99 protein-coding genes are annotated in these 111370 nt (G+C 45.1%); 66 read left to right on the top strand and 33 right to left on the bottom strand.

Features of this window, described 5'->3' with window-relative positions; all coding sequences use genetic code 11:
* From secA to ABIX36_RS11445, 4 genes are all read left to right on the top strand, one after another.
* On the top strand, positions 1-3060 hold a 3060-nt coding region (gene secA, locus ABIX36_RS11430), incomplete at its 5' end, for a preprotein translocase subunit SecA (RefSeq protein WP_348082293.1).
* Positions 3061-3220: 160 nt separating this feature from the next.
* Positions 3221-3697 carry an SPOR domain-containing protein gene (locus ABIX36_RS11435; protein ID WP_348082294.1) on the top strand — a complete coding sequence of 159 codons (477 nt, stop codon included), beginning with the start codon at positions 3221-3223 and terminating at the stop codon, positions 3695-3697.
* Positions 3690-4874 carry a M20 family metallopeptidase gene (locus tag ABIX36_RS11440; protein ID WP_348082295.1) on the top strand — a complete coding sequence of 395 codons (1185 nt, stop codon included), beginning with the start codon at positions 3690-3692 and terminating at the stop codon, positions 4872-4874. The genes ABIX36_RS11435 and ABIX36_RS11440 overlap by 8 nt, the downstream gene beginning before the upstream one ends.
* 62 nt (positions 4875-4936) lie before the next feature.
* Complete coding sequence (locus tag ABIX36_RS11445) at positions 4937-5893, top strand: hypothetical protein (protein ID WP_348082296.1); 957 nt, start codon at positions 4937-4939, stop codon at positions 5891-5893.
* 404 nt (positions 5894-6297) lie between these two features.
* Here ABIX36_RS11445 and asnS read toward each other — a convergent pair whose 3' ends face one another.
* Positions 6298-7734, bottom strand: a complete 1437-nt coding sequence (gene asnS / locus ABIX36_RS11450; RefSeq protein WP_348082297.1) for an asparagine--tRNA ligase — start codon at positions 7732-7734, stop codon at positions 6298-6300.
* Between the two features lie 86 nt (positions 7735-7820).
* On the bottom strand, positions 7821-8303 hold the full coding sequence (locus tag ABIX36_RS11455) for a DUF6252 family protein (protein WP_348082298.1): 483 nt from the start codon (positions 8301-8303) through the stop codon (positions 7821-7823).
* A gap of 187 nt (positions 8304-8490) precedes the next feature.
* On the opposite strand from ABIX36_RS11455, the gene ABIX36_RS11460 reads away from it, so the two are divergent.
* The 6 genes from ABIX36_RS11460 (at position 8491) to ABIX36_RS11485 (ending at position 14099) form a co-directional block, all read left to right on the top strand.
* Positions 8491-9348, top strand: coding sequence for a DMT family transporter (locus tag ABIX36_RS11460; RefSeq protein WP_348082299.1), 858 nt, complete (start codon positions 8491-8493; stop codon positions 9346-9348).
* A gap of 58 nt (positions 9349-9406) precedes the next feature.
* Positions 9407-9868, top strand: coding sequence for an IS200/IS605 family transposase (gene tnpA, locus ABIX36_RS11465; protein WP_348082300.1), 462 nt, complete (start codon positions 9407-9409; stop codon positions 9866-9868).
* Positions 9869-10464: 596 nt separating this feature from the next.
* Positions 10465-12396, top strand: coding sequence for a DNA primase (gene dnaG / locus ABIX36_RS11470; RefSeq protein WP_348082301.1), 1932 nt, complete (start codon positions 10465-10467; stop codon positions 12394-12396).
* Between the two features lie 2 nt (positions 12397-12398).
* On the top strand, positions 12399-12650 hold the full coding sequence (locus ABIX36_RS11475) for a hypothetical protein (RefSeq protein WP_348082302.1): 252 nt from the start codon (positions 12399-12401) through the stop codon (positions 12648-12650).
* On the top strand, positions 12650-13018 hold the full coding sequence (locus tag ABIX36_RS11480; protein WP_348082303.1) for a YraN family protein: 369 nt from the start codon (positions 12650-12652) through the stop codon (positions 13016-13018). The genes ABIX36_RS11475 and ABIX36_RS11480 overlap by 1 nt, the downstream gene beginning before the upstream one ends.
* 1 nt (position 13019) lies before the next feature.
* Positions 13020-14099, top strand: coding sequence for a glutaminyl-peptide cyclotransferase (locus ABIX36_RS11485; RefSeq protein WP_348082304.1), 1080 nt, complete (start codon positions 13020-13022; stop codon positions 14097-14099).
* A gap of 79 nt (positions 14100-14178) precedes the next feature.
* Here the strand turns inward: ABIX36_RS11485 and ABIX36_RS11490 are convergent, their stop codons facing one another.
* On the bottom strand, positions 14179-15057 hold the full coding sequence (locus tag ABIX36_RS11490; RefSeq protein ID WP_348082305.1) for a CPBP family intramembrane glutamic endopeptidase: 879 nt from the start codon (positions 15055-15057) through the stop codon (positions 14179-14181).
* 164 nt (positions 15058-15221) lie between these two features.
* Entirely contained in the window at positions 15222-16208 is a 987-nt protein-coding gene (locus tag ABIX36_RS11495; protein WP_348082306.1) for a helix-turn-helix domain-containing protein, read from the bottom strand.
* A gap of 160 nt (positions 16209-16368) precedes the next feature.
* On the opposite strand from ABIX36_RS11495, the gene ABIX36_RS11500 reads away from it, so the two are divergent.
* From ABIX36_RS11500 to ABIX36_RS11515, 4 genes are read left to right on the top strand one after another with little or no spacing between them, the layout of a single operon-like run.
* Positions 16369-16935, top strand: coding sequence for a dihydrofolate reductase family protein (locus tag ABIX36_RS11500; RefSeq protein WP_348082307.1), 567 nt, complete (start codon positions 16369-16371; stop codon positions 16933-16935).
* A 9-nt stretch (positions 16936-16944) separates the two neighbouring features.
* Positions 16945-17514 carry a dihydrofolate reductase family protein gene (locus ABIX36_RS11505; protein ID WP_348082308.1) on the top strand — a complete coding sequence of 190 codons (570 nt, stop codon included), beginning with the start codon at positions 16945-16947 and terminating at the stop codon, positions 17512-17514.
* Positions 17515-17555: 41 nt separating this feature from the next.
* On the top strand, positions 17556-17921 hold the full coding sequence (locus tag ABIX36_RS11510) for a DUF805 domain-containing protein (protein ID WP_348082309.1): 366 nt from the start codon (positions 17556-17558) through the stop codon (positions 17919-17921).
* A gap of 46 nt (positions 17922-17967) precedes the next feature.
* Positions 17968-18342: a DUF805 domain-containing protein gene (locus tag ABIX36_RS11515; protein WP_348082310.1), complete on the top strand. Its 375-nt coding sequence runs from the start codon at positions 17968-17970 to the stop codon at positions 18340-18342.
* Positions 18343-18444: 102 nt separating this feature from the next.
* Here ABIX36_RS11515 and pgi read toward each other — a convergent pair whose 3' ends face one another.
* Positions 18445-20091 (bottom strand): glucose-6-phosphate isomerase, encoded by a 1647-nt coding sequence (gene pgi / locus ABIX36_RS11520; protein ID WP_348082311.1) that lies wholly within the window; start codon positions 20089-20091, stop codon positions 18445-18447.
* Between the two features lie 262 nt (positions 20092-20353).
* On the opposite strand from pgi, the gene ABIX36_RS11525 reads away from it, so the two are divergent.
* The 4 genes from ABIX36_RS11525 (at position 20354) to ABIX36_RS11540 (ending at position 23688) form a co-directional block, all read left to right on the top strand.
* Positions 20354-20791 (top strand): hypothetical protein, encoded by a 438-nt coding sequence (locus tag ABIX36_RS11525; protein WP_348082312.1) that lies wholly within the window; start codon positions 20354-20356, stop codon positions 20789-20791.
* 250 nt (positions 20792-21041) lie between these two features.
* Positions 21042-22134 (top strand): peptide chain release factor 2 gene (gene prfB / locus ABIX36_RS11530; protein ID WP_348082313.1). Its coding sequence is split into 2 segments (ribosomal slippage): positions 21042-21101 and positions 21103-22134, totalling 1092 coding nucleotides; the frame shifts between segments, so codons are not numbered across the junction.
* A gap of 193 nt (positions 22135-22327) precedes the next feature.
* Positions 22328-23242 carry an alpha/beta hydrolase gene (locus tag ABIX36_RS11535; RefSeq protein ID WP_348082314.1) on the top strand — a complete coding sequence of 305 codons (915 nt, stop codon included), beginning with the start codon at positions 22328-22330 and terminating at the stop codon, positions 23240-23242.
* A 107-nt stretch (positions 23243-23349) separates the two neighbouring features.
* The gene (locus ABIX36_RS11540) at positions 23350-23688 is read left to right on the top strand and encodes a DHCW motif cupin fold protein (protein ID WP_348082315.1); all 339 of its coding nucleotides are present in this window, start codon (positions 23350-23352) and stop codon (positions 23686-23688) included.
* On the opposite strand, the gene ABIX36_RS11545 is transcribed toward ABIX36_RS11540, so the two are convergent.
* The 5 genes from ABIX36_RS11545 to ABIX36_RS11565 all read right to left on the bottom strand — a co-directional run bounded on the left by ABIX36_RS11545 (position 23677) and on the right by ABIX36_RS11565 (position 27611).
* The gene (locus ABIX36_RS11545) at positions 23677-24081 is read right to left on the bottom strand and encodes a putative toxin-antitoxin system toxin component, PIN family (RefSeq protein WP_348082316.1); all 405 of its coding nucleotides are present in this window, start codon (positions 24079-24081) and stop codon (positions 23677-23679) included. The genes ABIX36_RS11540 and ABIX36_RS11545 overlap by 12 nt on opposite strands.
* On the bottom strand, positions 24074-24304 hold the full coding sequence (locus ABIX36_RS11550; RefSeq protein ID WP_348082317.1) for a hypothetical protein: 231 nt from the start codon (positions 24302-24304) through the stop codon (positions 24074-24076). The genes ABIX36_RS11545 and ABIX36_RS11550 overlap by 8 nt, the downstream gene beginning before the upstream one ends.
* A 70-nt stretch (positions 24305-24374) precedes the next feature.
* Entirely contained in the window at positions 24375-25055 is a 681-nt protein-coding gene (locus tag ABIX36_RS11555) for a LytTR family DNA-binding domain-containing protein (RefSeq protein WP_348082318.1), read from the bottom strand.
* Between the two features lie 4 nt (positions 25056-25059).
* On the bottom strand, positions 25060-26589 hold the full coding sequence (locus tag ABIX36_RS11560; protein ID WP_348082319.1) for a histidine kinase: 1530 nt from the start codon (positions 26587-26589) through the stop codon (positions 25060-25062).
* A 149-nt stretch (positions 26590-26738) separates the two neighbouring features.
* A complete protein-coding gene (locus ABIX36_RS11565; protein WP_348082320.1) occupies positions 26739-27611 on the bottom strand; it encodes a transglutaminase-like domain-containing protein in 873 nt (290 codons plus the stop codon).
* Between the two features lie 54 nt (positions 27612-27665).
* On the opposite strand from ABIX36_RS11565, the gene ABIX36_RS11570 reads away from it, so the two are divergent.
* Both ABIX36_RS11570 and ABIX36_RS11575 read left to right on the top strand, forming a co-directional pair.
* On the top strand, positions 27666-28451 hold the full coding sequence (locus ABIX36_RS11570) for a class I SAM-dependent methyltransferase (RefSeq protein WP_348082321.1): 786 nt from the start codon (positions 27666-27668) through the stop codon (positions 28449-28451).
* Between the two features lie 4 nt (positions 28452-28455).
* Positions 28456-29070 carry a hypothetical protein gene (locus ABIX36_RS11575; protein WP_348082322.1) on the top strand — a complete coding sequence of 205 codons (615 nt, stop codon included), beginning with the start codon at positions 28456-28458 and terminating at the stop codon, positions 29068-29070.
* A 103-nt stretch (positions 29071-29173) separates the two neighbouring features.
* On the opposite strand, the gene ABIX36_RS11580 is transcribed toward ABIX36_RS11575, so the two are convergent.
* The gene (locus ABIX36_RS11580; protein WP_348082323.1) at positions 29174-30310 is read right to left on the bottom strand and encodes a polymerase; all 1137 of its coding nucleotides are present in this window, start codon (positions 30308-30310) and stop codon (positions 29174-29176) included.
* Positions 30311-30424: 114 nt separating this feature from the next.
* Here ABIX36_RS11580 and ABIX36_RS11585 point away from each other — a divergent pair, with 114 nt between their 5' ends.
* From ABIX36_RS11585 to ABIX36_RS11685, 21 genes are all read left to right on the top strand, one after another.
* Complete coding sequence (locus ABIX36_RS11585) at positions 30425-31405, top strand: deoxyhypusine synthase family protein (protein ID WP_294950190.1); 981 nt, start codon at positions 30425-30427, stop codon at positions 31403-31405.
* 253 nt (positions 31406-31658) lie between these two features.
* Entirely contained in the window at positions 31659-32930 is a 1272-nt protein-coding gene (locus ABIX36_RS11590) for a cytochrome c3 family protein (protein ID WP_348082324.1), read from the top strand.
* Positions 32931-32971: 41 nt separating this feature from the next.
* Entirely contained in the window at positions 32972-36037 is a 3066-nt protein-coding gene (locus ABIX36_RS11595; RefSeq protein ID WP_348082325.1) for a TAT-variant-translocated molybdopterin oxidoreductase, read from the top strand.
* A 23-nt stretch (positions 36038-36060) separates the two neighbouring features.
* A complete protein-coding gene (gene nrfD, locus ABIX36_RS11600) occupies positions 36061-37530 on the top strand; it encodes an NrfD/PsrC family molybdoenzyme membrane anchor subunit (protein ID WP_348082326.1) in 1470 nt (489 codons plus the stop codon).
* Between the two features lie 2 nt (positions 37531-37532).
* On the top strand, positions 37533-38069 hold the full coding sequence (locus ABIX36_RS11605) for a DUF3341 domain-containing protein (protein ID WP_128532668.1): 537 nt from the start codon (positions 37533-37535) through the stop codon (positions 38067-38069).
* Positions 38062-38637: a cytochrome c gene (locus ABIX36_RS11610; RefSeq protein WP_348082327.1), complete on the top strand. Its 576-nt coding sequence runs from the start codon at positions 38062-38064 to the stop codon at positions 38635-38637. Before ABIX36_RS11605 ends, ABIX36_RS11610 begins: the two co-directional genes overlap by 8 nt.
* A gap of 10 nt (positions 38638-38647) precedes the next feature.
* The gene (locus ABIX36_RS11615) at positions 38648-39910 is read left to right on the top strand and encodes a quinol:cytochrome C oxidoreductase (RefSeq protein ID WP_348082328.1); all 1263 of its coding nucleotides are present in this window, start codon (positions 38648-38650) and stop codon (positions 39908-39910) included.
* Positions 39911-39958: 48 nt separating this feature from the next.
* Positions 39959-41155, top strand: a complete 1197-nt coding sequence (locus ABIX36_RS11620) for a cytochrome c oxidase subunit II (protein ID WP_348082329.1) — start codon at positions 39959-39961, stop codon at positions 41153-41155.
* A gap of 19 nt (positions 41156-41174) precedes the next feature.
* Positions 41175-43064: a cbb3-type cytochrome c oxidase subunit I gene (locus tag ABIX36_RS11625; protein WP_348082330.1), complete on the top strand. Its 1890-nt coding sequence runs from the start codon at positions 41175-41177 to the stop codon at positions 43062-43064.
* Between the two features lie 155 nt (positions 43065-43219).
* Complete coding sequence (locus ABIX36_RS11630) at positions 43220-44281, top strand: COX15/CtaA family protein (protein WP_348082331.1); 1062 nt, start codon at positions 43220-43222, stop codon at positions 44279-44281.
* Positions 44278-45177: a heme o synthase gene (cyoE, locus tag ABIX36_RS11635; RefSeq protein ID WP_348082332.1), complete on the top strand. Its 900-nt coding sequence runs from the start codon at positions 44278-44280 to the stop codon at positions 45175-45177. Before ABIX36_RS11630 ends, cyoE begins: the two co-directional genes overlap by 4 nt.
* Entirely contained in the window at positions 45174-45755 is a 582-nt protein-coding gene (locus ABIX36_RS11640) for a cytochrome c oxidase subunit 3 (RefSeq protein ID WP_348082333.1), read from the top strand. The genes cyoE and ABIX36_RS11640 overlap by 4 nt, the downstream gene beginning before the upstream one ends.
* A 7-nt stretch (positions 45756-45762) precedes the next feature.
* Positions 45763-46485, top strand: a complete 723-nt coding sequence (locus ABIX36_RS11645) for a cytochrome c oxidase subunit 3 (protein ID WP_348082334.1) — start codon at positions 45763-45765, stop codon at positions 46483-46485.
* A 20-nt stretch (positions 46486-46505) separates the two neighbouring features.
* A complete protein-coding gene (locus ABIX36_RS11650; protein WP_348082335.1) occupies positions 46506-46856 on the top strand; it encodes a cytochrome C oxidase subunit IV family protein in 351 nt (116 codons plus the stop codon).
* Positions 46857-46897: 41 nt separating this feature from the next.
* The gene (locus ABIX36_RS11655) at positions 46898-47554 is read left to right on the top strand and encodes an SCO family protein (RefSeq protein WP_348082336.1); all 657 of its coding nucleotides are present in this window, start codon (positions 46898-46900) and stop codon (positions 47552-47554) included.
* 105 nt (positions 47555-47659) lie between these two features.
* Positions 47660-48235, top strand: coding sequence for a DUF420 domain-containing protein (locus tag ABIX36_RS11660; RefSeq protein ID WP_348082337.1), 576 nt, complete (start codon positions 47660-47662; stop codon positions 48233-48235).
* 14 nt (positions 48236-48249) lie between these two features.
* On the top strand, positions 48250-48525 hold the full coding sequence (locus ABIX36_RS11665; RefSeq protein WP_348082338.1) for a hypothetical protein: 276 nt from the start codon (positions 48250-48252) through the stop codon (positions 48523-48525).
* Between the two features lie 47 nt (positions 48526-48572).
* A complete protein-coding gene (locus ABIX36_RS11670) occupies positions 48573-49235 on the top strand; it encodes a DUF2461 domain-containing protein (protein WP_348082339.1) in 663 nt (220 codons plus the stop codon).
* Between the two features lie 18 nt (positions 49236-49253).
* Positions 49254-50081: an OmpA family protein gene (locus ABIX36_RS11675; RefSeq protein WP_348082340.1), complete on the top strand. Its 828-nt coding sequence runs from the start codon at positions 49254-49256 to the stop codon at positions 50079-50081.
* A gap of 361 nt (positions 50082-50442) precedes the next feature.
* Entirely contained in the window at positions 50443-52116 is a 1674-nt protein-coding gene (locus ABIX36_RS11680) for an ABC transporter ATP-binding protein (RefSeq protein WP_348082341.1), read from the top strand.
* A complete protein-coding gene (locus ABIX36_RS11685; protein ID WP_348082342.1) occupies positions 52109-53164 on the top strand; it encodes a glycosyltransferase in 1056 nt (351 codons plus the stop codon). The genes ABIX36_RS11680 and ABIX36_RS11685 overlap by 8 nt, the downstream gene beginning before the upstream one ends.
* Here the strand turns inward: ABIX36_RS11685 and ABIX36_RS11690 are convergent.
* Genes ABIX36_RS11690 through ABIX36_RS11710 form a run of 5 tightly spaced genes read right to left on the bottom strand, consistent with a single transcriptional unit; the run spans position 53152 to position 58114 of the window.
* Entirely contained in the window at positions 53152-54255 is a 1104-nt protein-coding gene (locus ABIX36_RS11690; protein ID WP_348082343.1) for a glycosyltransferase, read from the bottom strand. The genes ABIX36_RS11685 and ABIX36_RS11690 overlap by 13 nt on opposite strands.
* Positions 54256-54267: 12 nt before the next feature.
* Positions 54268-55236 carry a GNAT family N-acetyltransferase gene (locus ABIX36_RS11695; RefSeq protein WP_348082344.1) on the bottom strand — a complete coding sequence of 323 codons (969 nt, stop codon included), beginning with the start codon at positions 55234-55236 and terminating at the stop codon, positions 54268-54270.
* On the bottom strand, positions 55211-56212 hold the full coding sequence (locus tag ABIX36_RS11700) for a polysaccharide deacetylase family protein (RefSeq protein WP_348082345.1): 1002 nt from the start codon (positions 56210-56212) through the stop codon (positions 55211-55213). Before ABIX36_RS11700 ends, ABIX36_RS11695 begins: the two co-directional genes overlap by 26 nt.
* A gap of 2 nt (positions 56213-56214) precedes the next feature.
* Positions 56215-57375 (bottom strand): amidohydrolase family protein, encoded by a 1161-nt coding sequence (locus ABIX36_RS11705; protein WP_348082346.1) that lies wholly within the window; start codon positions 57373-57375, stop codon positions 56215-56217.
* Complete coding sequence (locus tag ABIX36_RS11710; protein ID WP_348082347.1) at positions 57362-58114, bottom strand: methyltransferase domain-containing protein; 753 nt, start codon at positions 58112-58114, stop codon at positions 57362-57364. The genes ABIX36_RS11705 and ABIX36_RS11710 overlap by 14 nt, the downstream gene beginning before the upstream one ends.
* Positions 58115-58366: 252 nt before the next feature.
* Between ABIX36_RS11710 and ABIX36_RS11715 the strand changes: the two genes are divergently transcribed.
* From ABIX36_RS11715 to ABIX36_RS11735, 5 genes are read left to right on the top strand one after another with little or no spacing between them, the layout of a single operon-like run.
* On the top strand, positions 58367-59869 hold the full coding sequence (locus ABIX36_RS11715; RefSeq protein WP_348082348.1) for a radical SAM protein: 1503 nt from the start codon (positions 58367-58369) through the stop codon (positions 59867-59869).
* Between the two features lie 12 nt (positions 59870-59881).
* On the top strand, positions 59882-60628 hold the full coding sequence (locus tag ABIX36_RS11720) for a class I SAM-dependent methyltransferase (RefSeq protein WP_348082349.1): 747 nt from the start codon (positions 59882-59884) through the stop codon (positions 60626-60628).
* Positions 60625-61671 carry a radical SAM protein gene (locus ABIX36_RS11725; RefSeq protein WP_348082350.1) on the top strand — a complete coding sequence of 349 codons (1047 nt, stop codon included), beginning with the start codon at positions 60625-60627 and terminating at the stop codon, positions 61669-61671. The genes ABIX36_RS11720 and ABIX36_RS11725 overlap by 4 nt, the downstream gene beginning before the upstream one ends.
* Positions 61672-61679: 8 nt before the next feature.
* A complete protein-coding gene (locus ABIX36_RS11730) occupies positions 61680-63143 on the top strand; it encodes a radical SAM protein (protein WP_348082351.1) in 1464 nt (487 codons plus the stop codon).
* The gene (locus tag ABIX36_RS11735; protein ID WP_348082352.1) at positions 63140-63961 is read left to right on the top strand and encodes a class I SAM-dependent methyltransferase; all 822 of its coding nucleotides are present in this window, start codon (positions 63140-63142) and stop codon (positions 63959-63961) included. Before ABIX36_RS11730 ends, ABIX36_RS11735 begins: the two co-directional genes overlap by 4 nt.
* A gap of 1 nt (position 63962) precedes the next feature.
* Here the strand turns inward: ABIX36_RS11735 and ABIX36_RS11740 are convergent, their stop codons facing one another.
* The 8 genes from ABIX36_RS11740 to ABIX36_RS11775 all read right to left on the bottom strand — a co-directional run bounded on the left by ABIX36_RS11740 (position 63963) and on the right by ABIX36_RS11775 (position 73721).
* Positions 63963-64883 (bottom strand): hypothetical protein, encoded by a 921-nt coding sequence (locus ABIX36_RS11740; RefSeq protein ID WP_348082353.1) that lies wholly within the window; start codon positions 64881-64883, stop codon positions 63963-63965.
* Between the two features lie 99 nt (positions 64884-64982).
* The gene (locus ABIX36_RS11745) at positions 64983-66251 is read right to left on the bottom strand and encodes an O-antigen ligase family protein (RefSeq protein WP_348082354.1); all 1269 of its coding nucleotides are present in this window, start codon (positions 66249-66251) and stop codon (positions 64983-64985) included.
* The gene (locus tag ABIX36_RS11750; RefSeq protein ID WP_348082355.1) at positions 66211-67344 is read right to left on the bottom strand and encodes a DUF1972 domain-containing protein; all 1134 of its coding nucleotides are present in this window, start codon (positions 67342-67344) and stop codon (positions 66211-66213) included. Before ABIX36_RS11750 ends, ABIX36_RS11745 begins: the two co-directional genes overlap by 41 nt.
* Complete coding sequence (locus ABIX36_RS11755) at positions 67341-68420, bottom strand: glycosyltransferase family 4 protein (protein ID WP_348082356.1); 1080 nt, start codon at positions 68418-68420, stop codon at positions 67341-67343. The genes ABIX36_RS11750 and ABIX36_RS11755 overlap by 4 nt, the downstream gene beginning before the upstream one ends.
* Entirely contained in the window at positions 68417-69367 is a 951-nt protein-coding gene (locus tag ABIX36_RS11760) for a glycosyltransferase (RefSeq protein WP_348082357.1), read from the bottom strand. The genes ABIX36_RS11755 and ABIX36_RS11760 overlap by 4 nt, the downstream gene beginning before the upstream one ends.
* Complete coding sequence (locus ABIX36_RS11765) at positions 69360-71015, bottom strand: hypothetical protein (RefSeq protein ID WP_348082358.1); 1656 nt, start codon at positions 71013-71015, stop codon at positions 69360-69362. Before ABIX36_RS11765 ends, ABIX36_RS11760 begins: the two co-directional genes overlap by 8 nt.
* 478 nt (positions 71016-71493) lie before the next feature.
* Complete coding sequence (locus ABIX36_RS11770) at positions 71494-72909, bottom strand: oligosaccharide flippase family protein (protein WP_348082359.1); 1416 nt, start codon at positions 72907-72909, stop codon at positions 71494-71496.
* A gap of 5 nt (positions 72910-72914) precedes the next feature.
* Positions 72915-73721, bottom strand: a complete 807-nt coding sequence (locus ABIX36_RS11775; protein WP_348082360.1) for a glycosyltransferase family 2 protein — start codon at positions 73719-73721, stop codon at positions 72915-72917.
* Between the two features lie 275 nt (positions 73722-73996).
* On the opposite strand from ABIX36_RS11775, the gene ABIX36_RS11780 reads away from it, so the two are divergent.
* From ABIX36_RS11780 to ABIX36_RS11820, 9 genes are all read left to right on the top strand, one after another.
* Positions 73997-74638 (top strand): sigma-70 family RNA polymerase sigma factor, encoded by a 642-nt coding sequence (locus ABIX36_RS11780; protein WP_348082361.1) that lies wholly within the window; start codon positions 73997-73999, stop codon positions 74636-74638.
* On the top strand, positions 74635-75912 hold the full coding sequence (locus ABIX36_RS11785) for a hypothetical protein (RefSeq protein WP_348082362.1): 1278 nt from the start codon (positions 74635-74637) through the stop codon (positions 75910-75912). Before ABIX36_RS11780 ends, ABIX36_RS11785 begins: the two co-directional genes overlap by 4 nt.
* Before the next feature lies 1 nt (position 75913).
* Positions 75914-76465, top strand: coding sequence for a YceI family protein (locus ABIX36_RS11790; RefSeq protein ID WP_348082363.1), 552 nt, complete (start codon positions 75914-75916; stop codon positions 76463-76465).
* Between the two features lie 20 nt (positions 76466-76485).
* Positions 76486-77430 carry a DUF5777 family beta-barrel protein gene (locus ABIX36_RS11795; protein ID WP_348082364.1) on the top strand — a complete coding sequence of 315 codons (945 nt, stop codon included), beginning with the start codon at positions 76486-76488 and terminating at the stop codon, positions 77428-77430.
* 20 nt (positions 77431-77450) lie between these two features.
* Positions 77451-77876, top strand: coding sequence for a Rieske 2Fe-2S domain-containing protein (locus ABIX36_RS11800; RefSeq protein WP_348082365.1), 426 nt, complete (start codon positions 77451-77453; stop codon positions 77874-77876).
* Between the two features lie 116 nt (positions 77877-77992).
* Positions 77993-78472, top strand: a complete 480-nt coding sequence (locus ABIX36_RS11805) for a DUF2157 domain-containing protein (RefSeq protein WP_348082366.1) — start codon at positions 77993-77995, stop codon at positions 78470-78472.
* Between the two features lie 32 nt (positions 78473-78504).
* Positions 78505-78972: a hypothetical protein gene (locus ABIX36_RS11810; protein ID WP_348082367.1), complete on the top strand. Its 468-nt coding sequence runs from the start codon at positions 78505-78507 to the stop codon at positions 78970-78972.
* Positions 78959-80032: a DUF4401 domain-containing protein gene (locus ABIX36_RS11815; protein ID WP_348082368.1), complete on the top strand. Its 1074-nt coding sequence runs from the start codon at positions 78959-78961 to the stop codon at positions 80030-80032. Before ABIX36_RS11810 ends, ABIX36_RS11815 begins: the two co-directional genes overlap by 14 nt.
* Entirely contained in the window at positions 80019-80513 is a 495-nt protein-coding gene (locus ABIX36_RS11820) for a GDYXXLXY domain-containing protein (protein ID WP_348082369.1), read from the top strand. Before ABIX36_RS11815 ends, ABIX36_RS11820 begins: the two co-directional genes overlap by 14 nt.
* 3 nt (positions 80514-80516) lie before the next feature.
* On the opposite strand, the gene ABIX36_RS11825 is transcribed toward ABIX36_RS11820, so the two are convergent.
* Together ABIX36_RS11825 and ABIX36_RS11830 are read right to left on the bottom strand one after the other, a co-directional pair.
* Positions 80517-80747, bottom strand: coding sequence for a hypothetical protein (locus ABIX36_RS11825; RefSeq protein ID WP_348082370.1), 231 nt, complete (start codon positions 80745-80747; stop codon positions 80517-80519).
* Positions 80748-81024: 277 nt separating this feature from the next.
* On the bottom strand, positions 81025-82167 hold the full coding sequence (locus ABIX36_RS11830; RefSeq protein WP_348082371.1) for an acyltransferase: 1143 nt from the start codon (positions 82165-82167) through the stop codon (positions 81025-81027).
* Positions 82168-82368: 201 nt separating this feature from the next.
* Here ABIX36_RS11830 and ABIX36_RS11835 point away from each other — a divergent pair, with 201 nt between their 5' ends.
* Complete coding sequence (locus tag ABIX36_RS11835) at positions 82369-83007, top strand: START domain-containing protein (RefSeq protein ID WP_348082372.1); 639 nt, start codon at positions 82369-82371, stop codon at positions 83005-83007.
* Positions 83008-83147: 140 nt separating this feature from the next.
* Here the strand turns inward: ABIX36_RS11835 and ABIX36_RS11840 are convergent, their stop codons facing one another.
* Positions 83148-83354 (bottom strand): hypothetical protein, encoded by a 207-nt coding sequence (locus ABIX36_RS11840; RefSeq protein ID WP_348082373.1) that lies wholly within the window; start codon positions 83352-83354, stop codon positions 83148-83150.
* Positions 83355-83435: 81 nt separating this feature from the next.
* Positions 83436-84542, bottom strand: a complete 1107-nt coding sequence (locus ABIX36_RS11845; RefSeq protein ID WP_348082374.1) for a histidine kinase — start codon at positions 84540-84542, stop codon at positions 83436-83438.
* A 159-nt stretch (positions 84543-84701) separates the two neighbouring features.
* Here ABIX36_RS11845 and ABIX36_RS11850 point away from each other — a divergent pair, with 159 nt between their 5' ends.
* The 6 genes from ABIX36_RS11850 to ABIX36_RS11875 all read left to right on the top strand — a co-directional run bounded on the left by ABIX36_RS11850 (position 84702) and on the right by ABIX36_RS11875 (position 93965).
* The gene (locus ABIX36_RS11850; protein WP_348082375.1) at positions 84702-85412 is read left to right on the top strand and encodes a LytTR family DNA-binding domain-containing protein; all 711 of its coding nucleotides are present in this window, start codon (positions 84702-84704) and stop codon (positions 85410-85412) included.
* 103 nt (positions 85413-85515) lie between these two features.
* Positions 85516-88311 carry a TonB-dependent receptor gene (locus ABIX36_RS11855; RefSeq protein ID WP_348082376.1) on the top strand — a complete coding sequence of 932 codons (2796 nt, stop codon included), beginning with the start codon at positions 85516-85518 and terminating at the stop codon, positions 88309-88311.
* A complete protein-coding gene (locus tag ABIX36_RS11860; RefSeq protein WP_348082377.1) occupies positions 88311-89093 on the top strand; it encodes a DUF4249 family protein in 783 nt (260 codons plus the stop codon). The genes ABIX36_RS11855 and ABIX36_RS11860 overlap by 1 nt, the downstream gene beginning before the upstream one ends.
* Before the next feature lie 324 nt (positions 89094-89417).
* On the top strand, positions 89418-90188 hold the full coding sequence (locus ABIX36_RS11865; RefSeq protein WP_348082378.1) for an SDR family oxidoreductase: 771 nt from the start codon (positions 89418-89420) through the stop codon (positions 90186-90188).
* 244 nt (positions 90189-90432) lie between these two features.
* A complete protein-coding gene (locus ABIX36_RS11870) occupies positions 90433-92904 on the top strand; it encodes a TonB-dependent receptor (RefSeq protein WP_348082379.1) in 2472 nt (823 codons plus the stop codon).
* Between the two features lie 68 nt (positions 92905-92972).
* On the top strand, positions 92973-93965 hold the full coding sequence (locus ABIX36_RS11875; protein ID WP_348082380.1) for an FAD:protein FMN transferase: 993 nt from the start codon (positions 92973-92975) through the stop codon (positions 93963-93965).
* Between the two features lie 6 nt (positions 93966-93971).
* Here ABIX36_RS11875 and ABIX36_RS11880 read toward each other — a convergent pair whose 3' ends face one another.
* Genes ABIX36_RS11880 through ABIX36_RS11890 form a run of 3 tightly spaced genes read right to left on the bottom strand, consistent with a single transcriptional unit; the run spans position 93972 to position 98181 of the window.
* Positions 93972-96167, bottom strand: a complete 2196-nt coding sequence (locus ABIX36_RS11880; protein ID WP_348082381.1) for a PepSY domain-containing protein — start codon at positions 96165-96167, stop codon at positions 93972-93974.
* Positions 96168-96179: 12 nt separating this feature from the next.
* Positions 96180-96665, bottom strand: coding sequence for a DUF2271 domain-containing protein (locus tag ABIX36_RS11885; RefSeq protein WP_348082382.1), 486 nt, complete (start codon positions 96663-96665; stop codon positions 96180-96182).
* Between the two features lie 4 nt (positions 96666-96669).
* The gene (locus ABIX36_RS11890) at positions 96670-98181 is read right to left on the bottom strand and encodes an ankyrin repeat domain-containing protein (RefSeq protein WP_348082383.1); all 1512 of its coding nucleotides are present in this window, start codon (positions 98179-98181) and stop codon (positions 96670-96672) included.
* A gap of 220 nt (positions 98182-98401) precedes the next feature.
* Here ABIX36_RS11890 and ABIX36_RS11895 point away from each other — a divergent pair, with 220 nt between their 5' ends.
* The 4 genes from ABIX36_RS11895 (at position 98402) to ABIX36_RS11910 (ending at position 107270) form a co-directional block, all read left to right on the top strand.
* Positions 98402-99928, top strand: coding sequence for a glycoside hydrolase family 28 protein (locus ABIX36_RS11895; RefSeq protein ID WP_348082384.1), 1527 nt, complete (start codon positions 98402-98404; stop codon positions 99926-99928).
* A 314-nt stretch (positions 99929-100242) separates the two neighbouring features.
* The gene (locus tag ABIX36_RS11900; protein WP_348082385.1) at positions 100243-101064 is read left to right on the top strand and encodes an alpha/beta hydrolase; all 822 of its coding nucleotides are present in this window, start codon (positions 100243-100245) and stop codon (positions 101062-101064) included.
* Between the two features lie 1126 nt (positions 101065-102190).
* The gene (locus tag ABIX36_RS11905) at positions 102191-106411 is read left to right on the top strand and encodes a two-component regulator propeller domain-containing protein (RefSeq protein WP_348082386.1); all 4221 of its coding nucleotides are present in this window, start codon (positions 102191-102193) and stop codon (positions 106409-106411) included.
* A 148-nt stretch (positions 106412-106559) separates the two neighbouring features.
* On the top strand, positions 106560-107270 hold the full coding sequence (locus ABIX36_RS11910; RefSeq protein ID WP_348082389.1) for a cellulase family glycosylhydrolase: 711 nt from the start codon (positions 106560-106562) through the stop codon (positions 107268-107270).
* Positions 107271-107421: 151 nt separating this feature from the next.
* Here ABIX36_RS11910 and ABIX36_RS11915 read toward each other — a convergent pair whose 3' ends face one another.
* Both ABIX36_RS11915 and ABIX36_RS11920 read right to left on the bottom strand, forming a co-directional pair.
* The gene (locus ABIX36_RS11915) at positions 107422-109038 is read right to left on the bottom strand and encodes a two-component regulator propeller domain-containing protein (RefSeq protein ID WP_348082387.1); all 1617 of its coding nucleotides are present in this window, start codon (positions 109036-109038) and stop codon (positions 107422-107424) included.
* Between the two features lie 595 nt (positions 109039-109633).
* Positions 109634-111148, bottom strand: coding sequence for an ATP-binding protein (locus ABIX36_RS11920; protein ID WP_348082388.1), 1515 nt, complete (start codon positions 111146-111148; stop codon positions 109634-109636).
* Positions 111149-111370: the final 222 nt, after the last annotated feature.

Below are 111370 nucleotides of genomic sequence, written 5' to 3' on the forward strand. Positions count from 1 at the left end.
GAGCTTTATACTCAGCTGGATAAGCTGGAAAAAGATCGTAATAAAGAACTGGAAGATATCCTGATCAATATTCTCCCTACCGCCTTCGCCGTAGTTAAAGAAACCGCGAAACGCTTAGCCGAGAACCCAAGCATAGAAGTTACCGCAACCGCTTTCGACCGCGAACTGGCGGCCAAAAAGAACAATGTGGTGATCAAGGGCGATAAAGCTACTCACAGCAGCACCTGGCTTGCCGCCGGCAACCCGGTTACCTGGAACATGGTACACTACGATGTGCAGCTGATTGGCGGTATAGTGCTACACCAGGGTAAGATCTCGGAAATGGCAACAGGTGAAGGTAAAACGCTGGTAGCCACGCTGCCTGCTTACCTTAACGCGCTTGCAGGCCAGGGTGTACACATTGTAACCGTGAATGATTACCTGGCACGCCGGGATAGCGAGTGGATGGGGCCGTTGTACGAGTTCCACGGCCTATCCGTAGATTGTATTGATAAACACGAGCCAAATTCGGAAGAACGCCGCAAGGCTTACCTTGCCGATATTACATTTGGCACAAATAACGAGTTTGGTTTTGACTACCTGCGTGACAATATGACACGTAGTCCCGAAGAACTGGTTCAGCGCAAGCTACACTACGCAATGGTAGATGAGGTGGATTCGGTATTAATTGATGATGCGCGTACACCGCTGATCATCTCCGGCCCTATCCCGCGTGGTGATGAGCACGAGTTTTACGAGTTGAAACCACGTATAGAGCGTTTGGTTAACGCGCAAAAAGCTTACGTTAACACTGTATTGAACGAAGCTAAGAAAGCGATAAATGATGGCAAGACCGGCGTTGATGAAGGTGGTTTAGCTTTATTTCGGGCGCACCGTGCCTTGCCGAAAAGCAAAGCGCTAATAAAATTCCTGAGCGAAGGCGGTAACAAATCAGTATTGCTGAAAACAGAGAACCATTACATGCAGGACCAGGGTAAGGATATGCCGAAGGTAGATTCTGAACTGTTCTTCATCATTGACGAGAAAAACAACTCGGTTGAATTATCTGAAAAAGGTATCGAACTGATAACCGCTTCGGGCGAGGACGCAAGTTTCTTTGTTATGCCTGATGTTGGTACTGAGATAGCTCATATCGAAAAATCTGACCTGCCTGCAGAAGAAAAAATAGCTAAGAAGGATGAGCTGATGCGCGATTTTTCTATCAAATCGGAACGTATCCACTCCGTTAACCAATTGCTTAAAGCTTATACCCTGTTTGAAAAGGATACCGAATACATCCTGGACGAAGGCAAGGTGAAAATTGTGGATGAGCAAACCGGCCGTGTTTTGGATGGCCGCCGCTACAGCGATGGTTTACACCAGGCGATTGAGGCAAAAGAAAACGTGAAGGTAGAAGATGCTACCCAAACGTTTGCTACCATTACCCTGCAAAATTATTTCAGGATGTATCACAAGCTTTGCGGTATGACGGGTACTGCCGTTACCGAGGCTGGTGAGTTTTGGGAAATTTATAAGCTGGATGTAATAGAGATCCCAACCAATACACCAGCCAGTCGTGCAGATATGCAGGACCTGGTTTACCGTACCATCCGCGAAAAATACAACGCTGTTGCCGATGAAATTGTAAAACTAACACAGGCCGGTCGCCCGGTACTGGTGGGTACCACATCGGTAGAAATTTCAGAATTATTGAGCCGTATGCTAAAACTGCGCGGCATCAAACATAACGTACTGAACGCCAAAATGCACCAGAAAGAAGCCGATATTGTGGCCGAAGCGGGTCAGGCCGGTACCGTAACCATCGCTACCAACATGGCTGGTCGTGGTACGGATATAAAATTAGGTGCGGGTGTACAGGCCTCAGGCGGTTTAGCCATTGTAGGTACCGAGCGCCATGAAAGCCGCCGCGTTGACAGGCAGTTGCGCGGACGTGCCGGACGTCAGGGTGACCCGGGTTCGTCCCAGTTCTTCGTATCGTTAGAGGATAACCTGATGCGTTTATTCGGTTCGGAGCGGATCTCTAACCTGATGGTACGTATGGGTATCGAAGAGGGTGAAGTGATCCAGCACTCGATGATCTCTAAATCTATCGAACGCGCGCAGAAGAAAGTAGAAGAAAACAACTTTGGTATCCGTAAGCGTTTACTGGAGTATGATGATGTGATGAACTCACAGCGTACGGTTATCTACGCGAAACGTAAGAACGCTTTATTTGGCGAGCGCCTTGAGGTTGATTTGAATAATACCATTTTTGATGTAATTGAAGATGTGGTTACCGAATACAAAGAGGCCAACAACTTTGATGGTTTCCAGCTGGAAATTATTCGCCTGTTCTCGGTTGACCCGGATACCGACAAAGAGCAATTTACAAGCACATCGCTGAATGCATTGGTTGATAAAACCTTTAACGAGGTAATAGAGTTTTACAAACGCAAATCTGAGCAGGTAGCGCAGCAAGCCTACCCGGTATTAAAAGATGTGTTTGATACCCGTGGCCAGTATGTAGAGAACATTGTTGTTCCGTTTACTGACGGTGTGCATGGCTTACAGGTTGCTGTTCCGTTGAAAAAAGCGGTTGAGAATAAAGGTGCCGAGGTGTTTAAATCGTTCGAGAAGAACGTTACCCTTTACCTGATAGATGATGCCTGGAAAGAGCATCTGCGCGAAATGGACGAGCTGAAACAATCGGTACAAAACGCCGTTTACGAACAAAAAGACCCGCTGTTGGTTTATAAGTTCGAAGCGTTTAACCTGTTCCGCCAGATGTTATCAAACGTGAACAAAGAGCTGGTGAGCTTCCTGTTCCGTGGTGGTATTGCGGTACAGCAGGAGCCGGAGCAGGTTCGCGAAGCAAAACCTGAGCCAAAGCTCGATCTGAAGAAAATGCGTACTTCTAAGCCGGAACTTGTTGGCGAAGCCAATGGTATGCCAATGGAAGATACCCGCGAGATACAAAAAGCTACCCCGGTAAAGGTGGACCAAAAAATAGGCAGGAACGATCCTTGCCCATGCGGAAGCGGCAAAAAGTTTAAAAACTGCCACGGCGTAGGGCAGAATTAAAGCCCCACCCAAACCTCCACTGAAAGGGAGGGCTTAAGAAAAAAACCACGCGTCATTGCGAGGGACGAAGCGATCTCCAAACTGTGCATAAACGCTATGCCTATCGGGAGATTGCTTCCTGCCTCGCAATGACGGTTGAAGGATACTATTAAAACATCATATGAAAAGAGCAATATTTGATCATAAAGCTAAGTTAAGCCTCATCAAATTTTGCTCTTTTTTTGTGCTGATATTTTTATCGGCAGCAGCTTCCGCACAAACCAAAGGCAAGGTAGTAGTAGTACGCGACCCCATGTTTGATACCCTTTTAGCCAAACGCGCCCTGCTTAACAGGGGCGGAGGAGGCTCTGTTACAGGAAGCAGAGTGTACACATCTAACTATGGCTACCGGCTGCAGATCTACAGCGGCTCAAACCGAAATGCGGCCTATGCAGCGCAGGCAAGGTTCAACGGTGAGTTCCCCGAAATGCGTACCTATATCAGCTACCACGAACCCAACTTTAAAGTAAAGGCGGGCGACTTCCGGTCGCGGCTGGAAGCAGAGAAGATGAAAGCGCAATTGCAATCCACCTTCTCGGCCATGTTTATCGTATCAGAAAGAATTAATCCCCCTAAAACAGTCATCAATAATGATTAAGGAAAAGATCCAGCAACTCTCAGCAGCTATTTTTAACGATGTGGTAGCCAATCGCCGCCACCTGCACTCGCATCCCGAGCTTTCCTTTCATGAAGTACAAACTTCTGTTTTTGTTGCTAACAAACTGGAAGAACTGGGATTGGAGTACCATAAAATGGCCGATACCGGTTTAGTTGCCCTGATAAAAGGCGACAAGCCATCTGATAAGGTGGTAGCCCTGCGTGCCGATATGGATGCCCTGCCGATACTGGAAGCGAACGATGTACCCTACAAATCGCAAAACCCCGGCGTAATGCACGCCTGCGGTCACGATGCGCATACCTCATCCTTATTGGGTACGGCAAAAATATTAACGCAGTTAAAAAGCGAGTTCGGCGGCACAATAAAGCTGATCTTTCAGCCGGCCGAAGAAAAACTGCCGGGCGGTGCCAGCCTCATGATAAAAGAGGGCGTTTTAGAAAATCCCAAACCTCAGGCCGTACTGGGCCAGCACGTAATGCCGCTGATAGATGCCGGTAAGGTAGGTTTCCGCGCGGGTAAGTACATGGCCTCTACCGATGAGCTTTACGTTACCGTAAGGGGCAAAGGCGGCCACGGTGCACAACCGCAGCAGAATGTGGACCCGGTAATTATTACCGCGCACATATTAACGGCGCTACAAACCATTGTAAGCCGTTCTGCAGACCCTAAAAGCCCATCGGTACTTTCCTTTGGTAAGGTGATCGCTAATGGCGCTACCAATGTTATACCCAACGAGGTTTACCTGGAAGGCACCTTCCGTACCATGGATGAAAAATGGCGCAGCGAAGCACATATCAAGATCAAAAAAATGGCCGAAGGCATTGCAGAAAGCATGGGCGGCAGCTGCGAGTTCAATATTATGCGTGGTTATCCTTTCCTTATCAACGAGGAGGTGCTTACCGCCGCAACCCGCGGCCATGCCGAAGATTATTTAGGCAAAGAGAACGTGCTCGACCTGGATATCTGGATGGCTGCAGAAGATTTTGCCTATTATTCGCAAGCGGCAGACAGCTGTTTTTACCGTTTAGGCACCCGTAACGAGGCCCGCGGCATTACATCATCGGTACACACCCCAACCTTTGATGTGGAGGAAGATGCCTTTAAAATAAGCACCGGGCTGATGGCTTATCTGGCTGTGAAGCAATTGGGAAATTAGTTAATAGTTCATGGTTCATAGATCATGGCAGCAGCAGTAACGTTACTGTATAATTTTCGTCTATGAACCATGAACTATCGTCTATGAACTACAAGAAACTCCTCCTCGCTTTCTGCTTTCTCCTTTCCGCTTTCTGCTCGAAAGCCCAGCAGATCAATCGCTTTAATCCCGATACGCTGCGTACTATTGTTATCGACTCGCCGGTGAATATCCGGTCGCACCGGTTGCGGGCGCAGGATTTTATTGATGCGGTAATGCAGGACACCAGTTTTTACCTCGCTTTCCGTAATATGAAAGCCTATGCCTTTATCGCCGAGAACCGCGTTTTCACCTATAATAAAAAGAACAAGATAGAGGGGAAGATCTACCGGAAGATCCTACACAGCAATGTAGCCGGCGATCATAAACTCCAATACCTTGCTAAAGCGGATAGCGGCAACGTGTTAAAGAAGAACGGCAAGTACCAGCTGTATACCGTAGAGATGTTCGATTACATTTTTATGAATGCCTACAACTCTGATTTTGTAGCAGGCCCACCGGCAACCGGAGAAGCCAAAACCAAAAATGAAGGTTACAAGGCCAAGCTGAAAACATTGATATTCACACCCGGCCGAAAGGTGAGCGGCATCCCGTTCATCAGCAGTAAAACAGAAATATTTGGCCCCGACCTGCGGCAGTTTTACCGCTATGAATTTGCAAGGGGTAAATACCTCGATACCATCCCTGTGTACCGCTTTAAAGTGATCCGCAAGCCAAGCAGCAGCGTAGATGATGTGATGATACAGGAGATGACCACCATTTTTGATGAGCGCACCTTTCAGATCTTGGGCCGCTACATCGACATGAAATACAGCAACATGTTCTTCGATTTTGATGTGCAGATGAACATCGAACTAAACAAATTCGACGGCGAGTTGCTCCCTACCAAAATTACCTACCAGGGTAACTGGGATATCCCCTTCCACAAAGAAGAACGTGCGAGTTTTTTGATTGTGCATAAGGATTATAAGAAAGAGTAGAGGCGAGCCCACTAATCGCCTGAAGGAAGGACAGAGTTTTTGATAGCTTGGTCGCCATATTTTATAACAAATTCCTTTGCTGCTGTTAAGTTATCAGGATAGATAATGTAATCCCGATTTCTGTCTAATATCAGGCTTTGATCTTTATCGGCATAAATATGCTGATAAACAAAACCATGGTCGAAAAGATACCTTACTAATTTCCAAGCGTTCAAATTATCCTTTTTTGGAGGTTTAAACCGATGTGTATATGGAATTAGGATATGACCACATTCTTTACAACTTTCGGACAAAATATCGGAGTCAAATCTCCTTGAAAAAGATTTTCTGCAAGAAAAGCATACGTTTTTGTATCCCATAGACATCAAATCAGTGAAATCAAAAAAATCATTTAAATCAGCGGTCTAAAATTCCGCATTCTTCGGGAACCTTGGGAAAGGGATCACATCTCTTATATTGCCCATGCCGGTAACAAACAGTACCAAACGCTCAAAACCCAAACCAAAGCCGGCGTGCGGACAAGAACCGAAGCGGCGGGTATCCAGGTACCACCAAAGCTCATCTTTAGGGATGCCCAGTTCGTCCATACGGGTTTCCAGCTTATCTAAGCGCTCCTCGCGCTGCGAGCCACCGATGATCTCGCCGATGCCGGGGAACAGGATGTCCATAGCGGCAACGGTTTTACCGTCGTCGTTCTGGCGCATGTAGAAGGATTTTATCTCTTTAGGGTAATCCGTCAGGATCACCGGTTTTTTAAAGTGTTTTTCTACCAGGTAGCGCTCGTGCTCCGATTGCAGATCGGTACCCCAGCCTTCTACCGGATAAACGAATTTCTTTTTCTTGTTTGGGGTAGAATCTCTTAGTATCTGTATCGCTTCGGTGTAAGTTAAGCGCTCAAAATCGTTGTTCAGGCAAAACTGCAACTTATCTAAAAGCGACAGTTCCGAGCGTTCGTTCTGTGGTTTTTGCTTCTCTTCTTCCAACAGGCGCTGCGTTAAAAACTCGAGGTCCTCCTTGTTTTTATCTAAAGCGTAACTGATCACATATTTCAGCAGTTCCTCGGCCAGGTTGGCATTATCGTGGATATCATAAAAAGCCATCTCCGGCTCAATCATCCAAAACTCCGCTAAGTGGCGGGTGGTGTTAGAGTTCTCCGCACGGAACGTTGGTCCGAAAGTGTAGATATCACTCAATGCCATAGCGCCCAGCTCACCTTCCAGCTGCCCGGAAACGGTAAGGTTGGTAGATTTTCCGAAGAAATCCTGCTTGTAATCTACCTCGCCGGTATCGGTACGGGGTACATTAGCCAAGTCGAAGTTGGTTACGTGGAAAGCCTCGCCTGCACCTTCAGCATCCGATTGGGTGATCACCGGTGTATGCAGGTACACAAAGCCTTTCTCCTGGAAAAACTGATGCACCGCAAATGATAGCGTGTTCCTCACACGGAATATAGCACCAAAAGTATTGGTACGGAAACGCAGGTGGGCGTTCTCGCGCAAAAACTCCAGGGTTTGTTTTTTGGGTTGCAATGGGAACTCATCCGGGTTGCAATCGCCTAATATTTCAATCTCACTGGCGATAACTTCCACCGACTGGCCCTGGCCCAATGAAGGTGCTAAAGTACCGGTAATAGCCACAGCCGCGCCAAAGGTGATGCGTTTAAGCAGGGCAGGGTCGGTGTTTTCAAAATCGACCACAATTTGCAGGTTGCTATTGGTAGAGCCATCATTTAAAGCAATAAAACGATTGGAACGGAAAGCCCGTACCCATCCTTTTACTGTTACCTCTGTACCGGTTTCCCCGCTTTGCAGCAGTGCTTTGATCTTAATTCGCTGGCCCATATAAAAAATATTTTGAGCGGCAAAAATACAATTAATCATCCATTGGATGAACCCGAAATTGCAGAATTTAAACGCGGACCCCAGACTTATTTTGGCAGGTAAACATGAAACATACCATTGGCAAATTTTACCGTTTCGGGGTACGCGCTTGCCGGATTAGGATAATCTCTTTTAAGCGCAAGGCTGTAGGTGCCACTAACCAATCTGCTTGTTTCGTCGTAGTCGGTAACGGTCAGTGTGCTTGCAGCGGTATTGTCAACAATATATTCGCTTGTAAAAACATCGCCGCCAATAGTTGTAAAATAAAAAGCCTGGTTGTTTTGAAATGTGTAGGTGCCCTTGCCCGTGAACTTTAAACGCATGATAAGTCGTTCTTCGGTTTTCGAGCCAACGATCAATAAGGTGTCCGTACCTTGTTTTTCGGCGGTGGCCTCGCCGGTCCATTTTACGGCATTTTTGTCGGCACCAATATAGGGCGCTATAACAGGCGGTACGCAACAGTTCCGTTTTGAGCATGCAGCGGTAAATAACGACAAAGCAATTAAGGCAAGAAGGGTAAATTTTTTCATGGGTGATGTTTTATTTTAATTACGGTCGATTAACAGGTAACGCTACAGTAAAATAATTCTTAATGTATTATGATTACGTTAAATTAAAATTAACTACCCAGCCAGGTAAATATTCCCGGCGTTTGTCATTAGTCAATTAATCCCTCAACAGTGTACAGTCTAACGTGGCAATGCGTAGTTTTACCGCATGAATCCAAGGGTAAGTCTCGTTATCGGTATCTTATGCATTTCGTTTTCGCCCATATTTGTAAAACTGGCGGGCGTTTCGCCACTTGGCGCTGCTTTTTACCGGGTGGCTATTGCCTGGGCCTGTTTGCTGCCTTACTGCATCATCAAAAACAAGCTGAAGGTAGAGCGGAAGCAGCTCCTCATCTCCATAGCCGCAGGTATCGTGTTCGCATCGGATGTAGCGGTTTGGAATGTATCGCTTTTAAAGATCAGCGCTACGGTATCTACCCTCATTGCTAACCTTGCCCCGGTTTGGGTAGGGCTCATCGGTTATCTGCTGTTTAAGGCAAAATCGGGTAAGTTGTTTTGGATAGGCACCTTCATTGCCATCATCGGCATGGTGGTGCTGGTAGGTTACGAGCATATTTTACACCTCGAATTTAACGCCGGCATCCTGCTGGCTTTGCTGGCGAGTTTTTTATACGCCAGCTATATCCTCATCACCAAAAACATAATGGCAGGTATAGATGTATTTACCTTTATGTTTTACAGCATGCTGGGCGCCGGTGTTTTTCTGCTGGTGATCAACACATTTATCGGCGGTAATTTGATCGATTTCCCGGTGAGGGTGTGGCTTTGTTTTATCGGCATGGGATTGATTTGCCAGCTTGCCGGCTGGCTTACCATCAATTATTCGTTACGGTATATGGAATCTACCAGGGTAGCCATCGCCCTGCTCAGCCAAACTGTTTTTGCAGGCATATTGGCGGCGTTTTTACTGGATGAGCATTTATCGGTGACTGAAATTATTGGTAGCGTAATTGTGCTGGCAGGTATTGCGGTAACGTTTTTGAAGCCGAAGGTGGCTGTGGCCTAATAATTCGCGCTCATCCCTGATATGATAAAAATAATTAAATTGCAGCAAGCAATTAATTATGCCGAACACCTACACCCAAGTCCATATCCAATTTGTTTTCGCCGTGAAATACCGGACTGCTCTTATTGGCGCGGAATGGAAAGACGAATTGATGAAATTCATCACGGGTATTTTCCAGGAGAACAATCACAAGATGCTCCAGATAAACACGATGCCCGATCATATCCATATTTTCATTGGGATGCGTCCACATCAATCTATTTCAGCATTGATTCAAAATGTTAAAACAGAAAGCAGTAAGTGGGTTAAGGCCCAAAATGTTTGTTCGGTACCTTTTGCCTGGCAGGAGGGGTACGGTGCATTTTCTTATGCAAAGAGCCAGGTGCCGGATGTGATCAGGTACATTCAAAACCAGGAAAAGCATCATAACAAACAAACGTTTTTAGAAGAATATCGCGAGTTCCTAACCAAATTTGAGATTGAATGGGACGAGCAATATATCTTTAAGGAATTGGAATAGCATGGTGATGACCATAAGATGTTCCGATGGAACATGTATATTTCTAATCTTTTTTCTACCCATAAGGCGTTCCTCTGGAACGCAGGACAAAAAGGTGCTTCCCGATGTTCCGATAGGAACATTTTATGGGTATGAAAAGGAATTCGTATTTGCTATGTTCCATCGGAACATTTTATGGGTATGAAAAGGAATTCGTATTTGCTATGTTCCATCGGAACATTTTATGGGTATGAAAAGGAGTTCGTATTTGCTATGTTCCATCGGAACATTTTATGGGTAGGAAAAGGAGTTCGTATTTGCTATGTTCCATCGGAACATTTTATGGGTAGGAAAAGGAGTTCGTATTTGCTATGTTCCATCGGAACATTTTATGGGTATGAAAAGGAGTTCGTATTTGCTATGTTCCATCGGAACATTTTATGGGTATGAAAAGGAATTCGTATTTGCTATGTTCCATCGGAACATTTTATGGGTAGCCAGTATGCCATCGCCGCAGTTTTAAACCAACGACTAATTGTTGAATGATAATTTTCATATATTTAAAGAAGAACTAAGGCCCATAACCCTTACTTTTGCAGGCTCACGCTTTTTCGTATATGATCACCAAGCCCACCATCGACCGTATAATGGAAGCCACAGATATTGTGGAGGTGATTGGCGAATTTGTACAATTAAAAAAGCGCGGCGCCAATTATGTGGGGCTTTCGCCCTTCGCTAATGAGCGTACGCCATCTTTCACGGTATCGCCTGCCAAGGGTATTTTTAAGGACTTCTCTACCGGTAAAGGCGGCAGCGCCATTACCTTTTTAATGGAATTGGAGAAGTTCACTTACCCCGAAGCGCTGAAATGGCTTGCAAAAAAGTACGGTATCGAGGTTGAGGAGACTGAAATGTCGGCGGAAGATAAAGCCGAAGACAATCGCCGTGAAAGCCTCATGATCGTATCCGGTTATGCCGCCAAATTTTTCCACGAAAGTTTACTGGATACCGACGAGGGCCAAAGCATCGGCCTCAGCTATTTTAAAGAGCGCGGTTTCACTAACGATACCATTAAGAAATTTGAGTTGGGTTACTCGCCAGATCAGTGGGAAGCTTTCTCTGCCAGTGCTATCCGCAACGGTTACCAGGAAGAATTTTTGGTAGAAAGTGGCCTGTCTGTAAAGCGGGACAACGGCACCCTGTACGACAGGTATCGCGGGCGCGTAATGTTCCCTATCCATAGCTTTACCGGCAGGGTGATAGCTTTTGGGGGGCGCACGCTGAAGACTGATAAGGCTGTACCCAAGTACGTCAACTCCCCCGAGTCGGAGATCTACCATAAATCAAACATCCTTTACGGACTTTACTTCGCCAAAAAATCAATTCGTGAGGAAGATAACTGCTACCTGGTAGAAGGTTATGCCGATGTGCTGTCTGTTTCGCAGGCGGGGATTGAAAACGTAGTTGCCTCATCAGGCACATCGCTTACCGTGGAGCAGATCAAGCTCATCAACAGGTTCACTAAAAACATTACTATTTTATACGATGGTGATGCGGCGGGGATAAAAGCATCACTACGTGGACTGGATATGATATTGGAGCAGGGGCTCAACGTAAAGGTGGTTTCCTTCCCCGATGGGCACGACCCGGACTCTTACGTGCGCAAACTGGGCACCAATGCCTTTAAAAAGCATATTGAAGAAAATAAGAAGGACTTTATCCTGTACAAAACCACCCTGCTGCTTAAAGATGCGGGTGGCGACCCTATAAAAAAGGCCGACGTGATTCGCGAAGTGGTGGAAAGCATCGCCAAGATCCCCGACTCTATTAAGGCATCCGTATTTATTAAGGAGTGTAGCCACATCATGCAAATTGATGAGCGCGCGCTGCTCACCGAATTGAATAAAATGCGGATGGCTAAGGCCAAAAAGGATTATCAGCAAAACGCCAACCGCCAACAGCCACAGGAAATGCCGGATGAGCCGCATTTTTTTGACGAGCCGGTAGAAGAGAAGAAAAAAGAGATTGATACGCAGGAGAAGGAAATTGTACGCCTGCTGTTGCTGTATGGTAATAAAATGATCGATTGGGATGGCATCGCCAATACTTACATAGGCCCCTTTATGATAGTAGAACTAAATGATGTGGAGTTCGAAGAACCCTCGTGCAGGCAATTTGCAGAGATCTATCAGAAAGAAATGGAGAACGGCTCCTTACCTGATGAGCAGCATTTTATCCATCACCCCGATAAGGCAATTGTTGACCTGGTGGTAACCCTGCTGGCCACCAAATACACGCTGAGCGAGAACTGGTACGAAATGCACAAGATACTGGTACCCGATGAACAGGCCAATATGAAGGCTACTATCCTCGGGGCTATCTTTCACCTCAAAATGCACAAAGTTGGCAAGATATTGGAAAACCTGCGCAACGAACTTCAAAAGGCCACTTCTGATGCCGACCAGGACATTCTGCTGAACCAGTATATGCACATGAAAAAGGTGGAGAAAAGCATATCGGATTACTTAGGATCGGTAATATTGAAATAGTAATGAAGTATCTCTATTTGATATTAACCTTGGCGTTTCATATGTTTCTGTTTGGATTTTTGTCAAACTTTTTAGGTAACGAAGGAGTAATATTAGCGATTTTTTCATTTGTTTTAATAGGAGGACTTGTTGTTGAGGTTTATCCGGGTATTAAAAATATGCATCTTAAACAAATAGGCTGGGGATTGTTATATGGTAGCCTTTCGATAATGTTTATAGCAGTCGGCTTACTGTTACTTTTTATATTTCATTAATGGCAACCCACAACGACCTCGGCCGCCAGGGCGAAGCAATGGCCAAAGCCCACCTCGAAGCTACCGGCTACGAGATAATGGACGAGAACTGGGTTTTCGGCAAAGCCGAGATTGATCTCATCGCCTATAAAGACAAAACTATTATATTCGCCGAGGTTAAAACCCGAACAGGCAACGGATTTGGTGAACCCGAGGATTTTGTAGACGCCCGCAAGCAGCATTTAATGGCTGAGGCTGCCGATGAGTACATATATTTGATGAACCACCAGGGCGAAGTTCGTTTTGATATAATATCTATCCTGTTCAACCGTACTAACAATTATACTTTAAAACATATTGAAGATGCCTTTTGGCCTTCTGCCACCTAAAATGAATAAAAGATTACTCTACTTTGCCGTGATAGCATTGCTGGCCTGCGGGTGCAACGGCTGTAAAGACACCAAAGATGATAACATTACCGTTAGCCCCGATGCAGGCACAACCTATAAATCTGGCGAGCCGGTAAGTTTCAGCGTAAAATATCCGGCGGATATAAAGCCCGACTCGGTTGTGTATGTAATGGATGGCACGCGGATAGGCTCGTCTAAAGACTCGACCGCTATAACGCTTAAAACGGATACCCTGATCTTGGGTGCCCGCGTAATAACAGCCAAGGTTTACCATGCAGGGCAGGCGCAGGAGTTTACCACCAACATTGTATTGCTGGCAGCAAAAGCCCCCGAAGAATTAACTTTTAAGGTAGAGAAGGTGTTCCCGCACGATACAGCTACCTATACCGAGGGTTTGCTTTACCAGGATGGTGCCCTGTACGAAAGTGGCGGCGGTTATCTGGATCCTCCGCCGGGGCAATCGAAAGAAACACAGTCGCGCCTTAAAAAGGTGAACTTGCAAACCGGAAAAGCTGAACGAATGATCATGATAGACCCAAAGGTGTTTGCCGAGGGGATCTCTATAGTTGGCAATAAACTGATCCAGCTTACTTACCTGGAAAAGAAAGGCTTTGTATATGATAAAGATACCTTTAAGCTGCTCAGTACATTTGATAACAATGTGGGTATAGAAGGATGGGGGATGACCTTCGACGGTAAAAAGCTGTACATGGACGATAAAACCAACCGCATCTTCTTTTTAGATAAAGATACCTACCGCCAAACCGGGTATATTGATGTATACGATGATAAAGGTGCAATAAACCAGGTGAACGAACTGGAAATGATAGACGGCAAGTTATACGCCAACGTTTACCAAACCGACGATATTTTAGTGATAGACCCCAAAACCGGTGCTGTGCTGCAAAAGATAGATATGAAGGCGCTTTACCCTGAAGCAAGCCGCAATGCCAACGCGGATGTGTTAAACGGTATAGCTTATGATAAAGCCACTGGCCGCATTTTTGTAACCGGTAAAAAGTGGGATAAGTTGTTCCAGGTAAAGTTTGTTAAGAAGTAGTTTGCAGTTGGGCGGTAGCAGTTTGCTTTAAAAAGGCTGTTTCGATCCGAAGCACCTGACTTCTATTAGCGCGGTAGCGCTACTCCATCACTTCCGTAATAGTTTTTTCCTTCGGCTCGCCAGGTAGAAGCCTTTCGTTAGGTTTTTTCAGCACAACTTCCAGCTGCTGTTTGCGCGCCAGGTAAATACAGCCGGCAATAATTAAATATATAACCGCCATTGCGGTCCAGCCATTGAGTATTTGGGCGTCGTGGCCGGGGCCTATGCGTCCTTCAAAAAAAGCTTCAGGGAAATCTACGGAGGCATGGGCTATGGCCAGTACAAATACGTTGCCGCCTACGCGGTCCCACAGCCAGGTAAATATTACGGATAATGCGAAAACGGCTATAACGAAAGGAACTGCTACCCGCCATCCGGCAAAAAACAGCGGGAGGTGCCACAGTGCCCAAACTACAAAAACCATCAGCATGGCATGTTTTAAAGGGCGGCCTTCGGCGAGTTTTGGCAGCAGCCATCCCCGCCAGCCCAATTCTTCACCCAAGCCAATAAACAAAACAGCGCCGCCAAGGTGCATGAGCAACAACAACGGACTAACGCTGGTAACCATGGCTACCAACTGGCTAAATGTAAAACCCGCTGCCATAAAACCGACGATTGTAATAGCTAAACCGGCAAAAGGCAATCCAAACCACCAAATAATGTGCTCTATATACGGTTGTAATTTACTCAGCAACGCTCTAACACCAGCGCTACCCGTTGTAAAGTAGCTCACAATAATAGCGGCCATTGCCGGCCCAAAAACCACTAATATTTTTGAACAATAGCTTAAGCCAATTTCCGAACCGGCAAAAACATCATTTAGTATGAAGATCTTCAACGGCAGGCCTATCAACAGCGAAATAACAAACGCAAGCCCGATAAAACAGGAAACAGAATACTTGGTTACGAATGCTTTCAATTGACGTTTAGTTTTAATCGGTGCAAGTAGGTTGCCTTATGGGTTTATATTGCTGTCGGTAAATATCTGTTTATAAGTTCTTTTAAACAAATGAATTATGATGCCTAAAAGGGTTGCCAGCGTAATTAATAAATTCCCGGTGTAATTAGGCGCTGGCAGTAGTTTTATGATGCTAATTTAACCGTAATGGTGTTGTACTTATTGCGATATTCTATTGGCGATAGCCCCGTTATCTTTTTAAACACCGTACGGAACGACTTGGTATCGGTGTAGCCTACATCATACATCACTTCGTTTACGTTTTTTCTGCTGCTCTCCAGGTGCTTTTTAGCGGCTTCTATCTTAACGCGCTGAATATATTCTACAGGTGTGTTATTGGTTGCTTTTTTAAACCTGCGCTCGAAATGACGTTTACCAATGGCATACTTATCGGCAAGGTACTCCACCGAAATGCGTTCGGTAATATTGGCCTCTATAAACTCCTGGGCTTTTTTTATGGGTTCATCTTCGTGCGTTTTTTGCCCGTTAAACATAATAAAGGGCGACTGGCTCTTCCGGTCGATCTCCAGCGCAAACATTTTTGCCGCCATAATGCTCATTTCTCGGCCGGCATGTTTTTCTACCAGGTACAAAAGCAGGTTCCAGTAGGAGGTTGCGCCGCCGCTGCTGTAAAGTCCCTGCTGCTCGGTAACTATCCTGTCATCCACCAACGTAACTTGCGGGAACATCTCCCTGAATTGGTTGGCAAAACGCCAGTGACTGCTACATTCTTTACCGTTAAGCAGGCCCGTGGCGGCCAGCAGGAACGCGCCAACGCATAAACTCGCTACCTCGGCGCCACCGCTATATTGTTGCGCTATCCATGGTAAAAACTCTTCGTTGCGCTTAATGGCTGTTGCCATATCGCCACCCATTGCAGGTATAATAACAATGTCGCTTTTTGGCACATCTTTCAGCAAAGCATCTGTATGCACCGAAAACAATCCGCTATGCAGGCGTACCTCGCTGGCCAACCCTATCAGTTGTACTTTAAACATGGGCGGTTTACCTGCTGCGGCCAAAAAATCGTTAACGCCGGTAAACATAATACGCGGATCGGCAATGCTTGCTAAAACAGCGTCGTTGGTAATGAGGATAGATACGTGCTTCATTTTTTGTGGCGATTGCTTATGATATTGGTTAAATATACAATTGGCAAATTACAAAATAATCGCAATTACTGCTAAAGTCGCAAAGCGCCCGTTAAAAGTCTTTTTTGCACCGCTGCAGGCGGGCAATGTTGCCATACCTTTGATGTGTAAATAAAAACAAATGAGAAAGATAAAATTTCAGATACAGGTAACCCTCGATGGCTACGTTGCCGGGCCTGAGGGTGAAATGGATTGGATGACCTGGAACTGGGACGACGAATTGAAAGAATATGTTACCGCCATAACCGAGCCGGTAGATCTCATCATCCTCGGCAGGGTACTTGCAGAAGGTTTTATCCCGGTTTGGGAGCAGCGCCTAACAGAATTCGGCCCCGAAGATGGCGCTGAGAAAATGGTAAACACCCCCAAAGTTGTGTTCACCAAAACCATGACGGAGAATCCCTGGGAGAATACTACCCTTGCCACCGGTGATATAACGGAAGAGGTATGCCGATTTAAAAACCAGCCCGGAGGTGATATTATGGTTTACGGCGGCGCACGGCTGGCATCGGCCATGATTAAAAATAACCTGATAGATGAGTACCACATTTTTGTGAACCCGGTAGTAATAGGCAAGGGGATGACGATATATAACGACTTGAAAGACAGATTGAATTTGAAGCTGGTGGAGACGCGGTCGTTCCCCTGCGGTATAAATGTGCTGGTTTATAACCCGGCAGAAAAATAAGCAATGCCGATGCGGAAGGTAATCGTATCGATGAATGTAACGCTGAATGGTTGTATGGCCGGGCCTGATGGTGAACTCGACTGGCATTACAGCCGTTGGAGCGAGGACATGGCGCGAACAACGTCGGCACATTTAGGCGAAGCCGATACTATTTTATTTGGGCGGATAACGTACCAGGCAATGGCCGGATATTGGATAGCCAAAGGCCGTGATATGTTTGACGCAAGAGAGGATGCCGATTTTACGGAGATGATTAATGGCTATACTAAGATCGTCTTCTCCAGGACCTTGAAAACCACGGCCTGGCAAAACAGCCGGATGGCAAAAAACATTGCAAAGGAAGTTATGGCGTTGAAACGCCAAAGCGGTAAAGACATCCTTGTTTATGGCAGCGGTAAAATTGTTACCACATTAAATGAGCTGAATTTGATAGATGAATACAGGCTTTGGGTACATCCGGTAGTGATACACGGAGGGAGGCCGCTGTTTAAAACCAACACCCCGTTGCAATTTACAAGCAAAACCACCTTTGATACCGGTGTGGTGTTGATGAGTTACAAAGCAGGTTTGCAGATATGAGTAACTATTTTGTACTTTAGGGCAACCTAACACAAGCTGCAATGTTTACCAACCCATTTGTATTTTACGGCCGCATCAGGCGAAAGGAGTATGGCTATAGCTTGCTGGGATATTTTTTCGCACTTATTTTTATTGCATCGCAGGCAAGTAAACATGGGCACAGCATCTATCTTTTAGCGCTTTTCCCACTGTTTTGGTTCCGAATTGCGCAGGGGGCAAAACGCTGTCACGATTTGGGGAACAGCGGCTGGTGGCAACTAATACCGTTTTATGTCTTTTGGCTGCTGCTTGAGGATGGCAAAATAGGCCCTAATCAATACGGCGAAAACCCCAAGGACAATAACTACCCCAACTATACCTATAAAGGCCCAACGGGCCCACAAGATGCAGGTAATCCAAACTATTGATTGCAATTGCAGGAAATAGTATTTTAGAAGGCCTTAATCAATCGCTATGCTCAGGAATCTCTTTTCATTCAGTGGCCGCATCCGGCGCGCGGAATACGCCATTAGCTGTGTAGCATATTTGTTTTGTTATTACTTTATATGGGGCATGGATGAAGGGCGAGGCGGTGGCGCTGTTGCCATGATGCTTGTGGCGCCTATGCTTTGGTTTGCAGCAGCCCAGGGTGCCAAGCGTTGCCACGATATTGATAAAAGCGGCTGGTGGCAGCTAATCCCTTTCTACTTGCTATGGTTGATATTTAAAAAGGGCATGACAGGTCCAAATCAATACGGCAAAGACCCTAAAGAAGCGCCGTACGAAGACGTAGATGAGGCGTATGACAAACCCTATGACTATCGCCGGCCCGAAGACCCGCAATATTAAAATAACTAACGCTTATTGATCATCATTTGCAATCAGCAAGTGAAAATCAATAAGCGTTTCAAAACGCCCCCTTCAGGGGCTGGGGGACTCGCAAACTGAAACTTACCTCCAGGCCTTGTACTGGTTAATTAAACCATTGGTAGATGAATCGTGAGAGTTAACCGGTTCGTCGCCTTTCAATTCTGGTAATATTTTGCCGGCAAGTTGTTTGCCTAACTCAACGCCCCATTGGTCAAAGCTGTAGATGTTCCAGATAATGCCCTGCACAAATATTTTATGCTCGTACATAGCAATCAGCGAACCTAAAGCACGTGGTGTGATTAATTTAACCAATATGGAGTTCGTTGGGCGGTTACCCTCAAATACTTTAAACGGTGCTATCTTGGCTATTTCTTCTTCAGATTTTCCCGCTTTTTTCAATTCTTCAATAACCACCTCTTCGGTTTTGCCATTCATCAACGCCTCGGTTTGGGCGAAGAAGTTGGATAACAGCATAGGGTGGTGTTCGCCAAGCGGGTTATGCGATTGTGCCGGGGCTATAAAATCACAAGGGATCAACTTAGTGCCCTGGTGTATCAGTTGGTAAAACGCGTGCTGCCCGTTGGTGCCCGGCTCACCCCAGATGATAGGGCCGGTAGAATAATCTACATGCTTGCCGTTGCGGTCTACGTGCTTACCGTTGCTCTCCATGTCGCCTTGTTGGAAATAAGCTGCAAAACGGTGCATATATTGGTCGTAAGGCAAAATGGCCTGCGTTTCCGATTCGAAGAAGTTGTTATACCAGATGCCAACTAAAGCCAGTATAGCCGGAATGTTCTCTTCCAGCTCGGTCGACTTAAAATGGTTATCCATGGCATGGGCACCATCCAACAGTTCTATAAAATTATCAAAACCAATGCTCAGGCTTATCGAGAGGCCAATGGCACTCCAAAGCGAGTAGCGGCCACCAACCCAGTCCCAAAACTCAAACATGTTTTTGGTATCGATACCGAATTTAGCAACGCCTTCGCTATTGGTGGATAGTGCCGCGAAATGCTTAGCCACATCTTCGTCTTTACCACCGTTTGCTATGAACCAGTCGCGGGCGCTGTGGGCGTTGCCCATGGTTTCCTGTGTGGTAAATGTTTTTGATGCGATGAGGAACAGGGTAGTTTCCGGGTCAACCGTTTTTAAGGTTTCAACAATATGGGTTGCGTCTACGTTTGATACAAAGTGCAGATGGAGATGATTCTTATAGGCTTTTAATGCTTCGGTAACCATCACCGGCCCCAGGTCAGAACCACCGATGCCGATGTTTACGACGTCAGTGATTGCTTTGCCGGTATAACCTGTCCAGCTACCGCTAATGATGGCCTCGCTAAAAGCCTTCATTTGGTCCAGTACACGGTTCACATCGGGCATTACATCTTTACCATCTACCAAAATTGGGGTATTGCTACGGTTACGCAGGGCAACGTGCAAAACAGGGCGGCCTTCGGTAACGTTGATCTCCTGCCCAGAAAACATGGCAGCAATTGCATCATTTACACCACACTCCCGTGCCAGTTGTATGAGCAGGGCAAGTGTTTCCTCATCTATGCGATTTTTTGAATAATCCAGCAGGATATCCTCAAACTGCAGCGAGAATTTTTCAAAACGTTGGGCATCAGCGTCAAAAAGACCCTTCAGATTTTTTGATACAATGTCGATATAATGATCGGTTAAATATTTGTACGATTGGGTGGCGGTAAAATCGGTAGATGGCAGCATAATGGAATAATTTTTGGTAAAAGTAACAAGTTAATTTAGGGCAGTAAATAAAAAATGAAATTATGGCTTAACAGTGTGATTTTGTGTCGTTTCAACACATTGAACATAGTGTTAGGCTTACACTTTATAAATTGTCATTATTTTAACATAATTATCAATTATTTTTTATTATTGGAATAATTATTTGATATATTTGTTTGGTTGATAAATAAATATCTTGTTTGTCGCCAAATCCTCAATACGCTATTTAAAACTTACCGCCATGTTTGAAAAACTGTATTTGCTTGTTAAAAATAACGCCGGGACGGCTGTTATAGACAACCCTTTAATTGCACCAAAATTTCACGAATCGGTCATAAACGATGCGTCGAGTTCGATAATAGAAGTAATAAAGGCGCAGATAGAAAGTGGTAAGTTAAAAGACCTGGTAAAATATTTCCAGTTTGCTGGTGCGTATGATAATCCGCTTATCAATAGTGCGGTTAATAAATTTGCTATAAAGCTGGACAAGTATTACGATATCAGTTCGGCCGATGCAAAACGCATTTCCAATGAATTGATACGCCCGGTGATGCAGGAATTAATTCGCGAAAGCAAAACCGAGCAAAATAAAGAGTTCGCTTTAAATACCCTGCTATCGAAAATAAGCGGCAACGTTGCCGATATGGGTATGCTTTTAACCCAGCTTAAAATAGCTTAAACAAACTAAACTCTTACATATGAAGCCTGCTTTGTTAATTCAATGCAGGCTTTTTTGTGGGGGAGAAGTTGTAACGGTTGGGAGAGGTTGAAAGGGTTAGAAATGTTAATAGTTGGAAAAGTTGCAATTTAACTTGTCATACTCTCCCCTGGGTTCTTAGAATATTCCAAACTTTTCTCTAACCCTTTCAACCTCTCTTAACCCTTCTTAACCTTTCTAACTTCTCTGCAACTTTAACTATCTTTGCTCCATGACCAAAGAAAATATTCAGGATTTAAGGGATAGAACAACTTCCCTGAGGAGGCATCTTTGACATCGATACCAAACTCGATGCGTTGCACCAGGAACAGGAGATAACCATTGGTCCCAATTTTTGGGATCATCCTAAAGAGGCGGAAAAAGTCCTCGCTTCCATCAAAACAAAAAAAATATGGACCGACGCTTTCCAAAAAGTAGTATCGGTAGTTGACGATACCGGCGTATTGTTCGAATTTTTCCAGGGTGGCGATGCTACCGAGGCAGAAATGAAAGAACAGTTTGAAGCCGCGGTAACCGCCGTGGAAGAACTGGAGTTTAAAAATATGCTTAGCGCCGAGGAGGACCAGTTCCATGCGGTGCTGCAAATTACCGCAGGCGCCGGTGGTACTGAAAGTTGCGACTGGGCCGCTATGCTGATGCGTATGTATATTATGTGGGGCGACAAAAACGGCTACAAAGTTACCGAGCAGGACTACCAGCCGGGTGATGTGGCCGGTGTGAAAACTGTTACCCTGCAACTGGAAGGCGATTTTGCTTACGGTTACTTAAAAGGAGAGAACGGAGTACATCGTTTGGTACGCGTATCTCCGTTTGATGCTAACGCCAAACGCCATACCTCGTTTGCATCTGTGTATGTTTATCCGCTGGTAGATGATACCATAGAGATAGATGTAAAGGATGCCGATATTGAGTTTGAAACTTTCCGCGCCGGTGGTGCGGGTGGGCAAAACGTAAACAAGGTGGAAACCGCCGTGCGTTTATATCACAAACCATCGGGCATCATCATTAAAAACCAGGAGTCGCGTTCGCAATTACAGAATAAGGAGAACGCTATCCGTTTACTGAAATCGCAGTTATACGAGGCCGAAATGCGCAAACGTGCCGAAGCATCGAGCGCGGTAGAAGGCAACAAAAAGAAAATTGAGTGGGGGTCGCAAATCCGCAACTACGTGCTGCACCCGTACAAATTGGTGAAAGACCTGCGTACCGACCATGAAACTTCCAATGCCGCCGCCGTATTAGATGGCGACCTGAACGAGTTTTTAAAATCGTACCTGATGGAATTTGGCGGGCCGAAAAGTTAAGTTTGGATAAAGAAGGTTTGGACAAAGCACCCCACTTGCTTAGTTGGCGACTTTGGTCAACGGCTACTTTATAATGGGGTGTTGAAACATGTTCCATTAGACGAGACTATTTAAAAAACGATGCTGTACAACACAGTATCGTTTTTTATTTCAGGTTTTGTAACTTGCCGCAACCAATTCTGTGGATTTTTTTATGAAGAACATCTTAACCGCCCTCATTTTGACCGCTATTAATTTTACTGCTTACAGCCAGCAAAGCCCTATGCCTTTGTACCCTAAAGGGGTGCCAAATTCCAAACCGACACCAGCCGGTTATGTTGAAGTAACCGACAGCAATAATTGGATAACCAAGGTAAGCATACCCACCATTACGCCTTACCTGCCCGAAAAAGGCACGGCTAACGGTGCAGCCATAGTTATATTTCCGGGTGGAGGATATGGCGGTTTGGCTAACAACCACGAGGGCATGGCCATTGCAAAAGCGTTTAATAACATTGGCGTTACCGCCTTCCTGGTGAAATACCGCCTGCCTACAGATGAGATCATGATCGATAAAACCATCGGTCCCCTACAGGATGCCCAGCGTGCTATACAAATAGTAAGGCAGGGAGCAGCTATATGGGGTGTGGATCCTAATCGCATAGGTATCATCGGCTTTTCTGCAGGCGGGCATTTGGCATCAACGGCAGGTACACATTTTGATAAAGTGGTTATTGAGAACAAGGATAACATCAGCGTTCGGCCGGATTTTATGATGCTGATATACCCGGTAATCACTTTCGGGCCAAAGGGCCATACCGGCTCAAGGGATAACCTGATCGGTAAAAACCCGTCGCAAGCGCTGATAGATCTGTACTCCAACGAAAAACAGGTAACACCAAACACACCACCCACATTTTTAATACATGCCCAGGACGATGGCGCGGTACCGGTAGAGAACAGCCTGATGATATACCAGGCCTTAACGGATGCCAAAGTAAAAGTAGAGATGCATCTTTTCCAAAACGGCGGTCACGGTTTCGGGATGCCAAACCCTACCACCAAAGAGAAATGGTTTGATTGGGCCGCAGCATGGATGGATGTGAATGGCTGGTTGAAGAAGAAATAAACGGAGCCCCCCAGCCCCCTGAAGGGGGAGTTAAAGTTCCCCTCTTGAGAGGGGTTAGGGGTGTGTTATACGATAACCCTCTAAAAGAACGATATAATCCGATACTCATGCATATCCCCTTCCAAACCATCCAATGGGATAACATCCCTAAAGAAGAGCACCCCGGCGCCACAGGTACATCCTTTTGGCAGGTGCTGCAATTACCTGGTTTGAGAATAAGATTAGTAGAATACACCGCCGGCTACCTTGCCGACCATTGGTGCCAGAAAGGACACATTGTTCACTGCCTGGAAGGCGAGTTTGAAAGCGAGCTGGAAACCGGCGACTTCTTTACCCTAACTGCCGGGATGAGCTACGTAGTTTCGGACGATGCAAGTTCGCACCGGTCGATCTCCAAAAATGGGGTGAAGCTTTTGATAGTGGATGGGGATTTTTTAAAGAAGTAAAAATTCGGCGGCTGTGACTATTGGAATCCCGTTAAAAGGATTAAGTACAAGCAAATCTTTATCGCCAGTGATCAGGCAAGCAGCCTTTGAAGTTACCGCGAGTTCGAGAAATTTATTATCCTTAGGATCTCGGCAAGCATTAATATTGATTGAGACGGTCATAAATTGGCTTGTTTGCTCTAAATCTGCAATCGAATCCAATCTTTCACTCAAAGGCAAATATTTATCGAATTTTGGTCGGCAGAAAGTTTCAACAAACTCTCCAAATGTTGCAGGAGAATGGACCAGGATTCCCTTTTTAATAGCCATTCTTAAGGCCTGCCTGCTGATAGAGTTACGCAACAAATATGCACTAATCAAGCTATTGGTGTCGAATACAAATAATTCAATCATTCGTATTCAGCAATTCATCTAATTTTTCCTGAGTTAGGCCATTTTTCACAGCCTGATCGCTCAATTTGTCTAATTTGAGCATGTATGTGTCAAAGTTCAAGTCGTTTATAGACTTTTTTAACATTATGCTAATCGACTCCTGAAATCTGATCTTATCTTCATCAGTAAATGTCCGATAAAACTTACCAGCTGCATCATCAACTTCTAACACTATTCTTTCCATCTTATGCTTTATTAATTGTGTTAATAACAAATTTACTCAATTTTTAATCAAATCTAAAGTCTGTAAAGGGCTATTTAACCAGCAAAATATTCTGATAATACGAACTCCCCACAGGCAGCACCGCGCCGTTTACCACCAATTGGTGGCGCTCTATTTTCTCCACTTTGTTTACTGCAGCTATGAATGAGCGATGGATGCGGATGAATTGCTCTGCAGGGAGCAGGTTCTCCACTTCGGAAATCGTCATGCGGGAGAGGAGTTGCTTGTTCTTCAGTTCGAAGTTTACGTAGTTGCCGGTAGCCTCCAGGTAGCAGATGTCGTCGAACATTACTTTCACCTGCTCGTACCCCGTCTTTAGGAACAGGTAATCCTTTTTATCTTCTTTGGCATTGCGGAAGTTGTAAAGCTCGTAAGCTTTATTACAGGCTTTGGTGAACCGTGCCAGCGAGAATGGCTTGAGCAGGTAATCCACAGCATCCAGCTCAAAACTGGTAACGGCGTGCTCGGTATAGGCCGTGGTGAATATCACCAGCGGTTTTTTGCTAAGGCAGCCGAGCAGGTCGATACCCGAGATATCGGGCATCTTAATATCCAAAAACAACAGATCCACCGGGTTGTGCTGCAGGTATTCCATGGCTTTAAAGGCATCGGTAAATTCGGCTTTCAGATCAACGAACGGAACCTTAGCCGCATGGGAGCGCACCACTCCAAGGGCTAAAGGTTCGTCGTCTATGGCTACAGCGGTTATCAAAATATCAGGCCAGATTAATGGTTAAATGTATAAAAAATTCGCTTGCGTTTTCGCGAATGATCAGTTCGTGCTTGTTATGGTAAAGCAGCTTCAACCGTTGCTTTACATTCACCAGGCCAATGCCACTTTTGCCTTTTTCAGGGTCATTATCCGGGCGGATGTGGATGCTGTTATGCACATCAAAATACAGCGTGTTCTCTTTAGTTTGCAGCGTTATTTTAATGTGCGATGGCTCGCGCAGGCTGATGCCGTGTTTAAAAGCGTTCTCTATAAACGGAATAAGGAGCATTGGGGCGATCTGCAGGCCCAGTATATGATCTTCTATCTGCACATCTATGTTAATATCCGGTGAGGTTTGCGTACGCAGCTTTTGCAGGGCGATGTAGTTGTTAAGATAGTCTATCTCGCGGGTAAGCAGTATTTTCTCGTGCATGTTCTCCTGCAGCATAAAGCGCATCATATCGCCAAGGCGCTGAATCCCCTCGCTGGTGCGGTCGGCGTTTTCCTGTATGGCGGTGCCGTAAAGGGTGTTTAGCGCGTTAAATAAAAAGTGCGGGTTTATCTGCGAACGCAAAAAATCCAGGTTGGCCGCAGAGTTGCCGAGCGCTGTTTTCAGGTTAAGCAGTTCGGTAGTGCCCGCCATGCGGCGCTTGTAAGTGATCCATGAGAATGCAGTAGTTACCAAAAGTTGAAAAATGGCATTAAAGCCCAGTGAGATAACAACAGCTTCGTGTCGCCGTAAGGCTACCGCCAAAATGAATCCGGCGGGAATGGATACCGCTGCAACCATTATAAATACTTTGGTCCAGTAATGCATAAAGCGGTGTCCTTTGGCAAGCGTAGCCGGGATAAGGCTATAAGTAGAAATGGCATGCAAGCCTATTGCCACGGGTATGGTAAGGAAAAACAGGCTGATAACATCCATGTTGGCATCAATCAGCAACAGCCCAAATATTAGTAACATCCAAAGTACCAGGGCAACAATGCTATCGCGGGTGAGCATTTTGTATTCCGACTGGATCCGGTCGGTATTGTTGAGCAAGTAATTCGCCACATGCTTTATCAGGCTATAAAGCGTAAGCATCATGGTTACCCATATGGCGTAAATAAGGTTTGTTTTAAACACAAGGTTGTACACATATTCCGGCGATTTGTGGTAAAACAAATAGCCTTTAAGCCAGGTATCGGTAATGCCGCAAAACAGCCATATCGCCCCAAAGAGCGTAACGGCCAATATGACCATTAAGGTGGTTTTACGTTTTTCTATCAGCGAGGGAATGATGACAAAATTCCAAAGTAGGAACGAAAAAAAGTAAAGCGTGTACCGCGCCACCATAGGGAAGAAGAAATATTTGGAGTAGGAGTAGTGCAGGTGGTATTCCTCAAACATGTAGCGGTAAGGCGTCCATACCACGTTTACATTGCTATCTGCTACCCGTGCAATTAGCAACAGTAACACAAAACCGTAAATAAGGCCGGCTCCCCAGAGTTCTATTTTTTTAATGTCGACAGGTTTTTGGATAAGGGTGATCATGTTGATATAAAATTATGCCGCAAGATAACCCCGACAAATATGCCGCTAAAACAAATGGGACGAAAGGGCGAAAAAATGGGGTGAAGCCCCCTAACCCCCTGAAGGGGGAACCAAAGTTGATGACCTCAAGCAAATCAAAAGCTCCCCCTTCAGGGGGCGGGGGGGGCTTCCAATATCCCCAGCAGTTCATTCAACTCATCCACCTTTTCGGCTGCGCCGGCATGTTCGTAGGCGCTGATGAGGTTGCGCAGTACGCGTTTAATAATATCGGCGTTAGAGCAGGGCTCGTAAAATTGCTTATCGAATTTCAGGTTCAGCTGTTTTAAAAACATATCTACATCGCGCCTGCCAAATATGAAGCCCTTGTTAAAAGCATTAATATAAAACAGGATGCCGCCTTCAAATTCGGTTTCCTGGCTCTCGTCCATATAGGCCAAAATAAAGTGCTGCGGCAGGTTTACGCCGTATACCGGGATATCCAATTTTTGGGCGATGATGGAATAGATAATAGCCAGCGAGATCTGGTTGCCCTTCTTGCTTTCCAGCACCTGGCTTATGTAGCTGTTCTGCGGGTCGCGGTGGTTGGTGGTGTTGCCGCTAAAGCCATGGATGCTGTAAAACACATGGTTCATCAGCTTTATTTGTTCTACGGGGCTGGCTTCGTTCATCATCTGCAGCCATATATCGCGTTTAATGGCTTCTATCTGGTTAATTACCTTCTGCTCATCCAGGTCGGGGTATTGGTACCGGTTAATGATGAGGATCCCCTGCAAAAGATCGAACGCCCCGCCATGAAACCACAACTGCAGATCATTCTTTACCGTGCTGAATTGTATCTCGTGAACCAAATTAGCAATACGCTCTTGTTGAATAGCATCAAACGCCTGTTCGAACGCACTTTCTAAATATTCGATAACCTCAGTACCATAAGAACGTAACTTTTGGTGTACATGTTCGTATACCTCCGCGTCGGTATCGTCGAGCAGTCTGATCAGGGAGTTTACTTCTGTTGGATTTATCATGTCTCTATCCGCTAAAATACTAAAGTTTGTATACTTTTACGCCAATTTAAACCGATGTCTAATCTAACGTTCACAAAAGATTTCTTGTTTCACAGGCTTACGTCAAAAAACCGTCATGGTTTGCACTCTCCGTTTGTTTACAAACTGGTTGACGAAGTTATTTACGACCGCAAGCACAAACCCGCCTACGACAAAATAGAAAAAGAGCGCGATAACCTGCTGATTGATGACCGCATTATCACCGTTACCGACCTTGGCGCCGGTTCCCGGGTGAATAAGAATAGCCAAAAAAAGATAAGCGATATCACCATCAACGCGCTTAAACCTCCAAAGCTGGCGCAATTGTTACACCGTCTTGCAGCCTTTGTAAAGCCTAAAAGCATTGTTGAGTTGGGCACTTGCCTGGGCATTACAACCCTATACCTGCATCAGGCAGCACCCGATGCAAAAGTTTATACCCTGGAGGGTTGCCCCGAAACAGCTGAAGTAGCCAAAGAAGTATTTAAGAGCGCCGGCCTGCACGATGTGAACCTGGTAACCGGCAATTTTGATGACACCCTTGCAGGCGTTTTAGGCAAGCATGAGCAACTGGATTTTGTATACATCGATGGCAACCATCAGCGTGTAGCAACCCTTAATTACTTTGAGCAATGCCTGCCCAAAGTGCACGAAGGCACCATGCTGATATTTGACGATATTTATTGGAGCGAGGGCATGAAACAAGCCTGGGCACAGATAAAGGCCAACCCACAGGTAACCGTAACAGTCGATTTGTTTTGGATAGGATTGGTGTTTTTTAAAACAGGTAGGGTGAAGGAAGATTTTAAAATAAGGGTATGATAGTATGTTGAAGAAATTTGAAAATAAATTCGGAATTGTATCCAAAAGCAAAGTCAGCAATGACTTGCAACCCTACAAAAGCAGTTTTCCGGAGCCGGTATTTGAGGTGATAAATTTATATGGAGGGATAACCATAAGCAATGGATTATACCGTATACATACATTTGAAAGCAGTTTAACCTGGGCTAAAAATATTGAAGATTACTTTATAGCGTATAGGGACCTAATCGTCCCTTTTGGTTTCGATTGGATGGGAAGGCAATTTTGTATGAACAAGCAAAATACTCAGCAGCTATATATGTTCGACCCTTCATCCGGCGAAGATTTTGAATTGGGGCAAAACGTTTTGCTGTTTCATGAAAATGATCTGGTTGATGATACCGATGCTATGCTTTCGGACGATTTGTTTTTAGAGGCACTTAAGTGGGCTGAGGTTCCTGGTCTTAATTATGATGAATGCCTCACGCCAAAAAACTCATTGTTATTAGGTGGCGAAGATATTTTAGAAGAGTATGAAGTATCTGATTTAGATGTTCATTGGCATATACATGACCAAATATATAACCAAATAAAAGATCTACCGCCCGGTACGAAGATCAATTCGATTAAAATTGATTGATTATTAACAGGATAAGGAAAACTTTAAATAGGGGTTAGATGAATTGGGAATGTGTCATTGCCTTTACCATGAACCATGATCTATGAATCATAAGCTGATAAAACTAAAACGCTTCCCCCAAACCAATATAAACTCCGCTCAACCTTGGTTCATTAGCGCGTTTCTCGCCAACGCCGTAATCTACGCGGATACTTAAGCCTTTCTCCGTATCAAAAAAATAGCGCAGGCCGCCGCCGTAATTGGGTTTCAGTTCATCAAAACTAAAGGTACTGTTCCATACCTGGCCGGTGCCTACAAAGCCCACTATGCCAATGCGGGTACCGATACGGTAACGCAGTTCGGTTTGGGCGGCTATGAGGTTGCGGTCGCGGAAACGGCCGTTGTAGTAGCCGCGCATTATTTCGTCGCTGCCCAGGGCAGGCATCAAATAAAATGGCGACTGGCTGCCTGTAAGGCTTTGCTCCTGCGCGTTAAAACCCAAAACAAGGCGCTTGCTTAACGAGAAAAACTGCGCGTACTCGATATTTAATAGCCCACCCGAATAGCTGCTGTTGGTGCCTACGCCTTTCATCAGATCGAGATAACTGGTGATTACCGCGCCTTTGGTGGTATAGGTGTTGTTGTTGCGGCTATCAAAAATAAGGGTTGGCCCCGCGTAAATAGTTGTTCCGCCGTGGCGGCCTTCAATGCTTGGGTCGGTTTCAAATACGCCTGTTTTGTCTGCATCGGTAAATCGGTAATCAAACCCGCCCGCAACAAGGCCGATGTACAGGCTTTGCGAGATCTTTTTTTCGCCGGACATGGCGAGCTTAAAGCGTTTCAGGCCCAGTCTGTCGGCATTGCTTTTTAAAGTATTGTTGCCTACTCCATAAAAATCAAAGGGGAAATTGATATAAGAGATGGCTGCTATGTAATGGTATTTGTTTTGGGGTGTCCAGTAATTGGTGCTCAGGCTAAAGCGGCTTTGCCCTTTTGTAGTAACGGTAGCATACGCAAATATGTTGGATACCCGGGTGTTTCGGTTGACGGTATCGGTATAAAAAGAGAGCAAGCCGGCACCACCAAGCTCTAAGCCGGTTTCGGGCGCGGTGCTTAAAACAGGCAGTATTACAAAACTGTTTTTTTTGCTGGTGTCTTTATCAAAATACATCTTACGGATGAATTTTGGCAGGAAGCTGTTTTGCGCGAACACGGGTTGTAAAACGGCCGTTAAAAATAGCGCGATAATGAGTTTTTTCATAAGGTAGTAGTGACGCTAAAGGTAAAGCTTAAGCATTGTTTTAACCAATTTTCAATTTAAAATTCTGTTGTGCTCAAAATACCTACTTTTGCAAAATAATCAGCATAAATAAATATGAGCACAGAAAGAGGCCCTATATCGCAATTTATCGAAAGAAATTACCTGCACTTTAATGCAGCGGCGTTAATGGATGCAGCCAAAGGCTACGAAACCCACCTTACCGAAGGCGGTAAAATGATGGTTACCCTGGGTGGTGCCATGAGTACCGCCGAGCTGGGTATTTCGCTTGCCGAGATGATCCGCCAGGGTAAAATAGATATCATTAGCTGTACAGGCGCCAACCTGGAAGAGGATATCATGAACCTTGTAGCGCATTCGCACTACAAACGCGTACCCAACTACCGCGACCTGAGCCCGCAGGATGAGTGGGACCTGTTAGAGAACCACTACAACCGTGTAACGGATACCTGTATCCCCGAGGAAGAGGCTTTCCGCCGTTTGCAGAAACATATTTACAAGATCTGGAAGGATGCCGATACAGCGGGCGAGCGTTACTTTCCACATGAGTTTATGTACAAAATATTGCTAAGCGGCGAGCTGGAGCAATACTATGAAATAGACCCTAAAAACTCCTGGATGCTGGCAGCTGCCGAAAAGAATTTGCCAATAGTGGTGCCCGGATGGGAAGATTCTACCATGGGTAATATCTTTGCATCGTACGTTATAAAAGGCGAAGTGAAGGCTACCACCATGAAAAGCGGTATTGAATACATGGCCTGGCTTGCCGGCTGGTATCCCGAAAACTCAACCGGTAAAGGCATTGGCTTTTTCCAAATAGGTGGCGGTATTGCAGGCGATTTCCCTATATGCGTAGTGCCGATGCTTTACCAGGATATGGAGATGCCGGAGATCCCATTCTGGAGCTATTTCTGCCAGATCTCTGATTCTACCACCTCATATGGCTCATACTCAGGTGCTGTACCAAACGAGAAGATAACGTGGGGTAAACTGGATATCAACACGCCAAAATTCATCGTAGAATCTGACGCAACCATTGTTGCACCACTCATTTTTGCCTGGATATTAAAACAATAATTATTTTTTTGAAAAAAATCAAAAAATAATTGGGCGGTAATTTTTTAACCATTGTTTAAAAAAGCCTTTTTTACACACGATAAAGGGCTTTTTGCATTTGTTTAGAACGATTATAAATTAGATATTACTGTCACTAATTTGTCAGCTATCCCTTAATAAATTTTACTTTTGTGGCTGAAAAAATGGCTAAAACATACATCGTTACGTCAGTTTAACTCATTAACACTATAATTATTTAGCATAAATACACTTTATGAGAAATATCTCATTGATTCTTAAACAGTTCTCAAAGTCGGTTTTGCTGGTTGCGGGTATTGCGCTTTGCGGGCTTACTGCGAACGCTCAGGCCGATGCAGCAAAAGGGGAAGCGATCTTTAAAGCCAAATGTACAGCATGTCATAAAATAGACGTGCGCATGACCGGTCCAGCCTTAGGCCCTCAGCTTACACAGGAAACGGATGACGCTTACCTAACCAAGTGGATCCAGAACAACCAGGCATTAATTGCTGCAAAAAACCCTAAAGCACTCAAAATTTATAACGAGTACAACCAGGCAGGCATGACGGTTTTTTCCGAACTTGCTGATGCGGATGTGGCTAACGTTATAGCTTATGTGCGCGACGACTGGAAAAAAATTCAGGCTGATAAAGCTAAAGCGCCAGCAGGTGGCGATGCCGCTGCTGCCGATGCAGGTCCAAGCAATCTGGTTATCTTTGGTTTGATAGGTGTTATCCTTATCGCCTTCATCGTAATACTTGTTTTAAACAAGGTTATTGCAACACTCGAGCGTTTGTTGTTGAGCAACAAGGGTTTGTTGGTTGAGGAAGAAGAAACCGAAGAAAAAGTAAAAGGCGACAGATTAGCGGTAGTTAAAAAAGCGCTGAAGAATAAAAAACTTGTTTTCTTCATCGTGCTATGCGGTACCATTGCAATGGGCAGCTGGAGCTGGGTTACCATGTGGAACACTAACGTTCACCAGGGATACCAACCGGTACAACCTATCAAATACTCGCATAAACTGCACGCAGGTACCATGAAACTGGAGTGCCAGTATTGCCACACCGGTGCGTTCAAATCTAAAAACGCGTCTATACCATCGTTAAACGTTTGTATGAACTGCCACAAGGCCGTTAAAACCGAATCTCCGGAAATACACAAGATATATGATGCTTTGGGTTACGATCCGCAAACCCAGAAATACGATACTACAAAAGCACATCCTATACAGTGGGTGCGTATCCACAACCTGCCAGATCTGGCTTACTTTAACCACTCACAACACACTGTTGTTGGTGCCATCAAATGTCAGAAATGCCACGGCGAGGTTCAGGAAATGCAGGAAGTATACCAATACTCACCGCTTACCATGAAATGGTGTATACAGTGCCACAAACGTACCAACGTTAACTACAAAGGAAACGGTTACTACGATAAGATACTTGCGCTGCACGATGCTATTAAAAAAGGCAAAAAGCCTACGGTTGATGTATTAGGCGGTATAGAATGCGCCAAGTGCCATTATTAATAAACGAAATAGAACTTAACATTACAGTTTATATAGCTTAAATGGATAGCAATAAAAAATACTGGAAAGGTTTAGAGGAACTAAACAGAACGCCAGAATTTGTTGAGAAAAATAAACACGAGTTTGCGGAGCCGATCCCTATTGAAGAGGTATTAAGCGGAGGAGGGTTGTCTGCAAAAACACCCCGCCGCGACTTTTTAAAGGCGCTGGGCTTTGGTGTGGGTGCGGTTACTTTGGCGGCTTGCCAAAAGGTGCCGGTGCATAAATCTATACCATACCTTGTAAAACCTGAGGAAATTACCCCGGGTATCGCTAACTACTATTCATCAACATACGAAGGCAGCGCGATACTTGTAAAAACCCGCGAAGGCAGGCCAATTAAGGTGGAAGGTAACCCTGGTGACCTATTATCAAAAGGTGGTTTAAGTGCACAGGCGCAGGCTTCGGTACTTGAATTGTACGATACCAGCCGCGTAAAAGACCCTAAGTTAAATGGCAACCCAACCGGTTGGCCACAACTTGATAAATTTGTTAAGGACGAGCTTACCGCTATTAAAGCCGGTGGCAAGAGAATAAGCATTGTATCATCAACCGTACACAGCCCATCTACTTTAGCTGTTATTGCTGATTTTATTACCGCATTCCCTACTGCAAGCCATGTTACTTATGATGCAGTATCTTACACAGGTATTATCCAGGCAAACAAAAACAGCTTTGGTAAAGCCGTATTGCCGCACTACTATTTTGATAAAGCTGATGTAATTGTAAGTTTTGGTGCCGATTTCCTTGGAACATGGATCTCTGGCGAGGAATTTACATCACAATACGTTAAAAACAGGAATAACAAATCCCTGGAAGCAAAGAAAATGTCGCGCCACATCCAGTTTGAAAGCGGGATGAGCCTGACAGGTACCAATGCAGACGTTCGTATGCCGATAAAACCTTCTGAGGATGGTATCGCGCTGATGAACTTATACAACGCATTATCTGGTACTTCTTTACCGGGTTCTAAAAAATTAACTAACGCGAATGCCGATAAAGCGATCGTATTAGTAGCCAAAGAGCTTTTAGCAGCAAAAGGCAGATCACTGGTTGTTGCCGGTTCAAACGATGTATCGGTTCAAACACTGGTAAACGCCATCAACTCATTGTTGGGCAGCTACGGTACTACTATCGATCTGGATAACCCATCACGCCAGTATGCCGGTAACGATACCGACTGGACCAAGTTTGTAGCTGATGCGAAAGCTGGTTTGGTAGATGCGGTTTTATTTCTGGATGCCAACCCTGCTTACGATTATTACAACGCAAAAGATATTGAGGCTGCGCTTAAAAAGGTTCGCCTTAAAGTAACGTTCTCAGATCATGACGACGAAACCGCAGCTTTATGTAACGCGGTTGCGCCTAACCTCCACTACCTGGAATCATGGGGCGATGATAGCGCGATAGAAGGTTACTACACCGTAGTACAACCAACTATCAACCCGGTTAACAACACCCGCCAGGCCGAAGAAAGCTTGTTGCTGTGGAGCGATAACGCGGTTAAAACTTACTACACTTATTTAAGAGCCAACTGGGAAACCAACTTATTAGCCAAAGGCGCTTTAGCCGGCCAGGCTGGTTGGGAGGCCCTTTTACAAAAAGGCTTTATTAACGCGGCACCGGCTGCAGCAGGTACCTACAGTTTTGCTTTAGACCTTAACGCCGTTGCGCAAACCATATTAAGCCAAAGCGGTAAAATTGCTGCGGGTGGCAAATACGAATTACAGGTGTACCAAACACCAGCCATGCGCGATGGTAAAAAAGCAAACAACCCATGGTTACAAGAGCTGCCAGATCCGGTAACTAAGGTTACCTGGGATAACTTTGCGGCTATGTCGCCATCTGATATCAAAGACCTTGGTCTTGATGAGTTCCAGGTGGTAACTATAAAAAGTGTTAACGGATATTCGGTAAGCTTACCGGTATTATCACAGCCGGGCCAGGCAAGGGGTACAGTATCAGTAGCCGTAGGTTATGGCCGTACTGCAGCAGGCCTTGTTGGTAACAACGTTGGTAAAAATGCATACCCTTTCTACAACCTGCTTAATGGTACGTTCCAAACTACCTCTGCGGTATCTGTAGATGTAACAAGCGATATATTCCCGCTTTCGCAAACGCAAACGCACCACTCTTTTGAGGGCCGTAATGTGATCCGCGAAGCAACCTTTACCGAATACAAAAAGAACGCAGCTGCGGGCAGTGGTAAAGACGAAGAGCACGAGAAATATGACCTTTGGGAAAAGAGCGTAGATGATGCAAGTCACTCACGCCCTGTGTACGATTGGGTTATGGCTATTGACCTTAACGCCTGTACCGGTTGCGGCGCCTGTGTTGTAGCATGTAGCGCTGAGAACAATATCCCTGTTGTAGGTAAAGACGAAGTTGGCCGCCGCCGCGAAATGCACTGGATCCGTATCGACCGCTACTATAGCTATGATAACGGTAAGGGCGAACTAAACGTTACCAAGGAGAAAGAGATTGATGAGTTGAAAGACTTTGAGAACGTATCGGTAGTTCACCAGCCTATGCTTTGCCAGCACTGCGACCACGCACCTTGCGAAACTGTATGCCCGGTATTGGCTACTGTACACTCAAGCGAAGGCTTAAACCAAATGGCTTACAACCGTTGCGTTGGTACACGTTACTGCGCAAACAACTGCCCGTACAAAGTACGCCGCTTCAACTGGTTCAACTACTGGAACGATAGCCGCTTTGATAACTATCTGAGCAACGAACACACGCAATTAGTATTAAATCCGGATGTTACCACCCGTTTCCGTGGGGTAATGGAAAAATGCTCGATGTGCGTTCAGCGTATCCAGGCCGGTAAGTTAAAGGCCAAGATAGAAAAACGCCCGTTGGCTGACGGTGAGGTTAAAGTTGCCTGCCAGCAAACATGTTCTGCAAACGCTATTGTTTTCGGTAACCGTAACGATCCTAACTCTGAAGTTTCAAAAGCTTTGAACAGCGAAAGGACTTACTACGTACTGGAAGAACTTAACGTGAAACCAGGCATTGGTTACCAGGTAAAAGTAAGGAACACATTATCAGAATTACAGGCTTAATTATTACAAGAGATTTATAATATATGGCATCTCACAATGAATCAATAATCAGGGAACCGTTAATTACGGGCAAAGGTATCACCTATGCCCAGATCACTAACGACGTTTTAAACCCTGTAGAAAATAAACCTAACAAAGCCTGGTGGATAGGCTTTACCGTTGCTTCTTTAGGCTCGTTACTTTGGGTTGTATCTATCAGCTACACCTTTTGGTTCGGCTTAGGTGCCTGGGGCTTAAATAAAACAGTAGGATGGGCCTGGGATATCACCGGTTTCGTATGGTGGGTAGGTATTGGCCACGCCGGTACGCTTATCTCTGCGGTACTCTTAATATTCCGCCAAAACTGGCGAAACTCCATTAACCGCTCTGCAGAGGCGATGACCATCTTCGCGGTAATTTGCGCGGCCACTTATATTGTGGCGCACATGGGCCGCCCATGGTTAGCATACTTTACTTTACCACTGCCAAACCAGTACGTACTTTGGGTAAACTGGAACTCGGCTCTGATGATGGACGTGTTCGCGATCTCTACTTACTTCTCTGTATCATTATTATTCTGGTACACAGGTTTGTTGCCGGATATCGCTTCTATCCGCGACCGTGCTACAGGTTTACGCCGCCGTATCTACTCTATCCTTTCTTTCGGGTGGACAGGCTCGGTAAAAACCTGGCAGCGTTTTGAGACTGTATCATTAATATTAGCGGGTATCTCTACACCACTGGTGCTTTCGGTACACACTATCGTATCCTTCGACTTTGCTACATCCCTTGAACCGGGATGGCACACAACCATATTCCCGCCATACTTCGTTGCGGGTGCTATCTTCTCGGGTTTCGCCATGGTGCAAACACTATTGCTGGTTACCCGTAAGGTATTAGGTTTAGAAAACTACATCACGATGTTCCACATCGAATCGATGAACAAGATCATTATGCTTACAGGTTCAATTGTAGGTGTGGCTTACATCACCGAGTTCTTTATCGCATGGTATTCTGGTGTAGAATATGAGCAATACGCTTTCATCAACCGTGCAACCGGTCCATACTGGTGGGCATACTGGAGCATGATGAGCTGTAACGTGATCTCTCCCCAGTTATTCTGGTCGAGCAAATTGCGCAGAAGCATCAAGTTCTCGTGGTTCTTATCTATCATCGTGAATATAGGTATGTGGTTCGAACGTTTCGTGATCATCGTTACTTCCCTGCACCGCGATTATATTCCTTCGAGTTGGGTTATGTTTTACCCAACCTGGGTTGACGTAAGTGTGTTCATCGGCTCTATCGGTATCTTCTTCACCATGTTCCTGTTATTTATCAGGGTGTTACCTTCGGTAGCTATGGCGGAAGTGAAGTTATTGTTGAAAACATCCAGTGAGCAATCTAAGAAGAAGGAAATAGAGGAAGGACACCTCGATCCTGTAGAAGTGCAGTATTACAAAGAGTCGTTAGTTAAATACGATAGTGTTGACATGTCTGATTACGAAAAAATATAAAAATGAGTAGTACAAAATTTATATTAGGCTTATTTGACGATCCCGATGACATGATGCACGGGATAGAGAAGCTGCAAAAGAACAGTATCCCCATCTACGACGTTTACACCCCTATGCCTATCCACGGGATAGAGGATAAACTGGGCGTAAAAGAATCAAGGCTTGGTTACGCGGCATTTTGCTTCGGCTGCCTTGGTATGACAGTTATCTTCAGCATATTGTATTACACACTGGTGCACGATTGGCCAATGAACGTTGGTGGTAAACCAAACTTCGCTATTCCAAACTTTGTACCGTTCACCTTTGAGTGGACCATATTATTCACTGCGTTTGGTATGACGCTTACCTTTTTTGCCGCTACCCACCTTTTCCCGGGCCGCGCGCCAAGGGTAATGGACCTGCGTGCAACTGATGACCGTTTTGTTATCGCCATCAATGCTAAAGGCAACGTGCCACACGAGGATATCACTAATTTATTAAAAGAAGCAGGAGCTGTAGAAGTAAAGCATAACGACAGAAAATATGTTAGCTATGAATAAATTTAAAATATTGGGCACAACGGCTATCGTTATCGCTGCATCGATCGTACTAACATCATGCAAGGATAGACGCAGTACCGGCTGGGAATATGCTCCCAATATGTACGAACATACCGCATACGACCCCGACCAACCTAACAATCAGTTTAAGGATGGCAAAACCGCACAACTTCCGCCGGCAGGTACAATCCCTGTAGGTTTTAAGCGCTTTGATTACCCAAACACGCGTGAAGGTTACGACAAAGCGAGCCTGGAAGTTGCCAGCCTGATAGCGCAAACGCCAAAGCATTTGGCCGAAGGTAAAGTGTTGTTCACTACATTTTGCGCTCCTTGCCACGGTTTAACCGGCCAGGGCGATGGTTTAGTTGTGGCGCATGGTTATCCTGCTCCGCCATCTTATTCCAAAGGGCAATCATCACGCGGTGGTGCGATGAAAGACCTTACAGACGGTAAAATTTATCATACTATAACTTATGGAGTAAACTCTATGGGTTCATATGCATCCCAGGTAGCACCTGAAGATCGTTGGAAAATAGTTATGTATGTTCACCAATTACAAAAATTATAAGCTTAGGTTAATGAAGACTCATAATAGTTTAGACGAAAAATTTGAATTTGCAGGCAATGCCAAAACGTGGAGTTTGGTTGCTATTGTAATTGGTGTTGTGGCAATAGTAGTTGGCCTGATGATGGGCGGCGTACATGTACAACGTACATTTACCAATTTGCTGCTGATGTCATACTACTTTGTATGTGTTTGCACGGCGGGCGTATTCTTTTGCGCATACCAGTATGCAGCACAGGCAGGCTGGTCGGCATCGCTGATCCGTATACCACAGGCATTTGCTAAAGTATTGCCGTTTGCAAGCTTAATTTTAATTTTAGTGGTAACCGCCGGTTTGTTCACCACTCACGAAATTGAAATAGAAGGCCATAAAGAAACTGTTCCTTATTTATATGCATCATGGGCAACCCACGGTTTAACCGTAGTAGGGTCGGAAAATTATAACGCGGTTATCGCAGGGAAGTCGGCGTTTCTAAACGTAGGTTTCTTTTACGGTATGCTAATCGTACTACTGGGCGCTTACAGCTACTTAGGTTTGGCCCTGGCCAAAGCCTCAGAGAACGAAGATAGCGTTGGCGGCATGAGCAACTACGATAAAAGCTTCAAACTGTCTTGTATATTCCTGGTGATCTTTGGTTTTACTTTCCCAATATTTGCTTTCGGTACCATCATGTCCTTAGAAGCGCACTGGTTCTCTACCATGTTTGGTTGGTACAATTTAGCAGCCATGCACGTAAGCGGGCTGGCTATTATTGCCCTTGTGATCATCTTACTGAGAAAGAAAGGTAATTTTTTATGGCTATCAGAAAACCATTTACACAGCTTGGGTAAATTAATGTTCGGGTTCTCAATCTTCTGGACCTACGTATGGTTTGCACAGTTCTTCCTTACCTGGTACGCCAACATCCCCGAGGAGTCGGTCTACTTTTTCAGGCGCTGGGAGCCGGAATTTAAATGGTTATTCTGGTTGAACATCGTAGTGAACTTTTTAGCACCATTGTTATTGCTGATGTCTCGCGATGCAAAACGTTTAACTACCCGTATGATGTGGACTTGTATAATACTTATAGTTGGCCACTGGCTCGATTATTATTTGATGACAATGCCCGGCACTATCCCTACAGAACATAGCGGTTTTGGTGTTGAGGAGATAGGTATATTTTTAGGTTTTGCAGGTTTGTTTACTTTCCTGATGCTTACTGCATTGAGCAAGTTCAAATCACTGGTGCCCAAAAAACACCCTTTCCTGCAAGAGAGCCTGCATCATCACATATAATAATTATTAAATTTGCAACAGAATACAGCATTCAAAACCACCAATAAAATGGGATTTAAAAGTTTAATTAGTTCTAAAAAAATGCTTTCGGTTTTAGCTGCATTCCTGCTGTTAGGCACCAACATGCTTATGGCCCAGGATGCAACGAAGGACGCGGCGGCGACAGCCTCAAATAGCGATGCTACACCCAGTGTTTGGCTTGCCCCAAGTTACTATATATTGCTATTTGTTATTGTATGCTTTGTTGTAGGCATCGTTGGCAAAATACTGCGTGTGTATGACCTTACCCAGCAGATCCAAAACAAAAAGCCTATTAACTGGCACAACGTAATGGGTATTTGCTGTATCATATTCCTGGTGGCAGGTATGTATGGCGCTTATTGGGAGTTTGCCGTACAGGGCGCTATGATATTGCCTGAGTCTGCTTCGGCACACGGCGTGAAAATAGATGAGATGTTTTGGACAACCACCGTGTTAACCGTCATCGTATTTGTAATTACCCAGATATTACTTTTTGGTTTCCTTTTCCGTTACCGTTACAATGCAAACCGCCGCGGACACTTTTTACCGCACAACAATACCATCGAGAAAGTTTGGACCATTGCACCGGCTATCGTTTTAACCATCCTGGTTATCTTCGGTTTCTTTACCTGGCAGCAAATTACCAATTCGCTTGATGCTAAAGGCGAGCAGGCTTCTATTAACGTAGACATCACCGGTCATCAGTTTGCCTGGGAGTTACGTTACCCAGGCGCCGATGGAACCCTGGGCGCAACCGATTATAAACTGGTAAGCGGTACAAACAAAATAGGCGTTGATTTTAAGAAAAAAGAAAGCTATGACGATTTGCAGGCTGATACTATGTATCTGCCGGTTCGTAAATCAATCAGGTTAAATATCCACGCGCAGGATGTTATCCATAGCGTTTACATGCCACATTTCCGTGTTCAGCTTAACGCGGTACCGGGCTTGCCAACCTACTTTAAATTTACGCCAACCATTACCACTGCAGAGATGCGCCGCAAAGTGGGCGATCCTAAATTTGAGTACCTTGTTTATTGCAATAAAATATGCGGGGCAGCACATTACAATATGCAAAAAGTTGTACGTGTGGTTGAAGAATCAGAATACCAGGCATGGTTAGCACAGCAAAAGCCTTACCTGACAGACCAGATCAAGAAAGATCTGAAATTTGCCGATGCAAAACCGGCTGCAACACAAAACAGGTTAGCGTTAAACAATTAATTCAAAAAGATTAGCGAGTATGTCAACATTATCAGTTCAAGATCACGGAGTAGTTCATCACGAAGACGATCACGGACACCATCATCATAAAGAAACGTTCCTGAGTAAATACATTTTTAGCCAGGATCATAAAATGATCGCGAAGCAATTCCTGGTTACAGGTATTACTATGGCGGTTATCGCGATGATATTATCTATATTATTTCGTATCCAGTTAGCTTACCCTGATAAAGCTTTCCCTTTAATGGAAACCTTATTAGGCCGTTTTGCACCTGGTGGCCGTTTAAATGCCGATTTTTACCTGGCGCTGGTTACCATACACGGTACCATCATGGTATTCTTTGTACTTACAGCCGGTTTGAGCGGTACCTTTAGTAACCTGCTTATACCATTGCAATTAGGAGCACGTGATATGGCATCGCCATTCATGAACATGCTGTCGTACTGGTTCTTCTTTACCGCCAGTGTGGTAATGCTTTCTTCATTCCTGGTACAAAAAGGCCCTGCAAGCGGTGGTTGGACCATATATCCACCATTATCTGCCTTGCCAAAAGCAATGCCGGGCTCTGGTATGGGTATGACGTTGTGGCTAATCAGTATGGTGCTGTTTATCGCGTCATCATTAATGGGTGCCATCAACTACGTAAGTACAGTACTAAACATGCGTACCAAAGGGATGGATCTTTGGAAAATGCCTTTAACTATCTGGGCGTTCTTCCTTACCGCTATCCTGGGTATCCTGGCGTTCCCTGTATTGGTTGCCGGTGTGGTATTATTAATATTCGACCGTAGTTTCGGCACGAGTTTTTACCTATCAGAGATCGTACTGGGCGGTAGCGCGCAGCCGTTTGAAGGCGGTAGCCCTATATTGTTCCAGCACTTGTTCTGGTTCCTGGGTCACCCGGAGGTGTACATCGTAATTATGCCTGCAATGGGCATATCATCAGAAGTAATGTCTGTAAACTCTCGTAAACCGATCTTTGGTTACCACGCCATGGTTTACTCGCTAATAGGTATCACCGTCCTTTCGTTTATCGTATGGGGTCACCACATGTTTGTAACGGGTATGAATCCGTTCCTGGGTGGTGTGTTCATGATCACTACGCTGATCATCGCGGTACCATCTGCAGTGAAAACGTTTAACTGGCTGGCCACTTTATGGCGAGGCAACATCCGCTTTACATCAGCCATGCTGTTTGCAATCGGGATGGTTTCTTTCTTCATCTCTGGTGGTTTAACCGGTATCTTCTTAGGTAATGCCGCGTTGGATATCAATTTGCACGATACTTACTTTGTGGTTGCCCACTTCCACCTGGTAATGGGTTCGGCTGCAATATTTGGTATGTTGGCCGGGGTATACCACTGGTTCCCTAAAATGTATGGCCGCATGATGAACGAGAAATTAGGCTACCTGCACTTTTGGTTAACTTTTATAGGAGCATACCTTGTGTTTTTCCCGATGCACTTTATGGGGCTTGATGGCGTACCCCGCCGTTACTATGCCTTCACCGAGTTTGAATCGATGAAACGCTGGTTATCTGTAAATACATTTATTACATGGGCGGCTATTATGGCGGCTTGTGCGCAGGTTGCTTTCCTGGTTAACTTTATATATTCCATGTTCTGGGGTAAGAAAACTGTACAAAACCCATGGGAAGCAAATACATTGGAGTGGACAGCACCTGTCGAGCATTTCCACGGCAACTGGCATGGTGAGATACCAACTGTTTACCGTTGGCCGTATGATTACAGCAAGCCTGGCGCCGAAGAGGACTTTATACCACAAACCGTTCCGCTTTCGCAAACCATGAGTTCTAACCTGCCGCATGATTTTGAAGACAATCCAGCAGGGTTAGAAGCGCATGCTAAATGGGCCAGCACTCAAAAAAGCAACGAAGAAGTAAAATAATTTAATACTGATCTGATCTTTTAGGGTAGTTGAATTTCAAATTTGAAGATTTGAAAATGGGTGAATTTGAAAATGAAAATAATTTTCAAATCTTCAAATCAGAGAATCTTCAAATTAATAAATTCAGGTACCCTAATTTGTTAGAAATATTTTGAATGAGCAGTAACGTACCGGGGAACAGATTTTTAAAAATAAACTTACTTACTATTATCCTGCTGTTTGTATTGATACTGGCAGGAGGGGTTGTGCGAAGCACAGGCTCTGGTATGGGTTGCCCGGACTGGCCAAAATGCTTTGGGCAGTACGTACCGCCAACGAGTATATTAGAATTGCCTGCAAATTATAAACAGGTTTATGCCGATAAGCGCCTGGCCAAAAACCAGAAGTTTGCAAAAATGCTGGATGTTTTTGGTTACAGCCAGATGGCTATGCGCATCCGTAACGACAGATCGATACTGGTGCCCGAAGAGTTTAATAGCGCACGCACCTGGACGGAGTATATCAACCGCTTGATAGGCGCTATTACCGGTGTGTTTTTGTTTCTAACAGCTATCTACTCTTTCAAATACTGGAAGAGCAGTAAATTGATAGTTATCCTGAGTGTATTAAACCTGATACTGGTTGGTTTCCAGGGATGGTTGGGCTCTATAGTAGTGTCAACCCACTTAGTAGCCTGGATAGTTACCGTGCACATGTTACTGGCTTTGGCCATACTTGCTATAAGCATAGCTACGTACCACATGGCTAAAGTTAACGGGCGATATAAACTTACAACAAAGCCGTTTATCGCCATACTGACGCTATTGGTATTGGCTTTAAGCGTATTGCAGATAACCTTTGGCACCGAGGTACGTGAGAAGATAGACGCGGTTGCCAGCCATTTGGAGGGCAGTTACCGCGATAGCTGGACAACCCGCGCAGGCGAAATATTCTCGCAGCACCGGGATATGGCCGTGGTAGTGTTAATACTTAACATCGTTTTATATGCATTGATCCGCCGCACGTTTAGCAGGCATTCTATGCAGCAGCAGTTGATGAGCTTTACCTTTTTGATGCTGATGCTGCAGATTGTAACGGGTATAGTATTATCATATTGGGCGTTACCACCTTACGCGCAGGCGGCACATATTGTATTGGCGAGTTTAGTTTTTGGTGCTCAATTTTATTTACTGCTGAATTTATACAGTTCGGCTAATTTACAGGGAGCGAACAGATGAAGTGGGCCGATTTTAGTAAACTGATAAAACTGAGGCTTACCTTTTTGGTAACGTTTTCGGCATCCATATCGTTCATCATCGCGGTAAAAGCAAATGGAGGCGATACATGGGGTTCGCTTTACAGCAGCACCATGTGGCTCAATTGGGTAAAGTTGGTTATAGGTGGTTTCCTGGTTACTTCGGCGGCAAATAGCTTTAACGAGGTTATTGAAGTGGAGACCGATAAATTAATGAAACGTACTATGGACAGGCCAATGCCTGCCGGGCGTATGACCACCGGTCAGGGCCTGGTATTAGGCTTAGGTATGGGTATGTTGGGTACTTATCTTTTAGGTAGTTTAAATATCCTTACTGGCTTGCTGTCTGTTTTTTCTATCCTGTTATATGCGTTTGTGTACACGCCGCTAAAGCGCAGATCGGGAGTAACAGCGGTTGTTGTAGGCGCTATACCAGGTGCATTGCCTGCCTTAATTGGATACGTGGCCGGGCAGCCCCATGGCCGTATAGACGAGATCGCGCTGATACTGTTCAGCATTCAGTTCATTTGGCAGTTTGTGCATTTTTGGGCCATTGCCTGGGTGCTGGATGATGATTATAAGCTGGCAGGGTTCCGCTTATTGCCTACAGGTAAAAGAGATAAGGCCAGCGCCGTAATAACCTTTATATTTGCCATTATAATGGTGCCGGTGAGTTTACTGCCAACTATTTATGGTTACGGCGGTTATTATGTAGGCGGCGTATCATTAGCAATGAGCCTGCTATTTTTATACCAGGCATTTAACCTTTTACGTACGCTGGAAGTTACCGCGGCCCGTAAGTTAATGTTTGGCTCTTTTTATTATTTGCCGGTAGTGCAATTAATGTTTTTGTTTGATTTTATAGGAAAAGTGAAATGATGGCTAATATAGAACAGGAAGATAAACACCAGTTTGCGCCGAAGAAATTCAACATGTGGGTATTCGTATTCACCTCGTTCATGTTCTTTGCCGCGCTTACAAGCGGTTTTATCGTATACAGCGGTGGCCACGGTACGGGCATCGATATTAAATTACCCGCGATTTTTACATATAGTACTATTATCATAGTGGCAAGCAGTATTACCATGTACCTGGCATCCAAAGCCGCGCGCGAACTTCAATTTGGAAAACAACGACTTTTTTTAACCCTAACCATATTGTTGGGCGTAGCATTTTTTGCTATACAATCCTACGCGTGGTTAGTATTGCTGCCCGGCATGGGCATTTATTTCAGCAACCCAAATGCATCGCAATCTTTTGTGTATGTATTTATATGGATGCATTTATTACACATTTTAGCCGGTGTTTTGCTCTTAGCTAATACGCTTTGGGGTACTTACAGGAACAAGCAGCAGGTTAAAAATTTATTCGGAATGCAGATGTCCTCTATTTTTTGGCATTTTGTCGATATTATATGGATTTATCTGTATGTTTTTTTACTTTTGAACCAATATTAACAAACACATGAGTGCACAAGTATCACCTATTGATGAAGTAAAATCCACACCATGGTCTGGCGGTAAATCACCGTTTGATGTGGAGTACGGTAAAATGATGATGTGGTTTTTCCTCCTGTCGGATGCGTTTACCTTTTCTTCGTTATTAATTTCTTACGGCGCATTGCGCTTCAGCGCTGCCAGCTGGCCGGCTCCCGATCTGGTATTCCAATCTATACCATTAACAAGTGTAGAACATGGCGCACCGCTTGTATTTGTGGGTTTGATGACCTTTATCCTTATCCTTAGTTCGGTAACCATGGTATTGGCTGTTGAGGCCGGTCACCGTATGGCAAAAAAGGAAGTGCTTTGGTGGATGGTAGCAACCATTATAGGTGGTTTTACCTTTTTAGGTTGCCAGGCATTAGAGTGGACACACTTACACCACGAAGGTTTTTGGTGGGGAAGCATCCCTAACGCCGAAGAGCTTAAGCACCTGTTTAAAGGCGGCAAAGAAGTTACTTATGGTACTTACGCGCAGCAATTTGCAAACTTGTTTTTCACCATAACAGGTTTCCATGGTTTCCACGTATTTAGCGGGGTTGTTATCAATATCATCATCACTATAAACGTGCTGGTTGGTACCTACGCAAAACGCGGCAGCTATTTAATGGTCGAAAAAGTAGGTCTTTACTGGCACTTTGTAGATCTTGTATGGGTATTCGTATTTACCTTCTTCTATTTAGTATAAAAATTTAACTGATCAAATATATGTCATCAGAACCAACAGGTGCTCACGCAGAGCACGGCGAGCACGAAGGAATGACCAAAAAGAAGATCTTCCAGATCTTTGGAGTGTTATTGGGAATTACCGTTATCGAATTTATCATTGCCCTTTGGTTAGTGCCGGCAGGCAGATTGCCGATTCACTGGGCTAACCCGATATACATCGTTTTAACATTGCTTAAAGCCTTTTATATTGTTGCATACTTTATGCACCTAAAGTTTGAAAAAATTGGCTTAGCATTGGCCATCATTGTGCCTATCCTGTTTATTATAGGGCTTATACTGGTACTTACAAACGAAAGCCACTACTGGGTAGACCTGCGCCCTAAGTTGTAATGCGCAAGGCAAGCATTCTAAAAAAAATCCTGATCCTGGTAATGATATTAGCATTACCGGGATTTTTATATTATTTGCTAACCGTAAAGGGTAAAAACAGGTATACGCCACTTCCATTTTACGGTAGTAAAACAGTAGCCAAAACCAGCCACCGCGTGCACGGTAAGAATATCCCCGATACCATTTACCATAAACTGGATGAGTTTAAGCTAACCGACCAAAATGGCAAACCGGTATCTTTTAAAAACTTTGATAAAAAGGTATTTGTAGCGGCCTTTTTTTACACCCGCTGCCCCGAGGTTTGCAATACGGTTAACAGTTTTATGGATAGCCTTGATATTAACTACCGTAAGAATAAAATGGTGCATTTTGTATCCATCACGGTAGACCCGGAATACGATACGCAGCCTGTTTTAAAACAATACGCCGCTAAATTTAAACCGAGCGATAAGTGGCTGTTCTTAACCGGGGACACAACAACCATATACAACCTGGCCCACAACGGGCTGCTGGTTAACGCAACCAGGGCCGGTGAAGGCAGTTTTATTTTAGATGATAAGCTGATACTGGTGGACGCGGAAAAGCGTATCAGGGGTTATTACTCCGGCACTTCGCGCGCCGATGTAATGAAGCTGAAGGACGAGATAAAAGTGCTGATAGCTGAAGAGCTGCGTAAGGTTGATAAAGCGTTGTATTAGAACCAAGAATTAAGAAGCAAGATTCAAGAAGAAAACAATTGCGAACTCATTTAAACATTACAGGCATCTTGATTCTTGAATCTTGCCGTCCTGAATCCCTACAAAATGACAGATAAATTCATATTCCGTTTTGTTGCAGGCGTTACCATTTTTGTAATAGCCGTTGTAATTATACTTAACCGTCACCTTATACCCGGCCCGGCGGTTGCTCCTTCGTTTACACCATATTTACCCATGCTGAATGCCGTGCTTAACGGTACCTGTAGTATTTTGCTGTTGGTATCATTATACTTTATTAAGCAAGGTAATATTACGGTGCATAAAAGGCTTAATATTTTAACATTCTGCCTGTCCTCGCTCTTCCTGGTATCGTACATCTTGTTTCATTACCTCATGCAGCACGATACCCCTTACGGCGATACAAGCGGCGATGGCATTGCCTCGCCCGAAGAGCGGGCCGCTGCCGGCGGATTGCGTACCTTATACTTAACAATCCTTGTTCCGCATATTGTATTGGCGGCGGGCGTATTACCGCTTATATTGTTGAGTTTTTACCGCGGCTTGCAAATGCAGGTAGAAAAACATAAGAAACTGGTAAGATGGGCGTTTCCTATATGGTTGTTCGTTACAGTATCCGGAGTTGTTGTATATTTGATGATCAAACCTTACTACCACTTTTAATTTTTTTGAAAAGCATGAAAAAGGTTACTTATTTATTCTTCGCCATAGCATTCAGTTTAATGATCTTAAGCATTGTACCTGCCAAAGCGCAATGCGCCATGTGCACAGCTGCGGTAGAATCAAACTCTAAAAGTGGTAACCATGCCACTAAAGGATTAAATGCTGGCATTATGTATTTGTTAGCTGCGCCTTATTTAGCTGTTACTGTTTGTGGTTACATCTGGTATAAAAAATACCGCCGTAAAAATGTTGTCCTTGATATGCACAACGAAAAGCTTAACTTAAATTAAACTTTACTACAGCTACCCCGTTGTTTAGTAATCATTAATTTTTAGGCATGATCCAGGCACAAACGCTCGATTTTTTAAAGGAGCTTGTAGATAATAATAACCGAGAGTGGTTCCAGGCAAATAAAGAACGGTACGACAAGGCGCGCGAAAACCTCATCGGGCTTACAACCATCCTTATCAGCAAAGTACACCAGATAGACCCCGGTGTTAGTGCCGACCTCGACCCCAAAAAGAGCGTGATGCGCATTTACCGCGACATTCGTTTCAGCAAAAATAAAACACCTTATAAAAATAATTTTGGCGTTAGTATACCATCGCATGGCTTAAAACTTGGCGGTGTGGAGTACTATCTGCAGATCCAACCCGGTAAATCATTTATTGCCGGCGGTTACTGGATGCCCGAAGCCGAACACCTGAAGGCTATTCGCCAGGAGATTGATTATAACGCTGCCGATCTGAAAAAGATAATTGACGAGCCAGGTTTTGTAAAGCTGTTTGGTGAGTTCAGGAAACAGGAGCAGCTAAAAACTGTTCCGCGCGATTACAGCGCCGATAACGAAAATATTGAACTGCTGAAACTGAAGAGTTTTATAGTTTTTCACCAGCTTACAGATAAGGAAGTGCAAAGCGCTACGGCAGCCGAAGATATAGCCGGGCTATGCAATAAGATCTATCCGTTGAATGTTTTCCTGAAGAACGCAATTGGTTAACCTATATTAAACACTATCATGAAAATTAAACACCTTTTATTAGCCGCAACTTTGATGATGGCGCTGCATTCCTGCGTGGTATTATCGCCCAAAAAGTACAAAGCGCTGTTGGCCGAACGCGATTCGCTTTCCACCCGTACAGTTAGCCTTGAGACCGAGAAAAGCCAGCTAATGGCAGATACAGCGCGCCTGCATGGGCAGATAGCCAAACTGAATGGCAACTACAGTGAGTTGGATAAAAAGTATAACAGTTTAGATAAAAACTACAGCGCCAGTTCCTCCAAAGTAACCGAGCTTTCTTCTGACCTGCAAAAACGTGAGGCACGCCTGAAAGAGGTAGAAGAGATTTTGCGCAAGCGCGATGAAGCCACAAACGCCCTGAAGGATAAACTGCAGAAGGCTTTGCTGGGCTTCCAGCAAAGCGGCCTGAGCGTAGATATCCGCAATGGCAAGGTGTACGTATCTCTGACAGATAAATTGTTGTTCCCGTCGGGGAGTATCGTTATCGACGAGAAGGGTAAACAAGCCTTAAAATCACTTGCTGCCGTTTTAAATAAAGAAGCCGATATTAACATCGCGGTAGAAGGGCACACCGATAATAAGAAAGTAAAAAACCTTGGCCAGATAAAAGATAACTGGGACCTGAGCGTACTGCGTTCAACATCCGTAACCCGTTATTTAACCGAGATTGAAATGATAGACCCAAAAAGGCTTACCGCCACAGGCAAAGGCGAGTTTCAGCCGATAGATACCGGCGCAACACCGGAAGCGCTATCCAAAAACCGCCGGATAGAAATTGTGCTAACGCCGAAACTGGATGAGTTATATAACCTCATCACCAAATAAACGTCATTAATATTCAAATTAAAATCCTTCGACAAAGAGCAATAGCCCATAAGAAGTGTTTATTAAATTTCTTTACGGATTCATAATAAAAGATTTTGAATTTATGGTGACACGATTATTCCAAAAAAAATGTTAACCCTGTGTTTTTTTAACTTATTGATTATCAAATAATTGAAAAACATTTATTGAAATTGTGTTAAGTTATGTTAACCCTAAGCAAGCATGTTTGATAGTTAATAAAATGGGTAGAATGAACTGCCTTTGAATGCGCTATAGTCCTGCAAAGGAGATTTTTGTTTAGGGTATGGTGAGGCAACCATCAGCGGCTGCCAAGCGTATTTGGTGTAGATACCCGCGCCCCTTGAAACAAATTTTAAAAAGCATCTTCCTTATCCTCACTCCGCAGGAAAAAAACAAGCTGTTTAAGCTCATCGCTTTTGATGTGCTGATAGCTTTGCTGGATATTGCTTTCCTGGCGTCTTTGTTGGTTGTTATCAATTTTTATACGCAGGTATCCGGTGCAAACAAGCTTGCCTTTTTACCACAATGGCTGGCCGATAACAAGTCGCTCAAATTGATCGGTTTGTTTTTGTTGCTGTTTGCCTGCAAGAATGCTTTAGGATTTTTTGGGCAAAGGTCGCAGCATCATTTTTTCTACCGGGTGGCGTCGCGGTTGTCGGCACGGAATATTGGTAATTATTTACGCGGTGGGTATCAGCAGTTTGTGCATACCAATTCATCGGTACACACCCGCCGTATCAGCAATCAGCCTATCGAGTTTAGTCACTACATTTTAACCAACTTTCAGCAGCTTGTATCGCAAACCTTGCTGATAATTTTTACCGTTGTTGCCATCCTGTTTTATCACCCTTCGCTATTTTTGATCATGCTTCTGTTGTTGCTGCCCCCGGTTGTGCTATTGGGGCTGTACACTCGTAAACGGCAGGCGGCGTTAAGGCATCAAACTAAAACAGCCAGCGCGAAAACCATCCAGCATCTGAACGAATCATTGTCCGGCTATGTGGAAAGCAACATGTATGATAAGGATGATTTTTTTAGCGACAGGTATTTAAACTACCAGCAGCAACTGAATAATACCATCGCCGCGCAACAAACCTGGCAAAGCCTGCCCGGCCGTTTAATGGAAGTTTTTGCGGTACTGGGCTTTTTAATATTGGTGGGCATTAGCAAGTACATCACCAACGCACCGGGCATTGGCATGTTAACCATTGGCATATTTATGGCCGCGGCTTACAAAGTAATACCGGGCATTGTTAAAATAATGAACAGCACCGGGCAAATGAAAACCTATGCCTTTATCCTGGAAGACCTGGTTGCCGATAACGAAGTAAAACGTGCCGGGCCGGGCGAAAAAGTAAATACTATCCGGCAGGTTAAATTTGAAGGAATTAGTTTCGGTTACCAATCCCGACCGGTGTTGGATGACCTGAACTTTGAAATAGCCCAGGGCGATATGATGGGTATCTCCGCAGATTCCGGCAAAGGCAAAACCACTATCATTAACTTATTGCTGGGATTTTTAAAATATGATAGCGGCTCTATTCACATAAATAATCGCGTTGCCGATACCGAAAGCTTTAATGCTTACCGTAAAAATATCTCTCTTGTAAAGCAGCAGCCCTTTCTTATTCACGATTCTATCCAAAATAATATTACGCTGAGCGATGATATTGCCGACCAGGCCCGGCTTGCGTATGCTGTGGAGTTTTGCGGATTGGATGAGTTTGTGGAAAAATACCCGGAAGGGTTCGATCATTTGATAACCGAGAACGGTAAGAACATCAGCGGGGGACAAAGGCAACGGCTGATGCTGGCAAGGGCGCTGTACCATGATTTTGACCTGCTGATACTGGATGAACCTTTTAGCGAAATGGACAGTAAGGGGGAGCAGGAAATCCTCGCGAAGCTAAACCAACTGGCCAAACAGGGTAAAATGATCATCCTGATAACACATAATAAAGCAAGCCTTGCTTTTTGCAATAAAATAATTTTATTAGAGGGGGCATATGCCTGAAACGCTGATCATCCTCACGCCCGGTTTCCCTGCGGATGAAGCAGATACCACCTGCATTCCGCCACAGCAGGTTTTTGTTAAAGCACTAAAGGATAACTACCCTAAGCTGCGGATCATTATCCTGAGTTTTCAATATCCCTTCCAGGAGAAGGAATACCTATGGCATGGGATAAAGGTAATTGCCTTTGGCGGGCAAGGCAAAGGAGGGGCCAATAGAATGGTGACCTGGTTTAAAGTGTGGCAATGTTTACGGGCGATAAAGGAACGGCATAAACCCATCGGCATACTTAGTTTTTGGCTGGGCGAAGTTGCTTTTGTGGGTAGCCTTTTTGCGAAATGGAACAAGCTGAAGCATTATAGCTGGCTGCTTGGCCAGGACGCGAAAGCCGGTAACAAATACGCGCGCCGGATAAAGCCCCAAAGCCCCGGCCTCATCGCCATTTCAGATTTTATTGTAACCCAGTACCAGCAAAATTATGGTATAAAGCCCGGGCAGGTGATCCCGGTGGGCGTTTCCCCGCAACCTTTTAAAAATGTTGGCGATGCGAGGGATATCGGCCTCCTGGCGGCCGGGTCGTTAATCCCTTTAAAGCGGTACCATTTGTTTGTGGAGTTGGTAAAAGAATTAAAAAAAGACCACCCCAATATCCGTGCTGTTCTTTGCGGCGCCGGCCCCGAAATGGAACGCCTGCGCGCTTTGGTAGCAGAACTTGAATTGCAAGATAATTTAACAATAAAAGGAGAACTGCCTCATCAACAGGTGCTGGATCTGATGCAGCATGCAAAGGTGTTTGTGCACCCATCCGAATACGAAGGTTTCAGCACCGTTTGCCTGGAAGCGCTTGATGCAGGCGCCGGGGTGGTTAGCTTCATCAAAGCAATGAATGCGGATATCCCAAACTGGCACATCGCCAACACACCTGAAGAAATGCACCGGATTGTTGGAGAATTGCTGAATGATGATACACGAAAGTACCAGCCAGCAGTGCCCTATTCTGTCAATGAAAGCGCAAAAACGATGATGGCTTTGTTTAATTACAGCGAATGAGCTATCTGCTCTATTTGCCGGGCGATGGCTTCGAAAGAGAGCGTTGTTTTAAAATACTCCAGCGAGCGTTTTCGTTTATCCCAAAGATCTATTTGCCTGGTTTTATTCAGGGCTTCCAGTAAAGCCTCCTCACTGCCGGGTGTGTAAAGAATGCCGCAATCGCCGTTATTGGTGATCATCCTGAACGAAAGTATATCTGTAACAACCGGCACGCACCCGCATGACATAGCCTCGCAAACCGAGGCCCCGCTTCCCTCATAATGCGAACCGGAAATAATAAAATCGGCACTGTTAAACCAATATAAAAGTTCGTGATGAGGGACCTTGCCAACCAATACTACCGTACGTGAAAGCTGGGGGCTGCTTGACAGCAGCGCCTGAATAGTGTGCAGTAATTCATCGGTATGGTAGATCATGTAGAGCTTTGCGTTTGGCTCCTGGTGGGTAAATTTTAAAAATGCCTTAACCACATTCACAGGGTCTTTATTGGCGTTTAAACGGCCCACCCACAAAAATACAGGGTTACCCGTTATACCGGTTTTAAGTTTGGCTACCTCCCCGTTTACCGGGTAAAATACCGAAGATACCTCCATCGCCTCATGGATCTTAGCTGCTGAGGCTAAATTCCCGACAGCTACCCATTCTACTCCCATGGCATATGACGCAAATACATAAGCATCAATATAGTTATCGGCTAAGCGCTGGAGCTGTTTTTTTAAGCCGGTTGCGGGTCGCTCAGCGTGGTTTTGCACCATTATTTTTACCCGCTTACCCAGTACAAGACGCAGCAACATCACCTGTAAGGGGAAATGAAGGCTTTGAATAACCACTACATCGGGCTGCAGGCTTTTAATAAACTGGTTTAACTTGCGGGGATAGTACCGCAAAGCGGCTGCCGGGTATCGTTTAAAGTGGTAGTCGACCCCGCCGCTAAAATGCCGGCCCTCATAATCTATTTGTTCTATACTGACTACTTCGTTGGTACGACTAAGCGCTCCCTGTATGCCGGCGTAGGCATTGATGCGTTTTAGCCAGGCATCGGGCTCGTGAAAGTTAGGGGTATAAACGTAGCTTGCAAAAACAAATCTCATGAAGAGGGCGCGTTAAAAAATATCAATATCGGCAAAGGTAAAAGCGAGTTTATCTGCAGGGATGCCCGAGCCCATATCCTTAATGGCGATGGTAAAAGAGGGAATTGGCTGAGCATATTTTTGCAACATGGCGTGTAAGCGGCTTTTTGCACACACCTGGAACTGTAATTGCTGCAGCCCAAGGCGTTTGGTTAATTTAAGTAATTTTGCCACTACTTCATCCATATTGTCGCCAAGGCCGGTTATGTCGCCAACTATCAGTCCGTTTTTTATTTTGAACCATACCCGTGCTTGTCCAATTTGCACGGTGTGGGTGTAGGCATAACCTTTATAGGTTAAAAATTCTTCGTCACGATAAACCCCGCCATAACCCTCGCCCAGTACAGAATTACTGATGCCCGAGGGTTGCTTTTCGGCTTTAATTACGAGGTTTAAATAAGCATCGTAAAGCGGTTTCGCCACATTGAATTTCGTGGCGAACTTTTCTAAAGGGATCGCCTTAACCGGGATAGTGAAACGCTCGAGACAACCCACCGCTTCCCAGCCAAGCTTGTTGATAAAGCCGGGCAATGAGTTTTGATTAGGAAAGCCGAATATCAACCGGATACCTTCTGCACGACACAGGCTATAAGTTTGGTTAGCAAGCGCGACAAACAGTCCCTTATTGCGGTGCTCGGGGTGTGTCATGGTATCGGCAGATTGCCCGGCCAGCGTTAAGCGCCCACCATGATCCACAAAGCAGGGGAGTACCCCATAAAATGCTACAGGCAGGTCGGTTTGATCATAAGCAAGGTAGCCTACATAGGTTACTACCGTAAAGGCAGTGTTATATTTTTTCAGTAAGAAATCGCGGTTCAGCAGCTTATCGTAAACTGCCATGTGCAGGTAAACCAGGTCATTTAGTTTATCCACGCTAAACCGCTCTACACGGTAGCCACCCGCTATGGTTTTACCCTCAGTATGTGCCTCTAACGTTTGCATACATTTGGTTTGTGGTTGATATAAAAGGATTTATGGTGAGGCGTTCGCGCATCGCAGGCTCTGCTCCGTCCTCGGCATGATGATAATCGGTAGCTAACAATTGTGTATACCCACAGGCTTTAGCCGCGTTAACTACAGCCTGGTTATAACTGCCGTAGGGGAAGGCAATACTGTTCACGGCCTTGCCCGTTACACTTTCCAGGTATTGTTTGCTTTGTGCAAGCTCTTTTGCAGCTTCAGCAGCGGTTATTCCCGCGAGGTCGTTATGGTAATACCCATGCGAGCCAATGGTTACATAAGGCGAGGCCGCCATTTGTTTAATTTGATCGGCAGTCATTTGCAACCAATAATCCTGGTGCTCCTTGTTTTTGCGGAAGGGACACAATTTATCCAGCAGGCGCATTAGTTCCGCCTTATCGGAAAAGCCGAATCGTCGTAGTTTTACATTCAGGCTTATGCCTTCGGCATCAACGTAATGGCGATAGGTGTTTTTGTGATACGATCGATCTTTAAAAGTTAAAACCGCCGGGCCATATTTGCCCGCAATGCTCAGCATATCGTTCCATAAAATATCGTAGCCGGCGGCACTGGCGGCCGTCACAAAAAAAGTTGCAGGTACCCGGTATTTATGGAGCAGGGGTAGCGCGTAGGCGTAGTTATTTGCAAACCCGTCGTCAAAAGTGAGGCAGATATTGAATTTTTCTTCAGAAAAACGCTGTAAGTAAAAGTCGTCCATCGAAACTAAATTGAAGTATCTTTTGTAATAACTAAGATGTCGCTCAAAAGTTTGCAGGGTAATAAAAAGGGTATTGAACTTGGTGGGGGCGTTTTGGCAGATCCCATGATAGGCTAATATGCGGCTACCCCGGGCACTTTTGTAATAGTTTTTATCCACCCCCATAATATGAGAGATGTCGCCTTGTATGTAGCGTGCCCTGCGGCTGGTTTTGGTAATTATTTTCTCTAATACGCTCATAGTTAGGCGGCAGGTTCTGAGGGTATATAAACAGGAAACTGTATATCAGCCTGATACTGCTGTATCTGGTTCATCAGCTCAGGTAGATCCCCCTGCACATATTTAACACTCTTCCCGCTATACACTTTACTGAATTGATATAGTGGCATATCGCCCAATTGGTGATACAAGCTTTGGTCGAAAAGCCGGATGTTTCCCTTGCTCATCACCATTAAAATATCTTCAGGTTTAATGCCATAAAAGGCATCTAAACCCTTGTTGCCGGTATCTTTAACCAGCAGCAGGTCGGCATCAAACCCTTCGGCAATGCTGCCACAGTTTAGCTTCCAAACATTGGCCGCGTCACTTGTAAGAGAACGGAACAGCTCCTCATCGCTCAGCATTTGCGTTTCGCGGGCGAGGGAAATATGCTCCCAGATGTTCCAGTCGCTGGTGAGGGTGGAATCTGTGCCGAATAAAATGCGGGTGAACTTTTTTAAGTGGTTAACCGGCGCGGTGGCATTCAGTAAAAAATAGTTCGACTGCGGGCACCACACCAGCGCCTTAAAATATCTCGCCTGCGCGGGGCTAAGCGCTACCCCATGAATGCCTATGAGTTTGCGATGCAATAAATTCCAGCGGATAAGTTCGTCAATTTCGCTGTGTGCGGCGGGGTTGGTACCCTCGCCAACATGCATTACAACAGGTTGGTTTATCTTTAATGGGTTGTTCAGCCGTTTTTTCCATTGCTTTTCAAAAGCTACCGAATGCAGGTCCTGCTTGTTTTCTACCAGGCTGATCAGGGCATCATTCGGCCCATTCCGTTCGCCATGGTTTACTACTGTGGTAACGCCGCAAAGCAGGTTTTTATAAATGCCCCATTGCTCGCGCAGCGCAAGGGGGATCTTTAGCCCCGCGGCAATTTCATCCGCATAGGTTTTATGGATATGTTCCCCCCATTCGGTATAGCTTTTATAAGTAAGGTTGCCTAATTGGGGGAAGAGATTAAAATCGAGATGGTCGTGCGAATTGATCAGCCCGGGGAAGGCCCAGGCGTTGGAAAACATCACTTCGGATTGCCCCTTTTCTATCAGAGGCACAGTTGATAGCCGGGCAATTTTGCCTTCGCTTATGCGGATACTTACGTTTGTACCGTTAATGAGCTGCACATTATTTAGTATCATTTCCCCTCCCAAAATGCATCCCGTAGATGATCGGGAAATCTTTATAGCTTTCGTACACATGCAGGGCTTTCTGCTTTTCGTAATAGTGCTTTACCGATTCATCTATCTTCATTTCCTCCTGGGCAATCAGCCGGAAGTTATGATTGAGCAAGATCTCTTTGATGGTACTGGTGAGGTGCACAAAGTTTTGCACCGCGATGAAAGCGTTATCGTGTTTAAAAGTGCGCTTGCCGCCGTATGCCAATGTGCTGGGATGAAAATCAGTTATCACAATGTCGCCGGTATTTTTTAGGATGCGGCACCAGGCCTTTAGCGCCTCCTCGATGTTTTTAATATGGGCAACGGTGAGGGTAGAAACAATGGTATCATAGCTTTTTGAGGGGATATCCTTAAACAGGTTATCGGTGATCTGGTAAGTTTGGGCCTCAGGAAACTTTTGCTCCAACCGGCGCAGCATGCCCGATGATACATCAAAGCCGGTAAGTTTCGCCGGGCGAAGGTTCAGTATTTTTTGCCAGTGCCTGCCTGTTCCACAGCCAATATCCGCCACTTTTTTATTTTGGACAGGCAGGTTGGCCAGCAGTTTTGTAAACACGGCCTCGTCGAGGTCAAGCATGAGGTTATCCGGCTGCTCATCGTAGTTTTTCGACCAGATATCATACGCCTCAACGGAATCTTTCTCCTTTATTGTCGAAGGAAAAAGATGCTGTTTTACATAGTTTTTAAGCGTTGCTATCACGGGCGATGAGATTTAAAACCTGGTTAATAAGAATTACGGTTACCTGCCTGCAAAGGTTGCCAGCGCTGTTTTATTTATGTGCCGAGGCAACGGGCAAGCCTGGCCCGGCGTATTTATAAATGTGCGGGATGATAAGTGCCGACAGATTAAAGTTTTTGTGATATGGGCAGCTCCCGGTTTAAACGAGGTGAGGGTAAAACCTCATCACCGGGAGATTTTTTGATAGCGATAAATAAAGCCGGGCAACCCCTAATGGACAGGATATTATTATTTAACCCCAAAAGCTCGATAAATAAGTACCGGATCCCCAACTCCATTTTAAACATTGCAGCCTCGGTTGATGGGAAATATGGCTGGGTGATAGTGGATGGCAATTGCGAGGCCGATCCCCTGGCGAAAATTGACAGCTACCTCGGCGGCGGCGAGATCAAATACCTTGGTTTTACTGTGATGCCCGGTCCGCAGTTAAAGCAGGCCATCACCATTGCCAAAGCTATTAAAGCCAAATATCCGCGTACAAAAATGATATGGGGCGGTTACTTCCCCTCCAACCAGCCCAATGCCGTGCTGTATTCGGGCTATGTGGATTTTATTATCAACGGCCCCGGCGATCACGCTTTTCCACAGTTGATAGAGGCTTTGGAGAACGGGCAGCCTTTCGAATTTATTAAAAATCTCATTTATAAAGCTACCGATGGCCGCATCTTTAAAACCGCGAAGGAGGACCTGATAGACCAGGATTCGCTGCCGCCATTGCCCTATGATAAGCTGGCCAAATTTTACCCTATCCCTAAATTTTTAGGGAAGACTTACCTGGGCGAAAAAACACTGGCCTACCATTCCAGTATCGGCTGCCCCTTCACTTGTTCGTTTTGCGCGGTGGTACCTATTTACGAGGCCAGGTGGAAGGCGAAATCGGCGCAAACGGTTTATAACGATGTGAAATATATTAAGGATAAATGGGGTGCGGATGCGATCGAATTTCATGATAATAACTTCTTTGTATCAGAAAAACGCGCGGTTGAATTTGCCAGGCTGATAAAACCCGAGAACATGACCTGGTGGGGCATGGCACGCATCGATACCATGCACAAATTCAAAGATTCGTCGTTACAAGCCATTCGCGAATCGGGCTGTAAGATCATCTTCTTTGGTGCCGAAAGCGGTAACAACGCCATACTGGAACAAATGGATAAAGGCGGTACCCAAACCGGCGACCAGATCATCGAATTTGCCGAACGGCTGAAAAAATTTGATATCATCCCCGAATACTCTTTTGTATTGGGTACGCCCGCGCCAACAGCGCAGCAGGTGCAATCGCAGATAGATTTTGAGATAGATTTCATCAAAAAAGTAAAAGCCGTAAACCCCAAAACGGAGATAGTGATCTATACCTATAGCCCTGTACCTACAGAAGGTTCGGAACTGTACAAACAGGTTTTATCGAGTGGTTTCCGCTTCCCCGAAACGCTGGAGGATTGGATAAGCCCGGCCTGGGAAAGCTTCGATCTTCGTAAAAACCCGCTTACGCCCTGGCTTACGCCGGAGATGATAGATAAGATAAGGAATTTTGAGACGGTGCTGAACGGCGTATACCCAACGGTAACCGATATCCGCCTCAACTGGCTAAAACGCCGGGCCATAAAGCTGATAGCAGGCTTACGCTACAAAACAGACCTGTACCAATACCCGTACGAGATAAAGCTATTGCAAAAAGTTTGGCGCTACCGCCAGCCCGAGATCCAGGGTTTTTAATTTTTTTTGAACATGCCCCAGCAGGAAACCTACATATTGCCAATACAAGAAACAGAGTCCGATTTTGAGCAGCTGTACCTTGGCGTGCGCGGGCTGGAGCAACGGATTTATACCGATGAACAGCTACGGCAACTGCCGGAGATAGCGTCATCGCATGTGCATTACCAAGAATGGCAGATCAGGAAGCGCTCGTCGGAACGGTTGGTTACTTACCTCGCCAAAAAGAAAAAGCCTTTAACTATTTTGGAGATAGGCTGCGGCAACGGATGGTTGGCAGCAAAACTGGCACAAGTAGCCGGTGCAGACGTTGTTGCACTGGATGTGAACCGGCTGGAAATTAGCCAGGCAAAACGTGTTTTTAAACAAGCCAATCTGCAATTTTTTAGCGGCAGTTTTGATGAGCAGCATTTTGCAGGACTTAGGTTTGATGTAATCGTGTTCGCGGCGGCGATCCAATACTTTTCTCCGCTAAAAGATATGCTGCAAAAGATGCAGGGGTATCTTAGTAATGAAGGCGAGATCCACATCATCGACAGTAATTTTTATACTCCTTTTACTGTGGAGCACGCCGTTTTGCGCACACAGGAATATTATATGGCCATGCGGTACCCGGAGATGGCGGCCTTTTATTATCATCACCGCCTGGATGAATTGGACGGTTTCGACTACCAGATCTTAAGTGATCCGCATAGTTTTAAGAACCGTTTGTTGAAAGATAGGCCGTTTTATTGGATACGAGTTAACAATGGCGCGGTATGATAGGGCAGGGCTTATTCCATACTTTTAAGCGTTACCGCACGCTGCAAACGCATCAAATAACCGCGCTGCCTGTGGTGATTTTAATGCCCCATAGTGCCTGCAACTGCCGCTGTGTAATGTGCGATATATGGAAGGATAACAAAAACCTGAAGCAGCTAACCGAGCGGGACGTTGAGGGGCTATTAACCAATTTAAAACAACTGGGCACTCAGCAGGTGCTCATGTCGGGCGGGGAGGCTTTGCTGAATGCCAACTTCTTCGGGCTGTGCCGCATCCTGAAAAAGCAGGGTATAAAAATTACGCTGCTATCTACCGGGCTGTCCATCAAAAGGCACGCTTTGGACATTATACAATGGGTAGACGATCTCATCCTGTCGCTGGATGGTGACGAGTCACTGCACGATGCTATCCGCGATATCCCCGGGGCATTTAAAAAACTGAAGGAAGGAGTGGAGCAGATCCGTTCGATAGAACCGGCCTACCCCATTACCGCCCGTACAGTCATCCATCGGTTGAATTTTCGCAATTGGCAGACTATTATTGATGCCGCGAAAAACATAGGGATAAACCAGGTAAGTTTTTTACCCGCAGATGTAAGTAGCCATGCCTTTAACCGCCAAACAGCATGGAGCGAACCCAGGCAAAATGAAATACTGCCGGGCGAAAATGAACTGGCAGAACTATATCAAATAGTGGAAGCGGTAATTGCTGACAAGGCCAATTTCGACAATCAATTCATCGCCGAATCGCCCGAAAAACTCCACGACATTTATAGATACTACGCCGCTTTTTATGGGTTGAACGCTTTTCCGTTTAAAAAATGTAACGCGCCCTGGGTGTCGGCAGTAATAGAAGCTGATGGTAGCGTCCGCCCCTGCTTTTTCCATGAAGCTACGGGTAACATTCGCGATTCTTCGCTGGCGCAGATCCTGAATAGCGAGGCTTCGGTAAACTTCCGCCGAACGCTGGATATGGGCACCAACCCAACCTGCGTAAAATGTGTGTGTTCGTTAAATTTATCGCCCCTGGCGAAACTTAATTAAGCAGAAACATGGGCAGCATCCTATTCACTCATTCCTACTTTTTACGTTTCGACCCGAAGCAATGGTCTATAGGGCAACCCTATGCGCCATTGGGAACTTTATACGCCGCCGCCCTGATGCGGCAGCATGGATATGAGACAAGTTTATTTGATACCATGTTTGCGCACAGCGCGGATGAGGTGATCCCTGCTATTGAAGCGCAAACGCCCCAATTCTTTGTGATCTACGATGATGGCTTTAACTACCTCACCAAAATGTGCCTCACCAATATGCGCGAGGCGGCATTTAAAATGTGCAAGCTGGCTAAAGAGCGCGGATGCACGGTGATTGTATCCAGTTCAGATTCTACCGACCGCTATGCCGAATATCTTGCCGAAGGCGCCGATCTGGTGATCATCGGCGAGGCGGAGCATACGTTATTGGAGTTGTGTAACCATATCAAAGGCGGCCAAACCGACTACAGCGGCATTATGGGACTTGCATTTGATGATGGCCATAAAATAACCAAAACACCCGCCCGCCCGGTGCTGAAGGACCTCGACAGCCTGCCCCTGCCTGCCTGGGACTTGGTGGATATGGATAAATACCGGGACATGTGGATGCGGCACACGGGGTATTTCTCCATCAATATTGGCACTACACGCGGCTGTCCGTTTAAATGTAACTGGTGCGCCAAGCCTATTTACGGCAACCGCTATAACTCGCGCAGCCCGCAAAATGTGGTGGCGGAAATTAAGCTGCTGAAACAAAATTACCGGATGGACCACATTTGGTTTTGTGATGATATTTTTGGGCTGAAACCCGGCTGGGTTTTAGAATTTGCCCGCTTGCTGGAGCAGGAAGAGATAAGCATAAAATTCAAAATTCAATCCCGCGCCGATCTGTTGGTGGAGGAGGAATTGGTAGCCGCCCTTGCCCGCTCGGGCTGCCAAAACGTTTGGATAGGGGCGGAAAGCGGCTCGCAAAAGATACTGGACGCTATGGATAAAGGCATCACCACTACACAGATTGCAACGGCCACAGGTTTGATGAAAAAGCATGGTATCAAACCTTCGTTCTTTATCCAGTTTGGTTACCCCGGCGAAACAAAAAGCGATATCGGTCTCACCATCGATATGATCAACAGACTGTTGCCTTTTGAGATAGGAATCTCGGTATCGTACCCTTTACCCGGCACCGGTTTTTACGAAAAGGTAAAAGCCGAACTGAAAAAGAAAACCAACTGGGCCGATTCTGACGAGATGGCGCTGATGTTTACCAATACCTTCCCGGCGCCGTATTACAAGCAATTGCATAGTTACGTGCACCAGAACTATCATAAGCACCTGGCCAAGAACAGCCTGGTTAAATTGCTCAAAGCGCCGGCATCTGCAACAAAGAGCACGCTTAGAAAAGCGCTCTCGGTATTTTACCATACGCCCCGTACCTACATTGAAAAATTAAAGCTGAACAGATTGGAGAACGCGTTATGACGGAAGCGATCCATCCAAATGAGCAATTGGCAGAAACAGCCTTCAGCAATCAATCGGTTGTGTTTGATAAGCTGTACTCCGGCAATACCATTATCAATTACAAGCGTAGGCGCGTACGCGATCATGTGTTGCAATACCTTAAACCCGGCGGCGGTATATTAGAATTGAACAGCGGCACCGGCGAGGATGCTATATTCTTTGCGCAGCGGGGCTTCAAAGTTCACGCCACTGATATCTCCGTGGGGATGCAGGGCGAATTGAAACGCAAAGCGGAGCTCTTGGGGCTTACTGACGATATTAGTAACGAAATCTGCTCGTACACCCAGCTAAACGAGCTGCAAAATAAAGGGCCGTACGATTTGATCTTCTCCAATTTTGCCGGCCTGAATTGCACCGGTGAACTTGATAAGGTACTAACCTCCTTTCCCGCCTTACTAAAATCGGGCGGCATGGCTACACTGGTGATCCTCCCTAAATTTTGTTTATGGGAAACGCTGCTGGTTTTCAAAGGGAAGTTCAGAACCGCTTTCCGCAGGTTTTTTAGCAGCAAGGGCCGTAAGGCGCATGTGGAGGGTGTGCATTTTAAATGCTGGTACTATAACCCATCCTATGTGATCAACCAACTGAAAAATGAATTTGATGTTTTAGGTATTGAGGGTTTATGCACCATGGTGCCGCCATCCTACATAGAAAGTTTTGCGGAAAAGCATCCCACGACCTATAAACGCCTGAGCAGGCTGGAAGACAAATGGAAAAGTACCTGGCCCTGGAAATACATGGGCGATTACTACATTATCTCGCTAAAAAAGAAGCTGTAAATTATTGCGCCACGCGCTCTTCGGTTTGTTGCAGCAGGTAGTTGAGCTTGTTTTTATAGCGCTCTATCAACCGGTTTTGAAAATTGACCGGGTCGGGTTTGGCGAAGTGTTTGCCTGCCGACATGCCCATCACTATCCCCCGCAGGTTCAGCTTTTTCTGCACGGTTTTCTTAACCCATCGTTTAGAAGTGATCTTCAGGAAGGTATCATCCAGCAGATCGCCAAGTTGGTTATTCAGCAGGAACTCTACCAGTTTTTTAAGCACATAAGTTTGTAATGGCTTTGCCGAAGCGAGGCGTAAGGGTTTATTAGGCAGAAAGGTACGTGTCCAGCTGTTGGCGGCGTAGAATTTCTCAAACACCACATCACCCTCCAAAGGGATCAGGGTATCGGTCTCAATGGCGGTATAAATATTCTTCTCGGCAATTTGCAGTTGCTGCTCATCTATATAATAATTCATGCAGTAATTGTGCTGCTTGTTTACCAAAAACGTGAATTTTTTAAAGCAGTGCATCAGCGTGCGCGCTACCCAAAGGCGGTTTTTGGCGGTGATGATAAACAGGTCGATATCTGAGCGTTCATCCGCGAAGTTTTTTGATAAGGAACCCGAGATGCCGATGCCGCGCACGTATGGGAATTTGATAAGGAACTGGCCAACCTCCTTGGCCTTCGCTATCATTTCGGCGGCTTTTTGGTTACCGCAGTTACGGCGGATGATGATGAGGTAATCGTTTTTTAGCGAGTAGAATTTATCAAACTGGTAGATCATTTTACCGGCAACCAGATAATTAATGGCCTCGCTGAATTGCGCCTGGCAATGCTTTTCGCCCAAAAACAGGTAGATCTCGCCGTAGGTAAGGGGATAATCAAACATATCAAAGTATGCGAGGGCGGCTAAGATATTTCTGTTAATGGTTAACACGTGTTGCTTTTTGATTTTATTTATGCCGGATTAACCGGTACCGTTGGCTATTGTATATAATGATGACGGGCCAAAACCCTGTTTGGTTGCTTGTTTAAACTATTTATGCTGTAATGGTTCTGCTTTTTCATTGCCGGAGAAGATGAGAAGCGAAAAGAAAACGCTGTAAAAAAATATGCCTTTATCCACATCCAAAAAATTCTCAGAGCAGGACACGGCAGCAATGATCACCATAAAGGCGAACAGCAGAATATCTTTCCTAAATATGGCTTTCCGGAAACCAAAGTAAAGCGTGCTTAAATAAGCCAGCAAGCCAATGATGCCGGTTTTGATAAAAAAGCTAATGAATTGGTTGTGCGCGTTCAACCCAGCCAGGTAAGAGCGGTAAAACCGTGCCTCGAAAAAGCGCTCCTTCAGCAGCCCGATTTCCGAGCCTGAACCATGCCCAATAATTGGCGACTGTACCGCCAGCTTTAAAGCAACCTGCCAGCGGGCCAGCCTTGGGTCGAAAAGTTCATCGGCTTTTGCCTTGCTTAGGTCGGTTTTCAGGTCGGTGATGTAGCGCTCTTTTAGGTTATCCATTTGGTAAATGCCGGTGATGATGGCTGCCGATAAGAAAAGCGTAGCGGCAGCGTATTTTAGCCGCACGGCGCCTTTCTGCAAAAAAACGGGAATGGCAATATTGATGATAATGAGCAGTGCCGCAAACACCGATTTTGAACCCAACTGGATAATACCTGTGGCCAGTATCGCGCAGCAAAACCAGCACAACCCTTTATAGTGCGTAGTTTCGGTTTTCAATAGTTCTGTTATCAAAAACACCAGGGCTATGGCCACCTGCATCGAAAAAAATGTGGCGTGGATGTCCAGTGGACCCGAAAAATTATGATTGGTAAAGTCAGATGAAAATAACGCCGATAATGGGAAATTGTAAAATCGGATAGCCCTCAATGCCTGCATATACAGCAAAAGAATAGCTATGGTACTGCTCAACGCGAATGTTAAAAGCAGGCTGCCCCTGTACTTCTTTACGTCCAGCGGGTTGAGGCAAAACACCAGCGGGAAAAGTAAAATAGTGATCTGCTTGGCCCACTCGTTAAAGGCTTCGGGCTTGTTGATGCTGTAGAATGTACCCGCAACCGTAACAAAAAACACCGATGCCAGCACGATATTGGTTGTGGTAAGCAATGGTTTTATATCGACCCTGCTCAGGTTTATCAGTGTGTGAAGGATAAAGCTGATCAGGATCAAATGGCTGTAAAACCTGTCGTACGGCAGGCTGATGAGCAGCAACACTAAATGGTAATAGCTGATCTGGTTGGCCAGGCTATCTGCTGCCGGGAACAATTTTTTCAAGGTTGCGGGCATAGTGGCATTCCATTATAAATTCTTCGTACTCGTCTATGATCTTTTCCCAGTTAAACTGGTATTGTATTTTGTGCAAATTGTTTTTCACCATCGTTTTTTCGATGTCGTGGCGTTGCACGTTCTCTACCAGGTTTCGTACCTCGGCGGCGTTATTAAAATAGAAAGCGTCAGAACTCAGTACCGATTTATTAAAAGGGTTATCGTGCGCCGCGATGAGCGCCTCGCTGGCCATCGCCTCTAAAAGCGATGGGTTAGTGCCACCAACGCTATGCCCGTGGAAATACAAATAAGAGTTGTTTTGCAGCGACCGAACCGCCGTATTATCAAATATCGACCCCTTGAACTGGATGCGTTCGTCGTTCTTGAATTTATGGGTGATGTATTTGCCAAAGCGGTTGCCGGTATCGCCCAGCACCTTAAAGTTTTTGCGCGATGTGCTGTTGTTAAAGCCCTCTAAAATGCTTTCGATATTATTCTCGGGCTCCATACGGGCCATCAGCAAAAAGTAGTCTTCCTTTTGCGCTTCGCTTTTATCAAACTGCTCGCGCTCCTGCTCGGAGAATAAGTCGGCGCCGTAGGGGATGTAGCGGCTATCGATATGGTATTTATCTTTCAGGTAGCCTTTAATTACCCGCGAATCGGCAATGTAAAACTGACTGTGCTTTACCGCCAGTTTTTCGGCATATTTTAAAAAGCGCTGCACGGGTTTGGAGTATTTGGATCGTTTCCATTCCAGCCCGTCCATATTGGTGATGATGGCGCTATCCTTAGGATACAGCCTCCCCCAAACCGAACTGCTGGTATAACCCATCAGCAGCACCACATCAAAGTTGCGTTTGCGGGCATCGGCCAGGCAATTAAAATCATAAGCAAACTGGCCGGCTGTGCCTATTAAATATTCCGGGTCGTAGCGGTGTACAATGTCCACGCCGTTCCAGTTATGGGCGCTGTAGGGGTGATTGTGCGAGTTATAAACCGTTACCGAATGCCCCTTTTTCACCAGCCCTTCTGATACGTACTCGGAGATATGCTCAAACCCGCCGTAATGGTTGGGGATGCCGCGGGTGCCTAAAATGCCAATTCGTAGTTTCATGCTGAGTATGCTAATTGATATGCTTTATATGTTTGTATGGCTGCCTGCTGCCAGGTAAACTGCTTTACTATTTTGCGGCGAAGGCCCTTGTTAAAATCTGCCTCGCTTGCTTTTTCAACCGCGGCCAGGATGCTTTTTGGCTGACCTGGGTCGCAATAAAAGGCGTCATCTGTAAAATATTCGCGGGTATCGCCTTTGTCAGTTATCACAATGTTGCAGCCCATGGCCGCCGCTTCTATCGAGCTTAGTCCAGTGGTTTCGAACCAGCTGGGCAGGATATGCACCTTTGCTGCCGAATAATATTTAACAAGCTCCTGCTGCGGGATGTGGCTAATAAAGCGGATATTATCTGCGGCTATAGCCCGGCACCGGTTATAATAGGCCAGCTGGTTTGGCGCGTGCGATCCAATCAGCATCAGCGTAAAACCGGTATTATTTAATGCTTTGATAAGGTTGAGCTGGTTTTTAATGCCCTCTATCCGCGCCACGCAAAGCACCAGGTTTTTGTTCCTGCTCAATTCCGTGTCGCAGGTAAAAAGCTTTGGATCGATGCCGTTTGTAACCACGCTAAATTTTGTGCTGCAAGTATATTGCTTAATAATACGTTGGTACTCCGACAACGAGTTAGGCAGTATCAGCGCTGCCTGGCGCAGTACTTTTTGGATGCTCTTGCGTTGCCCCATCCACAGGTAGGCTTTGGCGGAAAGATGGTCTTTCCCCAATAACCAGCGGGCAATGGTTTTGATATAATCGATACCGTTTGCCGGCAGAAAAGCCATCAGCGCTCTTAACCCTTTGGCTTGTTGCTTATCGTATTCGCTGTAGTTGCACAGGATGGTTGATACCACGAAAGGTTTGTTGGCCTTTTGGCTGTGGTACAGGATATCCGCCGGGCGGGTAAGATTAAAGAAATGCAGCAGATCGAAATCCTCGTAACTGATCTCCTCGTTAGATAATTTTATGGACACATCCACGCCTATCTCCGCCAAATGGCGGGCTGTTTGCACCGCCTGTACCGTGTCCCCGCCGGGAACGGTGTATAAAGTAGACCGTGTGATAAATGCCACTCTCATCATTTCGCCAGGTTTAGGTGCAGCCAGTTTATCAATCGCTCGGGGAGATAACTCACCGTGTAAAGCAGGTAATTATCCAAGCGCAATGGCTGTAGCGCAATGGCCTTAACCATATGGCGCCGTGCACGCTGCGGTTGGTAATTGTTCAGCAAAAACTTTTTACCGCACAGGGCATAATAGGCCCCCTGCTTGTTTTTGGGCGAGTATTGCGTGCTGCCTATCTCGTGTAATTCTTTCCCTTCGGATGCCGTAATGCGCTGGGTTTTGAGTGAAGTATGCTTTATCAACCGGAATTTGCGCGTATGCCATTTTTCATCAATGGTAACCGATTCGGGGTTGAGCCGCACCTTTATCAGCGACTGTGGCAGGTTGCAGGCCTTTTCTGTTTTAAGCAGGTTGGCCCATAAAAAATGATCCTCAAAGGTATAAGCATGCTCATTGTATCCTCCGGCATTTATGATAACGTCTTTTTTGTAAAGTACGCAGGAGTGGATCATGGGACAAACGCGCACATCCAGCTTTTTAATTTCATCATAGCTGTAACCCGCCAATTGGTGCTTGAATAGAAATTCACCTTCGGTATTAATATAATCCGCTTCGGAGCCAATGATGCTGTATTCGGGATGCGTGCAGATAAAATCGTATTGCGTCTGCAGTCGGGTGGGGTAGCAAATATCATCGGCATCGAAACGGGCGATGTATGGCGCACGGGCATATTTTAACCCGGTATTGAGGGCCGCCGCTACGCCTTTGTTAGCCTGGTGGATTACCACGATGCGGGCATCGTTGAACGAACTGATGACATCCAGCGTATCATCTTTAGAGCCGTCGTTAACGATCATCAACTCAAAATCATCGAAGGTTTGCGCCAGTACCGAACTGATGGCCTCGCGGATATATTTACCGGCATCATAAGCCGGCATTAATACGGTGATCTTTGGCTCATGCATGGCTAAGCCCTCCTTCCCGCGCTTCGGTCTCTTTAATGTTGAGGAACAACAACAGCTCGAAAAACACCAGGATGGATAATTGCTCAAACCAGTAATCCACAAAAAGCACCGCCATCAGCAACAACAAAATGGGCAGCCCGTAAGTAAGTTTGTGGTAGTGCCAGGCAAAAAACCACAGGTAATAAACAAAGAAGATAACTAAGCCAATGAGGCCGTATTCGGCTAATAGCTGGTCGTAAACCGAAAAAGGGCTGTTGGTTAAGGAATGCAGCCCGGTTTGCTTGCTAAAAAAATCGAGGTACACATCCAGGTGGTTCGTTAAAAAATCGGGATTTATGTAGATGTATCGGTGCGGATATCCGCCTGCTATGCCCAGCCCCGTTGCCCGGAATGCCAGTTTGGATGAGAAGTTACCCATGCCATCGCCGGTAAGTACTTTGGCAGGGTGCTGCATCAAAAATTTACCCGTTTGTAAAACGCTGATGGCTTTACCCGGCAAGGCAGGTACCCGGATGGTTCTGGCAGAAATGGGCAGCGCCGTATCGTGCGTGTTGATAAACCTGATGAGCGGTTGCTGGGCCGCCTGTGGTACTTTTATGCTTTGGTAGGTTGCCGAGTGGATGTTGGCCTGCGGCATTAAGATGCGCCCATCATCGTTACGGATAACCTCTTTTTTTACAACGGGCAACTTGCCTTTGGTGTCTTTTAAATATTCGGCGCTGCTTAGGCTATCCAGGTACAGTTTCGCGAATTTCTCCTTCCGTTCTTCGGGGTTTAGGGTAGAGTCGGGGCGTTCGCTTATGGGTAGTAAGGCTGCCTGCGTAACAGCATGGCGTGCCGGTTTTTCAAAAGTGTTCTTGATGGTCTCGGCTACATAAATATTGTTTTGCGGTGATACCTTCACCATAAAAGTAACCAGAAACATAAGGCAGATAACCACCAGACTTTTTTGCGCGCGGGTACTTCTGAAAATAAACAGCAGGCCAAGGATGAGCAGTAAAACAATATTGATAAAGTTGCTCCCGGTTAAAAGCAAGGTGGACATACTGGCCATTAGCATCAGTGGTTTTTGGCGTGCCAAAAAATAAATAACGCCCATGGCATTAATAGCGGCATTGGTGGTGCTGGTGTCGAAGGTTACGCCCTTGATATAGTCGCCCGTGCCGATGAAGTATTTTTGATAATTGCCCTGGTAAGTATAGGGGTTGAGGGCATGCGTTTCGATGATGATGCGGAGCAGGTTGATGGCCGATACGCCTGCGTTGATGGCAAAAAATACGAGGAGCGTGTTGTGCAGTACTTCCACGCTTTGCTTTTCTACCGAGAGTTTTACCTGATGAATGGCCAGTATGCACAACAGCCAAAAAAACAGCCCCGTGGCAAAAACGATGAGGTAATTGATGTTTTGAAAACCTTTGCCAATAAACAAGCCTACAAACGACAGCGGAATAATGAGCAGGTAAAATAATGGCAGCCGCGAATTTTTAAGGCTGAAGCCAAACTTAAAATCGAATTGTAGCAGGTAGATCAGCGCTAAGGCGGGGATCTTTATCGCCAACTTTACATTTAAAAACAGCAGGAGTAAGGCAAGCAGTTTCCAGTCTGCATAACTCTTCCATTTTTTAATGTCGATAGGGCTTATGGCCATTGCGTCTTTATAGTTTTAGCTGAATTGGGGAGCAAGCGGCAACAGCCGCCTATCCGGGGAGAATTGCTTCTGCCCGGGTTAATTCTCTAAAAACATTACGCTTTGGAATTTGGAATGGTTGCCTGTGGATGGCGGCCGTGGAGGATATTTAATATGAGGACGGGATGAATTTTTGCATGAAGTTTGTGTTGTTTGCGAAAAGCAATTGTTTGGCCTCGGTTAATTATCTTTACGGTAAAGCAATAGCCCTATGATTAGATAGCCCTCATAAAACGTTCCTATGGAACGTGAAAATGTTTTTACTTATTTCTACCCATAAGTCGTTCCGACGGAACGTTTTCTTTTCAGCCCTTAGGGCTGTTTTATGGGTAGAAAACCCCAACAATTTTTCTACGTTCCATCGGAACGTCTGATGAAACGGAGCCTATCCAAGTCCAATACGCGATTACCTTGGCCAATGCTCATACCAAATAAGAATTTATCCCGAAAATGCTGCCGCTGCAGTTTTCCTATCGCTAAGCCTTAGTTGTTTGCTTAGGTAAAGTAGCACGATATACAGGAAGGTTCCCAGCAGCAATGCCAGCCAGCAATTAACCGCACATGATTTCATGGCTACGCCGCTTGCCAGGGCGCAAGCCGTGCACAGCGCCAGGTTTTGCCAAATGGCATTTAATTGCTTAATACGGTTATGGCTCAAATAAAACACTGCCTGCACCACATAAGATGCCAGGAAGCCTGTGGCCGCACCCTCATTGCCAAAGTAGGGTATCAGCACCACATCCAGCCCGGCGTTTACCAAAAAGGTAATGATGAAACCTTTCAATATCATCTTCATTTCGCCTTTGGCAAAAAAGATGGTCCACAAAAAATTATTAAGGTACAGGAAAGGGATGCAAAGCGATAGGATAAAAACAGTGCCGGCATTAACAGCGCCGTATTTGCCCGCAGTAATAGCATCCATTACCGGCGACCAGAGGATGTTGAGCGCCAGCCCGGTAAAAGCGGCAATGGCCATTTCGGCGCGTAAAAGGTTTTGAAGGCCAGCGATATCGGCGGTGCCTTGCTTAAACATTTTTGTAAATTTAGGTATCAGCAGCGGCGCAATGGCCAGCAGTGGCAGGGTACTCATTTCAAAAACCTTATAAGCAAAACTGTATTCGGCCAGTTTAACTGCCGATGCCATAAAACCGATAAATACCCAGTCGAACCGGGCTATGGCCGAGGTGAGGATGTTAACCCCCGTTTGCGGCAGTGCCTCGCGGAGCAGGGCGGTATATTTAGCCCGGTGCCATAAGATATTAAACAAAATTTTTGTGCCACGACTGAAAATGATCGCGGTGATCAGTAGCTCCAGCACATCTCCGGCTACAAAAATTATAACGGCATTTTGTAATGAAATGGCGTGTATAATAGCCAGCATCAGCAAAGCCACGCTACGTATTAGGTTTGATACTATTAGCATAGTACCCAGCAGGCGGAAGCGTTCCAGCCCGCTGGCAGCCTGTTTAAAGGGGGTGGAAAAGTAGATCATCAGCTTGCCCGCGCCAACAAGTAAAAGCAAGGGATAAACGCCATTGGTTTGGCTGATGAATAAGCTGCCCAGCAATATCAACCCATAAAATAAAAAGCCGGTGAGCAGTACATGGAACAGGTAAAGCGAGAGCACTTCCCCTGCGTCTTCGCCCGAAGCTATTTTGCGGATGGATACCTGGTCGATACCCAGCGAGAGCAGGTTAAAGGCCATCATCAGGATAGCCAGCGCGAGGTTCAGCTGCCCGAAACTGTTTTTATCGAGCCCGGTAGAGAGCAGGTAAAAAATAACCAGTCCGGCCAGTTGATTAATAACCAGCTGCAGGGTATTTGCCGAAAGATTTTGAAATAGTTTGCTTTTCAAAACGATCAATATTCAACCACCAGTTTTTTGGGTGCCGGTAACTTACCCGAAGGTAGGTATTTGCCTGCTTCAAAAAGTTTTAAGTAATGATATTTAAGCCGGGTGTTTTTGTAAAGCATCAGCGCGATATCCAACCCTTCCAGTCCATCTAAAAAGCCTAACCGGATAAGGTAGCTGATGAGAAAGCAAAATACAGGCGAAAGGTAGAGCTTAAAAAAAGCGGCCTTTTTGCCGGCGCTTAAGTATTTGATGGCGCTTAGTCGAGCGTAATGAATCGCTTTTTTATCGCACTCTTTTATATTTTGTACCGAGTAATGGTGCAGGTAGCCGCCTACCCTTTTTACAGTAGCGCCGGGCGGAAGCAGTAAAGTTTCGTGCACCTCCGTTTCCGACCATTTTACCCGTGTGCGGTTAAAAAGGCGGCGGTGGTGATCTCGGCCCCAGGTGCCGTATTTAATTAGCTTATCCCCAAAGTAAGATCGGAATTGGATATCGTACACCACATCAGGGTTATCAAATGTTAGGCAGTGCAGAGTGTTGATGAGCTGCACATCGGCTATCTCATCAGCATCGATGCTTAAGATCCAGTCGTGCCGGGCCAGCGCTATCCCCTTGTTTTTATTCGCGCCGTAGCCATCCCAGCTTTTGTGGTAAACGCGGCAGCCGTAAGCTTCGGCAATTTTCAGGGTATCATCGGTGCTGCCATTGTCTACCACTACGATATCATCGCTGATAAAGCTTGCCATTTTAAGGCATCTGCCCAATATGGCCGCTTCGTTTTTGGTAATAATTACGATGGAAACCGGTATCATTTATGGATATTGTATGATGAATAATAGCATGTAACTTACCTTTTATTGCGGCTGGTTATATACTATATCGTTTGCAATGGGGCAGGGGTTGCCTCGGGTAAAGGTGCAGGAGAAATAAATATTGAATGGTTTTACCTAAAAATTTAAACTCTTTAAAATCAAATGTTTAAACAGCGGTAAAATATTTTTTAAATAAACAGGCAACCTTTAAACCTGCAATTACGTGATGTAGAAAGATAAGGTTAAATTTATAGGCATATAGTTTAATAACCCGCATGGGCGACGAAGAGTTACATCAACTGATACGAGGCTGTGTAAAGCAGGACAGGAAATGTCAGAAAATGCTGTATAAGGCATTTTACGGCTTTTCTATGGGCATTTGCCTGCGCTATGCCAACAACCGGGATGAGGCTGCCGAAGTAATGAATCAGGGGTTTTATAAGGTTTATACGCATATCGAGCGGTTTGATATGACGCGGCCGTTTAAAGCATGGTTGGGCCGTATTATGATGAATGTTTCTATCGATTACTATCGCGCCAACCTTAAAATGGCCTATACCGACGACCTGGATAAGGCCGAACATTTAACCGACGGCGAGCTGGTAGACCGCAACCTAAACTATGAGGACCTGCTGCGCATGGTGCAGCAATTGCCTCAGGCCTACCGTACGGTGTTCAACCTTTTCGCTATAGATGGGTACTCGCACGAGGAGATAGGAGATATGCTGAACATCAGCCCGGGGACATCAAAATCGAATTTGCACAAGGCCCGACAAAAATTAAAAACAATGATCTTAAAAGCAGACGATGCTGCAAACAGCCAAAACTATAACCGGGGGATGGATTATAACCCCATAGTAGCGATGTGTGGCAGCGATATCAAAAACGCTTTTTTTAATAATGGTATCAGAAAATGAAAGAGGGGGAGGAAAAAATAGATAGCATATTTAAAAAGCGCCTGGAGGACCCGGCGAACAACCTCGCTCACAACGAGGATGACTGGGATGCCCTTGAACAAATGCTGGATAAAGGCAAAAAACGCCCCGTAATAGCATACTGGTTGCCTGTACTGAGTGGCATGGCGGCACTGTTGTTACTGTTTTTAGGCTGGTGGCTTTTTAAACCTCAGCAGGGCGCTGTTAAACCAAACCAACAAGTTGCAGTTAAAAAACGGGAGCCGCAAAGCGCAAACAGCGATACCAGCATTAAAAACACACCACAGGCACCTGTAAGCGTGCCCATGAATAGCATAGCGGTTAACCCGCAAACAACCAATAAAAACCAGGGAGATATCTATTTGCCAAAAAGAAAACAGGCGGACGTAAAAGGAACGGCTGCCGCTGAAAATACAGGAACTACCATATTAGCTGCCAGTGGCATAACTACACCGCAGCAGAACAATACGGTTGTAACACCGGTGCAAAAGGACACCGCACCACCAGTAAAAGCAAACATGATGGCCATGCAAAAAGACACCACGCCGACTGTAAAGACAATCGGCACAGCAAATGCCGGGCAGGCCGTAATAGCACAGATGGAACCGGCCAAAACAACCGAAAAGGTAAAAGTGAAGGCAGGCTCCTTTGGTGCTAATCGCCCGAGGTATGCGCTGAGTGTAATTGCTTCATCAGATATTAACGGGGTTAACTCGTTCCAGCAAAGCAAGGTGGGCAGCAATTTTGGGGCAATGTTTTCGGTAAGCATCAAAAAATGGACGATAACTACCGGGGCAACTTATTCTGTTAAGCCGTATGCAACCACGTTTGCAAATTACACCACGGCCTACCAGTTTAAGCAGGATCCAACCAATGTTACCGCAGATTGCCGCATGTTGGATATTCCGCTGAATATTGGTTACCAGGTTTACCAGAAAGGTAAAAATAAGTTTTCGCTGGGTACGGGGCTGTCATCGTACTTTATGCTGCATGAAAATTACAAATATACATACAGTTCGGCATACCCTAACGGGCCGGCAAACTATACCGTTGCTAACCCGCAAAACTATTTATTCAGCAACCTTAATTTAAACGCAACGTTCGAGCACCGGGTAAATTCAAAATTCAGTTTAAGTGTACAACCTTACCTGAAACTGCCGCTGAAGCCGGTGGGCTATAGCCAGGTAAACCTGCATACTGCGGGGGTAGCCGTTGGCTTCAACTGGAACATCAATTCATTCACCAAACCAAAGTAGCATGAAGTACATCTGTATTATTTTACTTGCCTGGTTAAGCATCAAAAACCAGGCAGGGCAGGATCTCTATGCCTGTAAAAACGCAAAGATCAGTTTATTTTCCTCGGCCCCGCTGGAGGATATACAAGCCTCGAGCAGCAGTGGCACATCGGTTTATAACCCTGCCACCGGCGACCTGGCCTTTAGTGTAGGCATCCGCTCGTTCCAGTTCCCAAAATCGCTGATGCAGGAGCATTTTAACGAGAACTATATGGAGAGCGATAAGTACCCCAAAGCCACCTTTAAAGGAAAGATAAAGGAACCGGTTGATGTAACCAAAAACGGCAGCTACCCGGTAAACGTAACCGGCGAACTGAGCGTTCACGGTGTTACGCAAACCCGTACCATCCCCGGCACCGTAGTGGTGAACAATGGTACGGTAAGCATGACGTCGGAATTTATGGTGAAATGTGCCGACCATAAGATCGACATCCCCACGCTGGTATTCAAGAAGATTGCCGAGAGTATCAAAATGAACGTATCGGCAACCTACACGGCAGTAAAAAGCAGCTGAAACCCTATAACACATAAACAATGAAGAAGCTAATATCCCTTGCAGCCTGCGCTGTAATTAGTACCGCCGTATGGGCGCAAACCACACCGGCCCAAAGCAAAACCGCAGCAGATTCGCTGCTGAACAGTATGGATAGCGGTACCAAGGCCGAACCCGTTATCGCTACCTTTAAATCAACCCGGTTAATTTTGGGTGCCACTACCGAAACCGTTAAAAAGAATAACCTCAACTTTTTGGTGATCCACCGCTTCGGCGATATAGGCGGTTCGGAAGGCGGGGGTAAAACCCTCTTCGGCCTTGATAATTCCAGTGATATTTACATCGGCTTTGAGTACGGCCTTAGTGATAATCTGGATATCGATTTTGGCCGCAGCAAATTTGCGCAGCAGGTAGATCTGGGGCTGAAGTACGCCATCATTCACCAAACATCAGACAACGCCACGCCATTTGCCGTAACCCTTTTGGGCAAGGCGGGCATAAAAGCCTACCATGCCGACCAGGGCGAGTTCCCAACCTTTACGGATAGATTTGCCTACGTGGCGCAGGCGATCATCGCCCGTAAGTTCTCAGCGAATTTTTCCCTGCAGTTAACGCCAACCTATGTGCGCGACAATTCACCCTTTCCGTTTTTGGCGGGGAATGAGCGCAGCTTTTTTGCCATGGGTATAGCAGGCCGCTTAAAGGTGACCAAACGGATGGGCATCGTGGTAGATTACGCGCATCCCTTCTCTTCCTTCCGTAGCAACGCGACGGGCGATAACGCCTTTTACGATCCGCTGGGTATAGGTATTGAGATAGAGACAGGCGGGCACGTGTTCACCATCGTGTTCAGCAATGCCAAGGCGATCTCCGAAACCAGCTACTTAAGCGCCAGCCAGAGCGATTGGGGCAAAGGGCAGTTTAGGTTAGGGTTCACCATTTCGAGGATGTTCAGCTTTAACAAAAAGGCCAAAAAAGCTTATTAATCCTACTAAAATACAACACCATGGAAAGACAACAATTTTTAGCGAAGCTGGGCATCGGCCTGGCGGCTGTTTGTACCGGATGCAGTTTAGTATCTTGCGGCAGCAACCCCAAAAACGAAGACCCCACGCCAACCGCCGATGGTAATATATTTACCACCAATTTGGATAGTGAATTGCTGAATGTGGGCGATGCCAAGGTATCCAACGGTGTAATTTTAGCCCGTATCGCGGCAGGCAATGCGGTCGGCTCGTTCTCCGCGGTGCAGGTGGCCTGTACACATGAAGGGACTTTCATTAATTATAACCAGGCCGGGGGGATCTACATTTGCCCGCTGCATGGCAGCCGTTTCAGCAAAGAAGGCTTTGTACTGCAAGGGCCGGCAGCATCATCCCTCAAAAAATACAACGTAGTAATTACCGGCGCAAGCTTAAACGTGCGGGCATAAGATTGTTTAATTTTGATATGATAGGGGCGGCCTATTCCTGGTTAGGATGGGCCGTTTTTTATTATTGGCGGAGACATTAATAAACACTACATTAGTTTACGTAAACCTAAGCTGATATGGAAACTCCGCGCATTACGCGTAAGCAAATACATATCGTAAGCAAGCATAGCCAATGGCCGGCCGGCGGTATCAAACAAACGCTCCATGATGAAGGCATTTATGCCAATACCGGAAGCTGGGCTAAATTTATCGACGTTGCACTACTAAGCCTCGGCGTTGCTTTTGCCGTTGCAGGCATCATATTCTTTTTCGCTTACAACTGGCATACCTTGCACAAGTTTGCAAAACTCGGTATTGCACAGCTGCTGTTACTTGCAGCTGTTTTGGTGGTTTTGTTTGTAAAACTGCCGGGATTGATCAAGAATATCGTTCTTACCGGTGCATCAGTGCTTGTAGGCTTATTATTCTCTGTTTTTGGGCAGATATACCAAACCGGTGCCGAGGCCTATGATTTTTTCTTAGGTTGGACGGTATTCATTCTCATTTGGGCCATCGTAGCCGAGTTTGCCCCGCTGTGGCTCATCCTTCCTTACTAATTAACACCACTATAGTTTTTTATAGCGCGCAGGTGGGGCCTACATGGGAAGCCACAACGCTCTGCTTAGTGCTTTTTGCCATAAATGTTGGGGCAATTGGTATAACGCAATTGTTTTACCGGGGCCGCACTGCGGGGATGGTGCCGGGTTATTTTAGCAAAGTAGTGGCTTTAAGTGCTGCCGGCTGCATAACCGTTAGTATAGTTACTGGCATATTTGATAGTTACAATGGTTATGCCGATACGCTTTGGATAGCTTTACTGGCGCTTGTTTTGGTTTATGGATTTGCGGTAAGTTATAGTTTAAAAAACCGGTCGCTTTATTACCTGTGTATCATCCCGTTAAGTATCATTATTATCATATCGTCATGGCTGTTTAAGGTGTTTGCCAGGAACTCCGGGGGGGTGTTTTTTTTCGTTAGCCTTTTTGTCATCATTAGTATTACGGTATTGGTAAACGCACTCATCACCCTAAATAAAAGCTGGAATGGAAACAAATAGTAAAGTAGACACACTTTTACAGACCGTTAGCGAAGAGTATGATTGGGACTTGTCAATACACCGCGAGGCCATTGAAAAAGAATTGACGGCAGATGAAAGCTCGTATCAGGGGCTGGGGATCAAATTATTGTCCATTGCGGGCGGTTTGCTGGCTGCCGGCTTCTTTTTGGGTTTTGTTGGCATAACGCTCATGTCAGTGCCCGCTTTGGCCATATTTATCGGTTTATTGGTAATGGGCTGCGCTATCGTATTAAATAAAACATCTACCAACACGGTTTTAGATACTCTGCTTATATCATCATACCTGGCCAGCTATGCCATGGTGGGCTTTGGCATGTCTCAAATGCGTATGGATTCCAATATAATTGCAACCGCGTTGCTGCTATTGGCCATTATAACCCCTGTCATCACATCGGGCTATATGTTGAATTTCTTTTCGGTGCTGGTCGCTTCCGCATGTTTGTTCTCCTTCGTTTTTATAAACGATAGCTACGAAACTGTACACGTGTACACCTTGCTGTTTGCGGCCGGTTATGCCTGGTTAAGCTTGTCCGAAACCGAATTGATTGCACAAAACCCGCCTTTGAATACCCGGTATATGGCATTGCGAAATGGTTTCCTTTTCGCGTTTATAGGGCTTTTATGCTATTTGGGCATCCGCGAGTTACATGATCGGGATTTAAACGACGGCTACCTATCGGGCGGAATCATTATTTTAATAACCGGCTTTGTGCTGTACCAGGTTGTTGACTCACTTGCCCTTACCGAAGTAAAAAGCAAAGCGCTCATTTACCTAATGGGTGGGCTCATGATGTTATCTGCCGTTTTTGCACCGGCTATTTGTGGTGCCCTGCTCATTATTTTTCTGAGTCACCATACCGGGCACCGCACCGGTTTAATAGTTGGTGTAATAGCGCTGATATATTTTACCAGCCAGTATTATTACGATTTGGATTACACGCTTCTTCTAAAATCGGAGCTGATGATGGCGTCGGGCGCTATATTTTTGTCGGCATGGTTCATCCTTAAAAAACAATTAAAACGGTATGAGCAAAACTAAGCGCATCATTGTTTTACTTAACCTGCTGTTGCTGGTTGGGTATTTCAATTGGGCTATCATGGCCAAGGAGAAAACGTTGAGCAAAGGGAAACTGGTGTTGCTGCGCCTTGCCCCGGTAGACCCAAGGTCGTTAATGCAGGGTGATTATATGCAGTTGAATTACGAAATAAGCACGGCACCGGCGGGCATAACCAAACGTGGTTACTGCATTGTTACTTTAGATGAGCACGGTGTGGCAAAAAAGCAGCGTTTTCAGGACGAATTGCAGCCATTAAAACCCGGTGAGCTTGCCGTTAAATACTTTTCTGCACCGGGCTGGCGCTCCGTTAATGCCCGTATTGGTGCCGAATCCTTCTTTTTTGAGGAAGGGCAGGGCCAGCGATTCCAGGCGGCTAAATATGGCGGTATCAAAATAGATGATGCCGGTAACAGTGTTTTAGAAGGCCTTTATGATGAGCATTACCGGCTCATTAAATATTAATCACTACTGCTGTACCACCGGGAACTGCGACACTCGCAACCTGGTACAGCCATAGGGAACCAAAATAATATCTTCCTCCTTTTGGGCATCCAATCCGTATCCAATACTGTAGGGGAGTTGGCCGGTCATATCGTTATACAAACCCCATGAGGGTACGCGCTTGCCTTTGGTTTTAATAATGATGGGGCTGTTATTTATACTCCAGGGGTAGTTTGCTGCCGCGCCTGTGGTCACAACTTTATAATGTTCATTCAGCTTATTATCCGGGCGGGCTATCAAAACGTAGTTCCAGGGTGGTGTAGGGCGGATCTCGTCGTAAGCCTTACCATAATCTACTGAGTCTTTATCCGTGATTCACTTGTTCGCCAATTTTTATGGCGTATACAATTGGTCCGCGCGCTACCGATATGGAGTTTTCGCACCAGTTGTTTTTAAACACGGCGCATGCAGGGTTGAGTAAAATAAGGAGGAAGCGAGCAAATGGCTAATTTAATTTTCATCGCGATAAAAATTATTTTACAATTAGGGTTTGGGCGGATGGTTTTTCCATGCTTTTTATCAGTTTTTTACCAAGGTTGATCCCTGGTTTTTCGATATACTTTTCAGATAGCATAGCTACCACAGCCGATAACGATAACGAAACAACAAAATTGATCACCAATACCGTACTGGCATTTAAATGGCCCGATATCATTGTGCTTATTTTGTAAGCCAAGGGGTAAGCAAACAAAAAATGGAAGATATAAATAGAGAATGATAACTGCCCGATGCGGTGCAGCAGGGGCAGGTTGACATTGGCATTCTTAAAAAAGTTAAACAGGAAACCAAAGGAGATGCCTGCTATAAATATAGTGAGGTTGATGTTATGCGCCAGCTTCCGCGAGAGCAGAAAAGCTACGCCAAACAAGGACAGGAAAGCTGCCAGGCTGATAAGCGGCGATATTTTTAGCGGGGCCGACCTTTCTAAAAAAAAATAGCTGATGCCCAGGGCAAACACAGGTAATTGATTCAGGATAAAAGCAAAGTAAAAGTGATCGGTAAAGACAGCACCTTCAACAACCTGGTACGTTGCAACCATGTAAATATTGGCCAGTATAAAGGCTAATACAGGGATTAGATAGAGGAGGCTGGTATTATTTATTTTACTATAGAGCAGAAAAATTGCCGGGAACATGAGGTAAAACAGCATTTCGGTACCGATGGACCAGCCCCCAGGCACAATGGAATTGTAAGCGCCCGGCACAAAGCTATGCAGGAAGGATACATTCAGCAGGATATTGCCTGGTGTGTAAACTTCGGCTTTTGATAATGGCCCGCCAAGGTTTAGCGCCGGGATATGTGCCAGTAAAAAGTATAGTACAATGCCGGTATAATACAATGGCGCTATCCTGAACAACCTGCGGATGTAGAAATTGCGGATATAGCTTTGCTCACGCCGTACATTCATCGACCGGCACAGCGTATACGCCGAAAGGAAAAAGAAGAGCTGTACGCCAATCTGGCCAAAAATTAGTCGCGAGCGGCTCACCTCGCTGATATTGAGGTCGGTTAAGGCCACGTGGGTGATCACCACCAGAATAACCGCTACGCCCCGCAGCAGGTCGATATGGTTTAGTTTGGTTATTTCTTTTTGTGGAGCGGTAGCAGGGTTCACATAGCAATAATACTAAAACTCCTTTGTAAAAACACGGGGCGATAAAAATTGCGGCGTTTTAGCAAGCCGGCATTCTTATAATAGATGCCTCCAGCGCATTTCAGTGCCCGTTTACCTGTAGATTGTCATAATTGTAGCAGGAATAATACATGAGGCTAATAATTTCTATTTTGCGGCGTTTAGCAGTATTAAAGTTGTTCCATGTACAAAAAGTTACTTTTACTTTTATTTATTTTAAGAATATCCACCGCCTCCGCCCAATATAAATGGACCCCCAAAACAGATAAAGACGGTATAAAGGTTTTTACCAGTTTGGTGCCGGGCTCTAAATTTAAAGCCATAAAAGTGGAGGCGGAATTAAACGCTACCGCAGCGCAATTGGTAAAGGTGCTGCTGGATGTAAAGGGCTGCACCGAGTGGGTTTCGCACACCAAACTGTGTACACTGATAAAACAGGTATCACCATCAGAGGTATATTACTATTCAGAAATTGACGTACCCTGGCCAGCTACCAACCGCGATTTTGTTGCTCACCTCATTGTACACCAAAATCCTGAAACCAAAGTGGTAACGGTAGATGGCCCCGCCGTGCCGGGTTTCGTGCCGGTGAAGGACGATATTGTGAGGATAACCGCGTCCAAAGGCGAATGGATCATCACACCGATACAAAAAGATAAGATAAAAGTGGTGTATACCCTTCAGGTAGATCCCGGGGGAAACATCCCCGCCTGGTTGATCAACATGCTTGCCGCAGAAGGCCCCACCAGGAGTTTCCAGGGATTAAAAAAGCAGTTGAAAAAACCGGAATACGCGCAGGGAGTAAGTTTTATAAAAGATTAAAGGCAGTCTTTAAGATGTTGACCGCTTCCGTCAAAAAAAGTATTAGAAAAAGATGAAAAAGCAGTGTTTTTGCCCCAAAGCCTTAAAAATTAAAAAATAGCGTAAATTTTCGCAGGTGATTTCGCCGTTTTTGGCGGTCATCAGGCTTTGGGCTTCAAATTAGCCTTTAACATTACCCTGCCTTTTTTGGTTAAAGTACAGGCCGGTGACCGTTCTTTTTCCGCGCCTTTGGGAACCTCTATCAGGTTGTACAATCTCAGATCTTGCAGGTCGTCCTTGCTGATATTTATCGCCATTCCCTTCTCGGAAATTACTTTTAGCGCGGCAACAACTTCATCGTGTTTCATGGTGTTATATTTAACGGTAAAGATATCACAATATAAGGCAAGAAAGGCTCATTTCCAAAGCGCATTAGCTAAAATAAGGGGCTAATCAAGTTCTATAGTCAATTCCGCGGAGAATAGTGTGCCGGTATTGGTGGTTGTTAATTGGTGTTTGCCGGGGTAAAGGATGTACAGCCTGCGCTTTACGTTCTTTAATCCTATACCCCCGCTTGGGCGGGGTGGGTTCTCCTGCTGTTGTATCTCATTCACAATGCTAAAGTATAATTTACGCTCGCCTGCGGGTATTTTCAAGGCGATGTGAATGGTGGTTTGCCCCAGAGTATCTGTGCCGTGTTTAAATGCGTTTTCTACCAGCGCGATGAGCAGCATAGGACCAATGTGGTAGGCAGAATAGTCGCCGGCCATATCCGCCTTAACCTTTAATTCGCTTCCAAATCGCAATAATTGCAGTTCTATATAGCTATTCAGGTAAGCTATTTCTTTATCCAACAGTACGCGGTTATCGTCGCTTTCGTAAAGCATATAACGCATCAGGTGCGATAGGTTCATGATGGCGGGTTCTACCTGGTCGGATTTTTTGCGGGCGAGAGAGGTAAGGTTATTTAATACGTTAAACAAAAAATGCGGGTTGATCTGCGAGCGCAGGAAGCTAAGTTCGGTACGGAGGTGTACGGTCTCCCTTTCTTTTAATGCTTGTTGGCGGGCATTATTGTCTAAAATTATACGGTAGCAAAAACTGCAAAGCAGCGCAATAAAGGGTGAAAGTATAGGCATAAATATACCCGGCCCCCGGCCCATCTGCGGGCCGAATGATCGCCGACCGGGGTTTGTATCGCCCGGCCGGTTGGGAATCGAATCCTTCCAATTCTGTGGAAAACTACCCCCTGGCGGGCGCGGTGGCGTCCCCCTGAAAAGCCACCAGTATACCCAGTAGCAAGCCAGTAAAGCGGTTAGCGAAGTTAGGTATAACGGCCATCCCCGTTTTTGCAATAAGGGATAAAGCAAGTAAGTATGTATATAAAACAGTATCAGCAATATGATATTGGAGGTGACAATGTTGGTTATAAAGTGATGCCGCATCCACTCGGGCATATTGGGTGGCGAACTTACGAAGGGCAGCACCAATAACAGGAACCACACCAATACAGGCAGCAAATTATATACCCAGGGTTTGTAGCGCGGTTTATTCATGCGGCAAAGAAGGTTTAAAATGCTATAATGTGCAAAAACACTCGACCAATGCCCTTAATGACGAGACCAAACGCGTTAAATAATGTTAAAAAAATAATAATGTGTGCCGCATGGTGTTTCTTTGAGTAGTGTAAGCCCCTAATGCTTGCCCAGGTAGATATGCGGTGTATAATTATTGATGACGAGCCACTTGCGCTCGAACTTTTGGAAGATAATATAAAACAGATGCCACGCCTGCAATTGGTAGCCAGTTGCCGCTCGGCGGCGCAGGCCATGCAGGTATTACATACCGAGCCGGTCGACCTGATCTTCTGTGATATACAAATGCCCGGCATTACAGGGCTGCAGTTTGTGAAAAGCCTTGCCCAAAAGCCCATGGTCATATTTATAACCGCTTACCACGAATTTGCCATGGATGGTTTCGAGCTGGACGTGGTAGATTACCTGCTGAAACCGGTGCCTTTGGAGCGTTTTTTGAAAGCCTGCAACAAAGCGTTTCACCTGCACAATATCCAAAACAAACCTGCAACAGTAGCGCCGGAACCCAACCGCGACCATCTTTTTGTATATGCCGATTACAACCTCATCAGAATCAATCATGGCGAGATCACCTATATAGAAGGGCTGAAGGATTATGTAAAGCTGCACCGCAACGGAATTGCCAAGCCGGTATTGTCGCGCATAACCATCAAAGCATTGGAGGAACAGTTACCTGCGCACCAGTTCTTCCGTACACATAAATCATATATCGTGAACCTGGGATACGTGCAATCGGTACGTAAAGGGCGCATTAAACTGGAGGATGCCGAAGTGCCCTATACTGATAATTACCGCGAAGTTATCAGCCGGATGACGGGGAAGACGATTTAACTGCTGCACATATAGTGCGTTGGTCTATACAAAAGTAGGCTTCATCTCTTTTATTTGACAGCCCGTTTCTCATCACCCAAATTAGCTGCATCATGCTAATTTGATGGATAGAAAACTACGTTACACATTCCTGTTTATTTTCCTGAGCGGGGTTGCCTATGGGCAAACCACACGCGAAAAACTTAAAAAGATAAGGGTAGATCATTTTTTTACCTGCACGCTCGATCAGTTGATGGATACCCTCGCTGCCGAGTACGATATCCCCATTGTTTTTGAGCGCGACTCGCTGATGCAGATGGATATTACCGAGCACTTTTTTGATGAACCCTTAGGTAAGGTTTTAAAGTTTGCCTGTAAAGCCAATGGGCTTCAATACTGGATAGAGAACGATGGTACCCTCTACATTCTGCAAAATCCGGATGACCTGCCCCGCCTCAAAAAACGCTACGAGCTTAACCAAACCGCGCGCGGCTTTAAACCGGTGATATTGCCACCGCCTGCCAACGCGCCCAAGCATTTTATGTTTGCCTTAACCGGCCACGTTACCGATCAGAAAACGGGCGAATCGCTGCCCGGTGCCAGCGTGCGCATTCGTGGTACAGATCTGAGCGCCCTAACCAACACCAGCGGTAATTTCACTATACTCGATATCCCTTCAGACACCTCGGTGGTTGATGTATCGTTTATTGGTTACCAGCCGGATATTTTCCGTTTGGATAGCAATAGCGTTAAGGGGAATATAAGTTTTTCGCTCTACCCCTCGTTAAACTCGCTTAGCCAGGTGGTTATCACAGGCAGAAAGAAGGGCGTGCTGAACACCGATAGCAAAAAGGTGAGTGTGATACAGCTTACGCCGGCGTTGCTTGATAAACTGCCCAACATTGGCGAAAAGGATATCATGCGCTCCTTTCAGCTGATGCCGGGTGTTGCAGCCACAAACGAATCATCATCAGGGATCTATGTACGCGGCGGCACACCCGACCAGAACCTGGTTACCTTTGATGGCTTCACTATTTACCAGGTAGATCACCTGTACGGCTTTTTCAGTGCTTTTAACAGTAACGCCGTGCGCGATGTGGAGCTGTACAAAGGTGGCTTTTCGTCCAAGTATGGTGGCCGGCTCTCCAGTGTTACCGAGGTGCGTGGTAAGGATGGCAATAAGAAAGAAGTTAACATTGGCGGCGATATCAGCCTGCTTAGTACCAATGTTTATGCCGAAACACCTGTTGGCTCAAATGCCTCAGCTTTAATAGCTATCAGGCGTTCGTACCAGGGGCCGCTGTATAATAAGCTGTTTGGGCAATTTAACTCCAGCGCTGCCAATACTGGTGGTGGTGCTATCCGGGGCGGCCCCGGTGGCGGCGGCGGTGGTTTCAATAATCAAACCACACCATCATCATACTTTTACGATCTGAATACCAAGTTCACCTACGCGCCATCTACCAAAAATACGTTTAGCTGGAGCCTTTACACAGGTGCCGACAGGTTGGATAACAGCCGCGAAATGACTTTACCGTCCTTCCTTGCTTCATCGGGCGGAACGCTTAACATTGCCGATGATACGCACTACGGCAACCTGGGTACCAGCGTAAAATGGAACACCACGCCAAGCCAGAAGCTGTTCGGGAGCACGGTGTTGAGTTACTCCAGTTTCTTTAGCGACAGGGATCGCGGCACCACCGGCACCATAACGGATAGCGCTACCACCACAACCATCAATAATGGGATATTAGAGAATAACCGGTTAAAGGATGTGGGTATAAAATCTGACTGGGAGTGGAACGCTGCATCAAAAATTAAAGTGCTGTTCGGCGGTTTTAACTCTAATGTGAAGATAGACTACACCTACACCCAAAACGATACCACAACGCTTATCAATCAGCATAATTCGGGCTCAACAACGGGCGCCTACACCGAGCTGGAATACGAGCCCAACGGCAGGTGGCATATCCAGCCGGGGTTCCGTACAACTTACTTTTCTCAAACGGGTAACCTTTATTACGAGCCGAGGTTATCCGCCATTTATCACCTTACCGATCATATTAACCTGAAAGGCGCCACAGGCAGGTTTTACCAGTTTACCGATCGGGTGATCCGCGAAGACGTAGCAGGAGGCGACCGTAATTTTTGGGTGCTGGCCAATAACAGCAATATCCCGGTAGGGGTATCAGATCATTTTATTTTAGGCACCAGTTACGAAACTGATAAGCTATTATTTGATGTAGAGGGCTATTACAAAAAGCTAAACGGGCTTACCGAATATTCTATCCGCCAGCTTGGCGGTGGGCCCGGCGGTGGTGGTCCAATGGGCGGTGGCGGAGGGGCAGCCACAGCTACAACCGTTACCGAAAACTTTTACAATGGCAGCGGCTATGCAAAGGGGATAGAGTTTCTGCTGCAAAAGAAAACCGGCGTGTACACCGGGTGGATAAGCTACACGCTTGCCGAGGCTAAAAACAAATTTGATGCTTATGGTACCAGTTATTTTTCTGCTGCGCAGGATATAAGGCACGAGTTTAAATCTGTAAACATGTACCACCTGCAACGCTGGAGCTTTGCCGCCACGTTTATATTCAGCACCGGGCACCCATACACCGCGCCTGCCGGCGTTTATAATATCAACACTTTGGATGGGAATAAAATAAGCTACCTATCGGTAAGCGAAAAAAATGGCGAGCGTTTGCCGGCCTACCACAGGCTTGACCTATCGGCCACATACGACTTGCTTAAAACCGATGCCACCAAAATAGGCAGTATCAGTTTCTCACTGTTTAACGTGTATAACCACCGCAACACATGGTACAACGAGTACTACATCCGCGGCAACCAGGTGGTTACCACTACAGTTAAGTACCTGGGCCTAACCCCCAATATCACCCTCAGCCTAAAACTAAAATAATGGTAAAGAGAATTTTATATAGCCTCCTGGCTATAAGCACTGTACTTTCATCCTGTAAAAAGGATGGCACGGCAACCGTAGCCGAAAGACCTGTTGTGATTAGTTACCTGCTGATGGGACACCCGGTAAAAGTTAATTTATATGAGCAAAAAGCCTTTAGCGATACGGCAGCTTATGGTGCGCGCATAGGTGGTTTACAGTTGGTATTATCTGACGGGACGCAAACCGTACAACTCGCCGAAACCACAACCGGTATTTATACTTATGCCGATTCGACATTTCTGCAAGCCGGCAAAACGTATACTTTGCAGTTTGCCTATAAAAATAGCGTGATAACGGCAAGTAGTTTAATGCCCGTTTATACCACCAATTACACAGCCTCAACTACTAAGTTTGCCATCCGGGTTGGCGTAACGCCTTTAGAGTCGGATTCCACTGCGGTTAGGTTTAGCTGGAATAACCCTGATTCTTTATATCATGTGCTTGTTTTTAAATACGATGAAGCCAATACCTATGCCAACGGAAATGGTAACCTGCCGTCGAATTTTACCGTCAATGCCAAAAAGGTAGATTCTTATGATGTGTCATACAGGCCGTTTAGGTATGCCGGGGAGTACAGCGCCATACTGTATACCGTAAATAAAGAGTATAGCGATATCCTCACCACCAATACCAACACCAATTCGCAGCAGTTGAATAATCCGCCTGGAAATATTACAAACGGCTATGGCATATTTACCGCCATGCAGGCAGATACCATCAGGATGAGCCTTACCAATTAACGCACGTGTCGTGCTAAACAGTAGGTGTATATAGCCCGGTTGATCTTAGATCTCCGGGCTATATACGTTTGTAGCCGGCTGGCTAAATACCTCCGTAGATTTAAAAAATACCCGCCTTATGCTTTTTTTAAAAGCCGTTTAATACATTTGATAAAGGTTACCCCAACCGAGCCAATTTAATAAACCAATTGCGACAAACCCTTAGCGGGACCGTACTGTAATAAATTGTATGCCAACCAAGTGCATGCATATTTAACGCGTAATATGTTTTTGGGCGAGCGGAGCAGGGTATAAGTTTTAATAGAATCGTATTAATGTAGTACCATGAGTTTTAAAAATAAAGTAGCCATAGTAACGGGAGCAGGCCAGGGCATCGGGTTTGAAATTTGCAGGATGCTGGCAGAACAAGGCGCAAAGGTTGTATTGAACGATATTGACCCGGCACTCGCGGTTAAAGCATCAGCGATGATAGACGGTGGCCAGGCCGGCAATTGCCACGCTATGCCGGGCGATTGCAGCAACGTGGGCTTTATTAACGAAATGGTTGCCACTGCTGTAACTTTATACGGGAGCCTGGATATTGTAATAGCCAACGCGGGGATAACCCTGTATGGTGATTTCCTCACCTATTCGGAGGAAGATTTTTCGAAGGTAATGAAAGTGAATTTGGCAGGCACCTTCTTTTTAACACAGGCGGCAGCAAAACAAATGAAGCTGCAGGGTAAAGGCGGATCCATTTTATTTATGTCGTCGGCAGTGGGGCACCAGGCACTCAAGAGTTTGGCCGCCTACGCCATGACCAAGGCCGCATTAGAAATGCTGGCTAAAAATCTGGTCATCGAGTTATCACAATACAGAATAACGGTAAACACCGTAGCACCCGGTGCCACCTTAACAGAACGCACCATCCAGGAAGCTGATTATGAGCAGATCTGGAAAACCATAACACCCATGGGTCGCCCGAACCATGTATCAGACATTGCAAGCACCGTTTTATTTTTGGTGTCTGACGGAGCAAGGCAAATTACCGGGCAAAGCCTGCTGGTGGATGGCGGATGGACCGCTGTAAGCGTTTTGCCAGACGGACTAAAATAATTGTTCGGCATCGCTGCTTTTACCTTTTATACCAACTCTGTACCCATCTTTTTCTGCGCCATCGGCGCTATCGCTTTGTAGCATCAGGAAGGATAGAATTTTTGCGCCGTTAGGTGCAATCTATAAATGACGTGCTCGCCAAAACGGGCAATAGCTTATTTAAACTTATTCTAAATAATATTGGGAATTTAGCGCAAAGTTTTTATTTTTGCGTCAGATTAGAATTAATCTAAATAAAAACAGCATGAAAAAACTCTATACAATTTTACTGCTTATACTCTCCGTTAGTCTATACGCGCCGCTACTTCTCGCACAATCTAAAACCGGAAACATAGCCGGTACTTTAAGAACCAGTGATGGCAAACCTGCCGCTTATGTAAGCGTAGGCCTTGCAGGTACCAATAAAGGCACCACAGCAGATGAAGACGGTAAATACGAACTTAAAAATATTAAACCTGGTAGCTACACCCTTAAAGTTTCATTTGTTGGCTTAAAAACACAGGAACAGCCTGTAACAGTAACCGCTGGTAACACCAGTCGGGTAGATTTTAACTTAACCGAGAACTCATCCCAACTTAAAGAAGTTGTTATCACTGGCTCGCAAACCCTTAATAAGCCGGTATCTTTAGGTAAAGCTAATATCCGTCCACTGGATCTGCCGCAAAGTACAGGTGTTATCAGCAGCACCGTAATTGCCGATCAGCAAGCGGTTCGCCTGGGCGATGTGCTTAAGAACGTAAGTGGTGTTTCGCTTACACAAACCCGTAACGGCGTAGCCGAAACCTTTTCTGCACGTGGCTACAGCATTGGTGTGGCCGGTTCTGGTGGCAGCATCTTTAAAAACGGCATTATATCTAATACGCAGGGTTTCCCTGATGCAAGTACCTTGGAATCGATAGAAGTGCTTAAAGGCAGTTCTGCGTTGCTATACGGTAACGTATCAGGCGGGGTGGTGATCAATATGGTTACCAAAAAACCAAGGTTCGACTGGGGCGGATCGGTATCTATGTTGCTCGGCAGTTACAACCAATACAAGCCAACGCTTGATATTTACGGCCCTATAACCAAAAACCTGGCTTTCCGCGTAGTTGGTACGCATGAAGATGCTAAAAGCTACCGCGATGTAGTGAACACGCACCGTACTTATATCAACCCATCATTACTTTATAAAATAGGCCAAAAAACCGATGTGCTTTTTCAGTTTGATTACTTAAAATCAGACCTGGTGCCTGATGCAGGCGTGGGCATACCCAATAACCGTATTACGGTAACCGAAGTGCCAAACGAGCCTCGTAACCGCTTTATATACCCTAACTGGGCTTATAATAATACCAAACAAACCTCGGGTTACTTAACCGTAAACCATAAATTTAACGATAACTGGAAACTAAATGCTATCGGTGCCATTCAAAACACACGCATAAATGGCTTTGGGGTGGGCGTGCCTACCACAATTGCTGCAAACGGTGATTGGAACAGGGCTTTGAGTGCTGTAAGATCGGGCGAGAAAGATTATTCCGCTCAATTGAACTTAAACGGAAACTTTAAAACAGGCCGTTTCCAGCACCAGTTGTTGCTTGGGTCAGACTTTACCCGGATAGTAACCGAGGGCAATACCTTTAAATACACCTCCGCTGCCGGCGTTGTTGGTACCGCATACGACAAGATCAATATCAACGATCCGGCTACGTTTAACGCCCGTAATGATATCCCCTCTATCGCCGATACTGCCCGTACCATTACCCCGCAGAACCGTGCCGGTATTTATATCCAGGATCTGATCAGCTTAACCAGTAAATTTAAAGTACTGGCCGGTGTACGCTGGTCGTACCAAAAAGCCATCCAGTCTACCATATTTAACTACGATAAGCAGTTAGAAAGAAGAGGCACTGCCGCGGATAAAACCGACAAGGCTTTCTCACCTAAATTGGCTTTAATTTATCAGCCACAGCAAACTACTTCGGTTTACGCAAGCTATACCAACAATTTTACCATCAATTCGGGTACCGATATTTTTGGCAATAACCTTAAACCATCATACATCAACCAGTATGAGTTGGGTATGAAGAACGAATTCCTGAATGGCCGTTTATCAGCCAACGTAAGCCTTTACCGCATCCAAAACAGTAACCTGGCCCAAACAGCACTGATCGATCAGAACGGCAACCCAAACACCAATGCCAACGTTAGGCAGTTGAATGGCGAGACCACCAGCGATGGCTTTGAGGTAGATGTTAATGGTGCGCTATCTAAAAACTTTTACTTTATAGCTGGTTACGGGTATAACTTTATGCGCTATACCAATACTACTGGTGAGGTAGGCTCGCAAGTAGAGGGCGAGAAATTGATTAACAACCCTGCACATACTGCAAACGGCTCTATCTTTTACACCTTTGATAAAGGCAGTATAAAAGGCTTTAAACTGGGTGCTTCGGCATTCTACACCGGCAAACGTAACGGCGGCAATAATAACGTTGTCGGCCTTAAGGGGGGCTTAAATAACACTACCGCCGCCTTGTCATCTTATAACGCATTATTTCCTTTAAAGGGTTTTGCAAAAGTAGACCTTTCCGCAGGCTATAGCTTTAAGCACGTATCATTACTGGCTAAGGTTTCCAATATCTTCGATACCATGAATTATATCGTACACGATCGTTACAGCCTTAACCCCATCCCGCCGCGCATGTTCGCAGCAACATTGGGGTACAAATTCTAAATTCTGGTTTAATACAATAATTAACCGGGCGCGTAAAGTGCCCGGTTTTTTTACGAATTTTAAATTTTATGAAGAGAGTCCTCCTCGTTGTTTTTATGCTATCGGCATTTACAGCCAATTCGCAGGTATTACGCACCCGGGTAACTAAACTAATGGGCAGCCGCTGGCAAATCAGCATCGTGGCTAAAGACTCTATTTCGGCCGAGCAAAATATAGATACCGTGATAGCCGAAGTCACCCGTATTGAGTACCTGATATCCGATTGGAAACCTCAAACACAGGTATCGCAGGTAAACGCCAACGCAGGGATCCGCCCGGTTAAGGTAGATAGAGAAGTATTTGAGCTGACCAAGCGCGGGCTTCATTTATCGCAGATAACCAGCGGCGCTTTTGACATCAGCTTCGCGGCGATGGACCGCATCTGGAAGTTCGATGGCTCTATGAAGGCTATGCCCACGCCGGAGGCTATTAAAAGATCGGTAGAGAAAGTTGGCTATAAAAACATTATTCTGGATAGCGTAAACTCCACTATATTTTTAAGGTTGAAGGGGATGAAGATTGGATTCGGTGCCCTTGGTGAAGGCTATGCAGCCGATAGATGCCGCGAACTGATGCTTTCGAGAGGAATTAAGGCCGGCATTGTAAACGGATCGGGTGATATGAGCACCTGGGGTAAACAACCCAATGGCGGCGACTGGACTATAGGCGTTACCAACCCTTTTAAAGAAGATACCATTATCGCCGTAGTACCTTTGCGGCAGGGATCAGTGGTGACATCCGGCAGCTATGAAAAATTTGTGGTGTTTAACGGAAAGCGTTACGCGCACATTATTAACCCCGCCACAGGCTACCCTGCAACCGGGCTGTGCAGCGTTACCATATTTGGCCCCAGTGCCGAAAAGGCTAACGGCTTCAGTACCTCTATGATGGTTTTGGGCAGATCCGCCGCCTTAAAATTTATTAAAAAATTCCCGGCGTACCGCTATATCATTATTACAGATACCGGCCGGATCTTTTCATCGCCAAAACTTCATCTTAAAAAACTGCAACTGAAAAAGTAAAGGCGCTTAGTAGCAATCGGACAGTACCTGGTTGTGCGATTGGTAATAGCTGATGCTTTTGCAGGTTTTGCTGCTACAGATAGTCTCCAGCAATTCCATTACATCTTTTTGCATCGCCAGCGATCCGCAGATCATCAGTACACCGCCGGCTTCAAGCGCGCCGGAGATATGTTCGGCGTCCCGTTCTATCAAATCGCTTACGTATTGTTTTTCCCCCTCGCGCGAGAATGCGGTATGGATGTTTGATAATTGCCCGGAAGCGTGGTTTTCCAGCAGCAAACTTTCGTACATCTCAAAACACGAGCGTTGCCTGAACCCGCAATACAGCCGGCAAGGTGTTTTAGTTGTGTTTTGGCTTATCATGCCTAAAAATGGCGCTATGCCCGTTCCGTTGGATACCAGGATCACTTCTTTAGCACTATCCGGGAAGTAGAAATGCTTATTTTCGACGATGCGCGCACGTACTTTTTCACCCGGTTGCAAACGGTGTAAAAAGCCAGATCCCAGCCCATCTGGCTGCAGTCTTACGCTTAAATGTACCTGGCCCGCTATTACGCCGATAGAATAAAGCCGCTCACGATGATCGTTCACGGGGTATATGGCCAGCAGATCGCCGGAATTTACACGCAGCCTGCGCTTCCCTTGTAATTGTATAGTAAATGTGCCATCGGTGCGGGTGGCAGATGTGGTGCCTGCAACTGTAAAGGTATCCAGATCCTTAGGTTGCGTATTTTGCAATTGGGGCAATACGTTTAGCGGGATGCCTGCCTGTTGCGACCATGCTTCGGCCCATAAGCTAAACTCCTGCGGAGACCGGTCGTTAACGGTATGGATATCGGTAAGCGGGCTGGCCCATTGCTGGTGCGAGAGCAGGCTGTTTACCTCGTACGCGAATTTGCAAAAATCGGGGTAGGCATGCGAGCCAAAGCCAAGTACCGAATAATGAACCGGGTTTTGCTGCGGGTGCTTTTTAACCAGAGCAGCAAATTTAGTGGCATTGGTGGGCGGATCGCCAAGCCCGTAAGTAGCAGTTAACACAATAATGTGTTTAGCCTCCGGGAAAACTGCGTAATTATTCAACTCCGTTACATGCGATCTTTCGCCGGCTTTGAGCAATGACCTATGGATAGCCTGCGCAAAACCAAAAGTATTGCCGTTCTCGGAGCCAACCAGGATAATAAAATTGCTCTCGCTGGCTTTGTACTTGTTTTTGGTGCGGTTTGCCCTGCGTTTCCAGGTAATGGCAAAGCCAGAATAGATAAAGAAAAGAATATTTACGGAAGCAATAGCCAGCACAATGGCCCAGATGCCGCTTGCCCGGCCGGTATGCAGATCAAGGCTCAGATTAGTGAGCATTACCGAAATGGGGTATTTTACCTCCGCCAGTATTTCGCCGGTAACCTGGTTGACCGCTACCTCACGGGTTTTGAGCTTTAGAGTATAGTAATCTTCCACATCCTCCGAGAAAGGGAATTCTATCGACTCAACATCAGAAAGCTTTGTTTCCTTAAAAATGGCAAACTCGGCCGCTTTTCTTTCAGGTTTGGATTGGATGGCGTCAAAGTCAATCTTGGGTGATTGCTTCGGCGTCTCTATCAATCCGAAACGGGCCAAGGAAAGATAAGTGCCGCTAAGCGCGATAATGAATATCGGTATCAGCGATAGCCGGCCCAACACTACGTGATAGTATTGTGCGAAGTTATCCCGCGCTATTTTGGTGAAAAAACGTTTAAGCCCGCGTTGCCGCTGTATGATGAGGATGGTGCCCGAAACGGTGATGAGCATCAGTAAAAATGCCGTAAGCCCGATAAAGAACCGCCCCGCCTCGTGCAAAAATAGCGAACGGTGTAATGCTGTTACCCATTGGAAGAACTCGCTTTGCTTCCCCGGGGTGCCGATGATCTTGCCGGTGTTTGGATCGATATACACCAGCAGCTTTTTTCCGTCGGCGTCGGTGCCTTTAACCTGCACAAAATGGTTTGCATCTACAGAAAGTTCGGTAATATCCGGATAAGCTTGCCGCAGCATGGGTAACGCCTGGGCAAGTGTTACTTCGTTAAAGCTATCGGCACGGTAAGGTTTTATTTTTTCGGCTACCGGTTGAAAGGCGAGGATAATACCGGTTACGGATGCAAGCGTGAGCAGAAGAAAGGAAGATACAGCCAGGGCTAAATGGCTGTATCTCCATACCGAAATGGTCATAAAGCAGAAATATTAATTAGCGCTGAACCTTACATAGCGGATATACCCCGTACCCTCGCTTTTGGCCGAAAGCGTTTCGGTAGTTAACGGGACCTCCAGGTCCTTTACGTTATATGCTTTGTCTTCCACAGCGCTTTCGAACCGTAGTTTATACCCCGCGTTTATTTTTGAATTTTCTATCTCAATAACATTCACGCTGCGGTCGCCGCCTGTTACCGAAGCGCCGGTAATGGCACTAACAGCCGCTGTGTTTTTTAAATGGAACTTGTTCCATTCTTTCAGTGTTTTGTACCACTTTTTATCAGAACCAAGCACGTACAGCGTTTTTTCGTAAGCACCCTTGTTATCCACCAGCGAAATGGAGATATACGCGCCTTCGCCAATATAATTGGTCATCTGGATCATACATTTATACTTGGTGGTTTGCGCGAATGAAGCGGATGCGCCGGCAAAAGTAAAGGCCAGTACCAAAAGGACTATTGAAGATATTTTAGACATAAATTTATTTCAGGAAGTTAACAGATACTTTGTTTTTAGATAAAGACTCGTTTTCGGTGGCCAGGTCAAATGCGGTTTCTTTAAAATTTGTTACCGCTTCTTTTTTGGCACCTATCGATAAAAGGTATTTCAGCATGGCATCATCTTTAGCTACCAAAGCTGCTTTATGTAATACGGTCATGCCTTCTTTGTTTTTGGCGTTCACGTCAATTCCCAAAGGCTCTATCCGTTTTAGGAGCGAAATATCATTTTTAGCAAGCGCCAGGTGGTAAAGCGTATTGCCATTCTTTTGCGCGGCGGTAATATCCAAGCCTTTTGCTTTCAGAATTTGCAACTTGGTATCAAAGTCTTCCGGCCTCGACCCGTTACTGCCCGGCCCTGTTTGGGGGCGGTAAGACTCAATTGCGTAGTACGCCAGGTTGTTGCCTGCTTTGTCTACAGCATTTAAATCAGCTCCTTTGGCTATCAGCAAACGCACTACATCGGGCGAGTTGCCCCGTACGGCCATTGCAAGGGCAGTTACCCCTTTTAAATTTGCCTGGTTAATGTTCTTAGTTTTTGGCACAAGGGTTAAAAGTACAGCAGTATCGCGGTTTCCGGCAGCTGCATTCATCAATACATCATTGCCCTCTTCATCGGCTTGGTTTACATCAACTCCTTTCGAAATAAAATATTCGATGATCGGGCCCTGGTTAGGCTTCCGCACAATATAGTGTAAAGCGTTTTCCCCCGTTTTGGCAGTTACCGTTGCCTTTAAGCCAACGCTTTCCAGGTACTGGTAAACAGGCAGGCCAATGCCAGGGCCACCACCACGCCTTGCGCCACCCTGCGCGGCCATTAATATGGCATTAGGGTTCGGTTTTACACCTTTCTCCACAAGCGTTTTCAATACATCAATGTTCCCAGCGCGTGCCGCATAGCTGAATGCGTTGTTACCTGCCGCATCGGTGCTGTTAAGGTCCAGCCCTTTAGCCACAAAATATTTGGTCAGCGCGAGGTCCTTATCATTGGCAATGGCCAGCAATAAAACATTTGCACCTTCTGCGCTCAGTTCTTTTTTCAGGTCGATACCGCGGGCAATAAACAGATCGTAGATCTTTGTATTCTGCTGGCCGCTGTTGGCAGCAAAAAGTAGCGGGGTGTAACCGTGGCTGTCTTCCAAATTAATTTTCGCGCCTTTATTTAATAGCTGTTCGGTGATCTCAGCATTACCGCGAAACGCGGCCCAATGTAAGTAAGTGCGGCCATCGTGTGTTAATTTGGTTATATCGTTACCGGGTTGGGTAAGCAAAAATTCAATAGTCGTGTTAGGTGCCTGGGCGTTAATGGCCAATACAACTGGGTCGAAACTCGAGGCATTAAACTGGGCAGGGTTATTTCCTTTATCTATCTCCGCTTTTACAGCGTTTACATCCGGCGCGGTTTGCCAGAATGATTGTTCTAACAGTCGGTTTTGCTGGGCCTGTGCAGAGATGATAAATAAGCACAGAAAAATTAGCGTAAGTAGTTTTTTCATACAATTTGCAGCTTTGTAAAGCGAAATGCAAAGCTAATAAGAATTAGTCTAAATAAGGATAGGATTTTTAAAATTGTTTGTATCTGGTACGCTTTGGATGTCACAGGCAACGTTTGCGTGGATTTTGCAGGACAACTATTAGGATAAAGCGCTTTAAAAGCAGTAATATCGTGTTTAGATATCCTTGTCTTAAACGCCTCCGGCACAACCTATAATTAACATGAAAAGATTTTTCAAATACCTGTTATGTTGCCTGTTCGGTTTCAACGGAATTGCGAATGCGCAACAATCGTCCGCATCATTCAAAACTTTTTACAATGTAAGAACCTATGGTGCCAAAGGAGATGGCAAGCAATTAGATAACAAAGCAATCGATAAGGCTATCAATGCTTGTGCCGCAGCAGGCGGAGGTACGGTTTATTTGCCGGCTGGTACTTATCTAAGCGGGAGCATCCATTTAAAAAGCAACATTAATTTATTTATAGATGCTGGTGCCACCATTTTAGGTGCCCCGCCCGAATTAAAAGCATATGACGACGCCGAACCGTTTACCGATACCGCTTACCAGGATGGCGGGCACACTTATTTTCATAACAGCTTAATTTGGGGTGAGAATCTGACCAACGTTTCTATCACGGGGCGGGGAATGATCAATGGCGGCGGCCTCACCAGTAAAGATCATGAACACATGGGCAACCCGACAGGTGGCGCCATAGGTACCGGCGATAAAGCCATCGCCATCAAGTTATCGAGCAATATCCTCATCAGGGATGTAACCATTTTTCATGGCGGGCATTTTGCTATTTTACTCACGGGGTGTAACATGGTAACGCTGGATAACCTTACTATCGACACTAACCGCGATGGCATTGATATAGATTGCTGCACCAATACCATGGTATCTAACTGCCGCGTAAATTCGCCAAACGACGATGCCATTTGCCCTAAAAGTTCCTATGCCCTAAACCGCCCTTTTATTACTGAAAACCTCACTATTGTTAATTGCCAGGTATCGGGCTTTAGGGAAGGCACCTTGCTTGATGGCACCATGATCCCGCAAAAGGCGGGCTGGTCTAACGGGCGCATTAAGTTTGGCACCGAATCTAACGGTGGGTTCCGCAACTGCGTGGTAACCAATTGCACCTTTCGGGCCTGCAACGGCCTCGCGCTGGAAGAGGTTGACGGCGGTATTATGGATAACATCATCGTATCCAACATCACCATGATGGATATTTCGCATTACCCAATCTACGTAACACTTGGCAGGCGTAACCGCGGGCCAAAGGCCACAACCAAAATGGGCGTAGCCAAAAATATCCTGATCAGCAATATTTCGGTAACCGGTGCCGACGCCATGAGCGGGATTCAAATAACCGGTTCACCCGGTTACCCGCTGGAGAATATCACACTGCAAAATATTTCGATTGAATACAAAGGTGGCGGCACAAAGGAGCAAGGCGGAAAGCCCTTCCCCGAATTGGAACGCGGCTACCCCGAGCCCTTCCTGTTAGGGCCAAACCCGGCTTACGGTTTGTTTGCCAGGCACGTAAAGGGGCTTCGCCTTTTCAATCTGTCCTTCACTACCAAAACCCGCGACGATAGGCCGGCGTTAATAGTAAACGATGTTAACGGCCTGGAGATAGACAGGTTTAAGGTACCACAGGTTGCCGGCAATGAATTATACCGGTTTACAGATGTAAGCAACGCAGACATTAGCAATGCTGCCTGGATAGATATTAAAAAATAAATCCATTTTTTTTCAGGATTTGATTTGCGCTAATAATAACTGGCTATCAAGGTTTTCGGCTGGATCTCTCCGGATCGGTGTGTTTAGTCAATATTAAATTTCGACTATTTTTTGGTTAGGTGGATTTAGAGGTCAACTTTATTTGCTATTTTAGTCTTTCAAACGGCCCGGTTCTAACATCGGTTTCTGCGCTACCTGCAGATCGTTTACAAGATTATTTTTGGCGGAGTAAAGAGATTACATCTGCTGTTTAAACTGTACAAAACAGAACGTTGCCCCTAATTTATTAATTACTATAATCAAAATCACAAGCAATGAGTAAAATCACAGTAAAAGACGGAACCGAAATTTATTACAAGGACTGGGGAACCGGGCAACCGCTATTTTTTCATCACGGCTGGCCATTGTCTGGGGATGACTGGGACACACAAATGATGTTTTTCCTTGAGCAAGGGTTTAGGGTTATAGCCCATGACCGCCGCGGGCACGGCAGATCGAGCCAAACAGCCACAGGGAACGAAATGGATACTTACGCGGCTGATGTAGCTGAACTTGCCGAAGCGCTTGATTTAAAAGATGCAGTGCATATTGGCCACTCTACAGGTGGAGGCGAAGTAATACGCTATGTAGCTAAATACGGAAAAGGCCGGGTAGCCAAAGCTGTGCTCATCAGCGCCGTTACACCGCTTATGGCACAAACGGAAGATAACCCGGATGGAATTCCATTGTCGGTATTCGACGGGATTCGCGAGGGTACAGCAACACAACGGCCACAATATTTCCAGGATTTTACCATTCCTTTTTACGGTTATAACCGTGAGGACGCTAAAATATCCCAGGGAGTTAGAGACAATTGGTGGCGCCAGGGTATGATGGGCGGCATAAAAGCGCATTACGACTGTGTTAAGGCATTTTCGGAAACGGATTTTACCGAAGACCTTAAAAGTGTAGACGTACCTGTATTGGTGCTGCATGGCGAGGATGACCAGATTGTTCCGTTTGAGCTTACGGCGGTAAAGGCTGTAAAGCTTTTGAAAAACGGAACACTTATTTCTTACCCGGGCTTCCCGCATGGTATGCCTACCACGGAGGCTGCAACTATTAATAAGGACCTTTTGGCTTTTATTAAATCATAAATAGAAACCGAGTATTGTTAAGTGGAGAGAGCCGTCGCTATTTATAGTGGCGGCTCTTTCCATTTAACTCTAAAGCGATCAGCTTAAGAAAACGTTGTGCGGTTATTTCATGTAGTAGATGATCCTGAACTCTGTCCTCCTGTTTTTTCGTTTTGCTGGTCGGTACATTTTATGGTGCCGTCGCTACCGTTTATCAATTTACTCTCGCCATAGCCTTTGAGGACGAGTCGCCCTTTAGCAATTACCCGTAAACAGGTAGGTGGTTAATTGGTTAACCCGGGTCATTTTTGGCCGAACACTCAAAGCTCGTAGCAACGGATGTACGCGAAGCCATCATCAAGTATTCGGGCCATTGGGGGTGCAGAAACAAACCGTCCCGGTCCAAAAAGCCCTGCTGGATTTCTTTCTGAACTAATCAGCATACGAAAGTACTTAAACCAGGAAAGGAGGCGTTGTTTAAGGGGTATGAAACCTGCTACTTGGCTATTAGGGTGTGGAAATTTCGAACTGTTTCTTAGACGACCAGAGGGGTTTATCATTTTTAACGTGACGTAACTCCAGCAGAAAATATTTATCACCGGGTTTTTTGTAAATATCTATTATAAAAAGCACCTGTCCCTTTTGCATCAATTCTACCAACAATTACCTGTACCGAACTTTTGCTTATGTCCAAATCTGGTCGTAAATGTATATGCTCTCTTGCTCCAATTGGAAGATTCTTTAGGCTGTCTTGATTTAAGTCCGCAATTTTAATTAGGAGTTTCGCAAGAGATCTCAGTCCTTCAGGGTCGTGGAGGTCGGATCGGCATTTACAATTATAATTTGCTTGGGGATTAATGCTATGTGGATATTGATAGATTCGGCACCTATACTCTAAAAAGGAGTAAAGAAAATTTATGGAGAATACTCATCAGCAATTACATCATGAATTTTTTAACATGCTTATTATAAAACCCATTGGGTACGTTTTGACAAGCGTAAATTTATCATCCCCCATTGACAGATTTAAAAATGAGGGGTGCCAATCACGCAATCTAAAACTTGTATTGTGTAACATTTATGTAACTTAGTATCCTCACATCTTAAACGGAAGCCGGTTGGTTTTTGATTTTTTCGATCATATCCCATGCGCCTAAAGTTTTATATATTCATTATAGTTGTATTTTTCTCATGCAACAATGCTTTTGGGCAAAGCAGTCAATATCGTTTCTCGCATCTGGATATAGCTGACGGATTATCGCACAACCAGGTTAATTGCATATTTAAAGATTCAGAAGGATTTATGTGGTTCGGTACTGCATCTGGCCTCAATAGATTTGATGGTTATACCAATAAAGTATTTCAGTATAATAGCGATAACAAAAATTCTGTTCGCGATGATTTTATCGATAAGATTTTTGAAGGTCCTGATCGGAAACTATGGATCTCTACAAGCGGTGGGTATTGCATTTACGATATTGACACAGAGTGTTTTAGTTACGATGTGCCGTCGTTGTCGCGCTCTTTGAAGCTCCCGGTTTACTCAAATATCGCTAAGATAGTACGAGCTGGTGCGTCGGATTTTTGGTTTCTATATCCCGATTCTGGTATTTACCGATATAATACCATAACCAAGCAAACAAAACGCTATTATCATAACGTTACTTCGGCTTGCTCTTTATACTCAAGCGCCATTGCAGATGTTACACCAGATAGCAAGGGCAATCTTTGGATTGTTTATGGTGATGCCACTGTGGAGATGATGGATGTTAAACATAATAAAATCATCTACCGTACCGACATTTTCAATAAGGCAACTCATCATAAAAGCAATTTTTACTCTTTAATGGTCGATCGGGATAACGATCTGTGGTTTTACGAACCGTATGCCGATCTGGGGGTATTTTATTACAAGCATTCAACAGGGGCCTTAATGCATATTGATAAGGAATCGGCAGGGGCAAAATTAAAGGTAAATATCATTACCAATATTATCGAGGCCGACGATGGCCGGATATGGATCTCTACTGACAATGGGGGGATTAATATACTGGATAAAAATAAATTTGAGATCACTTACTTACTGAACCGTGAAGATGATGCTAAATCGTTAAGGCACAATTCAGCAATACTCTATAAGGATAATTTGGGTATTATATGGGCCGGCACCTTTAAAAAGGGAATAAGTTACTATCATAAAAATATTATCAGGTTCCCACTCTACCGGCATTTTGCATCTGATCCAACCAGTTTAAATTTTGACGATATCAACAGATTTGCCGAGGATAAGCTGGGGAATTTATGGATTGGCACCAATGGAGGCGGACTAATTTATTTTAACCGCAAAACGGGTAAATTTACCCAATACAAACACGATTCGAAAAACACCAACAGCCTGGGCAATGATATTATTGTTAGCTTGTGTGTAGATCATGAGCAAAAGTTATGGATAGGCACCTATTTTGGTGGCCTGGATCGTTTTGACGGTAAAACCTTTACGCATTTTAGGCATGACGATAAATTAGCTACCAGCGTCGCTGATGACAGGATCTGGAGTATTCTGGAAGACTCCTCGCACCGGTTATGGATAGGCACGTTTGCAGGAGGGCTTGAAATTTTCGATCGGTCAAAAAATATATTTTACCATCCCTTTAAGCAAAAAGATATAAGATCATTGATGATATCATCGATCTTTGAAGATAGGCTGGGCAATATCTGGATAGGGGGGTATTTTGGGGTGGATGTCATATTAAAAAATGGCGACCGTGTAATTCATTACACCTCAGATAAAAACGAGCCAAATAGTTTAGTTAATAACAATATTAAGAGTATTACCGAAAATAGCCGTGGTCTGATCTGGATCGCGACAGAAGGCGGAATGAGTATTCTGGATCCTAAAACAAACACTTTCAGGTCGTTGGCAAAAAAAAACGGACTTCCTGCTAATTCAATATCAGATGTGAAAGGCGACAACGAGGGAGGGATGTGGCTAAGTACCTCAAAAGGTTTAAGCCATGTTACGCTCACGCCTGCAAATAAAGGTAATAGCTTTCGTTTTGAAAACTTTCATGAAACGGATGGCTTACAGGGGCAGGAATTCAACGCAAGTTCGGGCCTAAAGACCCGCAACGGCGAATTGATATTTGGAGGCGGTGACGGTTTCAATATTTTCGATCCGGCGACCATAAAGTCTACTAACAACAGGCCCAAATTAATTTTTACTGATTTTCAGTTGTTTAACAAAAGTATCTCGGCCAATGAAGCTGTTGATGGGCATGTAGTGCTCTCAAAATCTATATCGGTAACCCGTCAGATCATACTTAATCACAGCGAAAATGTCTTCTCCATACAATTTGCAGCACTTGATTTTTTTAGCCCTGGCAAAGTGAAATACCAATACACGCTGGAAGGGTTTGATAAAGGCTGGGTAAATGCTGACAACAAAACGCGTAAAGCCGGATATACTAACCTGGATGAGGGCGATTATGTGTTTAAGGTACGGGCCTCCAACGCAGAGAATGCCAGGGATCCGGATCATATTTTTTTAAAAATTAAAATACTTCCGCCTTTTTACAAATCAACCTTAGCCTACATTATCTATTCGGTATCGTTTGTTACCATTTTGTTGTTAATCCGCCGAAGGGGAATAAAAAAAATCAGAACACAATTCATTGCTGAAAAAGAGAAACAAGAAGCAAAATTACTAATTGAAAAGGAGAAGCAGGAAGCAAACCTCCTAATTGAACAGGAGCGGCAGGAGGTGAGGCGTATGCAGGAACTTGATCAGATGAAGATTAAATTCTTTACGAACGTAAGCCACGAGTTCAGAACACCGTTATCCCTCATTATGGCACCTGTAGATAAAATGCTGAATTGTACAAAAGATGCTGACCAGACGCAGCAATTAAGTATGGTAAGGAAAAACGCAGGACGATTGTTGAATATGGTAAATCAGTTGCTCGATTTCAGGAAAATGGAGGTACAGGAATTGAAGCTGCATGCCAAAAGTGGTGATATCATTAAGTTTGTTTCGGAGATCTCATTCTCTTTTACCGATATAGCTGAAGAAAAAGGTATTGGGTTTGCTTTTGATACAGATACCGAAAGCATGATAACACACTTTGATCATGATAAGATCGAAAGGATACTATTCAACCTGCTTTCAAATGCTTTTAAATTTACCCCGGGAGGGGGGCATGTAAGTGTTTTGCTGAATTTAGACGAGGAAAAATTTGATGATGCAAGCCAAGTTCTTGAAATTAAAGTTATTGATACTGGTATTGGTATCCCTGCCGATAAACTGGATAAGGTATTCGAACGTTTTTTTCAGCACGATGTTCCGGGTTCATTACTTAACCAGGGCAGTGGAATTGGCCTGGCCATTACACGGGAGTTTGTTAAAATGCATAAAGGTGAAATTACGGTGGAGAGTGAGCTTAACCATGGCAGTTGTTTTACCATACACTTACCGTTGCAATTAAATGATTCAATGGCGTCTTTAAATTTTGTTGATACAGAAAGCGATAACGAAATAAGTACATCATCAATCATAGACACCAATATTGTACCGAGGCATCATTTAACTGATAAAAAGCCAACGGTGTTATTGGTAGAGGATAATGAGGATTTCCGCTTTTATTTGAAGGACAACTTGAAGGAAATATTCTTTATTGTAGAAGCCTCGAATGGGAAAGAAGGTTGGCAAAAAGCTTTGTCGCAACACCCTGATATTATGGTTACTGACATAAGTATGCCCGAAATGAACGGCATTGAACTTTGCAAAAAGATAAAAGCTGATAAACGCACCGCGCATATCCCCGTCATCTTACTAACCGCAATAACCGGCGAAGAGGAACAGTTGAAAGGGCTGGAAACAGGTGCCAATGATTATATGACCAAGCCTTTTAACTTCGAGGTTTTGCTTTCAAAAATTAAAAACCTGCTACTATTACAGGAAACGTTTAAACGTACTTATAAAAAGCAAATGACTGTACAATTGGAAGATATACCGATGCAGTCAAATGATGAAGTTCTTTTGAGAAATGCGGTCAGCTATATAGAGCAAAACATCACCAACTACAACCTGTCTGTAAAGGAGTTGAGCGAACAAATGAATATGAGCCGTGTGTCGCTTTATAAAAAAGTTTTAATGCTAACGGGTAAAGCACCTGTAGAATTTATAAGATTCATTAGGTTAAAAAAAGCCGCCCAGTTACTCGAAAATAGCCAGATGAGCATCAGCCAGGTTTCTTATGAGGTTGGTTTTAACACCCCTAATTACTTTACCAAAATGTTTAAGGACGAATATGGTATGCTTCCTTCTGAATATGTTAATGCAAACCGCAAAGACAAATCCTTACGGAATTAGTACCTAAGGGGCGCCGTTAACATTTTGTGTAGCCCAATTTTATAACCTTATTGAAATCAACCAGACTAAATACCCTCCGAAACGGGTAAATAAATTCTTCCTATTTGTGTAATCTTCTTATTTTAAGTTGTTTATGTAGCAGGATTCAATTAATGCGAAGCAAAAAGCGTTTTGGGAACAAATAGCCACAACCATGCGCGATTTTGATGAACATCTGATGTTTGCCAGTGCCAACGAGCCTCCAGTTGACAATGCTGCACAGATGGCCATACTTGGCTCCTATCATCAAACTTTTGTAAATGCAGTTAGATCAACCGGCGGCCGCAACAGTTACCGGGTGTTAGTGGTTCAGGGCCCGTCAACTGATGTTGACAAAACTAATGATCTGATGACTACTCTTCCCTCAGACAAAGTGGCGTCTCGGATGATGGTTGAGGTGCATTACTATTCGCCATTTCAATTCTGCGCGTTAGAAGAGGATGCCACCTGGGGCAAAATGTTTTACTACTGGGGTGCAGGGCATCATTCGACTATTGAACCCGACCGTAATGCCACCTGGGGAGAAGAAGATGCGGTAAACGCCACCTTCGCCAAAATGAAGGCCAAATTTGTAGACAAAGGTATTCCCGTTCTGTTGGGCGAGTATGGCGCCTACAGGCGTAACAACAGCGCACATGTGCCGTTGGACCTTGCAACCCACAACGATGCCGTAGACTATTGGTTAACATATATTACAAAACAGGCTAAAGCTAACGGGATGCTGCCGTTTTACTGGGATACAGGCGGTGCTTTGGATAGGAAAATTTACACTGTAAAAGATCAACGTACTATTGTTGCCATCAAGGCCGGTGCTAATTAAAAACGGAAGGCCGATCTGCAAATTACGTAGAGCTATTGAAATACAGTACTGCCGGTTTAATGGAATAAAACAACTTTTCCTGATGCCGGCAGTATCTGAATAGCTCGACTGTTTATTCGCTTGAATGTAACAAGCTGCCAATATTGAAAATTTATCTGCTATATTTTTTTGCTACGATTTTCATAAAGAGTTTAACGTCGTCCGAAATAGTGAGATCACCAGACTTATCAAAGCGTTTTTCTGATCTATAATGGATGCCCCAATCTGTTCGATCAATGATCAGCGCGCCGTTCACCACGACAGTTCCGTCCATTCCGTCCCTAAAAAGCATTTCGGCTGGAAAAGTAACTACCTTCGTGATCCCTTCAATGGTCAGGTTCCCTGTAACTTTTATATTTGTGATAGCTTCAATGGTCATGTTCCCGTTCCCTGTAACTTTTCCATCATTCTTTATTTCAACCTTTGTAATTGCAAATGTAGAAACAGGGAATTTTTTGATATCAAAAAATCCAGGTAATTTATTGTGTGAACGTTGATGATCAAATTTTTGTTCAATTGTATTCATGTCGACTTCAACTGCGCCGCCCACCAGATGACGGTTGTCGATCAACAATTCTCCTTTTAATATATCGACGTCCCCTGTACTCGAACCATCACTAAGTAACACAGGACCTTCCCATGCACCAAGTAGCATAGAACCTTTCCATATTACAGCGCTTTGCTTCGTATCTATGATATATTTTTTCTGACCCTCTTTACGATAAAAGTCCGTGATGGTCTTTCCATCATAACGATACATTCCGGTCGCAGATCCAAACCAAATACTTCCATCGTTAGCTTCCAAAAGCCCAAAAAAAGCATCTCCTGACATAATTTCGGTTACAGTGGGCTTATTACTATACAAGGACTTTGCATCATAACGGGAAAGCGCCCAAACCGCCACATGAGCAGAATTTACCGGACCGGTAGTCCAGATGTTTCCTTTTTTATCTTCGATTATAGCATAGGCACCTCTGTCCGATACCTTAGCAAAGGTACTGCCGTCATAGCGCCAAAGGCCATTGGTCACGTCACCAAGCCAAATATTGCCTTTTCTATCTTCCATTATACCCCAAACGTTTGTAAAAGTTTTGCCCTTATGGATTAACGGGGTAAATGTTTTTCCGTCATAAACGAAAGCATCGCCCCTTGTGCCAACCCATAATTTCCCGGTTTTATCTTCAATGATTGTAGTAATATCATTATTCCAATTTCCTCCTTTATAAACACGCGAGGGGTTCGGATTTTTTAAATTTCGAAAAGATTTCCCATCGTAACGACTTACTCCACCTCCAGTGCCGAACCAAATAATGCCGGCTTTATCTTCATAAACAGACATAACCCGATTATTGGCAAGTCCCTCCGTGGTAGTGAAATGTTGAATGGATTTCCCGTTGTAATAATAAACGCCTGAATCAGTAGAAGTGAACCAAATATTTCCTCGTCGATCTTCCAGGACATCCCAGAATCGGTGCGAACCTATTTTACCTGTAAGATTAGTAAAAGATTTTCCATCGTATCGAAAAACATCACCAAATGATGAGTTGTTCGGGCCAGCAATCAAAATGGTGCCATTTCTGCCTTTTTTTATATTACGAACCATTATGTTAGGCCCTATGTCTTTGATTTCGGACTTGATATTGTCTTTTGGTAGGCCTGTTTGGTTTTGTCCACAGGAAGTGAGAAAAACAGACGTTAAAAACAAGGCATAAACGTGTATGTGTTTCATAATTTATTTATTGATCCTATTAGAATTGATTCAGCGAATCTACTTTGATATTTTTCAGCCTGAGGAATCTGAATTGTAAATAAAAATGTAAACTTTGTAAATAAATCTTGACATTATGCGTGATAGCCTAAACCTCCTCTCCCGGAGACTGCAATTTCAACTTTGGCCAAAAACGGCATCGAAGTGAATGATGCCGATGCTAATATTATCTTGTTTTTTTATCTGATAGCAAAGAATTACAAGCAAAAGACTTAGCAAATACTTCCCGTGACCCTAACGAGTTTGTCGAACTCATTAAAATCAAGCTTGTTAGATAGGTGAGGCCTATTTTTAGACCCTTTTAAAGAATAGTATAGGAAATTAATAGTAATTGTCGAACACGATAAGGCCGAATGATAATATTTTGAGCCCCAGAATTTTAATGGCATAAAAAAAGGAAACACCACTGATATGGTGTTTCCTTAAGTAGAAGGAAGCGGCAATAGTTCGAACTTTCGTGATGATATACAAGCGATTGTAGACGCTAAAAATATTATTGATAAAATTGCTATTAATTAACATGGTATTTTAGAAAGAAGTATATCCTAGTGGAATATTATGAAATCGGCAATGTGAACCAAAATGTACTGCCTATCCCTATTTCGCTGTCTACTCCAATCGTCCCGTTATGTTTTTTGATAATTTCAGAACAAATATAAAGCCCAAGCCCCAAGCCCGTATAGGTATCCCCACTGTGATCTACTCTATAATAACGGTCAAATAGAGAAGGTAAATTTTTTGCCGGAATACCAACACCCTTATCAATAACTGAAACCTTTACCATGCCGGGAAAACTTTCAACCCGAACCCTAATTTCTTTAGAATCAGGAGCATATTTCATAGCATTAGTGACAAAATTTGTAACAACTTGCTCAATGCGGGAAAAATCTGCATAAACCTCCAGGGCGGCATCACCTTCAATCTGATAGGTAAAATCGCTTTCTTTAAGCACATTCTCACAACATTCGCTTATGGCAGTTAACAGATTATACTTTTGATGGTTAATTTGCAGCTGACCCTCGTCTGCTTTGCTTGTATTTAACAAATCGTCAATAAGGATATATACCTTATCCAAACTTTTATTAGCCTGCGTGATCAGCTTAGGAAACATGACAGGTGAGGGACTATTTTTCATCCTGTCTAACAATTGCAGGGAAGCCCTAAGACTGGTAATGGGTGTTTTCAGTTCGTGACTGGCAATATTTATAAAATCGTCTTTCTGTTGCTGCAATAAGCGTAATTCATGGATATCAGTAGCGGTACCGACCCATTGCAGGAGTTCACCATTCGGACTTTTTATCGGCATTAAACGGATCAGATGCCACCTGTAAGCACTATCAGCACGCTTACCCCGGATTTGGAATTCACCGCCTTCGAGACCTTTATATAGCATGCCAAACTGATTTAAACCCTCTGCAAGGTCATCGGGGTGGATTACTTCAATAAAGCCGTTCGACCCGCTTTGTTCGAAGTCCAGTCCTGTGTAGTCATACCACCGCCGATTGTAGAAATCAACTTTGCCGCTGATCGTGTTCGTCCACGCGATCTGCGGGATAGTTTCCATCATATTGCGAAAACGATTTTCACTTTCTGCCAATGCTTTTGCGCGGGAGGCCACCCGGTCTTCCAGTTCCAGGTTCAATTGGCTCAACTCCTCGTTGATCGATCTAACTTTTTCTTTCTCTTCAATAAGCAATTCATTTGATCTGCGTAATTTCTGTGCACTTTTCTCCTTCTCTTTATTTTGAAAGTGGAGTTCACGGTTAGCACGCACTAAATCAATCGCCTGAATTTGTAACTTTTCGTCGGAAAGTATTTTTTCAAGCCTGATTTCTGTATCTTTTAGTGCCCGCTGTATTTTTGCAGGCAGCGTAAATAGGTTATTTTTAGAGGCATAGTCTGTTACTCCGCTATTGATAAGGCCAACCGCATTTTCCTCCCCGATAATACCGGAAACAATGATAAATGGAAGCAATGGGTAACGGCTTTGTTTGATTTTAAAAGCGGTGACAGCATCAAATGATGGGAGAGAATAGTCTGAAAGGATAATGTCTGGAAGAAAGCTTTCCAACGCCCGCTCATAATCGGTACGGTTTTGAACAACTTTTGAAGTGAAATTTATACCCGACCTCTTCAGCTCACGGCAAAGCAGATCTGCATCTGCATCGAGGGTGTAAAATAAACTGTGTCAAAGTGTAATTAATTACCTTTAACATAGTTTAAGATGAAACAAGAAGAGTCGCTCGAGTACGAGCAAATGAAAAAGAAAGCCCTGGAGCAGCTTCGCTCGGGC

It is taken from the genome of Mucilaginibacter sp. (assembly GCF_039925265.1).
Classification (GTDB): Bacteria; Bacteroidota; Bacteroidia; order Sphingobacteriales; family Sphingobacteriaceae; genus Mucilaginibacter.

What these genes read in the sequence shown, in the direction of transcription:
- ABIX36_RS11435 (WP_348082294.1), top strand. Translation starts at nt 3,221, where the DNA reads ATGAAAAGAGCAATATTTGATCATAAAGCTAAGTTAAGCCTCATCAAA.
- ABIX36_RS11440 (WP_348082295.1), top strand. Translation starts at nt 3,690, where the DNA reads ATGATTAAGGAAAAGATCCAGCAACTCTCAGCAGCTATTTTTAACGAT.
- ABIX36_RS11445 (WP_348082296.1), top strand. Translation starts at nt 4,937, where the DNA reads ATGAACCATGAACTATCGTCTATGAACTACAAGAAACTCCTCCTCGCT.
- asnS (WP_348082297.1), bottom strand. Translation starts at nt 7,734, where the DNA reads ATGGGCCAGCGAATTAAGATCAAAGCACTGCTGCAAAGCGGGGAAACC.
- ABIX36_RS11455 (WP_348082298.1), bottom strand. Translation starts at nt 8,303, where the DNA reads ATGAAAAAATTTACCCTTCTTGCCTTAATTGCTTTGTCGTTATTTACC.
- ABIX36_RS11460 (WP_348082299.1), top strand. Translation starts at nt 8,491, where the DNA reads ATGAATCCAAGGGTAAGTCTCGTTATCGGTATCTTATGCATTTCGTTT.
- tnpA (WP_348082300.1), top strand. Translation starts at nt 9,407, where the DNA reads ATGCCGAACACCTACACCCAAGTCCATATCCAATTTGTTTTCGCCGTG.
- dnaG (WP_348082301.1), top strand. Translation starts at nt 10,465, where the DNA reads ATGATCACCAAGCCCACCATCGACCGTATAATGGAAGCCACAGATATT.
- ABIX36_RS11475 (WP_348082302.1), top strand. Translation starts at nt 12,399, where the DNA reads ATGAAGTATCTCTATTTGATATTAACCTTGGCGTTTCATATGTTTCTG.
- ABIX36_RS11480 (WP_348082303.1), top strand. Translation starts at nt 12,650, where the DNA reads ATGGCAACCCACAACGACCTCGGCCGCCAGGGCGAAGCAATGGCCAAA.
- ABIX36_RS11485 (WP_348082304.1), top strand. Translation starts at nt 13,020, where the DNA reads ATGAATAAAAGATTACTCTACTTTGCCGTGATAGCATTGCTGGCCTGC.
- ABIX36_RS11495 (WP_348082306.1), bottom strand. Translation starts at nt 16,208, where the DNA reads ATGAAGCACGTATCTATCCTCATTACCAACGACGCTGTTTTAGCAAGC.
- ABIX36_RS11500 (WP_348082307.1), top strand. Translation starts at nt 16,369, where the DNA reads ATGAGAAAGATAAAATTTCAGATACAGGTAACCCTCGATGGCTACGTT.
- ABIX36_RS11505 (WP_348082308.1), top strand. Translation starts at nt 16,945, where the DNA reads ATGCGGAAGGTAATCGTATCGATGAATGTAACGCTGAATGGTTGTATG.
- ABIX36_RS11510 (WP_348082309.1), top strand. Translation starts at nt 17,556, where the DNA reads ATGTTTACCAACCCATTTGTATTTTACGGCCGCATCAGGCGAAAGGAG.
- ABIX36_RS11515 (WP_348082310.1), top strand. Translation starts at nt 17,968, where the DNA reads ATGCTCAGGAATCTCTTTTCATTCAGTGGCCGCATCCGGCGCGCGGAA.
- pgi (WP_348082311.1), bottom strand. Translation starts at nt 20,091, where the DNA reads ATGCTGCCATCTACCGATTTTACCGCCACCCAATCGTACAAATATTTA.
- ABIX36_RS11525 (WP_348082312.1), top strand. Translation starts at nt 20,354, where the DNA reads ATGTTTGAAAAACTGTATTTGCTTGTTAAAAATAACGCCGGGACGGCT.
- ABIX36_RS11535 (WP_348082314.1), top strand. Translation starts at nt 22,328, where the DNA reads ATGAAGAACATCTTAACCGCCCTCATTTTGACCGCTATTAATTTTACT.
- ABIX36_RS11540 (WP_348082315.1), top strand. Translation starts at nt 23,350, where the DNA reads ATGCATATCCCCTTCCAAACCATCCAATGGGATAACATCCCTAAAGAA.
- ABIX36_RS11545 (WP_348082316.1), bottom strand. Translation starts at nt 24,081, where the DNA reads ATGATTGAATTATTTGTATTCGACACCAATAGCTTGATTAGTGCATAT.
- ABIX36_RS11550 (WP_348082317.1), bottom strand. Translation starts at nt 24,304, where the DNA reads ATGGAAAGAATAGTGTTAGAAGTTGATGATGCAGCTGGTAAGTTTTAT.
- ABIX36_RS11560 (WP_348082319.1), bottom strand. Translation starts at nt 26,589, where the DNA reads ATGATCACCCTTATCCAAAAACCTGTCGACATTAAAAAAATAGAACTC.
- ABIX36_RS11565 (WP_348082320.1), bottom strand. Translation starts at nt 27,611, where the DNA reads ATGATAAATCCAACAGAAGTAAACTCCCTGATCAGACTGCTCGACGAT.
- ABIX36_RS11570 (WP_348082321.1), top strand. Translation starts at nt 27,666, where the DNA reads ATGTCTAATCTAACGTTCACAAAAGATTTCTTGTTTCACAGGCTTACG.
- ABIX36_RS11575 (WP_348082322.1), top strand. Translation starts at nt 28,456, where the DNA reads ATGTTGAAGAAATTTGAAAATAAATTCGGAATTGTATCCAAAAGCAAA.
- ABIX36_RS11580 (WP_348082323.1), bottom strand. Translation starts at nt 30,310, where the DNA reads ATGAAAAAACTCATTATCGCGCTATTTTTAACGGCCGTTTTACAACCC.
- ABIX36_RS11585 (WP_294950190.1), top strand. Translation starts at nt 30,425, where the DNA reads ATGAGCACAGAAAGAGGCCCTATATCGCAATTTATCGAAAGAAATTAC.
- ABIX36_RS11590 (WP_348082324.1), top strand. Translation starts at nt 31,659, where the DNA reads ATGAGAAATATCTCATTGATTCTTAAACAGTTCTCAAAGTCGGTTTTG.
- ABIX36_RS11595 (WP_348082325.1), top strand. Translation starts at nt 32,972, where the DNA reads ATGGATAGCAATAAAAAATACTGGAAAGGTTTAGAGGAACTAAACAGA.
- nrfD (WP_348082326.1), top strand. Translation starts at nt 36,061, where the DNA reads ATGGCATCTCACAATGAATCAATAATCAGGGAACCGTTAATTACGGGC.
- ABIX36_RS11605 (WP_128532668.1), top strand. Translation starts at nt 37,533, where the DNA reads ATGAGTAGTACAAAATTTATATTAGGCTTATTTGACGATCCCGATGAC.
- ABIX36_RS11610 (WP_348082327.1), top strand. Translation starts at nt 38,062, where the DNA reads ATGAATAAATTTAAAATATTGGGCACAACGGCTATCGTTATCGCTGCA.
- ABIX36_RS11615 (WP_348082328.1), top strand. Translation starts at nt 38,648, where the DNA reads ATGAAGACTCATAATAGTTTAGACGAAAAATTTGAATTTGCAGGCAAT.
- ABIX36_RS11620 (WP_348082329.1), top strand. Translation starts at nt 39,959, where the DNA reads ATGGGATTTAAAAGTTTAATTAGTTCTAAAAAAATGCTTTCGGTTTTA.
- ABIX36_RS11625 (WP_348082330.1), top strand. Translation starts at nt 41,175, where the DNA reads ATGTCAACATTATCAGTTCAAGATCACGGAGTAGTTCATCACGAAGAC.
- ABIX36_RS11630 (WP_348082331.1), top strand. Translation starts at nt 43,220, where the DNA reads ATGAGCAGTAACGTACCGGGGAACAGATTTTTAAAAATAAACTTACTT.
- cyoE (WP_348082332.1), top strand. Translation starts at nt 44,278, where the DNA reads ATGAAGTGGGCCGATTTTAGTAAACTGATAAAACTGAGGCTTACCTTT.
- ABIX36_RS11640 (WP_348082333.1), top strand. Translation starts at nt 45,174, where the DNA reads ATGATGGCTAATATAGAACAGGAAGATAAACACCAGTTTGCGCCGAAG.
- ABIX36_RS11645 (WP_348082334.1), top strand. Translation starts at nt 45,763, where the DNA reads ATGAGTGCACAAGTATCACCTATTGATGAAGTAAAATCCACACCATGG.
- ABIX36_RS11650 (WP_348082335.1), top strand. Translation starts at nt 46,506, where the DNA reads ATGTCATCAGAACCAACAGGTGCTCACGCAGAGCACGGCGAGCACGAA.
- ABIX36_RS11655 (WP_348082336.1), top strand. Translation starts at nt 46,898, where the DNA reads ATGATATTAGCATTACCGGGATTTTTATATTATTTGCTAACCGTAAAG.
- ABIX36_RS11660 (WP_348082337.1), top strand. Translation starts at nt 47,660, where the DNA reads ATGACAGATAAATTCATATTCCGTTTTGTTGCAGGCGTTACCATTTTT.
- ABIX36_RS11665 (WP_348082338.1), top strand. Translation starts at nt 48,250, where the DNA reads ATGAAAAAGGTTACTTATTTATTCTTCGCCATAGCATTCAGTTTAATG.
- ABIX36_RS11670 (WP_348082339.1), top strand. Translation starts at nt 48,573, where the DNA reads ATGATCCAGGCACAAACGCTCGATTTTTTAAAGGAGCTTGTAGATAAT.
- ABIX36_RS11675 (WP_348082340.1), top strand. Translation starts at nt 49,254, where the DNA reads ATGAAAATTAAACACCTTTTATTAGCCGCAACTTTGATGATGGCGCTG.
- ABIX36_RS11685 (WP_348082342.1), top strand. Translation starts at nt 52,109, where the DNA reads ATGCCTGAAACGCTGATCATCCTCACGCCCGGTTTCCCTGCGGATGAA.
- ABIX36_RS11690 (WP_348082343.1), bottom strand. Translation starts at nt 54,255, where the DNA reads ATGAGATTTGTTTTTGCAAGCTACGTTTATACCCCTAACTTTCACGAG.
- ABIX36_RS11695 (WP_348082344.1), bottom strand. Translation starts at nt 55,236, where the DNA reads ATGCAAACGTTAGAGGCACATACTGAGGGTAAAACCATAGCGGGTGGC.
- ABIX36_RS11700 (WP_348082345.1), bottom strand. Translation starts at nt 56,212, where the DNA reads ATGAGCGTATTAGAGAAAATAATTACCAAAACCAGCCGCAGGGCACGC.
- ABIX36_RS11705 (WP_348082346.1), bottom strand. Translation starts at nt 57,375, where the DNA reads ATGATACTAAATAATGTGCAGCTCATTAACGGTACAAACGTAAGTATC.
- ABIX36_RS11715 (WP_348082348.1), top strand. Translation starts at nt 58,367, where the DNA reads ATGGACAGGATATTATTATTTAACCCCAAAAGCTCGATAAATAAGTAC.
- ABIX36_RS11720 (WP_348082349.1), top strand. Translation starts at nt 59,882, where the DNA reads ATGCCCCAGCAGGAAACCTACATATTGCCAATACAAGAAACAGAGTCC.
- ABIX36_RS11725 (WP_348082350.1), top strand. Translation starts at nt 60,625, where the DNA reads ATGATAGGGCAGGGCTTATTCCATACTTTTAAGCGTTACCGCACGCTG.
- ABIX36_RS11730 (WP_348082351.1), top strand. Translation starts at nt 61,680, where the DNA reads ATGGGCAGCATCCTATTCACTCATTCCTACTTTTTACGTTTCGACCCG.
- ABIX36_RS11735 (WP_348082352.1), top strand. Translation starts at nt 63,140, where the DNA reads ATGACGGAAGCGATCCATCCAAATGAGCAATTGGCAGAAACAGCCTTC.
- ABIX36_RS11745 (WP_348082354.1), bottom strand. Translation starts at nt 66,251, where the DNA reads ATGCCCGCAACCTTGAAAAAATTGTTCCCGGCAGCAGATAGCCTGGCC.
- ABIX36_RS11750 (WP_348082355.1), bottom strand. Translation starts at nt 67,344, where the DNA reads ATGAAACTACGAATTGGCATTTTAGGCACCCGCGGCATCCCCAACCAT.
- ABIX36_RS11755 (WP_348082356.1), bottom strand. Translation starts at nt 68,420, where the DNA reads ATGATGAGAGTGGCATTTATCACACGGTCTACTTTATACACCGTTCCC.
- ABIX36_RS11760 (WP_348082357.1), bottom strand. Translation starts at nt 69,367, where the DNA reads ATGCATGAGCCAAAGATCACCGTATTAATGCCGGCTTATGATGCCGGT.
- ABIX36_RS11765 (WP_348082358.1), bottom strand. Translation starts at nt 71,015, where the DNA reads ATGGCCATAAGCCCTATCGACATTAAAAAATGGAAGAGTTATGCAGAC.
- ABIX36_RS11775 (WP_348082360.1), bottom strand. Translation starts at nt 73,721, where the DNA reads ATGATACCGGTTTCCATCGTAATTATTACCAAAAACGAAGCGGCCATA.
- ABIX36_RS11780 (WP_348082361.1), top strand. Translation starts at nt 73,997, where the DNA reads ATGGGCGACGAAGAGTTACATCAACTGATACGAGGCTGTGTAAAGCAG.
- ABIX36_RS11785 (WP_348082362.1), top strand. Translation starts at nt 74,635, where the DNA reads ATGAAAGAGGGGGAGGAAAAAATAGATAGCATATTTAAAAAGCGCCTG.
- ABIX36_RS11790 (WP_348082363.1), top strand. Translation starts at nt 75,914, where the DNA reads ATGAAGTACATCTGTATTATTTTACTTGCCTGGTTAAGCATCAAAAAC.
- ABIX36_RS11795 (WP_348082364.1), top strand. Translation starts at nt 76,486, where the DNA reads ATGAAGAAGCTAATATCCCTTGCAGCCTGCGCTGTAATTAGTACCGCC.
- ABIX36_RS11800 (WP_348082365.1), top strand. Translation starts at nt 77,451, where the DNA reads ATGGAAAGACAACAATTTTTAGCGAAGCTGGGCATCGGCCTGGCGGCT.
- ABIX36_RS11805 (WP_348082366.1), top strand. Translation starts at nt 77,993, where the DNA reads ATGGAAACTCCGCGCATTACGCGTAAGCAAATACATATCGTAAGCAAG.
- ABIX36_RS11815 (WP_348082368.1), top strand. Translation starts at nt 78,959, where the DNA reads ATGGAAACAAATAGTAAAGTAGACACACTTTTACAGACCGTTAGCGAA.
- ABIX36_RS11820 (WP_348082369.1), top strand. Translation starts at nt 80,019, where the DNA reads ATGAGCAAAACTAAGCGCATCATTGTTTTACTTAACCTGCTGTTGCTG.
- ABIX36_RS11835 (WP_348082372.1), top strand. Translation starts at nt 82,369, where the DNA reads ATGTACAAAAAGTTACTTTTACTTTTATTTATTTTAAGAATATCCACC.
- ABIX36_RS11840 (WP_348082373.1), bottom strand. Translation starts at nt 83,354, where the DNA reads ATGAAACACGATGAAGTTGTTGCCGCGCTAAAAGTAATTTCCGAGAAG.
- ABIX36_RS11845 (WP_348082374.1), bottom strand. Translation starts at nt 84,542, where the DNA reads ATGAATAAACCGCGCTACAAACCCTGGGTATATAATTTGCTGCCTGTA.
- ABIX36_RS11850 (WP_348082375.1), top strand. Translation starts at nt 84,702, where the DNA reads ATGCGGTGTATAATTATTGATGACGAGCCACTTGCGCTCGAACTTTTG.
- ABIX36_RS11855 (WP_348082376.1), top strand. Translation starts at nt 85,516, where the DNA reads ATGGATAGAAAACTACGTTACACATTCCTGTTTATTTTCCTGAGCGGG.
- ABIX36_RS11860 (WP_348082377.1), top strand. Translation starts at nt 88,311, where the DNA reads ATGGTAAAGAGAATTTTATATAGCCTCCTGGCTATAAGCACTGTACTT.
- ABIX36_RS11865 (WP_348082378.1), top strand. Translation starts at nt 89,418, where the DNA reads ATGAGTTTTAAAAATAAAGTAGCCATAGTAACGGGAGCAGGCCAGGGC.
- ABIX36_RS11870 (WP_348082379.1), top strand. Translation starts at nt 90,433, where the DNA reads ATGAAAAAACTCTATACAATTTTACTGCTTATACTCTCCGTTAGTCTA.
- ABIX36_RS11875 (WP_348082380.1), top strand. Translation starts at nt 92,973, where the DNA reads ATGAAGAGAGTCCTCCTCGTTGTTTTTATGCTATCGGCATTTACAGCC.
- ABIX36_RS11880 (WP_348082381.1), bottom strand. Translation starts at nt 96,167, where the DNA reads ATGACCATTTCGGTATGGAGATACAGCCATTTAGCCCTGGCTGTATCT.
- ABIX36_RS11885 (WP_348082382.1), bottom strand. Translation starts at nt 96,665, where the DNA reads ATGTCTAAAATATCTTCAATAGTCCTTTTGGTACTGGCCTTTACTTTT.
- ABIX36_RS11890 (WP_348082383.1), bottom strand. Translation starts at nt 98,181, where the DNA reads ATGAAAAAACTACTTACGCTAATTTTTCTGTGCTTATTTATCATCTCT.
- ABIX36_RS11895 (WP_348082384.1), top strand. Translation starts at nt 98,402, where the DNA reads ATGAAAAGATTTTTCAAATACCTGTTATGTTGCCTGTTCGGTTTCAAC.
- ABIX36_RS11900 (WP_348082385.1), top strand. Translation starts at nt 100,243, where the DNA reads ATGAGTAAAATCACAGTAAAAGACGGAACCGAAATTTATTACAAGGAC.
- ABIX36_RS11905 (WP_348082386.1), top strand. Translation starts at nt 102,191, where the DNA reads ATGCGCCTAAAGTTTTATATATTCATTATAGTTGTATTTTTCTCATGC.
- ABIX36_RS11915 (WP_348082387.1), bottom strand. Translation starts at nt 109,038, where the DNA reads ATGAAACACATACACGTTTATGCCTTGTTTTTAACGTCTGTTTTTCTC.